Source organism: Candidatus Accumulibacter phosphatis, from assembly GCF_000024165.1.
Lineage (GTDB): Bacteria > Pseudomonadota > Gammaproteobacteria > Burkholderiales > Rhodocyclaceae > Accumulibacter > Accumulibacter phosphatis.
The window spans coordinates 1487936-1602283 of the sequence record NC_013194.1 but is presented as its reverse complement, the minus strand read 5'-3'; the positions used below and the strand labels follow the sequence as shown (position 1 = coordinate 1602283).

At 64.2% G+C, this 114348-nt stretch carries 104 protein-coding genes and 1 pseudogene (2 of these 105 only partly in view); 66 read left to right on the top strand and 39 right to left on the bottom strand.

Annotated elements, in window-relative coordinates; translation table 11 throughout:
* From wecB to CAP2UW1_RS07030, 6 genes are all read right to left on the bottom strand, one after another.
* Nucleotides 1–982, bottom strand: partial view of a non-hydrolyzing UDP-N-acetylglucosamine 2-epimerase gene (gene wecB / locus CAP2UW1_RS07055; protein WP_199931671.1) — the 5' portion only. Its footprint begins 131 nt before the window's first position; the window shows 982 of its 1113 coding nt (coding positions 1–982); it begins with the start codon at nt 980–982; its stop codon lies beyond the left edge, outside the window.
* 81 nt (nt 983–1063) lie between these two features.
* Nucleotides 1064–2155, bottom strand: a complete 1092-nt coding sequence (locus tag CAP2UW1_RS07050; protein ID WP_015765968.1) for an XrtA/PEP-CTERM system-associated ATPase — start codon at nt 2153–2155, stop codon at nt 1064–1066.
* Nucleotides 2156–2164: 9 nt separating this feature from the next.
* Nucleotides 2165–3658: a TIGR03016 family PEP-CTERM system-associated outer membrane protein gene (locus CAP2UW1_RS07045; RefSeq protein WP_199931591.1), complete on the bottom strand. Its 1494-nt coding sequence runs from the start codon at nt 3656–3658 to the stop codon at nt 2165–2167.
* Nucleotides 3659–3758: 100 nt separating this feature from the next.
* The gene (locus CAP2UW1_RS07040) at nt 3759–4733 is read right to left on the bottom strand and encodes an XrtA-associated tyrosine autokinase (protein WP_015765966.1); all 975 of its coding nucleotides are present in this window, start codon (nt 4731–4733) and stop codon (nt 3759–3761) included.
* 9 nt (nt 4734–4742) lie between these two features.
* The gene (locus CAP2UW1_RS07035; protein ID WP_015765965.1) at nt 4743–6305 is read right to left on the bottom strand and encodes an XrtA system polysaccharide chain length determinant; all 1563 of its coding nucleotides are present in this window, start codon (nt 6303–6305) and stop codon (nt 4743–4745) included.
* Nucleotides 6306–6396: 91 nt separating this feature from the next.
* Complete coding sequence (locus CAP2UW1_RS07030) at nt 6397–7023, bottom strand: XrtA/PEP-CTERM system exopolysaccharide export protein (protein ID WP_015765964.1); 627 nt, start codon at nt 7021–7023, stop codon at nt 6397–6399.
* A gap of 594 nt (nt 7024–7617) precedes the next feature.
* Here CAP2UW1_RS07030 and CAP2UW1_RS07025 point away from each other — a divergent pair.
* The 15 genes from CAP2UW1_RS07025 (at nt 7618) to CAP2UW1_RS06955 (ending at nt 23777) form a co-directional block, all read left to right on the top strand.
* The gene (locus CAP2UW1_RS07025; protein WP_015765963.1) at nt 7618–8430 is read left to right on the top strand and encodes a CheR family methyltransferase; all 813 of its coding nucleotides are present in this window, start codon (nt 7618–7620) and stop codon (nt 8428–8430) included.
* A 120-nt stretch (nt 8431–8550) separates the two neighbouring features.
* Complete coding sequence (locus tag CAP2UW1_RS07020) at nt 8551–9747, top strand: OmpA family protein (RefSeq protein ID WP_015765962.1); 1197 nt, start codon at nt 8551–8553, stop codon at nt 9745–9747.
* Nucleotides 9748–9770: 23 nt separating this feature from the next.
* On the top strand, nt 9771–12746 hold the full coding sequence (locus CAP2UW1_RS07015; protein WP_015765961.1) for a caspase family protein: 2976 nt from the start codon (nt 9771–9773) through the stop codon (nt 12744–12746).
* Nucleotides 12747–12973: 227 nt separating this feature from the next.
* Entirely contained in the window at nt 12974–13693 is a 720-nt protein-coding gene (locus CAP2UW1_RS07010; protein ID WP_015765960.1) for a hypothetical protein, read from the top strand.
* Between the two features lie 31 nt (nt 13694–13724).
* A complete protein-coding gene (locus tag CAP2UW1_RS07005; protein WP_015765959.1) occupies nt 13725–15425 on the top strand; it encodes a phosphate ABC transporter substrate-binding/OmpA family protein in 1701 nt (566 codons plus the stop codon).
* 10 nt (nt 15426–15435) lie between these two features.
* Nucleotides 15436–16233, top strand: coding sequence for an ABC transporter permease (locus CAP2UW1_RS07000; protein ID WP_015765958.1), 798 nt, complete (start codon nt 15436–15438; stop codon nt 16231–16233).
* On the top strand, nt 16230–17096 hold the full coding sequence (locus tag CAP2UW1_RS06995; protein ID WP_015765957.1) for an ABC transporter ATP-binding protein: 867 nt from the start codon (nt 16230–16232) through the stop codon (nt 17094–17096). Before CAP2UW1_RS07000 ends, CAP2UW1_RS06995 begins: the two co-directional genes overlap by 4 nt.
* Before the next feature lie 2 nt (nt 17097–17098).
* Entirely contained in the window at nt 17099–17974 is an 876-nt protein-coding gene (locus CAP2UW1_RS06990) for an AAA family ATPase (protein ID WP_015765956.1), read from the top strand.
* A 93-nt stretch (nt 17975–18067) separates the two neighbouring features.
* Entirely contained in the window at nt 18068–18778 is a 711-nt protein-coding gene (locus CAP2UW1_RS06985) for a PspA/IM30 family protein (RefSeq protein WP_015765955.1), read from the top strand.
* Nucleotides 18779–18793: 15 nt separating this feature from the next.
* On the top strand, nt 18794–20641 hold the full coding sequence (locus CAP2UW1_RS06980; RefSeq protein ID WP_015765954.1) for an ATP-binding protein: 1848 nt from the start codon (nt 18794–18796) through the stop codon (nt 20639–20641).
* Nucleotides 20642–20651: 10 nt separating this feature from the next.
* On the top strand, nt 20652–21104 hold the full coding sequence (locus tag CAP2UW1_RS06975) for a TerB family tellurite resistance protein (RefSeq protein WP_015765953.1): 453 nt from the start codon (nt 20652–20654) through the stop codon (nt 21102–21104).
* A 362-nt stretch (nt 21105–21466) separates the two neighbouring features.
* Nucleotides 21467–22123: a glutathione transferase gene (gene yfcF, locus CAP2UW1_RS06970; RefSeq protein WP_015765952.1), complete on the top strand. Its 657-nt coding sequence runs from the start codon at nt 21467–21469 to the stop codon at nt 22121–22123.
* An 8-nt stretch (nt 22124–22131) separates the two neighbouring features.
* Nucleotides 22132–22803 (top strand): carbonic anhydrase, encoded by a 672-nt coding sequence (locus tag CAP2UW1_RS06965; RefSeq protein WP_015765951.1) that lies wholly within the window; start codon nt 22132–22134, stop codon nt 22801–22803.
* A gap of 9 nt (nt 22804–22812) precedes the next feature.
* Nucleotides 22813–23484: an NHL repeat-containing protein gene (locus tag CAP2UW1_RS06960; RefSeq protein WP_015765950.1), complete on the top strand. Its 672-nt coding sequence runs from the start codon at nt 22813–22815 to the stop codon at nt 23482–23484.
* On the top strand, nt 23481–23777 hold the full coding sequence (locus CAP2UW1_RS06955; RefSeq protein WP_015765949.1) for a hypothetical protein: 297 nt from the start codon (nt 23481–23483) through the stop codon (nt 23775–23777). Before CAP2UW1_RS06960 ends, CAP2UW1_RS06955 begins: the two co-directional genes overlap by 4 nt.
* 12 nt (nt 23778–23789) lie before the next feature.
* On the opposite strand, the gene CAP2UW1_RS06950 is transcribed toward CAP2UW1_RS06955, so the two are convergent.
* The 3 genes from CAP2UW1_RS06950 to CAP2UW1_RS06940 form a co-directional block, all read right to left on the bottom strand.
* A complete protein-coding gene (locus CAP2UW1_RS06950; protein ID WP_015765948.1) occupies nt 23790–24431 on the bottom strand; it encodes a zeta toxin family protein in 642 nt (213 codons plus the stop codon).
* Nucleotides 24428–24793: a hypothetical protein gene (locus CAP2UW1_RS25995; protein ID WP_041567744.1), complete on the bottom strand. Its 366-nt coding sequence runs from the start codon at nt 24791–24793 to the stop codon at nt 24428–24430. Before CAP2UW1_RS25995 ends, CAP2UW1_RS06950 begins: the two co-directional genes overlap by 4 nt.
* 76 nt (nt 24794–24869) lie before the next feature.
* Nucleotides 24870–26183, bottom strand: a complete 1314-nt coding sequence (locus tag CAP2UW1_RS06940) for a Card1-like endonuclease domain-containing protein (protein ID WP_015765946.1) — start codon at nt 26181–26183, stop codon at nt 24870–24872.
* Between the two features lie 405 nt (nt 26184–26588).
* On the opposite strand from CAP2UW1_RS06940, the gene CAP2UW1_RS06935 reads away from it, so the two are divergent.
* A complete protein-coding gene (locus CAP2UW1_RS06935) occupies nt 26589–27386 on the top strand; it encodes an alpha/beta hydrolase (protein WP_015765945.1) in 798 nt (265 codons plus the stop codon).
* A gap of 77 nt (nt 27387–27463) precedes the next feature.
* On the opposite strand, the gene CAP2UW1_RS06930 is transcribed toward CAP2UW1_RS06935, so the two are convergent.
* From CAP2UW1_RS06930 to CAP2UW1_RS06920, 3 genes are all read right to left on the bottom strand, one after another.
* Complete coding sequence (locus tag CAP2UW1_RS06930) at nt 27464–28138, bottom strand: HAD family hydrolase (RefSeq protein WP_015765944.1); 675 nt, start codon at nt 28136–28138, stop codon at nt 27464–27466.
* On the bottom strand, nt 28128–28580 hold the full coding sequence (locus CAP2UW1_RS06925; RefSeq protein ID WP_015765943.1) for a pyridoxamine 5'-phosphate oxidase family protein: 453 nt from the start codon (nt 28578–28580) through the stop codon (nt 28128–28130). Before CAP2UW1_RS06925 ends, CAP2UW1_RS06930 begins: the two co-directional genes overlap by 11 nt.
* 90 nt (nt 28581–28670) lie before the next feature.
* The gene (locus CAP2UW1_RS06920; RefSeq protein WP_049778530.1) at nt 28671–29549 is read right to left on the bottom strand and encodes a ChbG/HpnK family deacetylase; all 879 of its coding nucleotides are present in this window, start codon (nt 29547–29549) and stop codon (nt 28671–28673) included.
* On the opposite strand from CAP2UW1_RS06920, the gene CAP2UW1_RS06915 reads away from it, so the two are divergent.
* Entirely contained in the window at nt 29548–29937 is a 390-nt protein-coding gene (locus tag CAP2UW1_RS06915) for a GtrA family protein (protein ID WP_015765941.1), read from the top strand. The genes CAP2UW1_RS06920 and CAP2UW1_RS06915 overlap by 2 nt on opposite strands.
* On the opposite strand, the gene CAP2UW1_RS06910 is transcribed toward CAP2UW1_RS06915, so the two are convergent.
* The 5 genes from CAP2UW1_RS06910 to cbiB all read right to left on the bottom strand — a co-directional run bounded on the left by CAP2UW1_RS06910 (nt 29903) and on the right by cbiB (nt 35705).
* A complete protein-coding gene (locus CAP2UW1_RS06910; protein WP_015765940.1) occupies nt 29903–31489 on the bottom strand; it encodes an ArnT family glycosyltransferase in 1587 nt (528 codons plus the stop codon). The two genes, CAP2UW1_RS06915 and CAP2UW1_RS06910, sit on opposite strands and share 35 nt — an antisense overlap.
* Nucleotides 31483–32487 (bottom strand): glycosyltransferase family 2 protein, encoded by a 1005-nt coding sequence (locus CAP2UW1_RS06905; RefSeq protein WP_015765939.1) that lies wholly within the window; start codon nt 32485–32487, stop codon nt 31483–31485. The genes CAP2UW1_RS06910 and CAP2UW1_RS06905 overlap by 7 nt, the downstream gene beginning before the upstream one ends.
* Nucleotides 32488–32851: 364 nt before the next feature.
* On the bottom strand, nt 32852–33742 hold the full coding sequence (locus CAP2UW1_RS06900; RefSeq protein ID WP_015765938.1) for a cobalamin-binding protein: 891 nt from the start codon (nt 33740–33742) through the stop codon (nt 32852–32854).
* A 12-nt stretch (nt 33743–33754) separates the two neighbouring features.
* Complete coding sequence (gene cobD, locus CAP2UW1_RS06895; RefSeq protein ID WP_015765937.1) at nt 33755–34756, bottom strand: threonine-phosphate decarboxylase CobD; 1002 nt, start codon at nt 34754–34756, stop codon at nt 33755–33757.
* Nucleotides 34749–35705, bottom strand: a complete 957-nt coding sequence (gene cbiB / locus CAP2UW1_RS06890) for an adenosylcobinamide-phosphate synthase CbiB (RefSeq protein WP_015765936.1) — start codon at nt 35703–35705, stop codon at nt 34749–34751. The genes cobD and cbiB overlap by 8 nt, the downstream gene beginning before the upstream one ends.
* Before the next feature lie 34 nt (nt 35706–35739).
* Between cbiB and CAP2UW1_RS06885 the strand changes: the two genes are divergently transcribed.
* Complete coding sequence (locus CAP2UW1_RS06885; protein WP_015765935.1) at nt 35740–37218, top strand: cobyric acid synthase; 1479 nt, start codon at nt 35740–35742, stop codon at nt 37216–37218.
* A gap of 20 nt (nt 37219–37238) precedes the next feature.
* Here CAP2UW1_RS06885 and CAP2UW1_RS06880 read toward each other — a convergent pair whose 3' ends face one another.
* Nucleotides 37239–37703, bottom strand: a complete 465-nt coding sequence (locus CAP2UW1_RS06880) for a universal stress protein (protein ID WP_015765934.1) — start codon at nt 37701–37703, stop codon at nt 37239–37241.
* Between the two features lie 76 nt (nt 37704–37779).
* Complete coding sequence (cobU, locus tag CAP2UW1_RS06875) at nt 37780–38325, bottom strand: bifunctional adenosylcobinamide kinase/adenosylcobinamide-phosphate guanylyltransferase (RefSeq protein WP_015765933.1); 546 nt, start codon at nt 38323–38325, stop codon at nt 37780–37782.
* Nucleotides 38326–38391: 66 nt separating this feature from the next.
* Between cobU and cobT the strand changes: the two genes are divergently transcribed.
* The gene (gene cobT, locus CAP2UW1_RS06870; protein ID WP_015765932.1) at nt 38392–39426 is read left to right on the top strand and encodes a nicotinate-nucleotide--dimethylbenzimidazole phosphoribosyltransferase; all 1035 of its coding nucleotides are present in this window, start codon (nt 38392–38394) and stop codon (nt 39424–39426) included.
* A gap of 112 nt (nt 39427–39538) precedes the next feature.
* Here cobT and CAP2UW1_RS06865 read toward each other — a convergent pair whose 3' ends face one another.
* Together CAP2UW1_RS06865 and CAP2UW1_RS06860 are read right to left on the bottom strand one after the other, a co-directional pair.
* Nucleotides 39539–40777 carry a NupC/NupG family nucleoside CNT transporter gene (locus CAP2UW1_RS06865; RefSeq protein ID WP_015765931.1) on the bottom strand — a complete coding sequence of 413 codons (1239 nt, stop codon included), beginning with the start codon at nt 40775–40777 and terminating at the stop codon, nt 39539–39541.
* Nucleotides 40778–40827: 50 nt separating this feature from the next.
* Nucleotides 40828–41229 (bottom strand): hypothetical protein, encoded by a 402-nt coding sequence (locus tag CAP2UW1_RS06860; protein WP_015765930.1) that lies wholly within the window; start codon nt 41227–41229, stop codon nt 40828–40830.
* A gap of 204 nt (nt 41230–41433) precedes the next feature.
* Between CAP2UW1_RS06860 and CAP2UW1_RS06855 the strand changes: the two genes are divergently transcribed.
* Entirely contained in the window at nt 41434–41817 is a 384-nt protein-coding gene (locus CAP2UW1_RS06855) for a hypothetical protein (protein WP_015765929.1), read from the top strand.
* A 206-nt stretch (nt 41818–42023) separates the two neighbouring features.
* Nucleotides 42024–42389, top strand: coding sequence for a hypothetical protein (locus CAP2UW1_RS06850; protein ID WP_412566867.1), 366 nt, complete (start codon nt 42024–42026; stop codon nt 42387–42389).
* 80 nt (nt 42390–42469) lie between these two features.
* On the opposite strand, the gene CAP2UW1_RS06845 is transcribed toward CAP2UW1_RS06850, so the two are convergent.
* From CAP2UW1_RS06845 to CAP2UW1_RS06830, 4 genes are all read right to left on the bottom strand, one after another.
* A complete protein-coding gene (locus CAP2UW1_RS06845; RefSeq protein WP_015765927.1) occupies nt 42470–43237 on the bottom strand; it encodes an MBL fold metallo-hydrolase in 768 nt (255 codons plus the stop codon).
* Entirely contained in the window at nt 43237–44391 is a 1155-nt protein-coding gene (bamC, locus tag CAP2UW1_RS06840; RefSeq protein ID WP_015765926.1) for an outer membrane protein assembly factor BamC, read from the bottom strand. The genes CAP2UW1_RS06845 and bamC overlap by 1 nt, the downstream gene beginning before the upstream one ends.
* Before the next feature lie 7 nt (nt 44392–44398).
* Nucleotides 44399–45277, bottom strand: a complete 879-nt coding sequence (gene dapA / locus CAP2UW1_RS06835; RefSeq protein WP_041568214.1) for a 4-hydroxy-tetrahydrodipicolinate synthase — start codon at nt 45275–45277, stop codon at nt 44399–44401.
* A 139-nt stretch (nt 45278–45416) separates the two neighbouring features.
* Nucleotides 45417–46343, bottom strand: coding sequence for a histone deacetylase family protein (locus CAP2UW1_RS06830; protein WP_015765924.1), 927 nt, complete (start codon nt 46341–46343; stop codon nt 45417–45419).
* 110 nt (nt 46344–46453) lie between these two features.
* Here CAP2UW1_RS06830 and CAP2UW1_RS06825 point away from each other — a divergent pair, with 110 nt between their 5' ends.
* From CAP2UW1_RS06825 to mltB, 4 genes are read left to right on the top strand one after another with little or no spacing between them, the layout of a single operon-like run.
* Complete coding sequence (locus CAP2UW1_RS06825; protein ID WP_015765923.1) at nt 46454–47380, top strand: AAA family ATPase; 927 nt, start codon at nt 46454–46456, stop codon at nt 47378–47380.
* A complete protein-coding gene (locus tag CAP2UW1_RS06820) occupies nt 47380–48342 on the top strand; it encodes a DUF58 domain-containing protein (RefSeq protein ID WP_015765922.1) in 963 nt (320 codons plus the stop codon). Before CAP2UW1_RS06825 ends, CAP2UW1_RS06820 begins: the two co-directional genes overlap by 1 nt.
* Nucleotides 48339–50306, top strand: a complete 1968-nt coding sequence (locus CAP2UW1_RS06815) for a transglutaminase TgpA family protein (RefSeq protein WP_015765921.1) — start codon at nt 48339–48341, stop codon at nt 50304–50306. The genes CAP2UW1_RS06820 and CAP2UW1_RS06815 overlap by 4 nt, the downstream gene beginning before the upstream one ends.
* The gene (mltB, locus tag CAP2UW1_RS06810) at nt 50303–51334 is read left to right on the top strand and encodes a lytic murein transglycosylase B (protein ID WP_015765920.1); all 1032 of its coding nucleotides are present in this window, start codon (nt 50303–50305) and stop codon (nt 51332–51334) included. The genes CAP2UW1_RS06815 and mltB overlap by 4 nt, the downstream gene beginning before the upstream one ends.
* Here mltB and rpoS read toward each other — a convergent pair.
* Genes rpoS through surE form a run of 4 tightly spaced genes read right to left on the bottom strand, consistent with a single transcriptional unit; the run spans nt 51331 to nt 54675 of the window.
* Nucleotides 51331–52290 (bottom strand): RNA polymerase sigma factor RpoS, encoded by a 960-nt coding sequence (rpoS, locus tag CAP2UW1_RS06805; RefSeq protein WP_015765919.1) that lies wholly within the window; start codon nt 52288–52290, stop codon nt 51331–51333. The genes mltB and rpoS overlap by 4 nt on opposite strands.
* A gap of 2 nt (nt 52291–52292) precedes the next feature.
* Complete coding sequence (locus tag CAP2UW1_RS06800) at nt 52293–53282, bottom strand: peptidoglycan DD-metalloendopeptidase family protein (RefSeq protein ID WP_015765918.1); 990 nt, start codon at nt 53280–53282, stop codon at nt 52293–52295.
* Nucleotides 53279–53935, bottom strand: coding sequence for a protein-L-isoaspartate(D-aspartate) O-methyltransferase (locus CAP2UW1_RS06795; RefSeq protein WP_015765917.1), 657 nt, complete (start codon nt 53933–53935; stop codon nt 53279–53281). The genes CAP2UW1_RS06800 and CAP2UW1_RS06795 overlap by 4 nt, the downstream gene beginning before the upstream one ends.
* Nucleotides 53932–54675: a 5'/3'-nucleotidase SurE gene (gene surE, locus CAP2UW1_RS06790; protein ID WP_015765916.1), complete on the bottom strand. Its 744-nt coding sequence runs from the start codon at nt 54673–54675 to the stop codon at nt 53932–53934. Before surE ends, CAP2UW1_RS06795 begins: the two co-directional genes overlap by 4 nt.
* A gap of 568 nt (nt 54676–55243) precedes the next feature.
* On the opposite strand from surE, the gene CAP2UW1_RS06785 reads away from it, so the two are divergent.
* The 16 genes from CAP2UW1_RS06785 to CAP2UW1_RS24390 all read left to right on the top strand — a co-directional run bounded on the left by CAP2UW1_RS06785 (nt 55244) and on the right by CAP2UW1_RS24390 (nt 75311).
* On the top strand, nt 55244–57040 hold the full coding sequence (locus tag CAP2UW1_RS06785) for a flagellin N-terminal helical domain-containing protein (protein WP_015765915.1): 1797 nt from the start codon (nt 55244–55246) through the stop codon (nt 57038–57040).
* Between the two features lie 93 nt (nt 57041–57133).
* Complete coding sequence (locus CAP2UW1_RS06780) at nt 57134–57499, top strand: flagellar protein FlaG (protein ID WP_015765914.1); 366 nt, start codon at nt 57134–57136, stop codon at nt 57497–57499.
* 50 nt (nt 57500–57549) lie between these two features.
* A complete protein-coding gene (gene fliD, locus CAP2UW1_RS06775) occupies nt 57550–58959 on the top strand; it encodes a flagellar filament capping protein FliD (RefSeq protein ID WP_015765913.1) in 1410 nt (469 codons plus the stop codon).
* A 9-nt stretch (nt 58960–58968) separates the two neighbouring features.
* A complete protein-coding gene (gene fliS, locus CAP2UW1_RS06770) occupies nt 58969–59382 on the top strand; it encodes a flagellar export chaperone FliS (protein ID WP_015765912.1) in 414 nt (137 codons plus the stop codon).
* Nucleotides 59379–59669, top strand: a complete 291-nt coding sequence (fliT, locus tag CAP2UW1_RS06765) for a flagellar protein FliT (protein WP_015765911.1) — start codon at nt 59379–59381, stop codon at nt 59667–59669. The genes fliS and fliT overlap by 4 nt, the downstream gene beginning before the upstream one ends.
* Nucleotides 59670–59673: 4 nt before the next feature.
* Nucleotides 59674–61011: a flagellar hook-length control protein FliK gene (locus CAP2UW1_RS06760; protein ID WP_015765910.1), complete on the top strand. Its 1338-nt coding sequence runs from the start codon at nt 59674–59676 to the stop codon at nt 61009–61011.
* Between the two features lie 495 nt (nt 61012–61506).
* On the top strand, nt 61507–66477 hold the full coding sequence (locus CAP2UW1_RS06755) for a beta strand repeat-containing protein (protein ID WP_015765909.1): 4971 nt from the start codon (nt 61507–61509) through the stop codon (nt 66475–66477).
* Nucleotides 66478–66636: 159 nt separating this feature from the next.
* Nucleotides 66637–68466 carry an O-linked N-acetylglucosamine transferase, SPINDLY family protein gene (locus tag CAP2UW1_RS06750; protein WP_199931590.1) on the top strand — a complete coding sequence of 610 codons (1830 nt, stop codon included), beginning with the start codon at nt 66637–66639 and terminating at the stop codon, nt 68464–68466.
* A gap of 34 nt (nt 68467–68500) precedes the next feature.
* The gene (locus CAP2UW1_RS06745) at nt 68501–69409 is read left to right on the top strand and encodes a glycosyltransferase family 2 protein (protein WP_015765907.1); all 909 of its coding nucleotides are present in this window, start codon (nt 68501–68503) and stop codon (nt 69407–69409) included.
* Between the two features lie 96 nt (nt 69410–69505).
* Entirely contained in the window at nt 69506–69922 is a 417-nt protein-coding gene (locus CAP2UW1_RS06740; RefSeq protein ID WP_015765906.1) for a sugar 3,4-ketoisomerase, read from the top strand.
* Nucleotides 69919–71055, top strand: coding sequence for a DegT/DnrJ/EryC1/StrS family aminotransferase (locus CAP2UW1_RS06735; protein WP_015765905.1), 1137 nt, complete (start codon nt 69919–69921; stop codon nt 71053–71055). Before CAP2UW1_RS06740 ends, CAP2UW1_RS06735 begins: the two co-directional genes overlap by 4 nt.
* A 208-nt stretch (nt 71056–71263) precedes the next feature.
* Nucleotides 71264–72169 carry a glycosyltransferase family 61 protein gene (locus tag CAP2UW1_RS06730; protein ID WP_015765903.1) on the top strand — a complete coding sequence of 302 codons (906 nt, stop codon included), beginning with the start codon at nt 71264–71266 and terminating at the stop codon, nt 72167–72169.
* 156 nt (nt 72170–72325) lie between these two features.
* On the top strand, nt 72326–72859 hold the full coding sequence (locus CAP2UW1_RS06725) for a DUF6431 domain-containing protein (protein ID WP_012806769.1): 534 nt from the start codon (nt 72326–72328) through the stop codon (nt 72857–72859).
* Nucleotides 72860–72988: 129 nt separating this feature from the next.
* A complete protein-coding gene (locus CAP2UW1_RS06720) occupies nt 72989–74314 on the top strand; it encodes a DDE-type integrase/transposase/recombinase (RefSeq protein WP_012806770.1) in 1326 nt (441 codons plus the stop codon).
* Between the two features lie 2 nt (nt 74315–74316).
* Nucleotides 74317–75111 (top strand): ExeA family protein, encoded by a 795-nt coding sequence (locus tag CAP2UW1_RS06715; protein WP_012806771.1) that lies wholly within the window; start codon nt 74317–74319, stop codon nt 75109–75111.
* A complete protein-coding gene (locus CAP2UW1_RS24390) occupies nt 75108–75311 on the top strand; it encodes a hypothetical protein (RefSeq protein WP_012806772.1) in 204 nt (67 codons plus the stop codon). Before CAP2UW1_RS06715 ends, CAP2UW1_RS24390 begins: the two co-directional genes overlap by 4 nt.
* A gap of 270 nt (nt 75312–75581) precedes the next feature.
* Here the strand turns inward: CAP2UW1_RS24390 and CAP2UW1_RS06710 are convergent, their stop codons facing one another.
* A complete protein-coding gene (locus tag CAP2UW1_RS06710; protein WP_015765902.1) occupies nt 75582–76679 on the bottom strand; it encodes a glycosyltransferase family 2 protein in 1098 nt (365 codons plus the stop codon).
* A gap of 359 nt (nt 76680–77038) precedes the next feature.
* On the opposite strand from CAP2UW1_RS06710, the gene CAP2UW1_RS25050 reads away from it, so the two are divergent.
* The 4 genes from CAP2UW1_RS25050 (at nt 77039) to CAP2UW1_RS06690 (ending at nt 84048) form a co-directional block, all read left to right on the top strand.
* On the top strand, nt 77039–78466 hold the full coding sequence (locus CAP2UW1_RS25050; protein WP_015765901.1) for a hypothetical protein: 1428 nt from the start codon (nt 77039–77041) through the stop codon (nt 78464–78466).
* 8 nt (nt 78467–78474) lie between these two features.
* The gene (locus CAP2UW1_RS06700) at nt 78475–80475 is read left to right on the top strand and encodes an efflux transporter outer membrane subunit (protein WP_015765900.1); all 2001 of its coding nucleotides are present in this window, start codon (nt 78475–78477) and stop codon (nt 80473–80475) included.
* A gap of 85 nt (nt 80476–80560) precedes the next feature.
* On the top strand, nt 80561–82705 hold the full coding sequence (locus CAP2UW1_RS06695) for a peptidase domain-containing ABC transporter (protein ID WP_015765899.1): 2145 nt from the start codon (nt 80561–80563) through the stop codon (nt 82703–82705).
* Between the two features lie 41 nt (nt 82706–82746).
* Nucleotides 82747–84048: an HlyD family type I secretion periplasmic adaptor subunit gene (locus CAP2UW1_RS06690; RefSeq protein ID WP_015765898.1), complete on the top strand. Its 1302-nt coding sequence runs from the start codon at nt 82747–82749 to the stop codon at nt 84046–84048.
* A gap of 155 nt (nt 84049–84203) precedes the next feature.
* On the opposite strand, the gene CAP2UW1_RS06685 is transcribed toward CAP2UW1_RS06690, so the two are convergent.
* Nucleotides 84204–84845 (bottom strand): NAD-dependent epimerase/dehydratase family protein, encoded by a 642-nt coding sequence (locus tag CAP2UW1_RS06685; RefSeq protein ID WP_015765897.1) that lies wholly within the window; start codon nt 84843–84845, stop codon nt 84204–84206.
* Nucleotides 84846–85096: 251 nt separating this feature from the next.
* Here CAP2UW1_RS06685 and CAP2UW1_RS06680 point away from each other — a divergent pair, with 251 nt between their 5' ends.
* The 3 genes from CAP2UW1_RS06680 to CAP2UW1_RS06670 all read left to right on the top strand — a co-directional run bounded on the left by CAP2UW1_RS06680 (nt 85097) and on the right by CAP2UW1_RS06670 (nt 88509).
* Nucleotides 85097–85390: an antitoxin gene (locus tag CAP2UW1_RS06680; RefSeq protein ID WP_015765896.1), complete on the top strand. Its 294-nt coding sequence runs from the start codon at nt 85097–85099 to the stop codon at nt 85388–85390.
* Nucleotides 85391–85512: 122 nt separating this feature from the next.
* Nucleotides 85513–86697: an ATP-binding protein gene (locus tag CAP2UW1_RS06675; RefSeq protein ID WP_041567740.1), complete on the top strand. Its 1185-nt coding sequence runs from the start codon at nt 85513–85515 to the stop codon at nt 86695–86697.
* 219 nt (nt 86698–86916) lie between these two features.
* Nucleotides 86917–88509: a hypothetical protein gene (locus CAP2UW1_RS06670; RefSeq protein WP_015765893.1), complete on the top strand. Its 1593-nt coding sequence runs from the start codon at nt 86917–86919 to the stop codon at nt 88507–88509.
* Here CAP2UW1_RS06670 and CAP2UW1_RS06665 read toward each other — a convergent pair.
* A complete protein-coding gene (locus CAP2UW1_RS06665; protein ID WP_015765892.1) occupies nt 88493–89995 on the bottom strand; it encodes a hypothetical protein in 1503 nt (500 codons plus the stop codon). The two genes, CAP2UW1_RS06670 and CAP2UW1_RS06665, sit on opposite strands and share 17 nt — an antisense overlap.
* Nucleotides 89996–90080: 85 nt before the next feature.
* Between CAP2UW1_RS06665 and CAP2UW1_RS06660 the strand changes: the two genes are divergently transcribed.
* A complete protein-coding gene (locus tag CAP2UW1_RS06660; protein ID WP_015765891.1) occupies nt 90081–91211 on the top strand; it encodes a phosphatase PAP2 family protein in 1131 nt (376 codons plus the stop codon).
* A 120-nt stretch (nt 91212–91331) separates the two neighbouring features.
* Here the strand turns inward: CAP2UW1_RS06660 and CAP2UW1_RS06655 are convergent, their stop codons facing one another.
* From CAP2UW1_RS06655 to CAP2UW1_RS06630, 6 genes are all read right to left on the bottom strand, one after another.
* Nucleotides 91332–92243 carry an ABC transporter ATP-binding protein gene (locus tag CAP2UW1_RS06655; protein ID WP_015765890.1) on the bottom strand — a complete coding sequence of 304 codons (912 nt, stop codon included), beginning with the start codon at nt 92241–92243 and terminating at the stop codon, nt 91332–91334.
* Nucleotides 92240–93091, bottom strand: coding sequence for a hypothetical protein (locus tag CAP2UW1_RS06650; RefSeq protein WP_015765889.1), 852 nt, complete (start codon nt 93089–93091; stop codon nt 92240–92242). Before CAP2UW1_RS06650 ends, CAP2UW1_RS06655 begins: the two co-directional genes overlap by 4 nt.
* Before the next feature lies 1 nt (nt 93092).
* Nucleotides 93093–93896, bottom strand: coding sequence for an ABC transporter permease (locus tag CAP2UW1_RS06645; RefSeq protein WP_015765888.1), 804 nt, complete (start codon nt 93894–93896; stop codon nt 93093–93095).
* A gap of 65 nt (nt 93897–93961) precedes the next feature.
* Nucleotides 93962–94351 carry a hypothetical protein gene (locus CAP2UW1_RS25355; RefSeq protein ID WP_015765887.1) on the bottom strand — a complete coding sequence of 130 codons (390 nt, stop codon included), beginning with the start codon at nt 94349–94351 and terminating at the stop codon, nt 93962–93964.
* A gap of 27 nt (nt 94352–94378) precedes the next feature.
* A complete protein-coding gene (locus tag CAP2UW1_RS06635; RefSeq protein ID WP_015765886.1) occupies nt 94379–94564 on the bottom strand; it encodes a type IV pilin protein in 186 nt (61 codons plus the stop codon).
* Between the two features lie 393 nt (nt 94565–94957).
* Nucleotides 94958–95170: a prepilin-type N-terminal cleavage/methylation domain-containing protein gene (locus tag CAP2UW1_RS06630; RefSeq protein ID WP_291933855.1), complete on the bottom strand. Its 213-nt coding sequence runs from the start codon at nt 95168–95170 to the stop codon at nt 94958–94960.
* Between the two features lie 266 nt (nt 95171–95436).
* Between CAP2UW1_RS06630 and CAP2UW1_RS23590 the strand changes: the two genes are divergently transcribed.
* The 5 genes from CAP2UW1_RS23590 to CAP2UW1_RS06605 all read left to right on the top strand — a co-directional run bounded on the left by CAP2UW1_RS23590 (nt 95437) and on the right by CAP2UW1_RS06605 (nt 100515).
* On the top strand, nt 95437–97008 hold the full coding sequence (locus CAP2UW1_RS23590; protein WP_015765884.1) for a hydrogenase iron-sulfur subunit: 1572 nt from the start codon (nt 95437–95439) through the stop codon (nt 97006–97008).
* Between the two features lie 104 nt (nt 97009–97112).
* Nucleotides 97113–97562 carry a DUF29 domain-containing protein gene (locus CAP2UW1_RS06620; RefSeq protein ID WP_015765883.1) on the top strand — a complete coding sequence of 150 codons (450 nt, stop codon included), beginning with the start codon at nt 97113–97115 and terminating at the stop codon, nt 97560–97562.
* A gap of 230 nt (nt 97563–97792) precedes the next feature.
* Complete coding sequence (locus tag CAP2UW1_RS06615; RefSeq protein ID WP_015765882.1) at nt 97793–98290, top strand: hypothetical protein; 498 nt, start codon at nt 97793–97795, stop codon at nt 98288–98290.
* 65 nt (nt 98291–98355) lie between these two features.
* Nucleotides 98356–100269, top strand: coding sequence for a 2Fe-2S iron-sulfur cluster-binding protein (locus CAP2UW1_RS06610; protein WP_015765881.1), 1914 nt, complete (start codon nt 98356–98358; stop codon nt 100267–100269).
* Nucleotides 100270–100317: 48 nt separating this feature from the next.
* Nucleotides 100318–100515 (top strand): hypothetical protein, encoded by a 198-nt coding sequence (locus CAP2UW1_RS06605; RefSeq protein ID WP_041567738.1) that lies wholly within the window; start codon nt 100318–100320, stop codon nt 100513–100515.
* A gap of 242 nt (nt 100516–100757) precedes the next feature.
* On the opposite strand, the gene CAP2UW1_RS06600 is transcribed toward CAP2UW1_RS06605, so the two are convergent.
* Nucleotides 100758–100988: a CCDC90 family protein gene (locus CAP2UW1_RS06600; RefSeq protein WP_041567737.1), complete on the bottom strand. Its 231-nt coding sequence runs from the start codon at nt 100986–100988 to the stop codon at nt 100758–100760.
* A 286-nt stretch (nt 100989–101274) separates the two neighbouring features.
* On the opposite strand from CAP2UW1_RS06600, the gene CAP2UW1_RS06595 reads away from it, so the two are divergent.
* From CAP2UW1_RS06595 to CAP2UW1_RS06545, 12 genes and pseudogenes are all read left to right on the top strand, one after another.
* Complete coding sequence (locus CAP2UW1_RS06595; RefSeq protein WP_015765879.1) at nt 101275–101712, top strand: antitoxin Xre-like helix-turn-helix domain-containing protein; 438 nt, start codon at nt 101275–101277, stop codon at nt 101710–101712.
* Entirely contained in the window at nt 101709–102419 is a 711-nt protein-coding gene (locus CAP2UW1_RS06590; RefSeq protein WP_015765878.1) for an RES family NAD+ phosphorylase, read from the top strand. Before CAP2UW1_RS06595 ends, CAP2UW1_RS06590 begins: the two co-directional genes overlap by 4 nt.
* Complete coding sequence (locus CAP2UW1_RS06585; protein WP_412566858.1) at nt 102416–104119, top strand: DUF262 domain-containing protein; 1704 nt, start codon at nt 102416–102418, stop codon at nt 104117–104119. Before CAP2UW1_RS06590 ends, CAP2UW1_RS06585 begins: the two co-directional genes overlap by 4 nt.
* Nucleotides 104120–105328 (top strand): type II toxin-antitoxin system HipA family toxin, encoded by a 1209-nt coding sequence (locus tag CAP2UW1_RS06580; protein ID WP_015765876.1) that lies wholly within the window; start codon nt 104120–104122, stop codon nt 105326–105328.
* Between the two features lie 144 nt (nt 105329–105472).
* Entirely contained in the window at nt 105473–106450 is a 978-nt protein-coding gene (locus tag CAP2UW1_RS06575) for a YcjF family protein (RefSeq protein WP_015765875.1), read from the top strand.
* A gap of 87 nt (nt 106451–106537) precedes the next feature.
* Complete coding sequence (locus CAP2UW1_RS06570; RefSeq protein ID WP_015765874.1) at nt 106538–108091, top strand: protein adenylyltransferase SelO; 1554 nt, start codon at nt 106538–106540, stop codon at nt 108089–108091.
* Between the two features lie 71 nt (nt 108092–108162).
* On the top strand, nt 108163–108417 hold the full coding sequence (locus tag CAP2UW1_RS06565; RefSeq protein WP_015765873.1) for a TIGR02647 family protein: 255 nt from the start codon (nt 108163–108165) through the stop codon (nt 108415–108417).
* A gap of 77 nt (nt 108418–108494) precedes the next feature.
* Nucleotides 108495–110696, top strand: a complete 2202-nt coding sequence (locus CAP2UW1_RS06560; protein ID WP_015765872.1) for a patatin-like phospholipase family protein — start codon at nt 108495–108497, stop codon at nt 110694–110696.
* Nucleotides 110697–110747: 51 nt separating this feature from the next.
* Nucleotides 110748–110840: pseudogene (locus tag CAP2UW1_RS24385) on the top strand (XRE family transcriptional regulator); the annotation flags it as partial.
* 260 nt (nt 110841–111100) lie between these two features.
* The gene (locus CAP2UW1_RS06555) at nt 111101–111724 is read left to right on the top strand and encodes a lipid-binding SYLF domain-containing protein (RefSeq protein WP_015765871.1); all 624 of its coding nucleotides are present in this window, start codon (nt 111101–111103) and stop codon (nt 111722–111724) included.
* Nucleotides 111725–111915: 191 nt separating this feature from the next.
* On the top strand, nt 111916–112311 hold the full coding sequence (locus CAP2UW1_RS06550) for a response regulator (RefSeq protein WP_015765870.1): 396 nt from the start codon (nt 111916–111918) through the stop codon (nt 112309–112311).
* Between the two features lie 203 nt (nt 112312–112514).
* Nucleotides 112515–114348, top strand: partial view of a sensor histidine kinase gene (locus tag CAP2UW1_RS06545; protein WP_015765869.1) — the 5' portion only. Its footprint extends 5 nt past the window's final position; only the first 1834 of its 1839 coding nucleotides appear in the window; the start codon lies at nt 112515–112517; its stop codon lies off the right edge, out of view.

The following is a 114348-nucleotide window of genomic DNA, read 5'->3' as shown; positions in this document are numbered from 1 at the left end:
GGATCTCGTCGACGCCTTTGCGGATAGCATGCGGATCGCGGCCGACCAGAGTATTGGTTCCCTGATCAACGGTGATCGGCCGTTCCGTGTTTTCACGCATCGTCAGACAGGGAACTCCAAGGGCCGTGGTTTCTTCCTGCAAGCCGCCGGAATCAGAGAGCACGAGTCTCGCCCCCGTCAGCAGTCCGAGCATTTCCAGATAGCCCTGCGGAGGCAGCAGGACGATCCGATCGCTGGTCAGCAGGTCAAGCAGAGCGAAGCGCTCGATGTTCGCACGCGTGCGCGGATGCAGGGCGAAAACCAGCGGAATCCGTTCGGACACCTCGCGAAGAACGGACAGCAGCGGCTCGAGCCGGTCCAGTCGATCGACATTGGATGGACGATGCAGCGTCACCACCCCGTAGCCGCAGGGCTCGTCGAGAACCTCCGGGGCGACGCCGGCCATCAGCAGCACCTGCGCTGCGGGATGGGCATGCTCTCGATTCGACAGCAAGGAGTCAATCATGACATTGCCGACGAAGTGTACACGCTCCTCGGCAACGCCCTCGCGCATCAGATTGAGGTGGGCGCTGCGCTCGGTGGTGTACAGCCGATCGGCGATCTGGTCGGTGAGCACTCGGTTGATTTCCTCCGGCATGGCGCGATCGTAACTGCGCAGGCCGGCTTCGACATGCACTACGGGAACATCCTTCTTGGCGCAGACCAGAGCACACGCCAAGGTCGAATTGACGTCCCCGACGACCATAACGCAGGAGGGTTTGTGCGTGTCGAGAACCGGCTCGAAGCGGCGCATCACCTCGGCCGTCTGCACCGCGTGAGTTGCTGAACCTACCTCGAGGTTCAGGTCGGGATGTGGCAGGCGCAAATCAGCGAACAAGCGATCGTTCATGTCCCGGTCGTAATGCTGACCGGTATGAACAAGCAATGTCGGTATCGCTGGCAAGTGGGCGGCAAAAGCGCGCAGGATGGGCGCCATTTTCATGAAATTCGGCCGCGCGCCGACAACACAGACCACCGGGCCCAGATCAGCGGGCCATGCCTCGTTAGCCAAGACGACTTTCCTTTACTGTTTTGCGCGAACCGCATCCACCAGCTGCTGAAGCAGCGAAAGAACGGCTGCATTGTTTCGTTCGAGGCGGAACATGCTGCGCTCGATGCGTATCATCCGCTGCTCCGCCTGACCGTTCCTGAGGTCGGCAATCACGCGTGACGCCTGATCGGCAGTGCTCGGGTCCATCGCCAGCCGGGAAAGGTCAATATCCAGAACGCCGCTATCCGTGAGTTGCGGGTTCGTGGCTGGATCGCCGTCGCCGGTCTTGTTCGTCGCCTGCGAAGAGGAAGGTTGCGTCTCCTCCCTGATCTCCCTGGCAACCTCTTCCACGTCGACCCGCGCGAAGTCGGTCTTTCCAGTCAGGAAGCCCGACAAGAGAAGGCGATCGCAATGCGAGTTGATTCGCCGGGGCACCCCACCGCTGGCCTCGAAGATCGCCTCGAAGGCTCCGGCATCAAAGCGCGGCATACCCTGCGACCCGGCGCACTTCAGTCGGTGCTCGATGTAGGCCTGCGTTTCGTCCTGATCCATCGGCCCGATATGGCAAGCGGCAATCACCCGCTGACGCAATTGCTGCATCTGCGGACTCTGCATGATCTTGCGGAATTCCGGCTGACCAATCAGGAAACTTTGCAGCAGCGCCTGGGTACCAAACTGGAAATTCGACAGCATGCGTAGTTCTTCAACCGCACGCGCCGTCAGATTCTGCGCCTCGTCGACAATCAACAGACAGCGCTTGCCCTGGCGGGTGACATCGACCAGGAAAGCCTCGAGCGCGAGCAGCAGTTCGGACTTGCCCACATTCTTGGTGCCGACGCCAAAAGCCGCGGCAACCATGCGCAGGGTATCCTCGGCATCCAGTTGGGTGGTCACCAGTTGGGCGGCCACCACTTTCTCGTGATCGAGATCCTTCAACAGGCCTCGTACGATCGTCGTCTTCCCTGCGCCAACCTCCCCAGTGACGACAATGAATCCCTCGTTCTGATTCAAGCCATACTCTAGGTACGCCATCGCCCGCCGGTGCTGTTTGCTGGCGAAATAGAAAGAGGGGTCGGGATTAAGCTGAAAGGGCTTGCTGGTCAAGCCATAGAAGGACTCGTACATGAGCACCGATCAGAAACTGTGCGACAGCCCGCCGGTCAGCGCGCTTTCGCTGTAGCTGGTCACGCCATCGGAAATCACCCGACGAACTGTCATATTGGCGTTGGTCTTGGGTGAGACACGACTGGTAAGCAACAGGTACGCGCCTTGCGTCTTGGTATCCGGTGAACCTGCGGTAAAGCCGACGGATTGCTGCTGGTTGAGCGACAAGGAGAGGGAGGAAAAACCCGTCAGCTGATGTCCCCAGACGACGCCAAATCCTCGCTGCCGAATCCGGTTGTTCAGAGAAAAATCATCGGTCAAGCCGCTGACCACACCGAGCGGCTGTTGCTCGTTCTCCGTCGCGGTCAAGGTCACGGTGTTGCGAACGCCGAGCAAAGCCAGCGATATTTGCTGGTATTCCTGCAGCGTGGGACGGTTCGCCAGGAAACCATTGACTACCGACCCATCCGCTGGCACTCCTCGGTCTTGCAGAACCTGAGTGACCTGCGCCCGGATCGCATCCGGAGACAGTCCCGGGTTGCTGGCGGCGATAATCGAGTAGTACGCGTCGTAGTTGCTGCCCTGCCCGGTATTGCCTACGCCTTGCGGCTGATACGACACATTCCGGCTGGCCGTGTAGGTCACCAGCGAGCGCGGCATGCGGTGGCTGAAGCCCACCTGGTAGCCGTTGCCAAAGAAACGCCGGGTGGCCGTCGCTTCCAGCTTGGTGCGCGGGCTCGGCGTCCACAGCAAACCAAAGCCCGAATCGCCATGGGTCTCGTCCTGCAGGCTGACCAGATTGGTCGTCTCCCGCCCGCCAATAAGCGACACCTGTAACTGCGGGTTGAAACGGTACGCCAGGGTCGCGCCATAGCGCGTGTCATTGCGGTCCCTGCCCACGTCATAGTCCGTGTTCACTTTGCTGGCATCCAGCGACCAAGTGACGGCACTGAAGCGAGTCAGGCCATTGATCCTGCCGACCCACTGGTTGGTCGTGAAGTCGGACGCCAGGTTCGACTTGGAGGACGTGGTGGACGCCGTGTAGCGGAGAAAATACTCGGTGGATGTCAGGAACCTGCCCTTGACGTACGGGGAGATCGAGTAGTTCGACGTCTCAGTCCGGTTGTTATCGACGTTGGCCGTACTCGGCGCCACCTTGCCGAACGCTGAAAGGTATTGCTGCGAGATGGTCCCCGTAGCGTCGATGAACAGCCAGTCCTCGAGCGCCTCAAGCGTTCCCGTCGCCGTCAGCGCATTCTGACGGTTGTTCGACGCGGACTCGTGCGCATAGAGGTACTGTGTCAGGCCGTAGTTCAGTCGCAGACTGGCGCGCGCGCCTTTGCCGTCGATCGAAATACCGGGGGTCACCGCGGTAACCAGATCGCTCGTCGGGTCCGTCGACGACAGGAAGACGTTGTTGGTGAGCGTCTCGTTAACCGCGATGACCGGCGTGATCTGCCATTTCTCTGCGTGCGCAGGAATCGCCAGGCACATCAAGGCGCAACCGAACCACGAGACAGACACCTCAAGTCGTCGGCGATCGCCCCTGCCTACGCCACCACTCCGCGCGTCGCTCGCCACTCTCATCCAGCGGCGCCCAGCGCCTCTGGCGCAACGCAGGCGCTCAAGCGCCATCTGACGAACCATAGCCATACCCGTAACCATAGCCATACCCGTAACCATAGCCGTAGCCATAGCCATCCTGGGTACTCGAACGCGCCTGATTGAGCAGCATCATCTTTACGGGGCAGGATTCGATGGCGGCAAGCGCATGCTTGACGTCGCCACGCGCCGTGCTTTCGGCCTTCACCACGACCACCACCTGTCCCATGTGCGTCGCCAGCACCCGAGACTCAGTCGTCATCAATAGCGGCGGCGAGTCGAAAATGATGATCCGATCCGGATAGCGAGTCGCCATCTCGTCGAGCAGGGCGATCATGGCGTCGCTGGCGAGGAGTTCAGTCGCCCGCGCGTGCTGCGTACCACTGGGCAACAGGCTGAGCTTTTCGACATTGGTACGCATCAGTACCTGTGAGAAATCCACGGAGTCGTCGATCAGCACGTCGAGGAGGCCCCGCGCCGGCGGCAACCCAAGCATCTTGAGCACCGAGGGTTTCGGTACATCCGCGTCCACCAGCATCACCGTATTGTCCAGTTCCATGGCAATGCTCATGGCGAGATTGATCGCCGTGAAACTCTTGCCCTCGCCGGAAAGTGCGCTGGTCACCATGATCAGATTCCCGCGCCTGATCGGTGCCGCCCCCTTGCCCATCGCATTGGCGATCAGCGGCCGCTTGATCACGCGATACTGATCGGCGATCTGCGACCGCGGCGCGTCCGGGGTGATCAGACCACCCACCGCGAGCGCAGTCATGTCAAGCTCGATGCGCCGGGATACTGCCGGCTCTGCCGCCGGCAGGTCGACCAGGAGCTTGGCAGCGACGGGATCCCCGGCATCCGGAGTCGGCGTCGTGCGGGTAGCGGCATCGGCCGCCAGGACGGCGAGTGGTGGCGCCGCGTCGGCAACCGACCCCGAGACTTCCACGCCGGCCTTGCGCAGTTGTTCCAGACGCTTCGCCGCTTGTTCAATGAGGCTCATCGTTTTTCCTCAGGCAGTACGGACGGAAAGTAGAAACAAAGCGAGAAGCCCTGCACCATAGACCGCGACGAGCGAGCCGCAAGCCGCTGAAAACCGCAGCAGATCCTTTCTCTCACGGCGCTTAGTTGTATCGTCCATGAGCAGGGACACCGTCCCCAGAAGGGGCAAGCCACAGCTATCCCGGAGCGAACGCGAGTCGAAGAACACGGGGCGAATCTGACTGGCGGCAAACGTCACGGCCACGCCCGCCGCCAAGGCAAGTAGCAGTGTCAGCGGCAGGAAGAGCGTGCGATTGGGTGCTACCGGCTTCGGCGAAACCCGCGGCGGATCAATCAGCCGGAAATCCACCCCGGCGGTGGTGTCCATCTCGCTCCCCATGCTCGCCGACTCGCGCCGCTGGACCAGCTGTTCGTAGTTCTTCTTGTTGATGTCGTAATCGCGATTGAGCTGCGCAAACTCGGCCTCGATTTGTGGCACCAAGGTGACCTCCCCTTTCATCCGGTCGTAACGAGCCTGATACTCGGCAACGCGGGTTTGCAGAGCAGCAACTCTCGCCTCGGTCTCGGATAGCGAGATCTTGAGTTGCTGCTGAACGGGATTGACCGTGGTCGAGGACGTGGGGTTGGTGGCAGCTGCCTTCCGCCGGGCGGCGATCTCTTCCCGCTTCTTGTCCTCGAGTTCCTTGATCAGACGGCGAGTGCTGACGATGTCGGGATGCTTTTCGGTGAACCGCTGTAACATGGCATCCATATTGCGCTGCAAGGCATCTATCCGGCTGTCGATTTCGGGAACCGAGACGCCGGCGATCTCCTCCTGGCCCGCACCGGGCAAGAGCGACGGCTCATCGCCGCCGACAAGCTGGCGCCTGAGCGAATCGCGCGAGTGCTCCGCCTCGCGCAATTCGAGACGGCTCTGTTCAAGCAGGCCGGCGACTTGACTCATCCGGGCAAAATGGTCCTTTCCTTCGGAACTCTGCGAGGCGAGATTACGCAACTTGAATTCCTTGAGCCGAGCCTCGGCTTCCTCGAGCTTCTTCTCGTAGGCCTTGATCTGTTCGTCGAGGAACTTGCGGGCCGACTCCGAATCCTTGCGCGCATCTCCGAGGTTGGATTCGACGAAGATCGACACCAGAGACTGAACCACGCGTTTTGCATGGTCAGGCTGGGTGTCCCGATAGGTGATCGTGTAAATGTTGTCCCGCGTCGTGTTCTGGATCTTGAGCGAAGTCATCAGCGTTTCGACCAAGGTCTCCCGATCGGCCTTGGACGTGATCTTGAGGTCCAGATCGGCCATCCGGATAAGCTTCTCCACGTTCGGTCTGGTAATCAGGGTCCGGCTCAGCATCATCACCTGCTGATCGACGTTGGGCTGAGTGACCAGACCACTCATCAGTGGCCTGAGAATCGACTGGGTATCGACGAAAACACGCGCCGACGCCTCATACTTGTCGGGTATGGCGAGAACCGCCGCGACGCTGGCCAGGCCGACTACCCAGGCAACTATGATCCCCAGCCAGCGACGTTTCCACATTCCGCGCAGGATCGTTGTTGCTTGTCGAAGCAGTTCATCCATCGGATTCAGACTCTCTCGGGATCGGTTTCAGGAGCGCCGTGCACAGTGCAACAGCCATGCACGGGAGCAGGGCAAGCAGGCAGAACACCCATCAGAACCAGCTTTGCGGGATAATCAGGACGTCGCCGGGTTTGACATCCACGTTGGCCGACACATCACCGCGGCGAATCAGGTCGCTCAGGCGCACGCCATACTGCTTGTTGCCCTCGGCAGCACGCAGCAAAGTGGCCCCGTTGCCATCGGCAAAATCGGTCAGCCCTCCAACCGCGATCATTACGTCAAGCAGCGTCATGTTCTGCGAGTAGGGCAATGCCTGCGGCTTCGAAGCTTCGCCGACGACGCGGATCTGCTCGCTGTAGGTCCCTCTGAAGGCAGTCACGATCACCGTCACCACCGGATCGCGGATGAAGGTGCCGAGCGCTTTTTCCATGTCTCGGGCGAGCGCCGTCGGCGTCTTGCCCATCGCCGGCATATCCTCGATCAAAGGTCCGGCAATCAGCCCATCGGGCCGCACAGGCACGTTCATCGACAACTCCGGGTTGCGCCAGACGAGAATATTGACACTATCGCCCGGTCCGATGATGTACCGATAATCCGGCGACGCAGCGGAAACTGGTGCCGGCGGATGCGATGCGCATCCGAGCACAAGCACCCCAAGGGTGCCGACGACAAGCCAGTTGAACGCGGCGCCGAATGCATCATGCAGGCGTGTAAGCATAACTCTCTCCTATTTTGGTCACCAGCTTGGGCACGGTTTGCAGCCAACTCCCGCAGGCTATTGCCCTAGCGGGTATCGTGCGGCGCGCCACAGTATAGTGGAATTGTCCCGCCCCACGAAAGGGCTTCCATTGCCCCCACCGGCGATGCGTGCCTTGCGACAGCGGCACGATACTCGGCAAGGACGCCTAGGACGGCCGGCTCGCCACCCAAGGCACTCACCTCCGCCAGGCGCCCTACCAAGCAGTCGTCACCAGGAAACCGTCCTCGAACGTCGATAGGATACGTCGTTCCCAGCCAGGGGCACGACAAAAACCGCACACTTCACCCCCTTTCGCGGGTTCGATGCGGCAAAACAACACCAACACCGGAAGCTCCAACAGACATGATTTAACGGCAGCGAGCCGTCGTGTCCGCTTGTTTGTCTCCTCCCGCTCGCCCTCAGCCCTGCGTTACGTGCATGGCCCTTGCGCCATACGCCGCCTTGGCGCAGCATGACGGCCGTCGATCGATTCCCCCCATGGCCTTGCGCCAAGACCCGCTGCACTTACCCAGCCAACGAAACCGATCGTTGGCGCCCCGACGAGGCCCGCCGATGGACCCACCGGTGATCACCGAGCAGGAGTTTTCCCTCTTTCAGCGCCTGATCCATGAGATCGCAGGCATCAGCCTGGCCGACACCAAGAAGGTGCTTCTCGTCGGCCGTCTGCAGCGCCGCCTCCGCGAACACCGGCTCGGTAGCTTCGGCGACTATTACCGCCTGGTCTCAAGCGGGCAACACCCAGGCGAGTTGCAGACGATGGTTGATCTCCTGACCACCAACGAGACCTACTTCTTTCGAGAAAGTCGACATTTCGACTTCTTGCGTGACGAGATCCTCGGCAAACGCCGCGAGGGCAAGAACTTTCGCATCTGGAGTGCGGCGAGTTCGAGCGGCGAGGAGGCGTACAGCATGGCCATGGTCCTTGCCGAGACGCTGCCGAGCAACGTCACGTGGGAGGTGTTCGGTTCCGACATCAGCACGCAGGTGCTCGCCAAAGCACGCACCGGTCACTACCCGATCGACCGCAACGAAGGGATTCCGGACGCTTGCATGCGCAAGTACTGTGTCAGGGAAACGGGCGAGCATCGGGGGAGTTTCCTTATCGCACCCGCCATACGCCAGCATGTTCGTTTCGCGCAGGTCAACCTGACCCGCCCACTCACATCTCAGATCGGCTCGTTCGACGTCATCTTTCTGCGCAACGTGATGATCTACTTCGACACGGAAACCAAGCGCAAGGTGGTCGCGAATCTCATTCCCCGGTTGCTTTCTGGCGGCTACTTCATCGTCGGCCATTCCGAATCGCTGAACGGCATAACCGATCGGCTGTCGTCTGTGCGACCAACGATCTATCGCAAGCCCTGAGCAACTCCGGCCAGGCTGGAGCTGGCTCACGGTAGAATCATTGCGTGTTTGCGCGTCGCCGCCGAACCCGACCGGCGATCGCTTGTCCAAGAGCATTGAAAAACAACAGGGGGAACAATCATGTCATTCCACGATCGCCTTTTCGTGAGCGCTTGTCTTGCTGTCGGCCTTCTCGCCGCCGGTTGCAGCAGTACGGAGGAAAAACCCACCGTGGCAGCGCCGGCACCAGCACCGCTGGTTGCCCTTCCGTACGATCAGGCTGTGCGCAAAGCCGCACAGGACTTGCTGGCGAACGCCAACCTGGCGAAGGATCAAAAGTACAGCATGGTCGTCGATCCGCTGGTGGACGGAAACAGCGGCATGCAGACCGAAGCGACGGTGGCGATGGAGCAGTCGGTCGTTCAACTGGTGAAAGAGAACTATCAGCAGGTCGATGTCAAACCCTTCAGCAGCGACGTCGTCTCTGCCCTTCCCTTGCTGATGGTCGGTACCTTCACGCCGATCAACCTGCAGGGCAAGGCGGACGGCGAACGCGATGCCTATCGCATCTGCTTCGCGCTTGCCGACCTGAAGACCGGAAAGATCATCAGCAAAGGCCTGGCGCGCTCGCTACCCGACGGTTTCGATCCGACGCCGCTGCCGCTCTTCCGCGAAATGCCGGTCTGGGCCAAGGATACGGCTGTCGAGGGATACGTGAAGACCTGTCAGGGAACCAAGGCCGGCGACCCGATCAATCCAGCCTATATCGACGCCGTGCTCGCCGCATCGACGATCAGCGAAGCTCAAAAAGCTTACCAGGCGAAGAACTACAAGGACTCCCTGGCCCTTTACCAGTCGGTCCTCAAGAATCCGGCAGGCAATCAGGCGCGCGTCTATGCCGGAATCTATCTCGACAATCAGAAACTGGGTCGCAAGAAGCCCGCCATGCAGGCCTTCGGCCAACTGGTGGAAATGGGCCTGGCGAGCGACCGACTGGCCGTTCGCTTCGACTTCAAACCCGGGGCGACGGCTTTCAGCCAGGAGCAGCAACCTTATGCGCTTTGGTTGTCGGAGATCGCCAAGCAGTCCTTGCGTCAGACATCCTGCATCGAGGTTGCCGGACACACCAGACGCAGCACCTCGGAGCAGATGGACGAGCGCCTGTCGCTGCAGCGCGCCGAGTTTATCCGGCAGAAGCTGGTGGCGACAACGCCAACGCTGGCCAAGCGCACGTCCGCGAAGGGTTATGGTTCGCAACGCGCCGTCGTGGGTACGGGCAAGGGTAACGAGTCCGACGCGCTCGACCAGCGCATCGAGTTCAAGAAGGTTTCCTGCTGACCCTCTCGCCGAGGCCGGCCAGCGTGCTGCGAAACAAGTGGACGTGGCGCGACTGCGGCTGGGCAGTCGCCTGCTGGCTGCTAAGCGGCCTGCTGGCTGTCGGTCCGGCGACCGCTCGGGGAGTTGAAGCCACGCCCAGCCTGCGCATCGAAACCGGCAGCCATGTGGCGCCGATTCGTGCCGCAGGCATGGACCGTGACGGTCGCTACGCCGTCACCGCGTCCGAAGACAAGACCGCCCGCATCTGGGATGCCGCCAGCGGCTCGCTCCTGGCGGTTTTCCGACCACCTTCCGGTGCGGGCAACGACGGCAAGCTGTATGCGGTGGCGATGGCTCCCGACGGTGCGCTTGTTGCGGCGGCAGGTTGGTCGGCGAGCAATGACCTGTATCTGGTCCGCCGCCATGACGGCCAGATCATCCACCGCATAACCGCCCTTCCCGATGTGGTGACGCATCTCTCGTTTTCTCCCGACGGCAGAACGCTCGTCGTCGGACTGTGGGGTAGGCAGGGCGTACGCGTCTTCCTCGGGGCCGAGGGCTGGACGGGCGCGCGCGAACTGCAGGGGGACGCGGACTACTCGAACGAGGTGAATGCGACAGCCTGGTCGCCTGACGGCAAGAACGTCGTGGTCAGCAGCGCGGACGGCTTCGTGCGCGCCTACGAGGTCACAGCGAAAGGACTCAAGCTGCTGTCCCGGAGCACGCCGGCTGGAACCGGCATCCCTTTCGGCCTGGCTTTTTCACCCGATGGGCAGACCGTCGCCGTCGGCGCCTCGGACCAGGGAAACATCGTCCTGCTCGACGCCAAAACCCTGAAAACGCGCAAGGTTCTGTCTAGCACCAAGGGGAGCCTGGCACGCAGCCTGAGTGTCGTCGCCTGGTCCGCGGACGGCAAGCGCCTGTACGCGGCCGGGAGCTGGGTCACCGACAAGGGACAATTTGCGATCCTGGCCTGGCCAGATACTGGCCAGGGCGAACCGGCAGTACTTCCGGTGGCGCGCAATACGATCACGGCGCTGCACGCCACCCGCGACGGCAGCCTGCTCTATGCGACCGCCGATCCTGCCTGGGGAGTGCTTGCCGCCAACGGTCAGCCGCTGTTTGCCGTCGGCAACAGCTTGCTCGACTTCCGCAACTTGCGCAGCCGCTTCCGCCTGGCGGCGGATGGGGGCGCACTGGCCTTCCAGGAAACCCGGCCCGGGAGTAGCGGCGATGCCTTCGACATTCGCCAGCTCGCCTGGACGAAACCGGGAAAGGACTGGCAGGCGCCGCGAACATCGGCAGCCAAGACCATGGTAGACAACTGGTTTGAACGCCAACAGCCGTCGATCAACGGCAAAGGGATTGGCCTGGACGCCAACGAGTGGTCCTTGTCGGCGAGCGTCGCGCGCGACGGCAGCCGTGTTGCCATCGCGACCAATTTCCAGATCCGTCTGTATGACCGCAACGGCCGTGAGTTGTGGCGGACCGCCGCGCCCGCCACGGTATGGCAGATCAACACCAGCGACGACGGACGCTGGGTGGTTGCCGCACTCAGCGATGGCACGCTGCGTTGGTATCGGCAACAGGACGGCAGCGAGCAACTCGTTTTCTTCCCGCAAGCGGATGGACGCCGCTGGGTGATGTGGACGCCGGGCGGCCATTTCGCCGCCAGCCCGGGAGGCGAAAACCTGATCGGCTGGCAAGTCGATCGCGGCCCGGCGCAGGCAGCGGATTTCTATCCGGTGTCGCGCTTCCGTGCCGAGTACTACCGACCGGAGCTGCTCAGTGAAGTGATCGGCAAGGGCAGTGGCAGCGCTGCGCTGGCCGCACTCCCGGCCGGCGCAACGGCCCCACCCGGTGGTCAGGCAATTCGCGAACGACTGCCGCCGACGGTTCGCATCGTCTCGCCCGATACGGTGGGCACGGCGGGCGGCAGCGAGATCAAAGTGCAGCTCGCCGTCCGTGCGCCGGCTGACGCGCCGGTGACGAGGCTGCGCGCGCGCGTGAACGGCCAACCCGTCGCCCTGCCGCCGCTTTCCGCGCTGCGGAGTTCCCGCTCGGACAGCAACGAAAGCATCTACGAGGTACCGCTTCCCGTGTCGGGGCTCGACGCGCAACTCCTCCTGTTCGCCGAGAACAAGCACGGTGTCTCGCCCGAGGCGACGCTGACGCTCAAGAAGCCGGCAACGGCCGCGGCCAAGGAGGCGGCGGCGAATGCGTCCAGCGGCGCGGTGCCACCGGCCGGCGCCGCCGGAGGGGTGGACCTGCGGCCGGCGCTCTACGTGCTCGCGGTCGGGGTCAGCAAGTACCAGGATCCGGCGATCCAGCTCGAGTTCGCCGCCAAGGACTCGACCGACCTGTCGAATTTCTTCAAGACCCAGGAAGGCGGCCTTTATCGCAAGGTCTCGGTGCGCCTGCTCACCGACAGCGGCGCCAGGCGCGACGACGTCCTTGACGGGCTCGAGTGGATCCGCCGGGAACTCACCGCGCGCGACGTCGCGATGGTCTTCATTGCCGGCCACGGCGTCAATGATGCTGACGGCACCTACTACTTCCTGCCGCAGGACGTCAACATCAAGGCCCTGAAACGCACCGGCGTGATCTTCAGCGAGATCCGCAACACGCTCGTCTCCCTGCCTGGCAAGGCGATGTTCTTCATCGACACCTGCCATGCGGGCAATGTGCTGGGCACCGGCACGCGCTCGCTCCGCCTCGATACCACCGCCGTCATCAATGAGTTGTCGAGTGCGGACAACGGCGTCATCGTTTTCGCCGCGGCTACCGGGCGCCAGTACGCCCAGGAATCCTCGGACTGGGGCAATGGCGCGTTTACCAAGGCCATCCTCGAGGGGCTGCGTGGAAAAGCCGACTACAACAAGTCTGGTCGCATCACGCACAAGATGTTGGATCTCTATGTCTCGGAACGTGTCAAGGCGCTCACCGAGGGCGCTCAATCGCCAGTGACCATCGTCCCCAGCGGCGTACCCGACTTCCCGCTCGTCCTCGGCCAACGCTAGGCGGCGAAGAAGCCCAGCGCGCCTTGCCAGACCAGGCTCGGCCGCTCGCGCCAGCCCCATCCGGGCCAGGCCAGCGCGGCTTGACTGTGCTGGCCAAGGACAGAGATACTCTGTTTCTTCTTTATCTGGGATTCTCGCTGCAGACCGTTTCGTTCGTATAATCCGCCGACTCTGAATCTTGCGCAGTCGCGTGATTGTCTAGATTGTCTACCATCCCGGGAGGTGGAATGAAGGGTATCCTGAATTTTCTCGCACGTGCAAGGCTGGTCGAACTCTCGGAAGACGAGCGACTGGCTGCCAGCGAGGCAGAAGCCCATACCGCCGGCGCGAGCGCCGTCGCCGAGGCGGATGCGGCCCCAGGCCGGATGCCGCAGGAATCGGTCGACGTCTCGCCAGTTGCGCCGCGAGCGGTGGCCGCTGCCCCGAGCGACCCCTTGGCTGGCGATGCGGAAGGCATCGCGCTGGCGGATATCTTCGCTGCCGCTGGCGTGCCAGACTCCCCCTACCCGGCCGAGAAGCTCCTGCGCCTGCTCGACGGACTGCGTGCGATGGACGCGGGGACGCGCAAGGCGGCCGTGCTGGCGATGGACGCGGCTGATGACAATTGGCGAATCGGCGACTGCATCGCCGATGCCGATCGAAAGATCTCGGCGCTCGATGCCTACAAGCAACAGTTGAACGCCCAATTGCAGGATCGCGAGCAACAGTCGGCAGAAGTCGTGAACCAGATCAAGCTGGCTCTCGACAACTCGACCGCGGCGATTCGCAAGCAGATCGCCGAACTCGAACAACTGCTGGAACGTGAAGTGACGCGCGCGGCGCAGGAAGCGACGAGCGTGGAAGCGGGTCTGCGAGCGGCTCGCGAATCGACAGCGCGCGAAGCCCGCCGCATGGACGCCGAGATCGAGCGCCTGCGCGAGATCCCGACCAGCTTCAAAGACGCCTGACACCGCAGAGAATTACGCAAGGAGAAACCACATGGCGCAACTCACACCGATGGCCAAGGGCCTGATTTCCATCATCGTTATCGGCGTGGCCGGTTCGCTCGCCTGGAACTTCGGCCTCAAGGAGCGCTTTGGCGGTGGCGGCGGCGAAGCGGCCACCGCGAAACCGGCGACCGTAACTGCCGAAGCACCGGCCAAACCCAAGCCGGCAGCGACGGCGGCGAAGGCATCCCAGTCCGACGACAAGAATGCGCCGCTCGGCAGCCCGGCCAACCCGTTGAAGGTCAGTCTGGTCAGCTTTCACGGCTATGCACCGGCGCTGGTCGCCAACGGCAATGCCCTGGACACCCAGCCGGGATCGATCTACAGCAAGAAGGACGTCAATGTTCGCTTCGTGATCCAGGACGACATCCCGACCCTGGCAACCATTTTCGAGTCCGGCGCGGCCCAGTGCGCGTGGCGCACTTCCGACTTCTGGGCACAGGAGCAGCCCAACCTGCGTAACGCCGGCCTCGACGGCCGGGCGGTGATGGTCGTCGACAACACGCAGGGCGGCGACGCGGTGATCGCCAGCGATCCGGCCGTGAAGTCGATCGAGGATCTCGCCGGACGTTCGGTGGCCCTGCTCCAGTTCACGCCATCGCATGGCATGCTGATCGACGCACTCGATAATTCCTCGCTGACCGCGCGCAAGAAGGAAAGTGTCAAGGTGGTCTTCATCAACGCTGAGGAAGGCACCGCCGGCGTGCGTGCGGCGCTCGAGTCGGGCCACGTCGATGCGGCCGCACTCTGGGATCCGGACCTGGCACTGGCCCTGCGCAACGTCAAGGGGGCGCACGTCGTGTATTCGACGAAGACGGCGACCAACCTGATCTTCGACGTGATGGTCTGCGACTCACGCCTGCTGGCGAAGCCGGAGGGTCAGGCAGTCGTCCAGAAGTTCGTCGAAGGCTGGATGGAAGGCGTCCCGGCAGCGCGCGCCAACCCCGACAACGCGGTGGAAGCGCTGGTGAAGACCGAGGAGTTCTTCAAGCTCCTCGCCGACAAGGAAGGCCGACCGTTCGTCAAGAGCTTGTTCGCGAATGTCGTGTGGACCGGCGTCGAGGAGAATGCTCGCATCCTCGGACTTGCCGGCGGCACCAACCACTACGAGCGCGTCTACAAGCGTTTCGACGAGATCTACCGCAAGGCCGGTGCGCTCGCCAATCCGAAGTCACCGGTGATTGCGCCGCAGGACAGCTTCGACTACCGCTTCATCAAGGCGATGCTCGCCCGCGACAAGCCGGCGGCCGCCGCCGCCGCTCAGCCGCAGACCACCTTCACCGAAACGTCGCTCAAGGAAGCGACGAAGAAGGAAGCCATAGTGACCAAGCCGGTCACCGTCGGTTTCCCTTCCGGCAGTGCTGAACTGAGCAAGCGCGCCGAGAAGACCGTCGATAGCGAAATGGTGCCGTTCATCGAGAACAACGGCAAGGCCTACTTCGAGGTCAGCGGCAATACCGACTCGACCGGCTCGCGCGAGGTGAATCAACGTCTTTCGGCGGCCCGCGCACGGGCCGTCGTCGACTACCTGGTCAAGCAATGGGAGTTTCCGCGCGAGCGCTTCAAGATCGTCGGCTATGGCCCCGACCGCCCGCTGTGCAACGAAGTCAATGCCGCCATCGAAGGTCTGTCGCTCGAAGACTGTCGGGCCATCAACCGGACGACACGGGTAGCCGTTTTCGGCGGCCGCTAGATCAGCGGCCATGCGCGAGTTCTGGAACCCTTACGCGCCGCCGGACCCGCAGCGGCGGCGCCTGCTCGGCGTCGGCTCGGTGCTCGCCCTGCTGCTGCTGTGGAGCGCCGTCGCGGCTTCCGGGCTGGTCAGCGCGACCAAGCTGCCGGCGCCGTGGCAGGTCGTTTCGGCATTCGGCTACCTGGCCTGGAACGACGGGCAGAGCATGCTGCTGACGGCCACCTTGTGGTCGGTCGGCCGGCTGATCGTCGCCGGCCTGCTGGTCATTCTCATCGGCATTCCGATCGGCATCGTCATGGGCGCTGCACCGCAGGTCAACGCCGCCTTGTCACCGCTTGTCGACCCGTTCCGCTCGGCACCGGTGGTGGCGCTATTGCCGATTCTCGTCATGTGGATGGGCATCGGCGAGTCGATGAAGATCGCTTTTCTGTTCATCGGCGCGGTCGTTTACCTGATTCCGATGGTCCGCGACGCCATTCAGGCGGTACCACAAAGCTACTGGATAGGCGCCCGCGACCTGGGTGCCACACCCTGGGAGTGCATCCGCAGCGCGGTCGTACCGATGGCCATGCCGCGCATCGCCGACGCGGTGATCGTCGCTTTCTCGGTGATGTGGACCTACATCACGGTGGCCGAATACGTGAATGCCCGCGAGGGGCTTGGCCAGTTGATTCAGAACGCCCGCCGCTTCAGCGCCTGGGACCAGGTCTTTGCCGGCATCATGGTGATCATTGCCCTCGCCCTGGCCACCTACCAGTTGATGATCTGGCTCAAGCGCCGCCTTTATCCGTGGGAGACCCAGCAGTGAATACCGCAGTGGCGGCAGCAAAGCCGGCAGAGACGGCTGGCGCGACGTCGGTGTCCGTCGTCGTCAAAGATATCGTCCAGGAGTACCCGGCGGAAACCGGTGGCGTCACGCGCGTCATCGACCGCGTCACCCTGAGCTTCGACAAGCCGGGCATCAACATGCTGCTGGGACCGTCCGGCTGCGGCAAGAGCACGCTGCTGCACATGCTCGGCGGCGTGCGGCCGATGGGTGTCAGGACGCCGACCTCGGGCAGCGTCCTGATCGACGGCAGCGAGTGCCAGGGCGCCCATGACGACTCGGTGATGGTTTTCCAGCGCTATGCCAATCGTCCGGATCTTTCGGTGTTCGACAATGTCGCCTTCCCGTTTCGGCTCAAGCTGTGGAAGTCGCGCGTGCCGGAAGCCGAATGGCGCCAGCGCGTCGCCGACATGCTCAAGGCGGTCGGTCTGGCGGACAAGGCCGGCCTGCGTCCGGCACAGCTCTCGGGCGGCCAGAACCAGCGCGTGGCACTGGCGCGCGCACTGGTCCTGCGGCCGAAGATACTGCTTATGGATGAGCCCTTTGGCGCGCTCGATGCCCAGACGCGCGAGGAAATGCAGAGACTGCTCATCGATCTGTACCGGTCATGGCCGTGTCTGGTCGTCTTCGTGACGCACGACGTGACCGAAGCGCTGATGCTCGGCGACCGGGTCATCGTCCTGTCGACGCAGCCGGCGCGCGTCGCTGATGACTTCGTGGTCGGCGAGGCACGCCCGCGCTCGGCGGCGTGGCAGCGCTCGGCGGAGGCCCAGGGCCTCGAGGAACGCATACTCAACCAGTTGCATGCGAGTCCCGGCAAGGGCCAGGTCAGGGTGACGATCTAGCGATGACCGAAGGCAAGCCACCCTACGTCAGGGAGGTCCTGACCAGTCAGGCCAATCTCTACGCACTTCTCGGCTCGCTGGCGGCGGGAGCACTGCTGTCGATTCCCTTCGGCTTCGGCGTCGGCGCCGTACCGCTGATTGCCTTTGCCGCCGGCGAGGTTCTCGCCGCCCTGCACATCCCGTCCCTGCCAACGTTTCGCGAAAAGGTTGACCGCCGCTGGCGGGCCAAGGCGCGGCAGGCATCGCGTGAGCAGCTAATCGCCGAATTGCAGAAGCGCGCCGCCAAGCGCGACGGGTTCTCGACGCGGCTGCGCACCTATCAGCGAATGCTCGAGCGCGTCGGCTCGCTCTACCAGCGCGCGGAAGCCGGCCTGTCTCGACTGGCCTACCGGGACGTCGAACAACTCGACGACGCGACGGTCGAGTATCTCGGCTTGTGGTTGTCCGCGCTGGTGATCGACGACAGGGTGGAATCGATCAACCTGCGGGAAGTCGATGGCAAGCTGGCCGGCATTGAAAAGGAACTCGCGGCGCCGCGCCCGGGGACCGATACCCGGCAGCTTCAGAAGGCGCGCAGCGACTACGCGGCGCTGATCGAGCGGCACAACCGGATGCTGAGCCGGCGGCGGGCGCTCGAGGCGGCGATGCTCTCCATGCCCGACCAGCTCGACGAAATCTACCAGACGATCATGACACTGCCGGCGTCCGAGGACGTCGGCAGCCGGCTTGAGGAGGCCGTCGGCAAGCTGCGCCTGCAGGAAGATATCGAGGCGGATCTGGCGAGCGGCCTGGCCGAAGTATTGCCCGACGTAGCCATGCCCGTGACCGGCGGCGGTGCGCGGCGGCTGGTCGCGATCGCTGGTTCCGGCAAGGGTTGAGCGCGGCTGATCTTTAGGAACGACTGATGACGATCGACGTCACCAGTTTACGCATGTTTGGCCGGGGCACCGGTTTACGAAAGGAAGAAGGCGATGGCTGAGATCAATTTCATGGGGCGTCTGTCCAACCTCTGGTCGGGCTTCGTCTCGCTGTGGATCACCGACGTGGAAAAACGGCACCCGGAGATTGCCTACCAGAACGCAATCGACTCGATGATCGAGAAGTACGGCAAGTTGAAGAGCGCGACGGCGGCGATCATGCGCCGCCGCGAGGACATTTCGGCGCGGCTTGAAGGCGAGCGCAGCGAACTGGCAGCGGTAACCGCCGACCTCAATACGGCGCTGGCCACCGGCCAGGATGACTTGGGCATCGTCCTGATCCAGAAGAAGAACTCGCTCGACGCGAGTATCAAGACGCTCGAACAGGATATGGAACAGGCGCGCAACGACGCGCAGGAGGCCAAGGACTCGCTGATGCAGGTCAAGTCCGAGATCCAGAAGCTCAAGGACGAGAAGGACCGCATGCTGGCGCAGATGCTCAGCGCGCAAGCCCGCCTGAAAATCCAGAATCAGCTCGATGGCCTGTCGGTCGATGCCGAAGTGCGGGCGCTCGACAACGTCCGCGAACACATCAAGACGACGGTCGCCGAAGCCAAGATGGGCTCCGAACTGCGCGATTCCGACCTCGACGTCAAGCTCGCCAAGCTTCGTCAGAGCAGCGGCGCCGTGACGGCGCGCCAGCAACTCGAGGAAATGAAGCGCGCGCGGACGACGCAGGCCGATGCTGCCGGCAAGTCAATGTAGGCGCGCCACAACTCCATGACCAACGCCGGCAACACCTCCTATACCGAAAGCGCCATCCGGCCGCCGCTGCCGGCCTGGGCGGAGACGCTGCGGCAAAAGTACCTGGCCGGCGAGGCGTCGGTTTTCGTCCTCTACCGTAATGTCTTCGACCGCTACCGGGTCGGCGACCGCTACTACACCTTGCTGCCCTTCCTCAGCGACGTGCTGCTCAAGGACAACAAGCAACAGGTCTTCGAACTGAGCGTCGACCGCGGCGTACGTGTCGTCCACGGCAGCAGTCCGCAGGGGAAGGCCGAGCTGTACCGTCATCTCGAAGGCAAGGGACTGGCCGGCATTTTCGAATCGCTCGAACGGCAGATGCTCGAACAACGCTCGAGTGCGCTGCTGATTCCCTACGCCGGGACGATCTTTCCGGCCGCCGAGCCGCATTTCCTGTCGCTCGACGAGCGCGGCGCCTTCACCGCGCTGCACCGCTGGTCGCTGGACGAGGAGTTCGCCGATCGCGACAACGTCGTCATTCTGGTGAGCGAATCGCTGGCCGACATCAGCCCGGCGCTGCTGACGCATCCGCGAGTGGTGGCCATCGAGTTGCCGGTGCCCGACCACGAGGCGCGCCGCGCGGCGATACGGCATTACGCACCGACCATGCCGAACAGCGAGGCAGATCTCCTGGCTGACCAGACAGCCGGACTACGCCTTATCCAGCTGGCCAGCATCGTCGCCAGCGAAGCGCCGCAGGGCCTGAACGAGATGCAGCGGCGAAGCCTGATTGCCGAACTGCTGGCGGGCAGCCCGAACGCCGCCGAGCGGGCACAAAGACTGGCGGCCATCACTGCCGGCATGGCACCGAGCGAAATCCAGCAGCTCGTCGATCCCACGCGCGCACTGCCCGATGCCGAGGACCCGGCCAACGAGATGATGGCCGTCGTCCGCCAGCGCAAGCGCGAGTTGATCGAGAAAGAGTGTGCCGGCCTGATCGAGTTCATCGAGCCTCGCCATGGGCTGGATACCGTCGGCGGCAACGAGCACATCAAGGGTGAGCTGCTCGAAATCGCTCGCCTGATCCGCAGTGGCGACCGGGCGCGCGCGCCGATGGGGCTGTTGGCGGTCGGACCGATGGGCGCCGGCAAGACCTTCGTGATCAAGGCGTTTCTCAAGGAAGCCGGACTGTCGGGCGTGGCGCTGAAGAATTTTCGCTCCAAGTGGGTCGGTTCGACCGAGGCGAACCTCGAACGCGTACTGGCGACAGTCAAGGCCATGGGGCCGATTGCCCTGGTCATCGACGAAGGCGACCGCAGTTTCGGCACCGGCGGCGACTCCGACGGCGGCACCGGGTCGCGGGTCATCGCCCGCCTCAAGGAGTTCATGTCCGACCCCGAGAACCGCGGTGAGGTCCTGTTCATCCTGATGACCAACCGCCCGGACAAGCTCGATACCGACATCAAGCGTCCGGGACGCCTCGACCGCAAGATCCCCTTCTTCTACGCCGAAACGGCCGCCGAACGGGCGGCTGTCGTCGGCGCCATTTTCCGGCGCTACGACGTGGCGCGCGAACTCGACGCCGCCGCCCTGCAGGACGCTTGCGAGGCGCTGGACGGCTATTCGAACGCCGATCTCGAAGCCGTTGCCCTGCTCGCCGCCGAATTCGCCGAGCGCGAACGGACGCCCCTGACCGCCGCTGTCCTGGCCCGTGCCATCGACGATTTCATGCCGCCACAGGAGGTCGCGATGGTGCGCTACATGGAGATGCTGGCCGTTTCGGAAACCTCACGGCGCTCACTGTTGCCGCAACGCTTCCGCTCGCTATCGGTCCAGGAAGTCCAGACCCGGCTCGCCGATTGCCGGCGTCAGATCAACCTCTAAAGGAGTTGCCATGTTTCCACAGTTTGCCGACGTTTCGCTCAGTGCCGACCAGACGGTCGCCGCCACCCAGTTACTGCTGCGCATCGCCCAGGTGGACGGCGCCCGGACCGCCGAGGAAGTCACGCTGATTCGTCAGTTCTATGACGCCTGTCGCAACGGCGCCGATGATTGGCCGGCTTTCGACTCGCTGCAGACCGAGACGCAGAACATCAACCCGGCCGGCGCCTTCCCGACCGCGGCACAACGCGACATGGTCCTGGCCACTTGCCTCCTGGTCGCCTATGCCGACGGTTCGCTGATTGCCGAAGAACTGCTTGCCGTACGCGCCGTCGCCGCGGAGATCGGTATGCCGGCAAACCGCGTCGATGAACTGCTTGGCCTGGTCAAGGATTACATGCTCGCACACCTCGCCAGACTCCCGGACGCCGGTTCAGTGGCAGTGGTCGCCCGCGAACTGGGCTAGCCAGCGGACCCGGGATCACGCGTGCACCTCGGCGAGATCTCCGGCAGTCGCGCCAAGCGCGCACATCGGCGCCAGCGCCCGCTCACCGTGATCGGGTAGCGCATTCGCCGCGCGCACCGCGTCGACGAGCAGAACGACACTGAAGCCTTCCAGAAATGCATCGCGCAGTCAGACGGGTCTGCGCGGCGCCACCGGCGAGCGCTCAGCAGGTGACGTGGAAATGATCACACCAAGGGCGGTCAGGGCCACCTGCCGCCGTACCACCAGCCCGCACACGTCCAGGACGAGACTTTCGATGGCTGCGCCTGCGTCGCATCGGGAGGGCGCATAATCGCGGGAATCAAGCCCGCAAGGAGACCACGGTGGCCACCAATCAACTCACTCTTTACGTCGAGTCGCGTTTTCTCAGCCCGTACGCGATGTCCGCCTTCGTCGCGCTGCAGGAGAAGGGCCTGGCCTTCGCCATCCGCTCGCTGGATCTGGCGGCACGCGAAAACTACAGTGCCGAGTATGCATCCACTTCGCTCACCTGTCGCGTGCCGATGTTGCGGCATGGTGATTTCAGCCTTGCCGAATCGTCGGCCATCGCCGAGTACCTTGACGAGGCCTTCCCCAGCCCAGGCTACCGCGCCATCTTTCCAGGCGCGCTTCGCCCCCGTGCCAGGGCCCGGCAGATTCAGGCCTGGCTGCGCAGCGACTTCCTGGCGATTCGGCAGGAACGCCCGACCGAAGTGGTATTCCTGAAACCGAGCGACCAACCGCTCTCGGACGCAGCCAGGGCATCTGCCAACAGGCTCTTTGCCGCCAGCGACGCGCTGCTCGGCAAAGGCGCAACCGATCTCTTCGGCGAATGGAGCATTGCCGACACAGACCTGGCATTGATGCTCAACCGCCTGGTCATGAACGGCGATGCCGTACCCGACAGGCTGGCTGCCTACGCGCAGCAACAATGGCAACGTCCATCGGTTCGGCAATGGATTGAGCAAGCCGTCGCGGCATCGGCAGAGCGCACGTTGTGACATCCGCCATGAAACACCTTGTGTTGCTTCTCTTGGCGGCTGTCCTGTCCGCCGCCCACGCCTGGGCATCGACCTGCGAGACCGGGCGCCAGCAGTCGCCAATCGACATCACTGCCCCCACGCGTCAGAAGCTGCCTCCCCTGACCTTCGACTACCGCGCATCGCCCTTGAAGATCGCCGACGACGGGCACACGGTACGCGTGCGCTTCGGCAATGGCAACCAGTTGTACATCGGCACCCAGCGTTACGCGCTGCAGCAGTTCCACTTTCACACCCCGAGTGGCGACCGCATCGCCGGGGAGGAGTTCCCGATGGCTGCGCATCTGCTGCACAAGAGCCCCTCCGGACAGTTGCTGGCGGTCGTGGTGCTGTTTCGCCTTGGCGCCGAAAACCCTCTGCTGGCCGCACTGTTGCCGCTCATTCCGGCACGTGCCGACGGCGATCATGCGCCGCCGGGGATCATGGTCGACGTCAGCCGCCTCCTGCCGACCTCGCGCCGCTATTACCGCTATCCGGGTTCCCTGACCAGCCCGCCCTGCACCGAGGGCGTCGACTGGATCGTGCTCAAGCAAGCGCTGGAGCTCTCCGCCGGCCAACTGGCGCGCTATCGGGAGCGCTTTGCCGACAATGCCCGACCGGTGCAGCCGCTGAATCAGCGAGTGGTGATGGAAAGTCTCTGATATCCGCCAGTGACGGGAAACCGCAAGAACCCGGTGCCGTCCGGGGGCAAACCGCCACCTTACCCGATCGTCATCGCCGATCGGCGCAACAACCGCCTGCTGGAAGTGGCGCCCGACAAGCGTATCGTCTGGGAATTTCCCTCGCCGAACCTGAAGGTCTATCGCGGCAACGAAGACGTCAACTTCTCGGCCGACGGCAAACAGTTGGCCGTGAGCGAGGAAGACAACTTCGATGTTCACCTCGTCGACTACGAAAAGCGCGCACTCATCTGGACCTGCGGCACACCCGACACCCGCGGCAGCGCCGACGGGCTGTTGAACTACCCTGACGACGCGCACCTGCTCGCCGACGGCAAGTTCATCACCGCCGACATTCGCAACTGCCGCGTGCTGATCATCGACCCCCCGGACAACAAGCTCGTCAGCCAATGGGGCACGCCGGGCCGGTGCCGGCACAACCCGCCGCACGAACTGGCCTACCCCAACGGAGCGACGCCGATGGACAACGGCGACATCCTGGTTACCGCAATCAGGGACGCCTGGATCTCGCGCATCACCCGCGAAGGCAAGGTGCTGTGCAGCGTCAAGGCGCCCAACATCCGCTACCCCTCGGATGCCTTCCCGACGGTGGACGGCAAGCAGGTCATCGTGGCGGATTTCTGGAAGCCCAGAGCGTCGTGATCTTCGACCCGGCGACGCGCAAGATCGCCTGGGAATACTTCGTCAAGGACGGTGACGGGATGCTGGACCACTGCTCGATGGCGCGGGAACTGCCCGATACCGGCGATGTCCTGGTGGTGGACGACCTGAACGACCGGGTTGTCGTGATCGACCGCAAGACCAGGCAAGTCATCTGGCAGTACGGCGAAAAGGGCAAGAAGGGCAAGAAGGGCTTCACTCCCGGTTTGCTGAACTACCGGGACGGCGTGGACCTCGACATCTTCCGTGACTGGAAAGCAGCGCTTCGCAAATAGAGTGGCGACAGATCACGCCAATGGCGACGCGGGCGGTTCGTCCGAGAGAACGGGAAGCAGCCTTTGCGCGATCTCTCTGGCCCACGCATTGATCTCACCGTAGGTTTTCACCAACTGACCTTGGGAAGCGCGAAACAGGAGCCTGGCGCGGGCGTCGTCGACCGAATTGTCGTAGACGTAGGTGCGGTCAGCCAGCCAGGCGGCAAAGTAGCAACAAGCCAGCGACCGGGTGTAGCGCGCGATGATCTTTGGGATGGGAACGTCGTGCCCGCCCTCCATGACCCGCATGGCGACCCGCTTGGCGTTGATCGACGGGTCGTCGGTGCCGACGAAAAACAGGCGGATGAAGAAACCGGCGTCTTTCGCGCGGCTGATGAAGTCGAGCTTGTCGGGTGCCGAGAGAACGGTTTCAAAGGCCAGGCTGAGACCGCTCGTCAGGCAGTGTTCGCGAATCTCGGTCGCCCGCTCGGCTGCCTTGATGACCGCCTCGGGCGAGTTCCAGTCGCCAAACTCATCGCGGGCAATGAAGTCGGGATTGACGTACACGCAACCGCCCATCCACTCGTGCATCAGCAACTGTTGCGTGATCGAGGTCTTTCCTGAACCGTTGGGGCCGGCGACGACGATCAGCCGCGGCTTGTCGCCAGCGGTCATTTCCCGGCGCGACTGGGCAGCTTGATCGCGGTGATCTCGGCACGCAGGCGGAGCATCAATTGTTCACGCGCCGACTGCGAATGCCTGCGCGCCGCCGCGGCAACCTCTTCCATCAGCGCATCGAGTTGCTCGTCGGAGGGTTCGTGGAAGATGTCGTTCAGATCGAATGCTTGTGGTTGCATCTCTTTTCTCCAGAAGCGATCAACGTTGATGGATTGCCGCTCATCTTCGACGGCCAAACGGCATTCTAACTCAAGCGGCGACCGGCGAGCCGGAAGTTGGCAGCGCGTAACCGCCATCAAGCCGGCGGCGCCAGCAGCCAACGCGGGCGAGCGCGCAGCGACGGCGAGGCGAATGGACATGCTTCCGTCTGTCCACACCGGTTCGCCAGCCCACTGGCCAGACCGCGAGCAGCGCAATCGCTTCTACGCCGAATCTTCAGTCGGACCCGTCCGTGCCGACGGCCGTGCCGCGCGTCGAAGCCGTGGACGGCTGCCCGTCGACACCCATCCACTCGCAGACCTCCGTACGCAGGTGCACGAGTTGCTCCGGTTCGATCAGGCGGATGCGATAGGCGCGGGCACGCTCGCGCGCGGCACAGCCGGGGCCCTGCTGCAGCCGCCGCGCAGTCAGCAGCCAGGTCTCGCCGAGCGCGCCACCAACGTGGCGGCGCAGGCTGTCGAGGCGATTGAGAATCGCCTGGCTCCCGCCTTCGGTGCTGATCTGCACGCCCGTCTTGCATTCGAGCACCAGCAACTGGTTGCGCCACACCAGGGCCGCATCGAGTTCGTTGCCCGCCATCTCTGGCATCCCACAGCCGGCGCCGATGCGCACATTGGTGCCCCAGTAACCATCTGGAATGACACCGTCGGCCTGCAGCCTGGCCAGCGTGAGCCAGGTCCACTCCTCCAGCCAGCCGCCACCAGCGTACCTGGCGGCAGCCTCGTCGGCGAACACGAAGCAGCGATCAGCGTCCCATTGCCAGATGGCGGATTGCTCGAACAGGCGCGCCAGTTCGTGGTTGCTCCTGAACAACTGGCGTTCGGCGATAACTTCGCGCCGGAAGGGCCGTGTCAGACTCCCGTCGGGCCGGGTCTGCGGTAGCGCTGCGCGCGTAAGGCGATTGACGTAACCGAAAAAGCCATTCAGCTGCGGTGCCTCGCGCGCGAGAAGATCGGTCAGGTCGGCGCGCGCGGCGGCAGCGCTGGCGAAATCAATGTCCCAGGTGGGATCGGCGACCACGCGATAGCCCTGCATCTGCAGGGCATCGGTCAGCCTGAGCATGTCGGCCGGCAAGGCCAGGGATGCGGCGCCGCCCAGATGTTCGAGCAGGCCGTGGCGTACATCGCAATACCAGGCATCGCCGAGGCCGGCGAACGCTCCGAGGAAGCCGAAGGACATCACCTTGGTGCCGCCGCTGGCATTGAGATCGATCGGCAGTCCTGGATGCCGATGCTGCAGATCGGTGGCAAGTTCGCGGGCATACCGGGCGACGCTCGCAAGATCATGGTCGGGAGCGTGCTCGACAATCCGGACCGCCCCAGCGGGCCAGCCCGCATCGTGCAGTACCTGGCCGACCTGGTCGGCGCCCTTGCGCGCGGGCTCGGCGTCACTGGCCGCGATGACGACGTGCGCGGGCCGCAGGCGCAGTGCAGGCAGCGTGTTCTGCATGATGTGCTCGGAGGCAAGGCAGACGAGAATGCGCGGCGCGAGAGGCATTGGCCTTTTCGAGTAGTCGTGAAGGACTGCCATTGTGCGCCTTCTGTCCGAAAACAGGCCAAACAGGGACAGATCGGCAGCGGCGTTACCGGCCTGCCTCGACCCCTGCGCCTACGGCGCCGCATCGCGGCGCCGAAGTGCATGGCGGTGCACCTGCAAGGGCACGATGCGCGGCCCACCAGCGTCTTACGGCCGAAGTTCCCGCCAATGGCAAGGAGCGTTTGCGGCCGGCTCGCATTGCACCAGAAGGTGTTTGTCATGCGCGCGGGCGATCAGGGCTCTGGCGGTATGCTTCCGCTATCGAGAACCGACACGCCGACGCTCGTCGTGGCCTTGCCTCAACCGGCAAGACCCTGAGATACTGGGCGACAACCGTTGAATACCCTGCGCCGCACCCTTCGCGACCAGCCCTGCCGAACCGTGACACACCCCTCGCCCATGAAACCTCGACGCCTCCATACCCTGCACCGACCCGCGGTCGGCACCACGTCTTCGGGCCATCTGATCTTTGTCCACGGCGGTTATGCCACCGCCCGCTGCTGGGACGAGTATTTCCTGCCCTGGTTCAGCCGCCAGGGCTTCGACTGCCACGCGCTCGACCTCTCGGGCCACGGCAAGAGCGAGGGGCGCGAGCGGCTCGACTCGTTCGGGATTGACGACTATGCGCAGGATCTGGCGCAGGTGGCCGACGATCTCGATGAACCGGCGGTCCTGATCGGCCACTCGATGGGTACCGTCGTCGTCGAGCGCTTTCTCGAGCGCCATCAGGCGCGCGCGGCGATCCTGATGGCCCCGGTACCAGCCACCGGCATTCTTGGCGCGACCATGAAGATCGCGCTGACCGAACCGTCGTTCTTCAGCCAGCAGGCGCGTGCCATCCGCGGCGAATACAACGAGCAGACGCTCGAAACGATGCGCGAAGTGTATTACTCGCAGGAGACCAGCAGCGAGGATCTGATGCGCTTCGCGGGGCTCTTCCAGGGTGAGTCGCGGCGCGCCCTCATGGACCTGACACTGTTGGCGATGCGCCTTGCGCGGCACCGACCCAAGCTACCGGCCCTCGTCCTCGGCGGGCAGTCGGACGCCGTTTTTCCGCCGGATCTCCTGGGCTTCACAGCAGCGCGCTGGCACGCCGATGTGGCGGTGATCCCGCGCGCCGGCCACACGCTGATGCTCGACGCCCACTGGCTGGCCGCTGCCGAACGCATGGCCGAGTGGCTCGATCGGCTGGTATGAGACGACGCCTCGACCGGACCTGAGCCGGCAGCGGTAAGCCAACCCAGCGCCGGCTGCGTGTGCTCGACCACTGCCGGTCATTGCTGCCGGTTGAGAAGCGCTGGCAGGTCCGCCATGCGATCGAATACCGTGGCGGCACCGGCGGCCCGTAGCGACGCGGCTGAGCCGGGATTGGCATGGCCGCCGCCGCAGAAGCCGAGGACGCGCATGCCTGCCGCGCAGCCGGCCTGAACCCCGGCGACGCTGTCTTCGACCACCACGCAGCGCTCGGGCGGCGAACCCATCCTGTCGGCGGCCAGCAGGAAAAGGTCCGGTGCCGGCTTGCCACGCACGACCATTTCGGCGCTGAACAGGTGCGGCTGGAAATACGGCAGCAGTCCTGTGATCTCAAGACTGCCGCGTATCTTCCCGAGCGTCCCCGACGACGCGACACAGCGGAGCATGGACAGTTCGCCGAGCATCTCCGCCACCCCCGCCACCGCTTGCAGCTCGGCACGAAAGGCCGCACGATCACGTTCACCAAGATGCGCGACGAAACCCTTCGGCAGGTTCCGGCCCCACTCCGACTCGATCCGTGCCAGCACCGCAGGCAGACTGATTCCGGTATAGCGCTCTATCGCCTGCGCGGGGGTGAGCGGAAAACCGCTCTCGGTCAGAACTTCGGCGAGGACGCGGCTGGCGATCGGTTCGCTATCGACGAGCACGCCGTCGCAATCGAAAATGACCAGCAGCGGCGCCACATCAGTGCTCAACGCACCACTCCTCGACCTCCTGGAAATGCCGGACGACGATGTAGGACCTGACCCTGACCCGCAGGAGAGCGCACGACGGCGAAGTGGCGAACTCGGCCAGGTAGGGGTGGCGCACCAGATACGCGTCACGCAGGCAGACACACGCGTCGCCCGCCACCTCCTCGGCATCGCCCAGCGCGGTGATCGCCACCGCCTGCTGGGTGTCGGAACCGACGTTCTCGCGGTTGTCGACGAACACCGCCACACGACGATTGGCCATCAGGTTCGCGTACTTGTGCGTTCCCCGCTCGGTCAGCAAAATCAGCGCCTTGAGATCGCCGGTCGCGGCAAACGCCATCAGGCTGGTGTACGGCTGCCCACCCTTCTCGGTCGCCAGAACGGCATATTTCTGGGCTTCGAGCAAGCGCTGCAGCACCTGCTCGACGGTCTCCGGAGAATTCATCGTTCCCGGCCTCCCCCGTTACTCGGTGAATCACGGCCCGGGGTGCCTGTTTCAATGGCCGCATGGGCCAGACGGATCATCAGCATGCCTTCATGAACTCCCACTTTGAGGTAACTCGACGTGACCGTGTCGCAGCCGCTGCACTTCGACAGCGTGCTGCGCAAGCAGTTGCGAGAAATGCGCTCCAGAAAGAACGGCGTATTCGGCCACTCGCTGCCCGGCGAAGTCAACGCCGCCATCCACAGACGCCGCCGGGTGGCACATCAGCAGGTCCCCGGCGCATGCGCCGGCCAACCACCGGTCCAGAAGTCCACAATACTCGCCGGCGCCGCCTTTGAAACCGTAGACACCGAGCAAGCGCGCATTCATCCGGAAGCCGTTCTGACCACCCAGTTCCTTCAACGCACTGCCTCCCAGATAGCCGATCAGGCTCGCCTTCAGTCGATACGGCGTGGAGATCGTCGGTAGCGCCGCCGGCAAGGTCGATCTCAGCCAGGGCAGGCACTCGGGATAGCGCCGCCGGAGCACCTCGATCAGACAATCGCGGATCACCGGGAACTGGTGCACGTGCTGGTGCCCATCGACGAAGTCCGGCGCTTTGCCAAACACGCCTTCAAAAGCATCCAGCTGCCGTTCGACTTCCCGCGTGATGAGACTGGAATCGATTTGCCGCGTCAGACACGACAACAGCAAACGGCTCAGTGGCCGGCTGAATTCGTCCTCCTGCAGACGCTCGGTCAGGTTAAGATGCAGTCCCCGGTCCACCGGAAAACCAGCGAGAGCTGGCGCATACTGCCGGAAGAACCGCCCTCGGCTCAAGCAACTGACCGCCGACAGACGGTCGCAGCGAGCCAGCTCGATAATCCCTGAACTGATCCCAGGCGCCATCCCAAAATCGTCGGCACAGATCGCCAGCGGCTTGCGCGCCGACCGGCGATCGACAGCACCCTTTTCGTGAGCAGGAATCATGAAAGCACTCTTGCGACAACTCGCCTGGTTTGTTGCGGTCGGCTGCGCGGCCGCCGCGACTCATTGGACGACCGCCGTTGCCGGCATCGCCTGCCTGGGCCTCCTGCCGGCTGTGGCGAATCTGATCGGCTGGTCCATCGCACTCGTCGTTTCCTTTTCCGGTCACTACTTCCTGACCTTTCGTCGGCAGACGAAAACTTTGCTACCCGCACTCGGGCGGTTCTTTGCCATCGCCACCGGGGGATTCGCGATCAACGAGCTGGCGTTCGTCTATCTTCTTAAAGCTACCGACATCCCGTACTACTGGCTCCTGGCGATCATCCTCGTTGCGATCGCCGCGCTGACCTTCGTTCTCAGCCGCTATTGGGCATTTCAGCACAGTAGTTGACGTCGTGATGCAAATCCACGACCCGCCACAGCGTCGCCTCGTCGTCCGCAAAGACGATGGACTGATCTCGGAGGTACCGATAGCGGGAACCCCAACCCCTTTTTCCCCACACCCACAAGGCACCACCCGAGTGCCCGCAGGCGCGCGCGCTCAACTCGTCGGGAAAGAGCAACCTGTCGCGCATCTTCACCTGATCAAACTGGCCAGCGTCGTACAACTCCCTGCGCCAATTGTCCTTGGCGAAAAGGTCCGATCTGTTCCAATCGCTGACGACCCACGGATTCCTGGCCGCCCCAAGGGAGAACGGCAAGTCGTACGGATACTCGTCAAGCATGACGATCTGATCGCCCGGGCGAAAGCTCGGCAACACCTGAGCGGACAGGCTGCGCGAGGAGCTGGGATAGCGAAGCGCCACACCCAGAACGAGGCCACTGCAGAGCATGACTGCCGCGAGCAAGCTGGCCCCGAGACAGGCACGTGCATTCGCCCCCTGAGCGTCATCCAGCCAGACGAGAAAACCATCTGCAATCAGGCAGGCGAGCGGCGGCAAGGCGGGAAGGATGTAACCGACAAGCTTTGAACTGGGCCAGGAGAAGAAAGCCAGAACCACCACCAACCAGATGACCATCAAGCTGCGCATCGCGAATTGCCGCGTGTCCTGCAGGAAGCGTCTGGAGAAGACTCGACAGATCCACGGAGACCAGGGGAGTGTGCCCAGCAAGAGAACCGGAACATAAAACCAGAAGGGTTTCGCGCTGTTGAAGCCAGACTCGGCAAAGCGCTGAAAATGATGGTACACGAAGAAGTAATCGAGAAAGCCCCCGTGGGACATCTCCATCCACCAGAACCACGGCATGACCAGGACAAGAAACAGCAGGATCAGGCGCAGCGGCAGTAGCGAACGAATCACCTGGTAGCGCTTGCCGACGACTAGCCAGGCCAGCAGGATCGCCCCCGGCAGGACGAACCCGATCAACCCCTTGGCCAGGACACCCAGAGCAGCAAAGACATAGGCCGATGCCAGCGCCGCCCGATAGTGCTGCCCACGTTCCAGACTGAGGACGGCATGTGCTCCACAGAGGATGGTCAACGTAATCATCGCCGCGACCAGCATGTCCAGATTGGCAAACTGGGCGCCGCCAAAGAACAAGGGTTGTGTGACCAGAACGGCAACGACCAGATTGGCCAGTCGCTTGTCCGCATGCCGACGGAGGAAGACATGCAGCGCCACCACCGCAATCATCGCGGCAAGCGTCGACGCGGAGCGCGCTGCCCAACCGTTGGCACCGAACAGGTTCAGGGCCAGCGCGGTCAGCCAGTAGAACAGCGGCGGCTTGTGAAAGAAGGGTAAGCCGTCAAGCGTCGGCGTCAACCAGTCACCCGAACTGAGCATCTCCCAGGCGACCCCGACGTAGCGCCCCTCGTCAGGCAGCATGAGTGGCCTGATGCCCGCCAGGACGGCCAGCCAGAAGGCGCAAACAAGCAACAGGAAAGCCGGCGAACGAATCCCCAGGACACCCTCGGCAGGGGTCGCCAGAAAGCGCTTCAACATTCCGCGTCGCTGTCTTGCGCGGTCGTATCGAGGCCGCTACCGATGTCGTTGCGTAGCAGGTACAGCGGCCTTTGTTTGACCTCGTCGAAGATTCGACTGATGTAGGCGCCGATCACTCCCAATCCGAGCAGGTGCACGCCGGACAGAAAGAGCATGGCGGTAACGATGGTCGTCCAGCCGGACACGGGATTGCCGACGAACAGGTACTCGATAATCAGGTAGGTTCCGTACATAAAGGCAAGCAAAGCGACGACCAATCCGCACAAACTGAGAACTCGCAGCGGCAGTGTCGAAAACGCGGTGATTCCGTCGACCGCAAACGTCACCAGACGCAGGAAGCTGAAACGGCTGGGGCCGTGCAGGCGCTCTGGCGGTACATACTCGATCGATTCGGTCGTGAAGCCAACCCAGGCATAAAGCCCCTTCATGAAACGCGTGCGCTCGGGCAAGCGGAGCAGCGCGGCGACCACCGTACGATCCATCAGGCGAAAGTCACCCGCATCGGCAATGATCCTGATACGGTTTCCCGATCCGAGAATCCGGTACAGAAGGGATGCGCCGACGCGCTTGATTCGCGACTCATCGTCGCGACTGGCGCGCACGGCGCAGACCATGTCGGCGCCGGCTCGCCAACGCTCCAGCATCTGCGGAATCAACGCCGGCGGATGCTGGAGGTCGGCGTCGAGACAAATCGCCACGTCACCTTCGGCAGCGTTGAGGCCCGCGCTGAGCGCTGCCTCCTTGCCGAAGTTTCGCGACAGTTGCAGATATCGAAAGCCGCCCGCCCGCACCCACGCGGCCATCAGATCTGCTGTCCCGTCGGTGCTGCCGTCATCGACCACGATGATCTCCCAAGCCGAACTCTGCGACCTGAGGATCGCCTCCAGGCCGGGCAGGAGTAGCCGGAGATTCTCGTTTTCGTTGAAGGCCGGGATGACACAACTGACCGTGGGCGCTCGCTGGGCAGCCCTCGCCGGGGCTGCGGACTGACCATGCACTGGGTGCCTCCTTGCTGCCGTTCAGGTTGCGGTCTGGGCGATCGATCGGTCGTCGCCAAGCCAGGGAAATCAGAGCGGCGCAACCGGCGGAGGCGACCAGGCCAGACGCCTGTCGCGCAGTCAGACCTGGCTGATACCAGGCAACACCCGTGGACAGACGAGGACCATCGCCCAGGCGAATCGCCGGCCACAGCTCGCGCCAGATCCCCACCGCAACCGTTCTTGGCAAGCATCGGCGACCTTGCGGCGAGCGCTCCTCAAAGACAAGGCCTGCATCATCCCCTCTGCGTCTTAAGTCACGCTGAAGGCTGCCCGTTCTACCTGCCGGTGCGCGCCACTGCCGCCTCGCACGGCAGCACCCGCCTCACTTCGCCGGCCGCCGGCTGCGTGCCGTTTCGAGGTGCCGGCAGAGCCGGTCGGCACCGTCAAGGAGGCGCGGCGTATGGCGCTGGATCAGATCGGGCGGCACGAAAAACAGGTTGCCGCGCACAACGGCGGTGATCGTCGTCCAGCGCAGCCAGTCGTCGAGCCACTCGGGCCGTGCCTCGCCCATGCCGCTGGCGACGATCGCTTCCGGGTTGGCGGCAATCACCGCCTCGACGGTCACCGTCGGTGCCATTGTCTCGAGCTGGCCGAAGACGTTGTCGCCGCCACACAGCCGGATGACGTCGGAGATGATCTGCTGGCGGCCGACGGTCATCAACGGCTGCTTCCAGATCTCGTAGAAGGTGCGCACCGGTGGCCGACTGCCGTAGCGCTTCTGCAGGCCGGCGAACCGCTGGCGGAAGGCCTCAGCGGCACGACCGGCAACCGGCGCGCTGCCGGCCAGCACGCCCAGGCGCTCGATTTCACTGGCGACATCGTCGATGCGATTCGGCTGCGAGACGTAAATTCGAAAACCCAGCGCGCGCAGCCGGTCGACATGCGCAGCGGCATTGCCGCTCTGCCAGGCGATGATCAGGTCCGGTTGCAGCGCCGCGACACGCTCGAGGTCGAGCCGGGAGTAGCCGCCGACGCGCGTGATCCTGCTCGCTGCCGGCGGGTAGTCGCTGTACTCCACCGTGCCGACGACGCGCTCGCCGGCACCGGCAGCGAACAGTGTTTCGGTCAGGTGCGGGGCCAGACTGACGATGCGGCGCGCCGGCTGCGCGAGGCGGACCGTCGCACCGGTATCGTCGACGACGGCGACCTCAGCCTGGACGAGGCCACCGGCCGCCGCCAGCCAGGCGATGAGGAGAAGGCGCGCCAGTTCCATGCCAGTTCCATCTCAGGGAGCAAGGTTCGCCAGTGCGGCGGCAAGGCGTTGCCACTCGGCCTCGCTACCGGGCAAGCCGAAGCGCAACAGGCCGTGCGCTGGAAAATGCCGGGTCAGGATCGCCCGGCGCGCGAGGTGTTCGTAGAGCGCGACACTCTGCGGCGTGGCCACGGTTGCGAACAGCGCGCAGGCCTGCACGCCGCCGAACGGCGCCAGCAGTGCCGCCAGTCGGGCCGACGCGGCGATCAGTTCGCCGCGCGTGCGCTGCTGCCAGGCGGTATCGGCCAATGCCTGGCGGGCAACGGCGCGCGCCGGCCCGGACAGCGGCCACGGACCGATCGCTTCGCGCAGCAGATCGAGCTTCTCGCGCGCCCCGAAGACGAAGCCGACGCGAGCACCGGCCAGCCCGAAGAACTTGCCGAGCGAGCGCAGGACGATCAGGTTCGGCGCTGCCGGACCGCCGGCCAGGGCAGTCACGCAATTGTCGGGAGTGGCATCGCCAAAGGCTTCATCGACGATCAGCCAGCCACCGCGTCGCTGCAATTGTGCTGCCGCGTCGAGCAGGGCAGCGGCCGGCAGCGTGCCGGCGGTCGGGTTATTGGGGTTACAGAGGACGACGAGCGGCGTCGCCGCCGCCAGTGCGCGCGCCAAGGGCGCCTGTGACAGCCGGCGCAGCTTGTGGCCGGCGCGTTCCCAGGCCTGCGGATGTTCTTCGTAGATCGGCGTCAGGCAGGCGACGACCACCGGCCGGAACAGCGCCGGCAACGACTGGATGGCTGCCTGCGAGCCCGCCAGGGCGAGGCCGCGATCGCTGCCATAGTAGGCCGCGGCAGCCGCCTCCAGGCCGTCGTCGTCCTCGGGCAGGCGCCGCCAGCAATCCGCGTCGATCTCCGGAACGGGATAGGCGTGCGGGTTGATACCGGTCGACAGATCCAGCCAGTCGCCGAGCGCTGCCCCGCAGAAGGGCGCGTACTGGCGTGCTGCCGCGCGCAGACGGCCGCCGTGGTCAAGCACGCGCCAGGCCCCAGGCAAGCAGGATGGCCAGCCACAACAGCAGGCTGCCACGCACCAGGCACAGCGCGCGCACAATGTCCGCCCCGCCGGCCGGCCGGCCCTCGCCGAGTTGCGGGCGCTCCTCCATCCGGCCATGATAGATCGCCGCACCACCGAGCACGAGACCCAGGCTAGCGGCGCCGGCGGCCATCACCGGACCGGCGTTCGGGCTTTTCCAGCGCGGCGCCTGCTCGCGCCAGCAACGCAGCGCCGCACGCGTGCGGCCGCCGAGCGCGTAGGAGACGGCAGTCAGCCGCGCCGGAACATAGTTGAGGACGTCGTCCGCACGCGCCGCCGCCCAGCCGAAATCGGCGAAGCGCTCGTTGCGGTAGCCCCACATGGCGTCGAGCGTGTTGGCCAGCCGGAAAAGGACGGCACCCGGGCCACCGAGCAGCGCGAACCAGAAGAGCGCGCCGAACACCGCGTCATTGCCGTTTTCGAGCGTCGATTCAATGCAGGCGGCGGCAACCGCCCCGGCGTCAAGGTCGTCGGTCTGCCGCGAAACCATCCAGCCGACATGCTCGCGCGCCGCCGCCAGATCGCCGTTGGCCAGATCTGTGGCAACACGCTTGGCGTGCTCACCGAGGCTGCGCCCGCCGAGCGCCAGATAGAGCAGGATCGCGTTTGTCGCCCAGCCGGCGAGTCCCGTGGGGATCGCCCAGGCGGCCAGCGCCACCGGCGGCAGGACCAGCACCGACCAGGCCAGCAGACCACGCAGGCGACGCCAGCCACCGCGATTCGCGGCGGCCTCGCAACGGCCGGCCAAGGCACCGAAACCGACCAGCGGATGCCAGCGCCGGGGCTCGCCAAGCAGCCGGTCGAGGCCGGCGCCGGCGATCGCCGCGAGCGGCAGTGACAACGCAGCTGGCATGCCGGCGACGAGGAATTGTGAAAAAGACGGGGTGAGCATGCGAGAATCGGGGGGTCGAAACCCGGATTCTACGATGAACGAGCACCGCACCCCCAGCCTGATGATTCAGGGCTGCACCTCTGACGCCGGCAAGAGCGTGCTGGTCACCGCACTTTGCCGCATCCTGCACCGCCGCGGCGTCCGCGTCGCCCCCTTCAAGCCGCAGAACATGGCACTCAATTCGGCGGTCACTGTCGACGGCGGCGAGATCGGCCGGGCGCAGGCACTGCAGGCGCTGGCCGCCGGCCTGCCGGCACATTCCGATTTCAACCCGGTGCTGCTCAAGCCGGCGACCGACAAGCGCGCGCAGGTGATCATTCACGGCAAGGCGCTCACCGACCTCGATGCGCGCGACTACCACGCCTACAAGCCGCGCGCGATGCAAGCCGTGCTCGAGTCCTGGCAGCGCCTTTCGGCACAGTACGAGTGCCTGCTCGTCGAAGGCGCCGGCAGCCCAGCCGAGATCAATCTGCGCGACCGCGACATCGCCAACATGGGCTTTGCCGAAGCGGTCGACTGCCCGGTGATCCTGATCGCCGACATCGATCGCGGTGGCGTCTTCGCGCATCTGTGCGGCACGCTCGACCTGCTGTCGCCCTCCGAGCAGGCGCGCGTCAAGGGTTTCGTGATCAACCGCTTCCGCGGCGACATCGGCCTCCTCGAAAGCGGCCTGCGCTGGCTCGAACAGCGCACCGGCAAGCCCGTGCTCGGCGTTCTGCCGTACCTGCACGGTCTCTACCTCGATGCCGAGGATGCCGTACCCCGCGCCGCGATGCAGAAGGCGGCGGCCGCTCTGCGCGTCGTCGCCCCGGCCTACCCGCGAGTCTCGAATCACAACGACCTCGACCCCTTGCGCTTCCACCCGGAAGTCGATTTCCGCTTCGTCGGCCCCAACGATCCGCCACCGCCCTGCGATCTGATCGTCCTGCCGGGCTCGAAAGCCGTGCAGGCCGACCTCGCCTGGCTACGCGCGCAGGGTTGGGAGGAAGCAATCCGCCGCCACCTTCGCTACGGGGGCAAAGTCATCGGCATCTGCGGCGGCCTGCAGATGCTCGGCCGCGAACTGCAGGATCCGCTGGGGCTCGAGGGTCCTCCGGGCAGCATGCCGGGGCTGGGCTGGCTGGACTACGCGACGCGAATGGCCACCGAGAAGACGCTGGAGAACGTCAGCGGCTACCTGATGCTGCCCGCTGCGCCGGCTATCGGCGGTTACCGCATCCACATGGGGGTCACCCGCGGTGCAGCCCTCGAAAAGCCGGCGGCAATCCTCGACGGTCAACCTGACGGTGCGCTCTCGGCAGACGGGCAGATTCTTGCGACCTACTGCCACGGCCTCTTCGACTCCCCGCCGGCACTGGCAGCGCTGCTCGCCTGGGCCGGCCACCGACCGACACAGGACTTCGATCCACGGCAGCGGCGCGAGGCCGACATCGACCGCCTCGCCGACGCTGTCGAGCAGCACATGGACCTGCAGGCGCTGGCCGAGTGGATCCCGGCGCAAGCGATGCGCTGATCGCGCCAGGCGGAGAAGTGCTACTCGTCGGGCTCTTCGCCGCGCACCAGCAGAAGCGATGTCTGTCCCTTGCGCACCAGACGCTCGGCGACGCTACCGACGAAGAAGCGTTCGATGCCGCGTCGCCCATGCGTGCCGACGACGAGTAGATCGGCCTGCCATTCGCCCGCCGCATCGATGAGCATGTCCGAAACATGCTTCTGCTCCGATTCGACGAGCTTGATTTCCGCCTCGACCCCGGCCGAGCGAACCGTTTGCAGCAGTCTGTCGAGAAAACCCTCCGCGCCGAGACGCATGCGGGCCTCGGTCTTGCCGACGCTGTTCGGCAGCATCATCGCTACTTCGCGCTGGGCAAGAATCGTTTCGTCGATGGCATGACAGATCGCCACCTGCGCGCCGGTGGCCTTGGCCAACTCGATCGCGGCTTCCATCACCTGACTGGTCATGAAGCTCTCATCCACAGCAACCATGATTCGCTTGTACATTGGCGTCGGCTCCTCGTTGGGGCAAAGTTGTCAGACAACGGCGACAATAGCACCGATCACGGTGGCCGGGAACGGGCTACTTGAGGCTGAGCGGTAGGCCGGCGACCACCAGGGTGACCTTGTCGCAGACCGCCGCCATGCGCTGGTTCAGTCGGCCCTGCTCATCGGCGAACAGCCGTGCCAGCGCCGCCATCGGCACAATGCCCGAGCCGACCTCGTTGGAGACCAGGATGACCTGCCCCGGCAGCTGGGGAAGCAGGTCGCTCAGCGCCTGGATCGCCCCGGAGAGGCGTTGACAGCTTGCCGTTTCACCGGCTGCCGCCCCGCTCGCCGTGTCGCCGGCAAACAGCAGATTCGACAACCACAGCGTCAGGCAGTCGACCAGCAGGCAGACGTCCGGCGCGGCGTGCCGGCGTAGTGCAGCGGCCAGTTCCAGCGGTTCCTCGACCAATCCCCAGTCGGCCCGACGTCTTTCCTGATGTTGCGCGATACGGCGTGACATCTCGGCGTCGAGAGGCTGCGCCGTCGCCACGTAAACGACGCGCAAGCCGCTGTCGCCGGCGCGCCGCTCGGCCAGCAGGCTCTTGCCCGAACGGGCCCCACCAATGATCAGTTCTCGCATACTTGCAAGCTTATCATGGCCCCGTGATGGGTATAATCGGCGGCTTTCCAGGGGCCTCGCCAAATCATGCACTTTGCCATTCCGCCTATCGCCGTTGTTCCCGGCCTGCAATCCCGCATCGACGGCAAGACCAAGCCACCCGGGTCACTCGGCCAGCTCGAACGTCTGGCGCTGCAGATCGGCGAGATTCAGCAGTCCTTGACACCACGTCTCGACAACCCGCAGCTGCTCGTCTTCGCCGGCGACCACGGTGCCGCCTGCGCCGGCGTTTCGGCTTTTCCGCAGGAAGTCACCTGGCAAATGGTCGAGAACTTCCTCGCCGGAGGAGCCGCGATCAACGTTTTCGCTCGCCACAACGGCCTGCAACTGCAAGTAATCGACGCTGGCGTCGCGCACGCGTTCGGGCCGCGCGACGGTCTCGTCGACGCGAAAGTCGCCTTCGGCACGCACAACTACATCGAGCAGGCGGCAATGAGCAGCGGCGAGCGCGACGCCGCCCTGGCACGTGGTGCGGCGATCGCCAACAACCTCGGGGAACAGGGCTGCCGGGTAATCGGTTTTGGCGAAATGGGAATCGGCAACACCGCCGCCGCCGCGCTGCTGACGCACCAGCTGACCGGTACGCCACTCGCCGACTGTGTCGGCCGCGGCACCGGCCTAGACGACGCCGGGCTGGCACGCAAACAGGCGCTGCTGGCAAGAGCCGCCGAACGCGCGGGGCTGCCAGCCGACGCCGACGCGCTGACCGTACTGGCCGAGTTCGGCGGCTTCGAGATCGCCATGATGACCGGCGCCATGCTCGCCGCCGCCGAGCGGAGGATGTTGCTGCTGATCGACGGCTTCATCGTCACCTCGGCGCTGCTCGTCGCCGCCCGCATCGCGCCAGCGATCGTTGACTACTGCGTCTTCTGCCACCGCTCGGCCGAGCCGGGTCATCTGGCGCAACTGCGCGCCTTGCGGGCGGAACCGCTGCTCGACCTCGGCCTGCGTCTCGGCGAAGGAACAGGCGCCGCGCTCGCCTGGCCGCTGGTCCGCGCCGCCGCCGCTTTCCTCAACGAGATGGCCAGCTTCGCGTCGGCAGGCGTCAGCGAGCAGTCCTGAGCGACTACCCGCTGCTTGGCGGCCGCTGGCAACCGTCGTCGCCGCGTCGCTTGACCTGCGGGAAGTCAGCCACCCGCCACCCACCGATCGCGAAAGGCGCCTCGCCCGTCAGTCACAACAACAGCGCCACGACGCTGCCGCAAGACAGTGTCGCGAGAGTCCCCGAGATCAGGGTTCGCGGACCGAGTTCGACGATTTCGCTGCGCCGGTCCGGCGCGATAGCGCACATGCCGCCGAGCAGAATCCCGAGGCTGCCAAGGTTGGCAAATCCGCACAGCGCGTAAGTCATGATGATCCGGCTGCGTGGCGCCAGGGCGTCCGGAGAAAGCCTGGCCATGTCCAGATAGGCGACCAGTTCGTTGAGGACCGTCTTGGTTCCGAGCAGCGAACCGGCGACTGCCGACTCATCCCAGGGGATGCCGGCCATCCAGGCCAGCGGCGCCATCAGCCAGCCGAGCAGACGCTGCAGCGTCAAGGCCGTGCCATCGACCACCGGCAGCAAACCCAGGAGTTGATTCGCCAGGCTCACCAGAGCCACCAGGACGATCAGCATGCTGACGATGTTGATGAACAGCGTTGCGCCCTCGCCGGTGCCACGGGTGATGGCCTCCATGGTGCTCCGGTCAGTCTGCGGCAGAGAGAGGTGGCGCCCGGTCGGCTCGCCTTCGGGAGGCACCAGCAGCACGGCAAACACGATCGCCGCCGGAGCGCTGATGAACGAGGCGGCGAGGATATGACCGAGTGCATCGGGGACGATCGCCCCGAGTACGCTGGCGTAAAGGGCCATAACCGTGCCGGCAACACCGGCCATACCGGCCGTCATGATGACGAACAGTTCGCCCCGACTGACGCCGGCGAGGTAGGGACGAATCAGCAGCGGGGCCTCGACCATACCGACAAAGACATTTGCCGCCGTCGACATGCCGACCGCCCCGCCGACGCCCAGCGTCTTCTCGAGCACCACCGAGAACGCGCGCACCATGATCGGCAGCACGCGCCAGTGATAGAGCACCGCCGACAGGGCACTCATCACCAGAACCACTGGCAATGCCTGAAAGGCGAGAACGAAACTGGCCCCGGGAGCAGTCTCCGCATATGGCAGCAGGGCGCCGCCGAGAAAGCCGAAAACGAGGCTCGTCCCGGCGCGGCTTGCGGCGGCGATGGCCAGGAGGACGTCGTTGCACGACGCAAACGCCTCCCGCGCACCGGGCAGCCGAAAGATCGTCACGGCGAGCGCGAACTGCAGGCAAATGCCACCGACGACGGTTCGCCACGGGACGGCGGATCGCTGGCTGGAGATGGTCCATGCCAGACCCAGGAGGAGCAGATAGCCGACGGCGGCTTGCAGCATGGAATTCAACGCGCCGGCGTTCCGCCCCGCGTGCCGGCGCTCGGTCTCATTTAGCGGCCCACCCGCGGGCTGACGTCAACTCGCGTCCCCGCCTTCTCGTATTCCGGTCGGATCTGACTCGCGGCGCGGTAGGCCGGCTGAATGTGGGCTTCCGGTGTCGGCGCGACATCGCGCCGCTGCGCGGGTGGCTCGACCGTCTGGCCGCGCGGCGCGAAAAGCTGGCCGTGGTTGCGCTCGTAGCGATCGAGAAAGCGCCGCATCTGCTCGTAGTCGGGGCAGTTCTGCGGCATCAGGCAACGGCCGAACGCGTCGTACACTATCGCCGGCGGCGGTAGGCCGTACGGCGAAACCCACGACCCGATGGCGAAGTCGCTGCCGATCGCGAAAGCACCAGCGGCGGCCGGAGCGGCTAGCGAAGTGAGAAACGTCCCCAGAAATGATCGCGTGCGCATGGTTGAACCAGTGTAGCACCTCGGCGCCGATCGCTGGCGGTAGCGACGGCAGACCGTGTACCACCTGTCCACCATCGGATGTGCGCAAAAAAGCGCACGCGCGTTTCTGCGGGGTGTGTATACTTGACAGGCTATCCAGGTTTCCATGCCCGCGTGGAGAATGGCCACAAGGCCTGACGAACGTCCCGAGCCTTCCCTGCACCCATGAAATGTCCAAACTGCCTCTCCGACGACGTCCGCCGTTCACGGCGGCGCGGTCCGCGCGAAGGGATCACGCTGCGCATCAAGCATCAGGCGCCTTATCGCTGCCGGCAATGCGATTTTCGCTTTGTCGGCGCCGAGGACGACGGAGATGTAACCAGCGCCCGTCGCCAGGTCTCGTTTGCCGATTATCTCGGCTTGCGGGGCACAGCCCGCAATCTGCTCTCCGACCACGTGATTCTTGGCACACTGGGATTCCTGCTGTTCATCACCCTTATCGTGCTCTTTTTCGCCCTTGCCTTCGGGTGGATCAACCCCTTGTCCTGGTTTCCCGAGGGGACCTGGAGACCGACAACCCAGGAAATGGAGCGAATCACCCGCGAGTAGCGCGAACCGTACCTCGCCACCTGCCTGCCTGAGTGGCACCAGCTGGCGATCCTGACGGCGGCTACCGCCAGCACGGCAAGGCGAGGCAATGATCAGCCCGAAACAGGGCTCGTCGGCAGCGACGCCGAACGAGCAGCGGTATTGCAACGCACAACAATAATGGCGGCGGGGTCGTTGATCAGTGTTAGAATAATCAGTTGATCGACGTGCTAGCCGGTCAACCATTCAGCTTTTGGCTCGTTGTAATCTTTCCATTGTCGATAAGGAACCCCCACATGAAGAACTCCCTCCTCGTTGCTGCGCTGATCGCTCTTGCTGTTACCGCTTGTGGCAAGAAGGAAGAAGCCAAGCCGGCTGCTGCTCCTGCAGCTGCTCCTGCCGCTGCCGCTCCTGCCGCTGCTCCTGCGGCTGCCGCTCCTGCCGCTGCTCCTGCGGCTGCTCCGGCCGCGGATGCTGCGAAGCCCGCCGATGCCGCCAAACCCGCCGACGCCGCCATGGACAAGGCCAAGGAAGTTGCCGGCGCTGCTGCGCAAGGCGCTGCCGATGCAGCCAAAGATGCAATGAAGAAGTAATAGCTGCTCTGGCATCAGCGAAAAGCCGGCTTGCGCCGGCTTTTTTTGTGCTCAGACTCGTCGACAGACTGGCCCGCCGCTCACATGATCTGCCGCCAGCCGAATCCATCCTCCTGATCGGCAACCCCTATCCAGTCTTCGCTGCAGCCCAGGGCCGAAGCAAGCGCCCGGGTCGCCAACTCCGGGCGGTTGTTCTCCTGACTCAGATGGGCAGCGACCAGATGCTGCAAGCGCCGCGTTTCCACCTGGCCAAGCAGGGCTGCCGCCTGTGCGTTCTCCAGATGGCCGTATCGCCCCCCGACCCGCTCCTTGAGAACCGCTGGATAACGTGACGCCGCCAACAGCGCGCGGTCGTGGTTGCATTCGAGGACCAGCGCGTCACAAGCGTGGAGCATGTCGACGATGTGCGGGGTGATCGAGCCCGTATCGGTGAGGACGCCAAGACAGTGCTGGCCGTTGTTGAAGGCATACTGTACCGGTTCGCGCGCGTCGTGAGGCACGGGAAAGGGCAACACTTCGAGGCTACCGATGGCGAAGGACGCATGTCCGTCGATCACCCGGCATGCGGGCAGGGCACTCTTGCCACGCGCCGCCGCCACATATGTGCCGTGGGTGAGATAGACGGTGAGCTGGTGACGCCGCGCGAGCGCGAAAACACCCGCCACATGATCGCTGTGTTCATGGGTGACCAGTATTGCCGTCAGATCCTCCGGCGCCGCCGCCAGACGGGCAAGTCTGGCGGTCGCCACGCGGGCCGAGAAGCCACAGTCGACCAGCAGCTTCGTCTCGCCGGCATCGACAATCAGCGCATTGCCGCGACTGCCGCTGCCCAGCGATGCAAAACGCATCACTTCAACTGGTCGTAGAGCAGGCTGAGGATCCTCTTCGACGTCTCGGACTGATCGACGCCACCTTCGAGCGTCAACACCTGGACCGTCGACCTGCTGGCGTCGTCCTTGACGAAGATACGATACTGCGTCTGTGGTTTGCCGCTGGAGCTCGACTTGAAGATGTTCAGCTTCGAGAGGAAGCCTTCCTCCTTCTTCTCGTTGTCGATTTCCGGATCCACATAGCGAACGAAATACAGACCCCGCGAACGATCGCGGTCCTCAACCGTAAAGCCGACCCGGTCGAGCGCCAGCCCAACACGCCGCCAGGCGCGATCGAAAGACTCCTCGACCTCGAGGGTACCGCTCCCGTCAGGCCCGCGCGTCATCTTGGCACGCTCGAGGGGCTTCTCCTGTGCTGCCTGCATGGCAGCCGTCGCGCGCTTCTCCTCGCTGCCGAGGCGAACCATCAGGCGGCGCAGCATTTCCGCTTCCAGTTCCGGATCGGCGGGACGCGGTTGCCACTTGGTCTGATCCTTGCCTTCGGTGACAAAGATCTCGTACATCCCGCGATGACTGATGAAGATGTCTGTGGTTCCCGGCGTGCTTCCAGGCTCGAGGCGGGTGCGGAACTTGTCCCGCTCGGCCGTCGAGTAGACCGAGTCGATCACCTTGCCGAGGATGTTGCGGATGAAGTCCTGCTGGATCTTCGCGCGGTTTTCGGCCCAGTCGGTCTCCATCACGCCGGCATCCGGCAACTCGAGTTTGATGACAAACCCGGTCTCCTGCCAGAAGTCCTTGACGGGCCCCCAAAGCTTGTCCGGGGAACCCGAGGCGACCAGCCAGCGCTGATTGCCCGAACGCTCGATACGCGCCGTATCGACCTCCGGCAGGACATCGCTCTTCTGCTGCGCTCGGGCCTGGGGCGAACGCTCGGCGCTGTACGCCGAGAACGTCGCCGCACCCTTGCCACTGGTATCCGGAACGGCATAACGGTCGTCGCGCGTCGGCGATGTCAGGTCGGGGGGCACCTCGAGCGTCGGCACCTTGTTGGCGGACGCGGTCTTGTACTCGATCTTTTTTGGCTCGAGGAGCGAACCCGTACAGCCGGCGAGCCCAATCAGCAGAACGGCAACAGCACCGCGCGCAACGACGACAGAATTCAATTTGTTCACCCTGACTCTAGATGCCCACGCCAGCCTGATACAGGGCAGCTCGCACTCGTTCGTGATACTCCGGCGACAGCGGCGTCAGCGGCAGCCGCAACCCGCTTTCGACCAGGCCGAGCTGTTGACATGCCCATTTGACCGGAATCGGGTTCGCCTCGCAGAACAACTGCCGGTGCAGACCGAGCAGGCGGGCATTCAAGGCGCGCGCCTGGATCGCCTGACCGGCGAGCGCCGCCGCGCACATCTCGTGCATCAGGCGCGGCGCTACGTTGGCAACCACCGAAATGTCTCCTTGTGCGCCCATCAGGATGAGGGCGCAGGCGCTGGCGTCGTCGCCACTGTAGACGGCAAAGCCCTCGGGTGCGCGGGTGATCAGCTCGACACCACGGTCCATGTTACCGGTTGCGTCCTTGATTCCGACAATGTTCGGAATGGCTGCCAGGCGCAGGGCGGTGTCATTGCTCATGTCGGCAACGGTGCGCCCCGGCACATTGTAGAGGATCACCGGAATGTCGACGGCCTCGGCGATCGCCCGGAAGTGGCGATACAGTCCTTCCTGCGTCGGCTTGTTGTAGTAGGGCACGACCGAGAGCGCGGCGCTGGCGCCCGCCTGACTGGCAAAGCGTGTCAGTTCGATGGCTTCAGCCGTCGAGTTGCCGCCAGTGCCGGCAATTACCGGAATCCGGCCAGATGCCTGGTCGACGGCGACATGAATCAGTTGGCAGTGCTCGTCGAAATTGACCGTCGGCGACTCGCCGGTCGTTCCGACGATGACGATGGCGTCAGTACCCTCCTGTACATGAAAGTCTACAAGACGGCGCAAGCCAGGCACGTCGAGACTGCCATCCGCGTGCATGGGGGTGACGATCGCTACGATCGATCCAGTAATCATGGTCATGAAAAGGAACCCGCGAAAAAGGTCTTGCCATCAAGGCTCAGGCCCCGGATTCTAACCGAAGGCGGGCGACTTGACCATGAAAAACGCCGCCCACCAAGCCCTGGTGGACGGCGGCGGCGCAGCCTCTGAGCACTCAGAAGTCAGCCAGGACCCGGAGATGGCAGACAACGCTGCGCGCCAGCGCCGACAGGGAGTACCCGCCTTCGAGCATCGACACGATCCGTCCCTGCGCGCTCTCATCGGCAATCTGCTTCACTTGTTCGGTGACCCAGGCATAGTCCTTCTCGAGCAGACTCAGGCCACCCATCTCGTCCTCGTAGTGGGCGTCGAAACCTGCTGAGATGAAAATCATCTCCGGCTGGAACTCGCGCAAACGCGGCATCCACAGGTCGCTGACCACGCGCCGGAACTCCTCGCCGTCGGTACCCCGGCCAAGGGGAACGTTGAGCATGTTGGCGGCGGGATGCTCCGTACCGCTGTACGGGTAGAACGGGTGCTGGAAGGTACTGACCATCAGCACGTGCTCGTTGCCCTTGAAGCAGTCCTCGGTACCGTTGCCATGGTGGACGTCGAAATCGACCACCGCCACGCGCGACAGCTTGTGCGCTTCGAGCGCGTGCGCCGCGGCTACGGCAATGTTGTTGAAAAAGCAGAAACCCATCGCCGTGGCGCGCTCGGCGTGGTGACCCGGCGGACGCACCGCACAGAACGCGTTCTGCACCTCCCCTGCCATTACCAGGTCGACCGCCAGCACCCCGGCCCCGGCGGCTCGTAGCGCCGCCTGCCAGGTGTACCGGTTCATCGCCGTATCCGGATCGAGGTGCACGATACCCAGTTCGGGTGAGGCGCGCTTCAGACGTTCCAGGTGCATTGCCGAATGGACGCGTTTGAGTTGCTGAAAGCTGGCCAACGGTGCGTCGTGATAGACAAAATACGAATCCACCCCTTGCGCGATCATGTGGTCGCTGATCGCGCTCAGGCGCTCAGGCGATTCCGGATGGTACGAACCCATGTCGTGCAGTTGACAGTCGCGGTGGGTGATGAATGCAGTGCTGGTCACTGTTGCCTTTCTGCCGCAGATCGTGGCCTCCATGGGCGGCGAAATCTGCGGGGAATCGAGTTGTCGGCCGATGGTTTATTATCATCCCAATTACCCCGGAACGACAAGCCATGCTGCCCGCCAACCCACAATCCGTTCTCGCCGACATCCTTGCCGCCGCCAACGCGGTCGTTCTCGGCAAGAGCACGCAGACGCGGCTCGCCCTCTGCTGCCTGCTCGCAAAAGGCCATCTGCTGATCGAGGACCTTCCCGGAGTCGGCAAGACGACTCTTGCGCATACCATGGCCCGCCTCCTCGGTTTCCAGTTCTCACGTGTCCAGTTCACGAGCGACATGCTGCCGGCGGACATTCTCGGCGTCTCGATCTTCGACCGCGAGCGGGCCGATTTCCGCTTCCTGCCCGGACCGGTCTTCTGTCAGATTCTGCTGGCGGACGAAATCAACCGCGCCACCCCGAAGACGCAGAGCGCCCTGCTCGAGGCGATGGAAGAGGGGCAGGTGACCACCGAAGGCGAGACCCGGCCGCTGCCGGAACCTTTCTTCGTGATCGCCACGCAGAACCCATCGAGTCAGGTCGGTACCTTCCCCTTGCCCGAGTCGCAACTGGACCGCTTCCTGCTGCGCATCGAGCTCGGTTACCCGGACCAGGCTGCCGAACGCTCACTGCTCGAGAGCGGCGGCAGGCGCGAACAGTTGCCGGCGCTTGCTGCCCGCGTGGCCCCCGGCGACTTCGCTCTCCTGCAGCAACAGACGGCGGCCATCTACGCCGCACCGGCCCTCTTCGACTACCTGCAACTGCTGGTGGCGGCGACGCGCAACGAGCCGCGCTTCGTCCATGGGCTGAGCCCACGGGCAGCCCTGTCGCTGCTTGCGGCGGCACGCGCATGGGCGTTCACCGGTGGCCGCAGCATGGTTCTGCCGGAAGACGTACAGGCGGTCCTGCCCGCCGTCGCCCGTCACCGCTTGCGGCTGCTCAGCGGCGGACAGGCCGCAGCGGAAGACATGGCGGCACTGATTCGCTCCGTGCCACTGACCTGATGCGCCCACTCGCAGCCGTTCAGCGCTGGCTGTTTCGCCTGGGTCGTGACGAGCAGGTACCGATCGTGCTCACCCAACGCCGGATCTTCATCGTGCCAACGCGCGGCGGCATCGTTTTCGCGATCGTCCTCGCCGTCATGCTGATCGGTGCGATCAACTACAACCTGAGCCTCGGTCACGCCTTGATTTTCCTGCTCGCCGGGCTCGGCATCGTCGCCATGGTGCATACCTTCCACAACCTGTTCGGCCTGCGCCTGACCCCCGCACGGGCGGAAGCCGTCTTCGCTGGCGAAAGCGCGTACTTTCCCCTGGCGATCGACAACACCCGCCCACAGCCGCGTCGCGCCCTTGAGTTCGCCTTTTCGCACCAACCCGTGGTCAGGGCCGAGGTCCCGCCCGCAGGACGCGCAACGGTCGCCATTCCGCACGCTGCGCCACGCCGCGGCCGGCTCGACCCCGGCAGGATAACCTTGACCAGCCGCTATCCACTCGGCCTGTTCCGCGCCTGGAGCTACCTGCATCCGACCTTCTCGTGCATCGTCTATCCTCGGCCGATTCGTACGCCGCTGCCGCCGGCGGCGTCGACAGCACACGCCGACAGCCGCCACGGCGAAGGCGGTCTGGAGGACTTCGCGGGCTTGCGGCCACGCCAGGCCAGCGACCCGACCCGCCACATCGCCTGGAAAGCGGTCGCCCGACGATCCGATGAACAGCCGCTGCTGGTCAAGGAGTTCGCCGGCGGTGCCGCCGACGAACTCTGGCTCGATTGGGCGCTGACCCCCGGCAACCGGGATCCGGAAGAGCGACTGTCGATCCTTGCCGGCTGGATCCTGGCCGCCGAGGAACAGCAGGCACTTTACGGCTTGCGCCTGCCGGGACATCTCCTGCGCCCGGCGCAGGGCCCAACGCATCGCGCAGCCTGCCTGCAGGCGCTGGCGCTGCACGGCGAGCCCACCCGGTGAGGCGCAGACCGGGCGTCGCGCTCGAACTCGGCGCCGTGCCCTGGCTGCTCGCCGCCGCGCTGGCGACTACCGTGCCGCACGCCGAGCACCTGCCTCCGTGGCTCAGCGCACTCGTCGGCAGCGCCCTTCTTTGGCGCGCCTGGTTGTGGTATCGGCGGCGCCCGCTGCCGGCGCGCTGGGCACTGGCGCTACTGGTCGGTGGCTGCGTCGCCGGCATCGCCTGGCAGTTCCATACCCTGCTTGGCAAGGATCCGGGGGTCGCGCTCCTGGTCGTCTTCATGGCGCTCAAGCCACTGGAAATGGACAACCGGCGCGACGCGATGGTGGTGATCCTGCTCGGCTACTTCCTGCTGCTTACCCACTATTTCTATTCACAGAGCATCCCCGCCGGCCTCTGGCTACTGTCCACCATCACCCTGCTGACGGCAACCCTGATCCGGGTGCACGGCGGCGCCCAGCCGGTCGCGGCGATCGCCCGCCTGGCCTGCCTGCTGCTGGTTCAGGCGCTGCCCTTCATGCTGATCCTGTACCTCCTCTTCCCACGCGTCTCCGGTCCGCTCTGGGGCTTGCCGCAGGACGCCTATTCGGCCCTCAGCGGCCTGTCCGAGCAGATGTCGCCGGGCTCGATCAGCAGCCTGACCCAGTCCGGCGCGATCGCCTTCCGCAGCCAGTTCGCCGGAGAGGTCCCGGAAAAGGCCGATCTCTACTGGCGCGGACCCGTGTTCGACGACTATGACGGACTGACCTGGCGCGCACGTCCGCCGGCCGGCGGACCGGCGCGAGCCGATCCGCTCATCGAGGCACGCGGCCAGGTGCATGCCTACACGAGCATCCTCGAGGCGCACAACCAGCGCTGGCTACTGGCTCTCGACGTGCCGACCCGCCTGCCGCCCGACAGCCGCCTGGCACCGACGCTCGAAGTCCTGGCCCGCGAGCCCTTGCGTGTCCGGTCGAGAGTCTCGTTCGTCTCGGCGCTCGACTATCGCGCCAGCGTCGCTGAAGCAGCGGCTGTCCTGCAGCAATCCCTGGCCCTGCCCGCCCAGTTCAACCCGCGCACGCGCGCCCTCGCCGCCGAGTGGCAGTCGCTGCCGCCGCGGGAAATCGCCGAGGCCGCGCTGACGAAGTTCCGCCACGAGCCCTTCTACTACACCCTGCAGCCGCCGCTGCTCGGCCCCGATGCCATGGACGAATTCCTGTTCACCACGCGTCGCGGTTTCTGCGAGCACTACGCCTCGGCCTTCGTTTTCCTGATGCGGGCAGCGGGGGTTCCGGCACGCGTGGTCGCCGGCTACCAGGGCGGCGAAGTCAATCCGGTCGATGGATACCTCACCGTACGCCAGTCGGACGCACACGCCTGGGCCGAAATCTGGCTCGCCGGGCAGGGCTGGGTACGCGTCGATCCAACCGCAGCGGTGGCTCCGGCGCGCATCGAACAGGGCATTGCCGCGGCGCTACCCGAGGGCGAACCCCTGCCGGTCGTCGTCCGGATCGATGCCGACTGGCTGCGCCAGTTGCGCAACCGCTGGGAAGCGGCCAACAACAGCTGGAATCAATGGGTACTCGGGTACAATCCTCAGCGTCAGCGCGAGGTTCTGTCCCGACTCGGCCTGGCCGACGCGGACTGGCAGAAGATGACCGCCACGCTGGCCGTCCTCTGCGGCACGGCACTCCTGATCGTCACCCTATGGACCCTGCCCGCGCGCCGGGCAGTCGATCCGGTGCAGCGTGCCTGGCAACGCTACTGCAAGGAACTCGCGCGACGGGGCATGGCCCGCGCCGAATGGGAAGGACCGCTGGCCTTCGCGCAACGTGTAGCGCGCGAAAGACCCGATCTGGCTCAGCTCACCAGCGAAGCTGCCGCTTGCTATGCCGAGTTGCGCTACGGTTGCCAGGGCGACGCCAGGCTCGGCCAACTGCAGCAATGCCTGCACCGACTGCCACCGCAAAGGAGAAGGAAAGCTTGAAACGAAAATTGCCTGCCACGCTGTGCCTGGCGCTGCTCGGCGGCCTCCTGCCAGTCTCCGGCCATCCCCAGCAGGGAACCGGATTCAGCCAGGAACCGGAAGTCAAGTCCTTCATCATCGAGATGCATGAACGTTACGGCTTTGACGTGGCCCACCTGACGCGCCAGTTCGCCGCGGTCCGGCCAAACGCCACCGTGCTGCGCGCGATCCGCCCGCCGGCGGTTCCGGAAAAGCAGCGTTCGTGGCAACGCTATCGCGAACGCTTCGTGAACAGCCGCCGCGTCGATGGCGGCCAGCGCTTCTGGCAACAGCACGAAGTGACGCTGCAACGCGCCGCAGCGATTTACGGCGTGCCACCCGAGATCGTCGTCGCGATCATCGGCGTCGAGACCGAATACGGCCAGAACATGGGCAGTTTCGGCGTCCTCGAAGCTCTCTCGTCTCTCGCCTTCCACTACCCGCCGCGGGCGGAGTTCTTCCGTAGCGAACTCGAGCAGTTTCTCCTGCTGGCCCGCGAGAACGGCCTCAGTCCGCTCTCAATCAAGGGTTCATATGCCGGCGCCATCGGCATCCCGCAGTTCATGCCGAGCAGTCAGCGCCGCTTCGCCGTCGACTTCGACAACGACGACCGCATCGACCTGCGCAACAGCAACGTAGACGCCATCGGCAGCGTCGCCCGCTTCCTGCAGCAGCATGGCTGGCAGAAAGACGCTCCGGTCGCCGTTCCGGCGAGCGTCAATGGGGATCCCGCGATGCTCATCGCCGCCGGCATCAAACCGGCGCTGAGCGTACGCGAACTGGCCAGCCAGGGTGTCGTTCCGGACACCGTTCTGGCGGCCGGCGATGCCGACCGACCGGCGGCACTGATCGACCTCGTCAGCCCGGGAGCGCCGACCGGTTACTGGCTCGGCTTCGACAATTTCTATGTGATTACGCGCTACAACCGCTCGAGCTTTTACGCAATGGCCGTCTTCCAACTCGCCGAAGCGTTGCGCGAGACGCGCAACACGCTCGCCGGCACGCGCTAGAAGAGGTTTTCCGAGGTCACGCCACGGCGCCTGATGATGCGCCGCAGGTGGTCGAGCGCTTCGATCTGGATCTGGCGAACGCGTTCGCGTGTCAGATTCAGGTCGAAGGCGATCTCTTCGAGGGTGGAGGGTTCGCTGCCGCCGAGACCATAGCGACGCTCGAGAACCTGCCGATGCTTGCCGGCGAGTTGCCCCAGCCAGTTCCTCAACAATTCGCCGAGTTCGTTCGACTGCAGCAGTTCATCCGGATCGAGCAGGCTCTCGTCGGCAATCAGGTCGCCCACCGTCTGGCTGGGATCGACTTGCAACGGCGCATCGAGCGAAGCGATACGCTCGTTGAGCGCCATCACGCGACGCACGTCTTCGACCGGCCGGTCGATCAGATGAGCGATCCGGTCGGGACAGATCTCGCGCCCGCTGGCTGACTCCAGGTGGCGGATGGCGCGCAATACCAGATTGATGTCCTTGACCACATGCACCGGCAGGCGGATCGTCCGCGACTGGTTCATGATCGCGCGTTCGATGCTCTGCCGGATCCACCAGGTGGCGTAGGTCGAAAAGCGGAATCCGCGCTCGGGGTCGTACTTCTCGATCGCGTGGATCAGCCCGAGGTTTCCTTCCTCGATCAGGTCGAGCAAGGGGATGCCGCGGTTGAGATAATGCTTGGCGATATTGACGACGAGTCGCAGATTGTGCTCGATCATCTTCTGTCGCGCCGGGAACTCGCCGGCACGGGCACGCCGTGCCCAGTTCACTTCCTCGGCCGGCGACAACAGCGGCTTGGCGCCAATCGCGTTCAGGTAGTGCTGCGTAACGTCATTGAGCAGTTCCACCTCGGGGGGCGAGGAAAAACCCTCCGGCTCGGGTTCGGGTTCGGGCAGCGGCACTTCAGCCGAGAACTCCGACGCCTGGAAGTCGTCGAGCAAATCAGGATCGAAGTCGAACTCACCGGCCATGATCAGCGCGGCGGCAGGTGTTTGAGCGGGTCTACCGGCTTGCCCTGACGTCGCACCTCGAAGTGCAGCTTGACCTGGTCGGCATCGGTGTCGCCCATTTCGGCGATCTTCTGCCCCTTGCCGACACTCTGCCCCTCCTTGACCAATACGGTCTTGTTGTGCGCGTAAGCGGTGAGGAAATTGTTGTTGTGCTTGACGATCACCAGCTTGCCGTAGCCGCGCAGACCGGCGCCGCTATAGACGACCTTGCCGCCACTCGCCGCCAGTACCGGGTCGCCGGCCTTGCCGGCAATATCGACACCCTTGTTGCCGCCCTCGCTGAACGTGCCGACCAGCTTGCCACTGGCCGGCCACATCCAGACGATCTCCTCGCTGCCCATGCCGGCGTCCACGGGTGGCGGCTCGACCGGGACGTCGGGCTTGCCTTCGCCGCGTGCCGCCGGCTTCGCTTCGGGCTTCGCCACGACTGCAGCCGTTGCCGAAGCCACCGCCGGCACCGGCTCCACCGGCTTCTGCTGAGCCACAGCCTGCGCCTGCGCGCGCGCCAGCGCCTGATCGGAGTAAGGCTCCTTGCCCGCCTTCGGCTCACGCTTGAGCAGGTCGCCGCTGCCGTCGAGCGAGCGCTGCTCGACCGCCGAGGCCGTAGCCACCGGCCGCACCACGACGGCGTCCGAACCGTTCGTCGAGCCGGGTGGCCGCACGCGCAGCGACTGACCGACGAGAATCCGGTTCGGATTCTCGAGCCCGTTCCAGGCGACCAGATCCCTGTAGTCCTGCCCATGATCGAGCGCGATCGAATACAGCGTGTCGCCCTTCTTCACGACATAGCCATCCTTGCCGACGACCGCAGCAGCCACGGGTTGCGACGCTGCCGACGGCCCGCTGCGATCGGCCACCGGCGCCGGCGACTTGCTGGCGCAGCCAGCGACGATGAGCATCACCGTCAGCGCCGGAGCCCAGCCTCGCGGCGCAAGAAACCATTGATCCTTCATTCGACTCCCGAAAGTAGCGGAACAAAACGAACGGCGTCGAGACGCGTTTCGACATACCCCTCGGTGCGGTGTTCGATCAGGGCCAGGTACTGCGTCGCCCCACCCACCGGCAGGATCATCCGACCGCCTGGCGCCAGTTGGCGCAACAGCGCCGGTGGCACCCGCGACGCCGCCGCGGCGACGATGATCGTGTCGAATGGCGCCGCCTCGGGCAGGCCGAGCTGGCCGTCGGCGTGCTTCAGACGCACCTTGAGTTGCTTGATGGCACGCAGGTTGATCCTCGCCTTGGCGAGCAGCGGCTCGATGCGCTCGATCGCGTAGACTTCGTCCGTCAACTGGGCGAGAACGGCCGCTTGGTAGCCACAGCCGGCACCGATCTCGAGCGTCCTGCCGAGCTGGCGACCGGCGCGCAGCGCTGCGATCATTCGCGCCACCACGTAGGGTTGCGAGATCGTCTGCGAAAAGCCGAGCGGCAGCGCCGTATCCTCGTAGGCGCGCGAGGCCAGCGCCTCTTCGACGAAGATGTGCCGCGGCACCGCGGCGATCGCCGCCAGCACCTCCTCGTCGACGATCCCCTGCTCGCGCAACCGCTCGATCATGCGCGTGCGCGTGCGCTGCGAGGTCATGCCGAAACCGGAAACGGCGCCGCTCATGGCGCCAGCCAGTCGCGCACCAGCGACAGTTGCGCGCTGTGCGTCAGGTCGATCTGCAGCGGCGTTACGGAAACCTGATTGTTCTGCACCGCGTAGAAGTCGGTGCCCTCGCCGGCATCCTGCGCCTCACCGGCGGCGCCCACCCAATAGACCGTCTCATTGCGCGGCGAGATCGTCCGCACCACGGGCTCCGCCTTGTGGCGCTTGCCCAGGCGGGTGACGACGAAGCCGCGCAGTCGCTCGTAGGGCACGTCCGGGACATTGACGTTGAGCAGCACCGGTTCATGCAGCGACTGTCTCTGCAACAGGATGACCAATTCGCGGGCCACTCGCGCCGCCGTTTCGAAGTGCTCGCCGGCCTTGCTGCACAGTGACACGGCCAGCGATGGAACGCCGAGCAGGAAGCCCTCGGTGGCTGCCGCGATAGTCCCCGAATAGATCGTGTCGTCGCCCATGTTGGCGCCGATATTGATCCCGGAGACGACCATGTCCGGCAGCTCGTCGAGCATGCCGGTCACCGCCAGATGTACACAATCGGTAGGCGTGCCATTGACGTAGTGGAAGCCGTTCGCCGCGCGCCTGAGCGACAGCGGGCGGTCGAGCGTCAGCGAATTGCTCGCCCCGCTGCGGTCGCGCTCGGGCGCAACCACGGTAATCTCTGCCAGATCTGACAGCGCGCGCGCCAGATGGTCGATCCCGGGCGCGAAGTAGCCATCGTCGTTACAGAGCAGGATCCGCATATACCATCCACAAACGTCAGCGCACACTGGAAAACAGAAAAGAAGACCGGCAGCGTACCGGCGCTCGTGACTGTCGGCGAGGCAGCGCGACTGCTGCCGGCACACCGGATCGGCCAGATCGTCGGACATTGCCGTTCCACGATCGGCACCACTCCCGCGCCTGGCACTCCGGGTGGCGGCTCGCCACTGGGCGGCCCGACCAGCGACACGGATGGCCATGCCACGCCGACAGTCATTATAACCACCTCGGACCGTCGCTGAGAACAGAGTTCAGTCGGCGTGCCAAAGCGCTTCGGCACCGGCCCCGGCGGACGCCGACCGCGTGCCGAACACCGGCCAGGCAAGCCTCGGCCAAGCGGCGAGACAGACGGTTTTCCTCAACTTCGCCGCTCGATTGCCGATAAGAGACTTGCACGGCCAGTCCGCAGAATATTTCTAAAGTTTTCCGGCAGCCGGTCGTAAGAAAAGTTGTCAGCGAAGAAATCGCCACACAGGATGGGCCGGCAGATGCCTCGCCAGGCAGGTCACCGAAACCCGAAGTCACTTTCACCACGGTAGGAGAAGGAAAATGCCCCAAGTCATCAACACCAATGCTGCCTCGCTGAATTCGCAACGCAGCCTCAACATGTCGCAGACTTCGCTGGCCACCTCGCTGCAGCGCCTGTCTTCCGGCTTGCGCATCAACAGCGCCAAGGACGACGCCGCCGGCATGGCCATTTCGGCCCGGATGACCTCGCAGATCAACGGCCTCAATCAGGCATCGCGCAACGCCAACGACGGCATCTCGCTGGCGCAGACAGCAGAAGGCGGCCTGCAGAGCATCACCGAGTCGCTGCAGCGGATGCGCGAACTGGCCGTGCAGGGCGCCAACGCGACCAACACCGCCACCGACCGCGCCGCGCTGCAGCAGGAAGTCGACCAGCTGGTACAGCAGATCAACACCGTCGCCGGGCAGACCGCGTTCAACGGCGTCAAGCTGCTTGACGGCACGTTCAACTCGCAGGCTTTCCAGGTAGGCGCCAACGCCGGTGAAAAGATTTCGATCAACTCGATCTCCAGCGCCAGAGCCGATTCACTTGGCGTCGGCACGACCTCCTCGTACTCGGCAACGACGGCCGGTACCGTTAGCACCGGCGTCCTCGCCGCCGGCGGTATCACCGTCAACGGTTACGGTATCGGACCGAGCATCGGTGACGGCGTCTCCGCGGCAGGCAGCAACGACAGCGCTATCTCCAAGGCGGCCGCCTTCAATGCTGTGTCCGGTTCGACCGGCGTCACGGCCAAGGCCAGCGCCACGACGCTGACCGGCGCCGCGAACACCGCCCAGGTGGCCATCGCGGGAGACGCCACTGACAACATCTACGTCAATAACGTCAAGCTCGGCAACATCGCCGCCGGCGCCAACGCCGTGACCCAGGGCGCCAACATCGCCGCCGCATTCAATGCCGTCGCCAACCAGAGTGGCGTCACCGCCACCTTCAGTACGACGACGGGCGCTGTCTCGCTGAGCGCCGCCGATGGCCGCAACATCAGCCTGATCGCCAACGGTACCGGGGCCACCTTGGCGAATACCGGCCTGACGATGGGCGCCGGCGGCAACATCGCCGCCGCCGCCGCGCCGACGACCTTCACGGCCCTGGCCGCTGGCGACCTGACGATCAATGGCTACGACGTCGGCGCCGTAGCTGCCGGCACCGACGCCTTGACGCAAGGTACCAACGTCGGCAACGCCATCAATGCGCTGACCAGCAAGACCGGAGTCACCGCTGCCGTCGACGGCACCACAGGCCTGATCACCTTGTCGACCGGCGCCGGCCAAGCCATCAGCATTAGCGGCAGTCTGACCAATCGGGCGGCCACCGTGACGGCCACCGGATTCAGCGCCGATCAGATGGGCGCTTCCGCCACGGCGTCGACCAATGCCGCGGTCACGCGCGGGAAGATCTCGCTGAGTTCTTCGGGAAGCGCCGGCATCACCCTGGGCGGTTCCGACATTGCCCTGGCAGGCCTCACCTCCGCCTACACGGCGGCGACGGCAAGCTTCGGCTCCGGTGTGGCGAGTGTTGACGTCAGTACCGCCGCCGGCGCCGCCAACGCCATCGCGACCATCGACTCGGCACTCGCCAACATCAACTCGAGTCGAGCGAACCTGGGTGCCGTGCAAAACCGCTTCAGCAGCGTCGTCAGCAATCTGGCGACGACGTCCGAGAACCTGACGGCTTCCCGCAGCCGCATCCTCGACGCCGACTTCGCTGCCGAGACCGCCAACCTGACGCGTGCGCAGATCCTGCAGCAGGCCGGCACGGCGATGCTGGCGCAGGCCAACTCGCTGCCGCAGAACGTGCTGTCACTGCTGCGCGGATAAGCATCAGCGAGCAAGCGCAAATAGCGGTAACATCGGGGGCGCGAACGCGGCTAAGCGGTCGCGCCCCGGTGGTTCTTCCTCAAGGAGTGTGAGATGAACATCCAACCCAGTGGCGCCACTCTGCCCCCTCAGGGCAATCCGGTGCTCAGCAGCGCAACACGCGATCTCAGAACACCCGTCGGCACCGCCGCCAAAACCCCCGACCCGTCGCCCCCGGCATTGTCCTCGCAGCCCGAGCGCGAGGAGGTCGAAGCGGCTGTCAAGAGCGTCGGCGAGTTCGTCCAGCCGATCAACAGCAACCTGGAATTCAGCGTAAACGACGACACCGGGCAACTGGTCGTCAAGATCATCGACCGGGCCACCAAGGAAGTCATTCGCCAGATGCCGTCGGAAGAGATGCTCGCCATCGCCAAGACGCTGGACAGCATCAAAGGCTTGTTCGTGAAGCAGACGGCCTGACGACGCGCGACCGGCGGTGTTGGCAGGTTTGAGGGTCGCAGGAGAAGATCATGGCACTGTCCACAGGCGGGATCGATGTAAATAGCATCGTCACTCAGTTGATGACGGTCGAACAGGCACCGCTGACCGCATTGGCCAAGAAGGAGGCAGGGTTTCAGGCCAAGATCTCGGCACTGGGCTCGCTGCAGGGCGCGGTTTCGGCGCTGCAGACCGCGGCCGGCAACCTCGTTCCCGCGATCGGCACGACCGCCCTGCAGAAATTCTCGGTCTTCAAGGCCGCGCTCGGCGACGCGACGATCGCCTCGGCCAGCACCGCAGCGAGCGCCGTTGCCGGCACCTACAGCCTGGAGGTGACGCGGCTCGCGAAACAACACAGCATCATGACGGCCACCGGTGCCGCAACGCCCTTTTCCGGGACCGGCAGTACCCTGCCCACGGGCGGCAAGCTCACCATCTCTCTCGACAGTGTGCCGCCCGGCGCCAGCCCTTTCAAGAGTACCGACGTGACAATCGCCGACGGCGCCACCCCAGAGGCGATCCGCGACTCGATCAACAGCGCCAGTACCGGCGTTTCCGCGGTGGTGATCAACGGCACCGCCGGCAAGCAGCTCGTCCTCACCAGCGATACGGCGGGCAGCAACCAGTTCATCAAGCTCTCGGGAATCGCCAGTCTGGCCTATGACCCGAATGCGGTGCCGGTGCCGCTCACGGATCCCTTCGTGCAGTCGCAGGCGGCGCAAGGCTCGGCCTTCAAGCTCAACGGCATTGCCATCGAGGCCACCACCAACACCGTCACGACGGCGCTCGACGGCGTCACGCTGACGCTATTGAAGGGCCCGGAAGCACCCGTGACATCGCTCAGCACGACGCTGACGATCAGCAAGGATACTTCCAGCCTGACCGCCGGGGTCAACGCCCTGGTAAAGGCCCTCAACGACTTCAACAGCACCGCCAACGGTCTCGGCAGCTACGATGCCGCCACCAGGAAGGCGGGCACGCTCAACGGTGACAACACGCTACGTTCGGCGCAGAACGCCATCCGGACAGCCTTCGGCAAGGTACCCACCGATCTCGCGGGCGCCAAGCTGCAACGCCTGTCGGACATCGGTGTCAGTCTGCAGAAGGACGGCAAAGTGACCGTCGACACGGCCAAACTCGGCAAGGCGATCAGCGAGGACCTGCCCGGCGTCGCCAAGCTGGTTGCCGCCTACGGCAGCGCCACCAAGCTGGCAGCCGACACGCTGGTCGGTACCGGCGGGCTGATTGCCGCGCGCAGTGAGGGGCTCAGCGCATCGATCCAGAATCTCGGCAAACAATCCGATGCGATATCAAGTCGCTTGACCCAGATCGAAGCCCGCTACCGCCGACAATTCAGTTCACTCGACACGCTGATCGCCGGGATGACCACAACCAGTACCTTCCTCGAACAACAGCTCGCCAACCTGCCTACTTTCAAATAGGGATCCCAAATGTTCGGTAATGCGCGCCAAGCGATATCCGCCTATCAAAAGGTCGGCGTCGATGCTGCCGTTGAGGTTGCCGACCCGCACCGTCTTATCCTGCTGCTCTTCGCGGGCGCTCAGGCGGCCATCGGCAAGGCCCGGGCGGCCATGCAGCAGCGACAGATCGCCGTCAAGGGAGAAGCCATCTCCAAGGCCATCGACATTATCGCCAACGGCCTGAAGGTGAGCCTGGATCTTGAAAAAGGCGGCGAAATCGCCGAGCGACTCGATGCGCTCTACGACTACCTGGTGTTGCGCCTCCTCCGGGCCAACGTCGATAACGATCCCGGCGCGCTGGAAGAAGTCGCCGGTTTGCTCGAGGAGATTCACAGCGCCTGGCGTCAGATCCCTCACGACGCGCTGCCGCAGCCCGGCGCATGACGTCCTCGCTGAGCGCACTGGAACACTTGCTGGCGCTCTCCGAAGAGATGCTGGGTGCCGCCGCGGCCGGTGACTGGGAAACCTTGACCGAGCGCGAGGCTGCCCGTCGCGCACTGGCACACAGCCTTCCGGCAACTCTGACCAGCGATCTCTCGCGTGCGTCGGAGGAGCGCGCCCGACTCGTCATCGAGGCTTGTCTGCGCTGCGACCTGAGCATCAGGCCATTGGTCGAGGCGCGCCTGAACGAACTGCGCGTCGTCCTGCGCGCAGAGCGACCCGCCGCCTGAAGAAATGATCCGCGCCGACGTGACCAACCGCCTGCAACCGGCAGCCGATCCTGCCTTGCGGCCGGCCCTGCCGACGCAGGAGATCACCGACAAGCTCTCCGGGTTGGTCGCCGGGCAACGACTGCTCGCTGAAATCGAGTCCCTGATGCCCAACGGCACGTACCGGGCTCTGATCAACCAGCGCGTCGTGACGCTCGCCCTGCCATTTGCCGCAAAGAGCGGAGACGCTATCGAGTTGGAAGTCGCCGAGAGCGATGGCAAGCTGACCCTGGCTGTCGTGCCACGCGGGGTAGCCGACGGCAACAAGAGCAACGACGAAGCGGCGGCCACCAGCTTGAGTCGCACCGGCCAGTTGATCAGCAATCTGCTTGCCGGCGCGCGCGACCTCAAGGGCGGCACCATGGCGCTGCCGCTCAACAGCAATCAGCCGCTTGCTGCCGGTCCGCCGACCAGCGGCAGGGACCTGCTACCGCTGCTCGAACAGGCGATCACGCAGAGCGGCATGTTCTACGAATCGCATCAGGCCGATTGGATCGAGGGCCGCTACAGCAAGGCACAACTCTTGCAGGAGCCGCAGGGCAAACTGCCCCCACAGGTGCCGGCCGGCCAACTGGGACTGGCCTCTGCCGACACACCCGAGAGCATGGCCAGTCCCGGCGCCAACAGCGCGCAGACCGCGAGTCGACCGCTCGAAGCGAAGGGCGCCGCCAGCCCGCTTGGCCAGCCCTCCCCGGCGGCTCAGTCGGCTCAGTCGGCTCAGCCTTCCGAAGCCTTGCCGACGCCTCGGACGCCCGAGCTTTCTCCCGCTGCTCACGGATCGCAGGCGCCTCAAGGTCCCCAACCGTCTCAGTCGACCCCCTCTTCTCAAGCCTCGCAAGCCTCCGAAACGCCCCAGTCCACCCAGCCCACGCAGTCGTCGTCGCCTTCCCAGCCCGCCCAGCCCATCGCCCAGCAGGCGCAAGTGCTGGTGCAGCAGCAACTTGAGGCTTTCGCGACGCAGAACTTTTCCTGGCAGGGACAGGTCTGGCCCGGCCAGGAAATCGAGTGGCAGATCGAGGATCCGGGCCGCCGGCGCGAACGCGCTGGCGACGACGGCGCCGAGCAATGGCAAACCCGCCTGCGTCTGACGCTTCCCAGTCTCGGCGAAGTCGAAGCACGCCTGCACATCCAGGGCAAGCAGATCACGCTGGCGCTGATCGCCAGCAACGCCGACACACGTGGGCTCCTGCGTGGTGCCGCCGTCGATCTGCGTGGTCAGCTCGAACAGGCCGGACTGGACCTTTCCTCCATCGGCATCGCCGCCCCGGCAGCCGCGCCGATGGATGCTGCACAGTCCGACTGACTCACCGCCACCGCCCGCCAACACGCGCACCAGCGCCGCGCTTCTGACGACGATGGCGAGGCGCACGCCTGCCACCGTGCAACCTCAACCGGAACGCTGACGGTCCGACGCAGCAAAGACGCACGCTCGCCCTCAAACGAACCGCACGCCAGCTCGGATCGGATCGCCTCGCCGCGCCGCACCCCCGCCGCTCGTGCAGAGAGGAACGTGCCCCGCCCTGGCAAGGCGCCCTGCCTTGCCCCACAGCACAGCGGCGGCCTGCCTCGGGCGGAGAAGCGCAGACCGGGAGATCAACCGGTCCGCCGAAAAATAGATGGTGAATTTCGCCGCCGCGGTACTCAAGTTTCCCTCGCACGCGCCGATAGGGTAAGAGAGATACCCCGTCGAGCCGTCTCCACACGTTCGTTGGCTATCCCGAAAAAACACCATTACGGATTGTTTCTAAACATTTTTCAGGTTTCCCTCAGGGCAAGGGAAGTCTGCGGGGACACAAAAATGGCTTCAGTCATCTCGGGCATGACCACTGCGCAAATCGCGGCGCTGACCACCACACAACTCGTTGCCCTTGGCACCAGTGACATGGTGGCGTTCTCCACCGCGCAACTCGCCGCCCTCACCACCGCCCAGATACCAGCCTTCGAAACGCGCGATCTCGCCGCCCTCACCAGCAGCCAGATTGCCGGTGGATTGACGACCGCCCAGGTCGCCGCCCTGACCACCGACCAGGTGGTCGGCCTGACCACCGCCCAGGTCGCTGCGCTGACCACCGCGCAGATCGCCGCCGGACTCACCACCGATCAGGTGGTGGCCTTGTCCACCGCCCAGGTGGCGGCGCTGACCACCGCCCAGGCGGCGGCCCTGACCACCTCGCGTCTGGCCGCCCTGGAAACCCGCGACCTCGCGGCGCTGACCACCGCCGATGTGGCGGCCCTGACCACCGCCCAGGTCGCTGCCCTGACCACCGATCAGGTGGTCGGCCTGACCACCGCCCAGGTCGTCGCCCTGACCACCAGTCAGCTCGCCGCCGGACTCACCACCAGCCAGGTCGCGGCGCTTGAGACGCGTGATGTCGCGGCGCTCAGGACCAGCCAGGTCGTCGCCCTGACGACCGCCCAGGTCGCCGCCCTGACCACCGACCAGGTGGTCGGCCTGACCACGGCCCAGGTTGCCGCGCTGACCACCGCGCAGATCGCCGCCGGACTCACCACCGATCAGGTGGTGGCCTTGTCCACCGCCCAGGTGGCGGCGCTGACCACCGCCCAGGCGGCGGCCCTGACCACCTCGCGTCTGGCCGCCCTGGAAACCCGCGACCTCGCGGCGCTGACCACCGCCGATGTGGCGGCCCTGACCACCGCCCAGGTCGCCGCCCTGACCACCGATCAGGTGGTCGGCCTGAGCACCGCCCAGGTCGTCGCCCTGACCACCAGTCAGCTCGCCGCCGGACTCACCACCAGCCAGGTCGCGGCGCTTGAGACGCGTGATGTCGCGGCGCTCAGGACCAGCCAGGTCGTCGCCCTGACGACCGCCCAGGTCGCCGCCCTGACCACCGACCAGGTGGTCGGCCTGACCACGGCCCAGGTTGCCGCGCTGACCACCGCGCAGATCGCCGCCGGACTCACCACCGATCAGGTGGTGGCCTTGTCCACCGCCCAGGTGGCGGCGCTGACCACCGCCCAGGCGGCGGCCCTGACCACCTCGCGTCTGGCCGCCCTGGAAACCCGCGACCTCGCGGCGCTGACCACCGCCGATGTGGCGGCCCTGACCACCGCCCAGGTCGCTGCCCTGACCACCGATCAGGTGGTCGGCCTGACCACCGCCCAGGTCGTCGCCCTGACCACCAGTCAGCTCGCCGCCGGACTCACCACCAGCCAGGTCGCGGCGCTTGAGACGCGTGATGTCGCGGCGCTCAGGACCAGCCAGGTCGTCGCCCTGACGACCGCCCAGGTCGCCGCCCTGACCACCGACCAGGTGGTCGGCCTGACCACGGCCCAGGTTGCCGCGCTGACCACCGCGCAGATCGCCGCCGGACTCACCACCGATCAGGTGGTGGCCTTGTCCACCGCCCAGGTGGCGGCGCTGACCACCGCCCAGGCGGCGGCCCTGACCACCTCGCGTCTGGCCGCCCTGGAAACCCGCGACCTCGCGGCGCTGACCACCGCCGATGTGGCGGCCCTGACCACCGCCCAGGTCGCTGCCCTGACCACCGATCAGGTGGTCGGCCTGACCACCGCCCAGGTCGTCGCCCTGACCACCAGTCAGCTCGCCGCCGGACTCACCACCAGCCAGGTCGCGGCGCTTGAGACGCGTGATGTCGCGGCGCTCAGGACCAGCCAGCTGACCGCCCTGACGACCGCCCAGGTCGCCGCCCTGACCACCGACCAGGTGGTCGGCCTGACCACGGCCCAGGTTGCCGCGCTGACCACCGCGCAGATCGCCGCCGGACTCACCACCGATCAGGTGGTGGCCTTGTCCACCGCCCAGGTGGCGGCGCTGACCACCGCCCAGGCGGCGGCCCTGACCACCTCGCGTCTGGCCGCCCTGGAAACCCGCGACCTCGCGGCGCTGACCACCGCCGATGTGGCGGCCCTGACCACCGCCCAGGTCGCTGCCCTGACCACCGATCAGGTGGTCGGCCTGACCACCGCCCAGGTCGTCGCCCTGACCACCAGTCAGCTCGCCGCCGGACTCACCACCAGCCAGGTCGCGGCGCTTGAAACGCGTGATGTCGCGGCGCTCAGGACCAGCCAGGTCGTCGCCCTGACGACCGCCCAGGTCGCCGCCCTGACCACCGACCAGGTGGTCGGCCTGACCACGGCCCAGGTTGCCGCGCTGACCACCGCGCAGATCGCCGCCGGACTCACCACCGATCAGGTGGTGGCCTTGTCCACCGCCCAGGTGGCGGCGCTGACCACCGCCCAGGCGGCGGCGCTGACCACCTCGCGTCTGGCCGCCCTGGAAACCCGCGACCTCGCGGCGCTGACCACCGCCGATGTGGCGGCCCTGACCACCGCCCAGGTCGCTGCCCTGACCACCGATCAGGTGGTCGGCCTGACCACCGCCCAGGTCGTCGCCCTGACCACCAGTCAGCTCGCCGCCGGACTCACCACCAGCCAGGTCGCGGCGCTTGAGACGCGTGATGTCGCGGCGCTCAGGACCAGCCAGGTCGTCGCCCTGACGACCGCCCAGGTCGCCGCCCTGACCACCGACCAGGTGGTCGGCCTGACCACGGCCCAGGTTGCCGCGCTGACCACCGCGCAGATCGCCGCCGGACTCACCACCGATCAGGTGGTGGCCTTGTCCACCGCCCAGGTGGCGGCGCTGACCACCGCCCAGGCGGCGGCGCTGACCACCTCGCGTCTGGCCGCCCTGGAAACCCGCGACCTCGCGGCGCTGACCACCGCCGATGTGGCGGCCCTGACCACCGCCCAGGTCGCTGCCCTGACCACCGATCAGGTGGTCGGCCTGAGCACCGCCCAGGTCGTCGCCCTGACCACCAGTCAGCTCGCCGCCGGACTCACCACCAGCCAGGTCGCGGCGCTTGAGACGCGTGATGTCGCGGCGCTCAGGACCAGCCAGGTCGTCGCCCTGACGACCGCCCAGGTCGCCGCCCTGACCACCGACCAGGTGGTCGGCCTGACCACGGCCCAGGTTGCCGCGCTGACCACCGCGCAGATCGCCGCCGGACTCACCACCGATCAGGTGGTGGCCTTGTCCACCGCCCAGGTGGCGGCGCTGACCACCGCCCAGGCGGCGGCCCTGACCACCTCGCGTCTGGCCGCCCTGGAAACCCGCGACCTCGCGGCGCTGACCACCGCCGATGTGGCGGCCCTGACCACCGCCCAGGTCGCTGCCCTGACCACCGATCAGGTGGTCGGCCTGACCACCGCCCAGGTCGTCGCCCTGACCACCAGTCAGCTCGCCGCCGGACTCACCACCAGCCAGGTCGCGGCGCTTGAGACGCGTGATGTCGCGGCGCTCAGGACCAGCCAGCTGACCGCCCTGACGACCGCCCAGGTCGCCGCCCTGACCACCGACCAGGTGGTCGGCCTGACCACGGCCCAGGTTGCCGCGCTGACCACCGCGCAGATCGCCGCCGGACTCACCACCGATCAGGTGGTGGCCTTGTCCACCGCCCAGGTGGCGGCGCTGACCACCGCCCAGGCGGCGGCCCTGACCACCTCGCGTCTGGCCGCCCTGGAAACCCGCGACCTCGCGGCGCTGACCACCGCCGATGTGGCGGCCCTGACCACCGCCCAGGTCGCCGCCCTGACCACCGATCAGGTGGTCGGCCTGACCACCGCCCAGGTCGTCGCCCTGACCACCAGTCAGCTCGCCGCCGGACTCACCACCAGCCAGGTCGCGGCGCTTGAGACGCGTGATGTCGCGGCGCTCAGGACCAGCCAGGTCGCAGCGCTCGCGACAGCGGGCGTGGCCGCATTGACGACCGGACAGCTCGTTACGCTAAGTACAACTCAAGTAGTTGCCCTGACCACCGGACAAGTAGTCGCGCTGACGACGGGCCAGGTAGCGGCACTCACGACAACCCAGGTCGAGTCGCTGACCACCAGCCAGATTGCGGCCTTCACCACGGATCAGATCTCGCATCTGACCCTGGGCACACCCCTGATCCTTGATCTTGACGGTGATGGCAAGCTGTCGCAGAGCATCTCCTCGGGCGTTCAGTTCGATCTGTTTGCCACGGGCAGCAAGGTTCATACCGGCTGGGTATCGAGCACTGATGGCCTGCTGGTGAGGGATCGCAATCACGATGGTAGTATCAATGACGGAGGAGAACTGTTCGGTAGCGCTACCGCTCTGACCAGCGGCGAACGAGCTGAGGATGGCTACGCCGCGCTAAGCGCCATGGATTCGAATGACGACGGCGTGATCGACGCCACAGATGCGGACTGGTCGGACCTCTCCGTATGGGTGGACCGCAACTCTGACGGCGTCAGTCAGGCGGCGGAACTCCATTCGCTGGAATCGCTCGACATTGCACGACTCGATCTGGACGCGCGGACCGTCGCGAGGAAGGACGCGGGTAACATCGTCGGCTTGGTTTCCAGTTACGAGACGACGGATGGGACCAGGCACGAGATGGCGGACGTCTGGTTTGTCGCGGACAAGAGCGCGGCGGACACGGCGACACCGCTACCTGCTGACCCGGCGGGAGCGCCTGATCTCCGAGCAAACGTCGGCAACCTGCTGCAGGCGATCTCCTCGTTCAATAGTGCCCAGGCGGCATCCGACCCGGACGGCCAGGAAGGCAGATTGCCGCAACTCTCGACCGGGAGCAGCGTCGCAGCGAACCTGCCCGGCATTCTCAGCGTGCTGCAGCAATACGATGCCAACGGCAATGCCTTCGGTGCATCGCCGCCGACCACTCAGGCTGTGACGACAACGTCGCTGACAACTGTGCCGAGTCTGGAGCAGATGAGTACAGGTATCCTGACGCCAAGCAAGTAGGCATGCCGGTCAAGGGGCGGACCCGCACGGGTTCTGCCCCCTGACTTGGCGAACGAGCCGGCTGCCCAGCGTACCGGGCAAGAGGCCTCGCAGAAGGTGCCGGCTTGCTATAATCCTGCGTCCCGTCGAGAGGGAGTCGCGGGCAGCTTTGGGGGAGCGGTGTTGAGCGAGGATCTATTGGCTTCCGTGCTGACGGCGGCATGGAACGGGGAACTGGAACTCTTGCAGCTCATCGACCACTGTAGCAAGCTGGAGCAAAGTCGGCGCGCCCCACTGGCTGCGATCCTCTACCAGACCTGGCTCAGGCGGACGCGCTCGCCGCATGCCCACCTGGCCTACTTCAACCTCGGCGCCACCCTGACCAACCTCGGCGAACTGACCAGCGCCGAAGAAGCCTACCGGCAGGCGATTGCCCTGTCCCCCGGATTCATTCAGCCCCGGCTTAACCTCGGCCTTCTCCTCGAACGTATGGGATCCCCGGAGAAGGCTGTCGAGGAGTGGCGGTGGATCGAGCGTAACGTCCCTGCCGATACGCCGGAGCAGAAGGCGCTCCTGATTCTCGCCCTGAACAACCTGGGCCGTGCGTTGGAGATCAGCAAACAGTACCGGGATGCGACGGACTACCTGAGCAGGAGTCTGGCTCTCGATTCCGACCAGCCTGACGTGCTCCATCATTGGGTTTTCCTGCGCCAGAAGCAGTGCTGCTGGCCCGTTTATCTGCCGGTCGGCGATACTCCTGTTGCACTCATGGAACAATCCACCTCGGCTCTCGCGATGATCGCCATCACGGATGATCCGGCCGTACAGCTCGCGGCAGCACGGCGCCACGTCGACAAGAAGGTCCTCAAGAACGCTCCCACACTGGCTGGCCCCGGCCCCTACGAGCACCGGAGAATCCGCATCGGCTACTGTTCCTCCGACTTCTGCCTGCATCCGGTGGCCATGCTGATGGTGGAGCTGTTTGAGCTCCATGACCGCGACCAATTCGAGGTCTATGGGTATTGCTGGAGCCCGGAAGACGGCTCGGAGATCCGTCGGCGCGTCATCGCGGCCATGGATCATTTCCGTCGCATCCAGCCCCTCGCTGACGAGGAGGCTGCCCGCCTCATCCGGCAGGATGAGATCGACATCCTCTTCGACCTGCAGGGCCAGACTTCCGGCGCCCGCATGAACATGCTGGCCTTCCGCCCAGCGCCGATCCAGATCACCTATCTGGGTCTGCCGGCTACCACCGGCCTTCCGTGCATCGACTTTGTCATTGCCGACCGATTCCTGATTCCCGAGGAGGAGAGGCCGTACTACTCGGAGAAGCCGCTCTACATGCCCGATGTCTATCAGGTCAGCGACCGCCGGCGCGCACCGGGGCCGACACCCACCCGAGAAAGCTGCGGCCTGCCACAGGATGCCTTTGTGTTCTGCTCATTCAACAACAACTACAAGTACACCCCCGAAATGTTCACCACCTGGATGAACATCCTTCGCCGCGTGGCGGGCAGTGTGCTGTGGTTGCTGGCCGATAATGCGTGGGCAGAAGCCAATCTGCGGCAGGAGGCGATCACTCGCGGAATCGATCCCGCCCGCCTGATCTTCGCCTCGCGTGTAGCTCCAGAGAACTATCTGGCCCGCTACCGCGTCGCCGACCTCTTTCTCGACTCGTTTCCCTTCAATGCCGGTACCACCGCCAACGATGCACTCTGGATGGGTCTGCCCGTCCTGACCCGCAGCGGCCGCACCTTTGCTTCGCGAATGGCAGGCGCGCTACTCACCGCCTGCCGTCTGAGCGAACTGGTAACCTACACACTCCAGGACTACGAAGAAAAGGCTGTAAGCTTGGGCAGTGATCGCACCGACTGCCTCCGGCTGAGGGAACATCTGGCCTCCGAGCGGGAGCACGGTGTATTGTTCGATACCAGCATGTTCGTGCGCAACCTGGAGAGCAGGCTGCTGCGCTTGGCAGGGCATCAAGGCGGCACGGACGCACGCGTCTAGTCCGTGACCCAAAAATCACTCGGAACGGTTTACTATGGATAGTGGCATTTCAGGGATAATCTCGTGCTATAACTCCGAGGCATTCATCGCTAACACCCTCGATTCCATCTTCAATCAAACCACGGCGCTGAGCTCGTTGATTATCGTCGATGACTGCAGCAGCGACGCCACGATTGATGCCGTGCACAGATACGTGACTGCACGAGGTCTCGATGCGGGTACCGTTAGCGTGCTCCCCAACCGTATCAACCTGGGCATTTCCATGTCTTACAACCTGGGGATAATGGCCTGCCGGACCAAGTATGCCATGCTCTTCAGCCATGACGACATCAGTCATCCGGATCGAGTAAAATCCACACTGAACGCATTTGCGGAGGGCGCGGCCATCGTCTGCTCGTACATGGACGTTCCGGCCAGCGGTCAGAAGATAACGCTCCCGGAAATGCCGTCGCTGGTCGCTCTCGGCCTGGCACTGGGCAACGTGGTACCAGCACCAACCGTCTCCCTGGACGTGGATATCGCACGACAGAACAAACTGTACTTCAATCCGCAGAACGATTATGCGGAGGATTACGACCTGTGGTGCCAATACATTTTGCGTGGGTACAGCTTCCACGTTGTACCAGAGTTCCTTGTTGCGTATACGCTACATGACCAGCAAGCGTCAGTGACCAGGCAGGCGCACCAGAAACTGGTCGCCGAAAGGGTCCGTTTGCAGTATTTACGATCCTTGTTCCCATTCCTGCAGCCAGAGCAAAGCGAAGTCCTGGTCAGGATATTGCTGTACGAGAAGCACATGCTTGGCCACATCAGCCAAAGCTTCAACGAGGCCATTTTGAACGGGATGGAAAAACAGAGCGTAGCTCCCGGCGTTCAGTCTGTCTATGGATACGTGCGACAGATGTTGACAAGTCCAGTCAGCGCCCCGGTCACCGTACAATGACACTGCGCGGGTTGGCTTGACCCCGTTGGCAGCGTAGCAACCTGACTGTTCATGGCACCAACGATTTCTGGGCAGCACCTCACGTCGGGAGTTTCAATGTCATTACAAGACTGCAGAATCATTGAGTTACCGAAGATCCACGATCCCCGGGGCAACCTCACCTTCATCGAGGGAGGCCACCATGTCCCCTTCGACATTCGCCGCGTCTACTACCTCTACGATGTGCCCGGAGGAGCGGACCGAGGCGCCCATGCCCACAAGAACCTGCACCAGTTCATCGTCGCCATGTCCGGCAGTTTCGATGTCATGTTGGACGATGGACGGGACAAGTATCGCTTCCACCTCAACCGCTCCTACTTCGGACTCTACGTTTGCCCCATGATGTGGCGCTACCTGGACAATTTCTCGTCCGGAGCCGTCTGCCTGGTACTCGCCTCATCGATGTACGACCAGCTCGACTACATAAGAGACTACGACAAGTTCCTTGAGGCCGCCCTGAAACCCGCAACATGATTCCGTTTCTCGACCTCAAGGGCCTCAACCTGTCCCTGGCGCCGGAACTCCAGGCTGCCTCGGCCCGCGTTCTGGAGTCCGGCTGGTTTGTTCTTGGGCAGGAAGTGGAGGACTTCGAGGCCGAGTTCGCCGACTATTGCCAGGCCGACCACGCGATCGCCGTGGCCAACGGCCTGGATGCCCTGCACCTGATTCTTCGCGCCTACGACATCGGACCCGGGGACGAGGTGATCGTCCCGACCAACACCTACATTGCCACCTGGCTTGCCGTGTCGTATGCCGGTGCGCGACCAGTCCCCGTGGAACCTCTGCTGTCCACTTACAATATGGACCCCGCTGCCATTGAGGCAGCCATCACACCGCGCACGCGCGCCATCATGCCGGTGCATCTCTATGGGCAGACGGCCCGGATGGCGCCGATCATGGCCCTCGCCGAACGTCATGGCCTCAAAGTCATCGAGGACGCGGCACAATCCCATGGCGCAAGCCAGCATGGGCGTCGAGCCGGCAGCCTGGGACACGCCGCCGGCTTCAGTTTCTACCCGGGCAAGAACCTGGGGGCTCTCGGAGACGGTGGCGCAATCACCACCTCGGATCCGGTCCTCGCGCACCGACTGCGCCGCTTGCGCAATTACGGGAGCCGCACCAAATACCAGAACGACGAGAAGGGCTTCAACTCCCGTCTCGATGAACTGCAGGCAGCGTTTCTGCGCGTCAAACTCCGGCGACTGGATGACTGGAATCAGCGGCGTCGACAGATTGCCGAACGCTATCTGGCAACGCTCGACGGGTTGGGACTGATCCTGCCCCATGTGGAGCCCGGCAACGTGACTTGCTGGCACCTTTTCGTGGTGCGCTGCGTGCGCAGAGACGAACTCCACACCGCCTTGCTGGAAGCCGGCGTCCAGACGGCAATTCATTACCCGATCCCACCCCACTTGCAGCCGGCCTATGCCGATCTCGGCCACACCGAGGGAAGCTTCCCACTGTCCGAGTGCCTGCACCGCGAGGTATTGAGCCTGCCCATGGGGCCGACCCTGAGCGACGACGAAGTGGCAGAGGTGATTGCGGCGATAACCAGAGTCGCCACGCTGCTCGATTTGCCCGCGACGACCGCGTCATCGGCAGTCTAGATGAGTGCTGTGCTCGCTCGCCCTGCTGTGGAGGAAACGCATTGCGAATGCGCCCGACCCGGCACGGTAAGGGCACCGTGACCAGCAGCAATCGTGGCTTGCACCGGGACGCCGGCCGCAAGGACACGCTTGCCGGGCCCAGGAGCAGCTTCCGACTGCCGTGACCCGCGCTCTGGCCCTTCCGGATGCCCAAGCAGGAAGACAACCCATGAAATTGATACAGTTGAGCGATAGCGAGGCCTACTCGATCGGCAGTGCAACGCTGGTCAGTGGATCGGCCCTGATCTATGACAAGAATTTTGACCATTGCTACAACCTGAGTCCGTTCGACGCGACTGTCGAGTATCTGCAGGAAGAGATCGCGCGACGAATCGAGCGCATTCCGGGTGACAGCAGGCAATGCGACAAATTCAAATTCACACGCCAGCCGACCCGGATAGCAGACATCGACGGCACCATCGTACCTTTCAACCTGATACATCCCTACAATTACTTTCATTTTCTGATCGAGTCGCTACCATCACTGCTTTACCTCATCCACTCGAACTTCCTGCAACCAGACCATGTCATTGTTTCCGGACTGCTTCACCCGAACATGCAGCATGCCCTGAAGCTGGTGACCGAAAACAGATTTCAGTTGTTTGAAGTCGGCTTGCTGAATTCGGTCGCCGCCAAACAGGCAATCGCCGCCAAGGAGTCATTCTCCTGCTATGAACTGATCGATGGCTCGTCACCGACCAAGGTTTATTACAACGGCGCCAATCTGCTGGCACTTCGGGAATGCTTCCGGCAACGCCTGAAATTTCACGACAACGCGGCGCAGTTGAAATTGTTCATCCTCAGGCAATCCAGCCACAGAAACATCGTGAATCTGAAGGAACTGGTTGCAGCCGCCGAGAGCCGCGGGTTCCTGGTCACCAGCCCGGAGACGCTCTCATTCCGGAAACAGGTGGAGCTTTTTTCTTCGGCCTCAACGATAATCGGACCCACGGGCGCGTGGCTTGCCAACCTGCTTTTCGTGGGCAGCGAAGCCCGGGTCGCGATACTCTACCCCGAAACGTGCAGAACCTCAGTTTCGCTGTGGAAGAGGCTGGTGTTACGTCCGCCCCTGTGAAAGGCCTGTAGTGGGTTGGCTATCCCGCTAACGGCGAGGAAGAAAGCAGGAACGGAGCCGGAAGGAGAGTGGGACGGGGAAGGTCAAGGAAGGGCTGGGACAGCTCTGCTATCGTGGGAAGCTTGACGACCACCCGGAGAGAAAGGAGCCCAGCCCATGCAACGAATTGTAGCCGGCATCAGCACGCTTGAGCAGCACCTGGAGACGGTGAAGGGGAAGCGCGAGGTCTATCGACCGCCGTCGTGTCCGCACTGCGGAATCAAGCTCCTGTGTCAGCACGGGTACTACTACCGGAAGGCCGATCGGCGAGTGCAGCGGCCCTCGCTCAACCCGGTGCCGATCTGCCGTTACCGCTGTGGCGGTTGCCGGCGCACCTGTTCGCGCCTCCCCGAGTGCATTGCCCCACGGCGTTGGTACGACTGGTCGGTGCAACAGAACGCCCTGTCGGCTCGACTCGACGGCCGGCCTGTCGGCGGCGGTGGCGACGACGGACAGCCTGCCGTGCGCAGTACCGGTCGCTGGTGGGCCTGGCTCCAGGCTCGCGGACCGATCTTCGCGTTTTCTCTGCGTTGCCGCTTTCGCGAGCTGGGTCGGGCGAGTGACTTCACGGGGTTCTGGCGCCAGGTGTTCGCCACGCTCGGCCTGCCACGAGCCATGGCCTGGCTGGACCGGGAGATGAGCGTCCCATGATCGGCTGATCCCCAAACGGCGGCAGACAGTGGGGGCCCCGCCCGGGCGGGGCCCCCACACACTTTGCGACTGTCATTGACGCGGCGATTGCGCTTTGATGGCGACTCCCATTTTTCACGAGGAGTGGTCATGAACGAAATCGATCCGCAAGCCCTGTTTCGCTTCTCCGTCCTGGGTCCGCTGATCAGTCGGCAGCGGCTGGCGCGGGGTGAGCTGCAAAAGAGCCTGCGTGAGCTGGCAACGCGCGAGTACGTCATCCCCGGCACCGATCGGCGCTTGCTCGGCGAGAAGACGATCGAGGGGTGGTACTACCGCTACCGCGCGCGCGGCCTCGATGGGCTGATCCCGAAGGTGCGTGCCGATCGCGGCCAGTCGAAACTGTCGGCGTCCGTCCAGGCGGCTATTCTCGCCGCCAAGCGCGAGAATCCCCGGCGCTCGATTCGCCAGATCCAGCGCGTGCTCGAGATCGGCGGCATCGTCGCGCGGGGCACCCTGTCGCGCTCGAGTCTCCACCGCCTGCTCCAGCAACACGGTCTGTCGCGGCTCCCCGGCTCGGCGAGCCTGCCCGAGGAGAAACGCAGCTTCGTCGCCGCCTGCGCCGGTGAGCTCTGGTACAGCGACGTGATGCACGGCCCACGCGTGCCGATCGGCGGTCGTTTGGGCAAGAGCTATCTGGTGTCGCTCTTCGACGACGCGTCCCGGCTCGTCGCTCACGGCGCCTTCTGCCGCGGCGAGACGGCGCTGGACATTGAAGGCGTCCTCAAGCAGGCGCTCCTCAAACGGGGCGTACCGGTCAAGCTAGTCGTCGATAACGGTGCCGCCTATGTCGCGCAGACGCTACAGGGGATCTGCGCGCGTTTGGGCATCGTCCTGGTCCATTGTCGGCCCTACGCGCCCGAGAGCAAGGGGAAGATCGAGCGCTGGCACCGGACCTGCCGCGATCAGTTTCTCAGCGAGGTCGAGGAACGCCATGTCCTGAGTCTGGACGATCTCAACGCGCGGCTGTGGGCCTGGCTGGAGCAGGTCTATCACCGCACCCCGCATGACGGCCTTGAGGGCCAGACGCCGCTCGCTCGGTATCAGCAGGATCTGCCGAAGATCCGTTTGCTGGGGCCACTGGCGGCGACGCTCGATACGCTGTTCCTGCACCGCGTCCGCCGTTTGGTGCGCAAGGATGGCACGGTGTCGTATCAGGGCGGGCGCTTCGAGGTGCCTTTCGAACTGACGGGCAAGACCGTTTGCCTGCGCGTCGATCCGCACACCGAGACGGTGGTCGGCGTCGAGAACGACGCCGGCGAGTTGATCGGCCGGGCGACACCGCTCGATGCGTTGGCCAATCGCGATCGGCGGCGACGTCAGCCGGACCCGGTGGCGGCCGTACCGGTCAAGCGCCCCGCTGGGCCGAATCTGGTCGAGCTGGTGTATGAGCAGTACTACGGCCGCCAAGGAGACTGAAGATGGAACTGCAACACTTTGGGCTGCGCCACTCGCCGTTGGGCAAGGAGACCCGCGAGTTGTGGGACGACGGGATGCTCACGCGCTTGCGCGAGCGCTTCCAGTGGTTGCTGCAATCGCCGGGGATCGGGCTGCTCACCGGCGAGGCGGGAGTGGGCAAGACGGCAGCGCTGCGGGCGGTGACGGCGACGCTCAATCCGCATCGCTATCAGGTGATCTACCACGCGGAGACGGACTTCGGCCGCCTCGATCTGTATCGGTGCCTGGCGCAGTCGCTGGGCCTGGCACCGAGCTATCGGCGGGCGCTGTTGTGGCGGGAGATCAAGGCGCATATCCACCATCTGGCGGATGGCAAGCAACTCCTGCCGGTGTGGATCCTCGACGAGGCACAGAATCTGCCGCCGGACTTCTTCCGCGATTTCCCGGCCTTCCTCAACTTCGCTTTCGACTCGCGCGATCTGATGAGTGTCTGGCTGGTCGGCCATCCGGTGCTCGCGCAGACGCTGCAACGCGCCCCATATGCGGCGCTCGCCGGACGCATTCAGGCGCGCGTGCACTTGACGCCGGTGTTCGAGCGCGAGCGCTTTGCGCGACTGATCGAGCATGGGCTGAAGAGCGCCGGCAACTCGTCTACGCTGCTCACCGATTCCGGCATGGAGATCTTGCGCCAAGCGAGCAAGGGGCTGCCCCGGAATGCGGCGCGTATCCTGCGCACCGCCATGCGTCTGGCGCTGCCGCGCGGGCTCAATCATCTGCCCGACGAACTGTTGCAACTGGCCATCGAGGAACTCCGATGAGCCGCCGTCGTCACGCTGGCTTCCCCGAGGGTCTCTCCGACGAAGCCGCCGCGGCGCTTTGCGACTTCCTCTTCCAACTCGCCACCGCCTGCGAGAGTCACTATCTCGTGCAACTGCGCCGCCATCACGATCGCCAAAGGAATCTGTACGATCCCGAGGACCCCTGGCGCTTTCCGCCTAACGCTCCCCGATCCCGATAGGCCCCTTGTCCCACCCTGTCGCCGGAGCCAGTCCTCCCGGCGACAGCGTGGGACTTTCGGCTTGTCTCACCCCGAAATAGCTCGGGACAAAGAATCCAGAATAGGGCGGGACGTAACAGCTGGGCGACATTCTTGGCATTGCGGTTGCGGACTGCTATTTTCAGACGTCTTTCCTGAATCAATATCAACCCATTCATTCCGACTTCCACGTCGACATCGATGCGTTCGTCGAACTACTCGACAACCCGAATGGGTGACGGCAAGCGAATGTCAGGAGAACTGCAACAGCGGTAGCCGATCGTTCAATGTCGGATCGCCAGCGAGGTAGCGCATGCGCGCCAGCGACCCGATGATCCTGCGCAACTGCAGCGAATCCTCCGCACTCGAAGCGATGGGCGGCAACTCCTGCTGGGTCAGCATACCGGCAATGCCTTCCGCAACCTTCAGCAAGACCTCGGCATGCGCGGAGTCGATTCCCTCGCCACACAGCCGCTCGACCCAATACGCGCCAAACCGGCTTTCGTCGAGCGGTGGTGCGGCAAACAGTTCGGTGAAGGTTTGGCTCAGCACGCTGCTGGACTCGGCAAGGAGGGCCAGACTCTCACGTTCGCGGTCGAAGCTTGTCAGCTTTGCCGGATCCCAGAAGACGTCCTTCGGGTCGACGTCGACCAGATGGTCATACTGCACATGCCAGCCGCGTTGGCGCTCCACCTGGCTGAAGCGTGCCTTGCGTTCGGCGATGATTTTCCTTCGCCCGTGTTCGAGACTGCGCACCGGGTAATGCTTGAGAATGAAGCGAGTGGGGAATACACGTGCGCCGGGCACGCGAATGTGATGACCGCCGAGCGAACTGATGTCGACCTCCGGGCTGGCTTTCCAGGCCTTGACCTGGCGCTGGTTGAAGCGTTCGGCGCCTGAGTACATCGGCATTGACGACTCAAAGTCGCTGCCGATCGCCGTGTCTTCCGTGAGGCGGAAGTTGAAAAGCTTGAAGTTGATCAGGTTGTAGCCGGCGGCATCGACCCGGCCGATTCCCTCGCGCAGCGACAAGCCGGGCCAGGGAGCATAGCGAACCTCGTCAGCATCGACATGCAGAAACCAGTCATGGTGCAACCGACGCGCAAGCTGTTCCTTGAGCTTGAGAAGCGCCGTCCAATCGTAGACCTCGCGCTCGTCCTCGAAGAACCGTGCCGTCTCGATATCGATCACGCCGCGACCGATCAGGTCTTCGACGCGCTGTGCCGTGCCGTCGGTCGAGGCATTGTCGATCAAATAGACGTCAACACCCTGCTCGATGAGCTTGCTCACGGCTTCGCGGACGATGTCAGCTTCGTTGTAGACGGCCATGATGGCGCAGACGTCGATCATTCCTGGTTACTCCGAGTAAGTGGTGCTGCAGGCAGAGGCGTACCAACAGCACGGCGTATTCTGCCGCTTTGACGCCGCAGGCGCAGCTAGATTCTGCCATCTCCCCTGTTCCCTGATCACACGCGTTCGCGGAGAAGGCCAGCGTCCCTCCGCAAGCGTCACCCGGCGGCCCGGCCGGCGACTCTTCCGAGGCTCGCCCGCACCGCTCGCCGGGTGGCCAGGGAATGGGATATTATCGACTTCCTGCCAACCAACAACGATTGTTCCGCGTCTCCCAAAACGGCTGAATGTTTTGAAGCCACCTGGGTCGCCGGTCTCTGGAGCGTTTCAGATAGGCCCTGGGCACATCCATCGTCGCCGTGAATATATCCATTTACACCGTCGTCTATTCCCCCGAGCAACTGGAGCAGGCGGCTACCTGTCTGGTGCTCGACAACACCCGCAACGAACGGCCCGACTGGCGCGAGTACTGGCCCATCCGCCACTTCCTCCTCACCCACCCCCTGGAGGACGACCGGTACTACGGGTTCTTCTCGCCCCGCTTCGCGGAGAAGACCGGGTTGTCCACACAGCAGGTGATTGACTTCATTCTGGCGTCTCCACCGCAAACGGATGCTGTGTTGTTCTCTCCGCAGGTCGACGTGGGAGCCTTCTTCCCGAACGTGTTCGTCGGCGAGGACCAGGCGGATCCGGGGTTTCTCGAAACCTGCCAGCGTTTCGTGAATAACGTTGGCCTGGACCTTGATTTGTCATCGGTGGCGATGGACTCGTCCACGATAGTCTTCAGCAACTACATCGTGGCGCGTGCCGGTTTCTGGCGGGTCTGGTTCGCTCTCGCGGAACGTCTCTACGAAATTGCCGAACAGGGAACCGGCGAGTTGAGAGATCGTCTGGCTCAGCCCACCAATTACCGCGAAGGTGTCCAGCGCAAGGTCTTCCTGATGGAGCGTCTGGCGTCGCTGATACTCGTCACCAACCCGGGCCTGCGCACGCGGGCATTCAACCCCTTTGCGCTGGCCTGGTCGATGCAGTTGCACCGCTTCCGGGATGAGGCGATCATCTGCGACGCTCTGAAAATCGCCGACAGGAGATCCGACTTCCCCGAGTATCGGGCTCTCTACGAAAAGCTTCGACAACGGGTCATCCTGTCGGCCCTCGCTGTGGACACGCTGGGCAAGCTGAGGTCCGATCCCCTCGCTGGAACACTCAATTCGGAAGTCCTCGGTCTGCTCCCGGCCAGCCTGCGCTGCATCGCCGAGATCGGTGCCGAGGACAAGCAGTTGTCTCTTGCCTACTGCGATGCCAATAAAGATACGGAGTGGATTTCGCTCGCTGCCAGCATCCTTCGCCGCCCAGAGCAGGAACTCGCCCCGAACGCCTGGGACGCCTGCATCCTCGATGGGATCCTCGAACGTCAGGCCGACCCTGCTGCCGCCCTGGCGAGCCTGAAAACCGCGCTGACCGCCGAGGGCGTCCTCGTGGCTACCTTCCAGAATGCCCAGCACTGGCGCTATCAGGCCCGGCTTGCCTTGGGTGACACGTCGACCCACCCGGCGGGCGAAGCCATCGGCGACCGACGGTTCACCCGTGCGGAGGTTTTCAGGCTCCTGGACCAGTGCGGCTATCGTGTCGATACCGGCGTTGCCCGCGTCTATGATCCGCCCGAAGCGGCAAGGTACCTGGCCAACATCCGATCGATGGCCCTGTTGAGCGGCGGCGACCCCGACACCGCCGCTGAGGATGCCCGGATTCTGCAGTACGTCGTGCGCGCCGTTGTGAAGCGCTGACCAGGCCGATGCACGACAGCGGCAACTCACTACTCGATCCATGCGGCCGCGTGCGTCTCCTCCGGCATTGCGGCTACGCGCTGGTGGCCACCCTGCTGTGCGGATGCCTGAGCAAACCCTACGGCTCGGACCTGCCCGTACTGCAACTGCCCGCCCAGTACCAGAATGCAGCACCAGGCGAAGCGACCGCAGCGGTTTCCGGCGCGAGCCCGGCGGTGGAGTCCCAGGACCCCGCGACTTCGAGCCCGATCGCTGCCCCGCCGACCGCGGACGAAACGCCTGTCGATTGGTGGCGTGACTTCGGAAACCGCGAACTCCAGGCGCTCGTCGATCGGGGCCTGGCCAACAACCCGGACGTTCGCATTGCCCTGAACCGCATCGTCCAGGCCAAGGCCCGGGCCGACCAGGCGAACGGTGCGAGGTATCCCGCTCTCTCGGCTCCCTTGACGATCGCTGAACAGGCCCCTGGTGGAACGACGGTGGGAACGGCGCCGGCCGGCAGCGTCTCGAGTGCGGGGGGCAGGAATACCTCGCAAAAGACCTTCCAGGCCAGCATCCGGGCGGACTGGCGCCTGGACATCTGGGGAGAGCAGAGCGCCCTGGCCGATTCCGCCAACTTCCAGCTCTGGCGGGCAGTCTATGAGCGGGAAAACGTTCAACGGAATCTGGCCGGCAGTCTTGCCGCCAGCTACGTGGAATTCCTGTCGCTCAACGATCGCCTCAGGATCGCCATGGAAACCGAGGACGTCCTGAGCGCCACCCTGGCCAGCATCGAAAAGCGAGTCAAGGTCGGCGACGCCACCCTGTCGGAACTGGAACAGCAGCGGGCAGCCATTTTTGCCGTACGGGCAAGCATCCCCACGCTGGAGCAACAACGATTCGATGCGCTTGCCGCGATCGCCTTCCTTGTCGCCACCGTTCCCGGCAACCTGACGCTCTCCGATGACGGTCTCGACTCCCTGGCCATTCCAGGCGTGGCCGCCGGCGTCCCCTCGAGCCTGCTGCTCCGGCGGCCCGACGTGCGCGCGGCAGAGGCCCAACTCCTGGCTGCGGATGCCGACGTCGCCGTTGCCCGGGCGCGCATCCTGCCGCCCATGGACCTCTCGGCGCAAATAGGTTACAGCAGCGTGGCCCTGTCGCAACTATTTGTCCCGCGCGCCTTGTTCTGGAGTGTAGTGGACAGCCTCACCGTAAGCATTTTCGACGGTGGCAGGAAACGCAACGAGCAGGTCTTCTCGCAGGCCGTCCAGGAAGAGATGGTGGAGAGCTATGCGCGCACCGTCTACCGCGCGATGAAGGAAGCGGAAACCGCTCTCGCCGCTGTCCGCCTGTCGGAACGACGGCTCGCCGCCCAACGCGAGGCCAGTCAGGCCGCGCGCCGCGCCTGGGAGATCAGCACCCGGGTTTACGCGGTGGGGGGAATCGACTATCTCAGCCTGCTCGAGACACAGCGCAGCTATCACCGCTACCTGGACGACTACCAGAAAGGCCGCATGGAGTTGTTCCGTGGCTACATCAGCCTGTTCCAGGCATTGGGCGGCGGCCTGAAAGCGACTCGCCAGGCGCCGGCCGGCGACAACGCCGCCGTGGGTTCGCCACGCGCCCTGCCGGCGGCCGCCGATGGAATACCGGTGGATGACGGTGCGGGAGTCAGTTCCGAGACCTTCTGGCAGGTCGAACTTGGCGGGCTCCACCATCGCTCGACCATAGGCGCGACCTGGCGCGACCTGCACAGCCGTTATGCCGATCTGATGGCAGGCCGTGCGATCCGACCGCGGCTGCAGGGGCGCATCGACGACGACCGCGATGGCCAGCAGTCCTGGTATCGGCTGTATGTGGCAAAATTCGCCAGTCCGCCGGAGGCGGAACGATTCTGCCTGGCCCTCAAGTCCGATCAGCAAAGGTGTCGTGTCATCTCGTCCGAGTCCGACGAAACGCTCCTGGCGCCCACCGCAACATCGCCCGCCGAGCGCGCGGGGCCATCCTCCGTAGCGAAGGGAACACCTTGACCGAACGCCTGCTCGTCACAGTCCGGCTCTCCGGGACACCTGCAAGGGCCAGCCGCGAGCACAGCACTTGCGCGATCCACCGGTAATGGCCGAAAAATTCGCCCACAGCGTTGTCCAGTGTCTGGCCGCCATCGCCCAACACCAGGGCATCCGGATCAATCCGGAGCGGCTGATCCACGACTTCGCACTGGCCGATGAAGAGCCGAAGGCAGCGCTGGTGTTGCGGATGGCTGCGGACATCGGCATGAAGGCGAAGGCGGACAACCTGAGTTGGCAGCAGCTCGTCGCCCAGCAGGGCGTGTTTCCACTGCTGGCCCGTCTCAAGACCGGGGCCGGCGTGATCGTGGTTGGCGTCAAGAAGGAAGGCGACGCCGAACAGGTGGCCATCGTCGATCCCCTGGCCGATGCAGCCAGCGTGACCCTCCATACCGAGGCAACGTTCGGCGAAGTGTGGGGCGGTGACGTCATCCTGCTCAAGCGCGAACATTCGCTCTTCGACGCCCAGCAGCCCTTCGGCCTGCGCTGGTTCATCCCGGAGATCCTCAAGCAGCGCACCGCCTTCCGTGACGTGATCATCGCCGGCATGGCGATGAACGTCCTGGCTCTCGCCGCGCCGCTGTTTTTCCAGCTCGTCATCGACAAGGTCCTGGTACACCAGAGCTCGTCGACCCTGGCCGTGCTCACCATCGGCGTGACGGTCGCCCTGCTTTTCGATTCGGCGTTCGGCTACCTGCGCCAGATGCTGCTGCTGGCGGCCACCAACAAGATCGACATGCATGTCACCCGGCGCACCTTCGGCCACCTGCTGTCGCTGTCGATCGACTTCTTCGAGCTCTCCACCGCCGGCGTGATCACCCGGCAGATGCAGCAACTGGAGGGCATCCGCCAGTTCCTCACCGGCCGCTTGCTGTTTGCCGGGCTTGATGCCTTCGCCCTGGTGATCTTCCTGCCTCTGCTGTTCACCTATTCCGTGACCCTGGCGCTGATCGTTCTGGCATTCACGCTCGCCATCGCCGCCATCATCGCCATTCTCCTGCCCACCTTCCGCCAGCGCCTGGATCGCCTGAATCTCGCCGAGGGCGCCCGCCAGGCCCTGCTCGTGGAAGCCATCCACGGCATGCGCACGATCAAGTCGCTGGCCATCGAACCGGTGCAGCGCAAGGCCTGGGACCAGATGTCGGCGGAAGCCATCAACGCCCACTTCCAGGTCGGCAAGCTGGCGATCTCCGGAAACTCGCTGACCGACTTCCTGGGCAAGCTGATGCCGGTGGTCATCATTTTCATTGGCGCCCAGAGTGTCTTCGATCAAACCATGACCGTCGGCGTGCTGATCGCTTTCCAGATGCTGTCCGGACGCGTGGTCGGCCCCTTGATCCAGATGGTCAGTCTGATCAACGAGTACCAGCAGACGGCGCTCTCCGTGCGCATGCTGGCTGAGATCATGAACCGTCCGTCGGAGGGACGACTGGGTGCCGGCGGCCTGCGGCCGCAGTTGAAAGGCCAGATTACCTTCGAGGACGTCACCTTCCGCTACCCGGGTGGCAGCGTCAACGCCCTCGACCGGACCAGTTTCACGATTCCCTCCGGCGCCGTGGTGGGCATCGTCGGCCGCAGTGGTTCGGGAAAAACCACCCTGACCAAGCTGATCCAGGGCCTCTACAGCGTTCAGGAAGGACTGGTCCGCTTCGACGGTATCGACGCCCGCGAGATCGACCTGTCACATCTGCGGCGGCAGATCGGCGTGGTCCTGCAGGAGAACTTCCTGTTTCGCGGCACCATCCGCGAAAATCTCGCCATGGCCAAGCCCGATGCCAGCATCGAGGAGATCGTCGCCGCCGCCCAGGCCGCCGGCGCCGACGAATTCATCGACCGCATGGCCAAGGGATACGACACCCTGCTCGAGGAAAACGCGTCGAACCTGAGCGGCGGACAACGACAGCGACTCTCGATCGCCCGCTGCCTGCTCGCCAAGCCCAATATCCTGATCCTCGACGAAGCGGCGAGCGCGCTCGACCCGGAGAGCGAAGCCATCTTCATCCGCAATCTCTCGCGAATTGCCGTCGGCAGGACAGTGATGATGATCTCGCACCGCTTGTCGACCCTGGTCAACGCGGATGTCGTTCTGGTCATGCAACAGGGCCGCTTGTCCGACTGGGGCAAGCACGAGGAACTGCTGTCCCGCTGCGAAACCTACCAGCATCTATGGAACCAACAGACAAGCCATCTTTGATCAGCCGCCGGCGGTCCAGACGGGCAGTCAATGAGCCCATCGTGGATTTCCTCCCCGATGCGGACGAGATCGAGCGGCGCCCCCTGCCGCGATCGGCCGGCGTGACCCTGCATCTCCTCGCCGCGGCGCTGCTGGTGTTCCTCCTGCTGGCGACGTTTTCGGAAGTCGACCTGATGGTCACTGCCCGCGGACGTCTGATCACCCCGCTGCCGAACATCGTCGTCCAACCCCTGGACACCGCCATCATCCAGGAAATCAATGTCAAGTCCGGACAAGTCGTCAAGAAGGGGGAACGACTCGCCACGCTCGACCCGACCTTCACCGGCGCCGACGAATCCCAGCTGAGGACCCGCCTGGCGAGCCTCGACACGCAACGGGAAAGCCTGGAAGCCGAACTGGCGGGAAAAGGCGTCGCCGCTGGCGCCGCCTTGAGCGATGACCAGGAGATCCAGAGCCGCCTGGCCGGCGAGCGGCAAGCGAGCTATCTGGCGCAGACGCGACGACTCGATGAGAATATCGGCCGCATTCGCGCCGCCCTGGAAACCAATCGCCGGGATCAGAGTTCGATGACCTCGCGCGTGCGCGTGCTCGGCGAAATGGTGGCCAGCCTGGAACCGCTGGTGGACCAGAAGTACGTGGTACGAGCGCGCCTCCTCGATGCCCAGGACCGACTGTTCGAGGCCGAGCGCGGCGCACAGATGGCACGCAGCCGGGAGCAGGAGCTGCAGAAGGAACTCCGGGCGCTGGAGGCGGAACGCCTCTCCTTCCAGACCGGCTGGCGGCAAAAGGTCATGGAGGAGCTGCTCGCGCTCTCGCGCGAGCGCGATACCGTCAATGAACAGTTGCAGAAGGCCGACAAGCGACACCAGCTGGTCGTCCTCAGCGCGCCATCCGACGCCGTCGTCCTGGAGATCGCCAAGTTGTCGCCCGGCTCGGTGGCCAAGGGCGCCGAGTCCCTGTTCACGCTGGTTCCCCTGGGAGACGACCTGGAGGCCGAAGTCCAGATCGAGTCCGCCGATATCGGTTATGTGAAACGGGGCGACCGCGTGCATCTCAAGGTCGATGCCTATCCGTTCCAGTTGCACGGCGCGCTGGATGGGACGCTGACCACCATCAGCGAAGATGCTTTCCGCCGCGACAAGGCAACGGGCGGCGGCATCGACGCCTACTACCTCGGCCGCATCGGCCTGACCAGAACACGCTTGAACAGGCTGCCGGAACACGCCCGCCTGCTCCCCGGCATGACGGTGAGCGCCGAGATCGCGGTCGGCAAGCGGTCGGTGATTTCGTACCTCCTGTGGCCGCTGATCAAGGCCCTCGACGAATCGATCCGCGAACCGTGAGCCGGGCGCTCGCTTCCCGCCGGCCGAGCTGCCTGCCCCAGCAAAGGGGTGACGGCGGCGTCAGGCCCGGACCTCGCCCTGCCTGGAAGCCGCTACACCAGCCGAGCACGACGAGAAGGCAAGGAAAATCCGACCACGACGAAGCGCAGCGACAATCACCCGGGCGAGCGTATCTCGGGCACACCCCAAAGGCGTACGCCTGACGGTGGACTCTCGACCGCCCGGACGATGGCGGCGACCATCTGCCCGACGCTGACCAATCCCAAGCGACGCGCGGCATCGCGCGTGCCGGGCAGGTGCTCCAGCAGGTAGTACGCGGGGAGCAGGAGCATGGGCCAGTGATGGCCGGGACCGAGCACGTACCACGGACGCAGAACGCTGGCCGCGATGCCGCTGGCGCGGATCAGCACTTCGCCTTCCGCGCGCGCGGCGACGTAGGCGCGCATCACCGGCGCCGGCTGCGCGACGCTGAGATAGACGAAGTGCGGTACCCCGGCCTCGACCGCCGCGGCGAGCGCCGCGCGTGCGGAAGCGAGATCGATGCAGCGGAACGCCTCGGCCTTGGCCGGACTCGGATGCGGTACGCCGACCAGATGAACCAGCGCATCGACGACACCGATCTGCGACGAATAACTCGAGGCATCGAGCGCGTCGCCGACAACGACGCGACAAGCCGGTGCCAGCCGCTGTACCGAGGCCTGCCGCGCCAGCGCGGAAACGCGATGGCCGCGCGCCACCAGTTCCGGAATCAGACGACTGCCGATGTAGCCGGTAGCACCGGTCACGAAGACGTGCATGCTGACCTCCCAAGAGGCACTGCCCGACAAGCCCGCCGGGCCGGTTCACGGATCGGAAAACCGCGCGCCGCGTTGTTCGGGTTCTCTCCTTCGATACGCGCCGAGCCCCGGGGCAGATGCAAAGAAGTCGTCTGCTCGGGCGTTCCCGATCGACCGGCTTCCTGTCCCCGGCCTGCTCGCACAGCTTGTCTTTCCTGGCCCAAAGTAGATACTCCTGAACACACGTTTGCCCCTGCATGAGGAACACCACGATGAGCGAGACGCCGGTTGCCAAACTGTTCAAGAACGGCGCCAGTCAATCCGTGCGTCTTCCGGCCGAGTTTCGCCTCGAGGGCGAGGAGGTTTATGTCACGCGTGACGACACTACCGGTGACGTTGTGCTTTCGAAGCGCCCCGGCGCCAAAGCCTGGAGCGATTTCTTTGCCCTGCGGCATTCAATCGACGTCCCAGCCGACTTCATGGCCGAGCGCCCATTGAATGTTGCGCCGAAAGCGCGCGGCGTCTTGGATGACGACGATTCCGCAGATGACGACGCCGACCTTTAGCCATGCTGCACATGCTCGATACGGACACGTCCAGTTACCGCATCCAGGCAAGTTCGCTACCCAATCCGTCATAAGCATGAAAAATCGGACCAACACTCCGACTTTTCATGCTAAATTTTAGCATGCTTCGACGCCAAGTTCATCTTGATCACCTGCTCCAGCGTTTGTCGCGCTTCCCGGTGCTTGCTCTCCTGGGACCGCGCCAAGTGGGCAAGACGACCCTGGCCGGACAACTTGCCGCAACCTGGGACGGCCCGGTAAGACACTATGACCTTGAAGACCCCGACGATCAGGCGCGCCTTGCCGATCCTGCCTTCGCACTGCGTCCGCTGACAGGCTTGGTCATCCTGGACGAAATCCAGACCCGACCGGATCTGTTCCCATTACTGCGGGTGCTGGCCGACCGCCCCGATACTCCGGCACGCTTCCTGATTCTTGGTAGCGCTGCACCGGAGCTCTTGCGACAATCCGCCGAGAGTCTGGCGGGCCGCGTTGCCTTTCAGGAGCTTGATGGTTTTGGACTCGACGAACTTGCTGCCGCAGATGGGCAGCATCGCATCGAGCCAGACTGGCTTGACGTCCGTTGGTTGCGCGGCGGCTTCCCGCGTGCCTTCCTGGCCAGCGATCTCGCCACCAGTCGAGAGTGGCGCGAGGCGTTCATTCGTACCTACCTGGAGCGTGACCTGCCGCAACTCGGCATCAATCTGCCGGCACTTACCCTGCGCCGCTTCTGGACCATGCTGGCGCATTACCATGGCCAGACGTGGAACAGCAGCGAAATTTCCCGCTCGCTTGGTGTGAGCGACAAGACCGTGAGCCGCTATCTGGATATCCTCGAAGGCACGTACATGGCTTACCGCCTCTTGCCCTGGCACACCAATCTGGGCAAGCGGGAGGTGAAGGCACCCAAGGTTTACCTTTCGGATACCGGCATCTTGCACAGTCTCCTGGGAATCGGCGATACAGACGCCTTGTTGGCGCACCCCAAATGTGGCGCCTCCTGGGAAGGGCTGATCGTGCGTGAGATCATTCGCCGAAGCGACGCACGACCGGGCGAAGCGTTTTTTTGGGGCGTGCATACAGGCGCCGAACTCGACCTGCTGATTGCCAAGAACGGCAAACGCCTGGGCTTTGAAATCAAGCTTACCCGCTCCCCGAGAGCGACGGTTGCCATGCGCTCCGCCCGCGACGTGTTGAACCTGCAGCACCTCTATGTGATCTGTCACGGAGAAGGCCCGCCCTGGCCACTCAGCGAAGGGATCACCGCTGTCCCGGCGAGGAATATCGATGCCGTACTCGCTCAGTAGTTTCCCCCGTCAGCCTCATCCAGACCCCGACCCCCGGCGGTATGGGTCAACTGACTTCGGCGAGCGCCAGGGCCAACGCTGGGTCGTCCAGGCCAGCGACGCCCCATCTGGGCGGCAGGAGCGCTGGCCGCAGGCAGTTGAGCGGCATCTTCTTCCTCTCATGCCGATCTCCGAGCACATGGGCGGGGTCTCGTGAACGGGCTGAATGCGGACTGGAGGATGCTGCGAACGACCTCAGCCTTGTTGCTCGTCTGCAGTTTCTGCCTCTTTCTGCCGAGTCTGTATCACGAGCTCTTCGCCGATGACGAGATCTACCTGGCTTTCAACAACCGCATGGTGCGCCAACTGCCGTGGACCGACCTGCATCTCTTCCTCCAGAAACCGGCCAATCGCTGGGAGTTCCTGCCGCTGCGCGACTTCACCTACTGGCTCGACTTCCGTCTGTTCGGCGATGAACCAATGGGCTTCCACTTTTCCAATCTCGCCTGGTACGCGCTTTCGGCGATCGCGTTCTTCTGGCTGGTCCGGGAACTCATCCTGCTCTTTCGACCGGCCTGGGTGAACCAGGCCGGGGTGTTGGCTCTGTGCGGTACCGTGCTCTTCGTGGTCCACCCCGCGCATGTCGAAGCCGCCGCCTGGGTCGCTTCCCGCAAGGACCTGATGGCTGGTACGTTCGGCTTCCTCGCGGCGGCGACTCTTGCGCGCGGGCTGCGGGCGGGCTGGCCCGTCGGAAACAGCGTACTGGCCGCCCTACTGCTGCTATGCGCGTGTTTCAGCAAAGCCGCGGGAATGACCCAGGTGCTCTTCCTGACCCTGTTGCTTGCTGCCTGCTGGCGCCATGCCACCACCGTTCCTGTCGGACGGAAAGTCGCCAGCTTGCTGCTGCCCTGGGCAGTCGTCGTCGTCGCGGCAGTCGTGCACATGCAGATGGCCGAGTCCACCGGCATTCGCATCGAGAACCACCCTGGCGCGCTGATCGTCCTCGACCGCGCATCGCGGATTTTCAGCACCCTCGGCAGCCTCCTGCTGGTGCCCTATCCGCTTGGCCTCTACCACGATGTGTATCGGCTGGGCGAATGGCATTGGCTTGGTTCCGGGCTCGGCTTGCTGCTCGTGCTGCTGGCCCTGCGCACGCTCTGCGTCCGGCGGGCACTGTGGCCCCTCGGCATCGTCATGGCCGTATCCCCCTGGCTGGTCTATCTTCAGTTCCTCCCTTTCACGACCTGGTCGATGGCCAGCGAGCGTTTTCTCTTCGTGTCGGTTGGCGGACTGGTTCTGGTTCTGGTTGACATCCTCGGGCGGGCCGGGCTACCACGGCGCATCATTCCGCTCTTGCTGCTGCTGACGGTGCCGATGGGTGTGATCACCTGGATGCGCATGGCCGACTGGGAACTCGGGGGCACCCTGCGTACCAGGGAGTATGAGCGCCAACCGCATTTCCATAACGCCATTCGGGACCAAGTCATCTACACGCTGCTGCCCAAGCGCCAGTATGCCGAAGCCGAGTCCCTGGCGGGAACGATTCCCCGTGATTACGCGGCAGCCGCACTGACGGCGGCAGTCAATGCCGAGCGCGCGTTCCGAGAACGGGAAGAAGGCCGCGCAAGCGAAGCGACCGACCCGCACGCCGACGGGGCTTACTGCCAGGAAGTGGCGTCACTGCGTAAGGCGCTGACATCCGGCTATACGCATATCGTGCGCGAGCGAGACATCTCCTACAACAATCTCTTGCGCTCCATCGAACGACAGGCGGAGTTTCGCTACGCAGATTACCCGCGGATCTGTGACGGCGCCGCTACGGCTGGCCACTGATCCGGTAAAGGCGCCACGTAGCCCTGCTGTCGTCGATGGGTTCGATCTTCAGGCGCTGGCGAGCAAATTCATGCAGATTCGCGTCGCCGTTGATCAGCACCCGGTTGAAGCCAACCAGGTGGTCCGGCTTCGACCGATAGGGAGACCAGACCAACTCGCGGGTCGGGTTGACATGAGCCGGGTTTCTGTACTGAACGATACCGCTGTAGTGCTCCGTGAAGCTGAAGTTGGTATCGCAGCCGCGCAATGCCTGAGCGTAGGACGACAACTGCAACCCGGGCCTGCCCTTGACGTAAATGCTGCCACCATCCATGTCCACGCCAAAGACGCGGTCTGCCTTGTTGAGTTGTTGAACACTTGCGAGAAACCCGCCCATCTGTTCCTCATCCCAGTCTCGCCACGACTTGATCGTGGCGAGCGAGAAGATCAGCGTAAGGCCGAGGCCGACCGTTATCCCATACACCCTGGCCATGCGCGGAGCCGGCAGAGCCAACAGAAGCAGCACAAGAGCGCAGGGCAGCCAGCGCTGGTTGAAGAATATCGTGTTCATGTAGTTCCACGGCAGCACCCAGTAGGCCAGGAGAAGCCCGAGGGCGGCAAGGAACAGCGGCCTGTCGATTTCAGCGTCCAATTGCCGCCAGCGGGTCACCACCGCGAGAAGAATCCAGGCAGCGAGAATGATCACGAACATCTGTTCGAGACTCCCCTGCAGGCCTCCTTGCGCCGCATTGGCGAAATACTCCAGTTTGGCACGTTCCAGGGGCATCGTGCTCCACTCCGGCATGGTCGACACACCGCTGGCCTGCCGGTTCATGGCCAACTGCGGATACCAGATACAGGCGAGCACCCACGCCGGAACCAGCGATGCCAGGGACAACCGCCATGAGCCGGGCTGCTTGTCGACGAATCTCGCAATCACCCAGACACTGGCCATCAAGAACCACAGCGCATGCGCATAGTAGAGAAGCAGCGCAGTGCCAGCCATGCCCGCGGCCTGCAACCAGCCCGGGCGGCGGCTGGCGACCACGACGAACAGGCAGAAGACGGGCCAGCCGACGAGGAAATTGAGCAGGCCCCAGTAGAAGAGGAAGTTGAACACGAGAGGCACGCCGATCAGCCAACTCTCGATCTGGCGCCTGCGGCATCTGGCCAGAGCATAACTGCCCAACAGCCAGCCTGCCGCCAGAGCACTCAGTGTCAGGCGCCCGGCGACAAGCGGGTCCGCGACCAGCCAAAAGCTGTAGATCAGGCCATAGACCAGCGTATTCGGGTAATACCAGGGAGTCACGACGAGTTCGGGCCGGTTCCCGGCGAGAGTCTCCTCGAAGAGAAAAATCTGGCTCAGATGCTGCGGGAGATCGGTCGAGGGAGGAACGCTGACGACCCAGAAGGGGAGTATGGCGACCACGATGGTCAGCAGAAGGAGCACCGGCGGGCCCCACCGTGGGCCGTCGGGCACGCTCAACTCACTCGGCAGCTTGGGCATGGGCAAAAAGAATGCAAGAATGTCGTCTTATCCGCTAGCGGACATTGTCTTGTTGCGTTGCCAAGGATGTTTCAAGTCTTCTCGCATGCTTTCGTCACGCCTCAAGTCGATGCCGCCGGCAGCCCAACTGTTACTCATTCTGGGCGCCGTCCTGCTGCTCGGCGCGGCCGGCATACACACGTCCAGCGACCTTCCTCGCCAGTATAGCTGGTCCCGCACGCTGGAGCTTTTCTGGCAGGCCATCATCGATGCCTATTTCATGGTCATGGCATTGATCGTCCTGCTCGCGGCAAGGCTGGAGGCCGCACCTGGTGGAACCACGACAACCCCTTGGCGTTTATCGCATTTCCTGTTTGCCGGAACGCTGACCGTCGGCGTCGCTTGTCTCCTCTTGAGCGCTTCCACGAGCTACACCGTCTGGGACCGCGCATGCATCATCCCGGTCGCCCTCCTCCTGCTTAACTCATTACGTGATCGCGACCTGCCCGCTGCACTGCTCGGACTGTCGTCGACGGTGTGCATCCTGATGCTGGTCAGTTACGTCTTCACCGTGTTCAAGTCGCAGTTGTTCGTCACGGGCATCATCCTTGACGAATGGCTGATCGCCGGTGAAAGAATGATTTTCGGACAGCCTCTGTACCTGACCATCGCCCGTTGGGCAGAGCGAAACCCGCTGGTCGTCCACCTCAGCGACTGGGTGTATTACCTCTTTTTTCACCACATGGCTCTTGTCGCCCTGTTCCTCTTTGCACGTGGCGAACAAGGCGAACAATGGCGTTACGTGGCAACCCTGTCCCTGTGCTACCTCCTTGGCGGACTGTCGTATTACCTCTTCCCGGCCTTCGGACCGGTCTATTACGATCCGGGTGCGTTTGCCTACCTGAAGACTGGCGCGGTGTTCACGGCCGATATCCAAAGCTTTCTTTGGCAGGCGACCAACGCCTCAATGCATGGAACCCTGACCGAGATCGACACCTTCGCGTTCATCGCGTGCATGCCGAGCCTGCATATGGCCCATGAATCGATCATGTTCTTCTATTCGCGGCGGGCACCGCTGATGCTGGCTTTCTCCGGACTGTTCTGGTGCTCGTCAATCGTCGCCGTGCTGGTCCTGGGCTGGCACTATCTCTTTGACGTACTCGGCGGAGTTGTCCTCGCCGGCATCGTCATCGCCGCGGTCCGCTATCGGCGTCCAGCGGTCATTGTCCAGGACTAGCTCCCCGTTGCGCCCGGAACAGGATCGTCAGTTCCGAAACGACGCCGTCGTGGTCAAGCAAGCAGAGCGGCCTGTGCAATGGCGCTTGCCGCCCTCCTCCTTGCCATCGCAACTCGGCCCTTACCGGCCTGCCACGTCACTCGACGAGATGGTCCTGAAGAACACGGTTTCTAGCGACACGCTGGGTTTCACGTCCTGCAGAACGCCGCCGCAGGAGTTGACCCGCGCGATCAAGGCAGGCAAGTCGGCCGCGCCGGCATCGAGAGTAAAAAGGCCCGGCCGCACTTCGCTGCAGCCCTCGATCGGCGCTCCACCGCGGTAGCGCAGAACAAACCGGTCGGCCTGATCGGCGGCGAGTTCCTGCGGCGAGCGGATGGTCAGCAATTGCCCGCGATGGATCAGCCCGAAGCGGTCGGCAATACGCTCTACGTCATGCAGCACGTGCGACGAGAAGAACAGTGTGCCTCCCTGTTGACGGTACTCGTCAAGAATATCGACCACATCCTTCCGACCGACTGGATCGAGTCCCGAGAGCGGTTCATCGAGGATCAATAGCCTAGGTTTGATGGCCAGGGCATGCGCCAGCGCCGTCCGTTGCAGCATGCCCTTGGAAAACCCGCGTAGGCGGCTGTCGGCAACCGCCGCGAGATCGAAGCGCTCCAACCAGTGCATGCAGTGCTTGCGCTCGTCACCGATACGCAGACCGTGCAGGCGCAACCCCATCAGCAGGATTTCGTAAGGAGTCAGGAAATCCTGCAGGCTCGGATTTTCGGGAACAAAGCCAAGCCCCCGGCGCGCCTCCGGTTCGCGCACGTCGCAATCAAACAACGAGGCGCTGCCAGCCGTCGGCAGCAGGGCGCCGATCAGAATTTTGATCAACGTGCTCTTGCCGGCCCCATTCGGTCCTATGAAGCCGAAGGTCTCACCCGCGTCGATACTCAGAGAGATACCTTTCAGGGCGACCTTCGAAGGCTTTCTCCAGCCACCAGAATAGGTCTTGTGAATACCCTCCACCAGGATCGCGTACGTCACCGCGGTCTCCCCGACTCGGCCGCGCGTGGCTGGACGACCTGCGCCTTGCCGTTGGCGTCGATCACGTACTGCATCAAGAAAGGATCCGATGGAATAGCCGGCAGGATCGAGATGTCCACGAGTTGCTGCAGGCGAACCGGCGGCTTCCCGGTCAGTTCGTCGTAACGGGCGATCGCGCGGTCGAGCATCAACAGGTTCTCCAGACGATTCGCGCGCTTCTCCAGGAAACCGGCGAAAGACCTGTGCCGGGTTTCCTTGGCCATTGCCCGGTGCAGGCGAATGGCAAACTCCCGGTCCTCGCCCTTGCCAGCCCACTGCGCGGCCACCTGTTGAAGCTGAATCTTCTCGATATCATCGGACGCATGGTCTGCGGCAATCTTCATCCATTCCGCACCCATCTGGGGATTCTTCAGAAAGTGGATGGCATTGAAGGCGTAATAAAAAGCTGGCTGCCAATCAAAGGGCCGCGCGTCACTGGCTTTCCTCAGGATATCTTGCGCGGCTGCAACCTCACCATTCCAGGGCAAGATCGCTGCGGCAATGTAGTAGTTGTCCTCATGGGCGGGATTGAACCAGGAGATATCGGACTGCACGATGGCGAGAATTCGGTAGTTCTCGGCGTCCATTTTCTCCGTAGACGCAACCAGCGCCCTGAAACCGGCCAGATCAGCAGCCAGATAGCGGTCCCCTGCTGCCATCAGCACTTGGGCAAACCGCGGTACGGCCACCTCCATCTCACCCGACGATGGGGGACGCGGACGGGCATACAGGGCCGGGACGAGGGCCGCGTAGACCACAAACGATAGCACTCCCAGAGCCAGTCCGGTACGCCCTCCGACTACCGCCATTTCAGGAAAACTCCCGTTTGGAGAAGGCATGGACCGAAAAACCGATCATCGCCAGGCAATACGCGAGAGCCATAAGCAGGCTCAGCATGATGGCCTGCATGTCTGGGAGAAGGCCGTACATTGGCCAGACGCGCCAGTCAAGGCGCGACAAATCGGGCAACACCCAGCGAATGGTGTCCAGCGCTGGCCCAAAGCGGACGACCAACTCGGTTTGTCCTTCGGCCCCCTTTTCCAGAAAATCGAAAACGGCACCCACCGCCCGCCCAGCGATGGCAAACAGCGCGCCGAGTACCAAGGCGAGCATGGGGACAGTCGACAACGTGGCAATCCATAACGAGAATGCAGCCACCACCGCTACATCAACCCACACGCCGAACACTGTCGCCCAATAGGGAACGCCCAGACTGACCCGGAACTCCTGATCATAGTGGACCCCCAGCGTGATCACCGCAGTCCAGAGCAGCAAACCGAGCAAGAGCGCTGCCACACCCGTTAAGGCCAGGACTCCGAGATAGCGGCCAATCAGATATGTCGCCCGATGAACGGGATAGCTGAGAGTCAGGACGACCGAACGCTTCTCAATCTCGCGGCCAACCAGATCCTGCGTCAGGATGATGGCGAACAACACCAGACTGAAACGAAACCCCGAAAGCCCAACATCAAGCGCGACCGTCAGAGGCTGGCGGGGAGAGAACGATGCGGACAGGTACGCAAGCGCGACCAAGGCCACGCCGAGAGCGAAGACCGCAAGAAACGTGCGATCGCGAAAACCTGCCCGCCACGAAGAAAGAAAAAACTGCAGCACTTACGACCCCAAAAAAAGAAAGGCGCACATCGGAGGCGCCTTTCTTGGTCCGATGATCCCGCCGATCAGGTGCTGGCCGCCGCCTTGGTATTGGCATCGGCTCTGGCAGCACTCGCCTCGCCTGCGGTACAGCCCCCCGGAATGCCACACGCACGAAATGCGGCAACCGCGCCACCGTTGGTATGACCGCCAAAGCTATTCTTTCCTTTGACCGAATTGGCTCCGACGGCAAACCACGCGCCGGACGTGCCATCCGTTCCATCCACCTGCGTGTTCGCCGAGCACTTGGGCGCGATGGGCCTCATCATGTAGTTGGTGCCTGCCACGCCACTTGCGGGCACTATTCCCGGACCAGCAGCCGGAGCCGATGCCCCCGGACAAATGGTAGCGGCAAACGCAGAAGCCGAACCAAGCAACGTGACTAATACGGCGGAAGAGAGCGTAATCTTTTTCATGGGACCTCCAACAAAAAGGGAAAGGACTTACTCTGGGGACGAGTTGACGACGGCCGAGGTCAGGATATTTCTCGCGTCCGACTGGGCCGCTTTATCCTCGCCTTTGCGCGTGTAGTCAGAGAATTGGGGAATGGCGATCGCGGCCAGAATACCGATGATGGCCACAACGATCATCAGTTCGATCAGGGTAAAGCCTTTCTGCAGCTTCTTCATGGTCTTGAACTCCTTCCAGTGAGAACAACGGACAATCCGTTGCGATTGATGCAATCAAATTCCATGCCAAGGCGCAAGCAGGCTGAGAGGCGCCCGGGTTGGTACGGAGCCCCAGCCGCACCTTTCCAATAGCGTCACCTGCCTGACGAAAATTGTCAGCCGCCTTGCCGTTTGGCACGGTTTCTTCGAGCTTTACCCACGGATTTGGATAGCAGGCGTAGCGTCACGAGGGCACCCTGCCAGCTGGTTGCGGATGCCGGCAGAGGAATACAAGGAGCTGCCAAGGAGCTGCGACGTCCTTCATATACGGCTGGAGGCGACGCCCGGCCACGGCGAACCGCCGTGCACCGGGAGGATACCGCTGGATGACTGACCCGCGTCCGGGGAAAGTGCTTATTCTCCGGAGTTCACGAGAAGCGCGGCCGTCAGGAAATTGCGCGCATCGGATTGCGCCGCCTTGTCTTCGCCCTTCCTCGTGTAGTCCACAAACTGCGGGATGGCGATCGCAGCCAAGATGCCGATGATCGCAACCACGATCATAAGCTCGATCAGGGCAAAGCCCCGCCGGGATTTCATAGGGATCAAGGGCTTCTTTCGTGGATACATCGCACATTTCATGGCGTGGCCACCAGCAAGTTTCTTGCCATCTCGCAACCCGCACCAAAGCCACGGCGGAGCGGTCCCTTGTTGCAGTAACGCTAACGCTGCCGAGGACCGAGTGCCGGAACCGGCTATCTCGCGGGGCGAGGCTGCCAGCAACAGCTGGTTGCAGCGTGCACTTCCTGGAATTGACCGGTATCAATTCGGCACAAGCACCCCGCCAATACAATAGAGGGCGAGCAATCCCCGTCCGCATTCGTCCAGACCCCTCCGTGAGTTTCCACGCCACATTGCGCCAGGGCGCGAGCAGCGTCTTCCTGCGCATCGAAGAAGCTCTCGATGCTCCCTTTGGCGGCCAGGACAACCCCTTGCGCCACCTTGGCGCGATCGGCTTGTATCTGCTGTGGATCGTCGTCGGCACGGGCCTCTATCTGTATACCGTGCTCGACACCGGCATCGACGCCGTCTACAGCTCGATCGGCTACCTCTCGCAGGAGCAGTGGTACCTCGGCGGCGTCCTGCGCAGCCTGCATCGCTATGCTTCCGACGGCTTCATGCTGGTGATGCTGCTGCACCTCGTTCGCGAATGGGCGTACGGGCGCTACCACGGCTTTCGCCTCTATTCGTGGATGACCGGCATACCACTGATCTGGCTCGCCTACGCCGCGGGAATCGGCGGCTACTGGATCGTCTGGGACCAACTGGCGCAGTTGTCGGCCACCGCGACCACCGAGTTGCTCGACTGGCTGCCGATCTTCAGCGAACCCGCCGCACGCAACTTCCTGGCACCGGACTCGATCAACGACCGCTTCTTCACGATGTTGATCTTCGTCCATATCGGCGTGCCGCTGCTGCTGATCCTCGGCCTCTGGGCGCATGTCCACCGCATTGCGCACGTCGACTACCTGCCGTCGCGGCGCGTGATGCTCGGCACGCTGGCGGCGCTGGTCCTCCTCGCGCTGCTCCGACCGGCACTCAGCAACCCACCGGCGAATCTGGCGGTGATCCCCGGAGCGCTGGATTTCGACTGGTTCATCCTGTTCATCCATCCGCTGACCGACATCAGTTCGCCGGCGATCGTCTGGTCGCTGCTCTTCGGCGTCACCGCTCTGCTCTTCGCTCTGCCCGTCCTGCCGCACCCCGCGCCAGCGCCGGTGGCCGTCGTCGACGCCGCCAACTGCACCGGCTGCGACCGCTGCCTGGCCGACTGCCCCTATGCGGCGATCGCCATGCGGCCACACCCGCGGCGACCGGGGCTGAAACTCGCGGTCGTCGACGCCGATCTGTGCGCGGGCTGCGGGATCTGCGCCGGGTCCTGCCCGTCGTCGACGCCCTTCCGCCGACGCGAGATTCTCGTCACCGGCATCGACATGCCGCAGCAACCGGTCAATGCGCTGCGCGAGCAACTCGAGATGGCGCTGGCACGACTCACTGGCCGCACCCGCATTGTCGTCTTCTCCTGCGCACGTGGCGCCGACGCCAAGACGCTGGCCGCCACCGACACCGCCGTGATCGATCTTCTCTGCACCGGCCAGTTACCTCCGGCCTTCGTCGAATACGCGCTGCGCGCCGGGGCCGACGGCGTCCTCGTTACCGCCTGCCGCGCCGGCGGCTGTGATTTTCGCCTCGGCGAGCAGTGGACCCAGCAACGCCTGCTCGGCGAGCGCGAACCGCATCTGCGCCGGACCGTTCCGCCATCGCGTCTGCAAGTCGTTCTCGCCTCGGCGCACGACGACGACAGGCTGGCCGATGCGCTGGCCGACTTCAGAAGCCGCCTCGACTCGCAGCCGGCGACGAGCGACAGACTTCCCCCCTATCGGCGTAGCGCGCCCCCGCAGGCTTGAACCCGTGGCCGTCAGCGACGGAGCGACGGGCGAGTTGACACGACCAGGAAGCTTGCCTAGCCTAAAGCGATAGGGTGGGAGTCCACACAAAAAGGAGAAGCGTCGTGCAAACCTACGAAAAGGACATCATCGCCTGGGCAAATGAACAGGCAAGGCTCTTGCGCGCCGGGCAGTTCGACCGACTGGATATCGAGCATATCGCTGAGGAGATCGAAGACGTGGGCAAGAGCGAACAGCGTGAGTTGGCCAGTCGGATGGCGATCCTGCTGGCGCATCTTCTCAAGTGGCAGTTCCAACCTGACCGCAGAGGAGCGAACTGGCAGCGGACGATCAGGGCGCAACGGCAAGGGATCAGCAAACGCCTAGCCAAAGCGCCAAGTCTCCAGGCCGTGTTGTCCGACGACGACTGGAATGCGGAAATCTGGGCAGACGCGGTGGCTCTGGCGGCCACCGAAACCGGCCTGGCGGATTTCCCTGAGTGCTGCCCATGGTCTTTTCAGGGGCAAGTCCTGTGCGGCGAGTGGCTCCCCGGCGAACCTGCTGCCGACCGGTAGCCAGCGCCCACAGCCCGAGGTTTACGTCGGTTACGTCCGCGGATTTGACACGTGTCAATTCGCCGCGGTGACGCTGTCAATATAATCAATAACTAATAAGCAGCGCCGACACCGGTCGGGAAGGCCAGTGGGCGCCTTCCACCCAGGCTTGCGCAAGGGCGTGCGTCGCGTCTTCCTGCGCATCGCAGACGCTCTCGAACTTTCACTCTCTCTGCGGAGCGCTTCACACCATGCTCAAACCCACCGCCATCGTCGGCCAGGTGATTCTCTACGGCGCGTTTGCCGCTTTCATCGGCGTTTTTGCCACCTGGCCGAAGTACCAGCAAATCCCGAACGACGTCGCGCTGATCAAGCTGTCGATCAGCCACCTCGGTGACCGCGAGTGCCGCAAGCGCACGCCCGAAGAACTGGCGAAGATGCCGCCGAACATGCGCGCGCCGATGGATTGTCCGCGCGAGCGCTCCGACATCCGGCTGGAAGTCGATCTCGACGGCCAGCCCGTTTTCCGCACCGTGATGCATCCGACCGGCCTGTACAAGGATGGCGTGTCGACCGTCTACAAGCGCTTCGAGGTCAAGGCGGGCACCCATCAGTTGGCCGTCCGAATGGACGACAACCTCGTGAAACCGGGCTTCGACTACGTCAAGGACGAGCAGATCACGCTCGCTCCGGCACAGGTGATGGTGATCGACTTCAACCCGGACCGCGGCGGCCTGTTCTTCAAATGATCGCTGCCGCAGCGACTGTCAGGTAAGCACTCACGCCTCACCCATTTTTCGAGCCGACATCGACCATGGTCAAACTTCTGCAACGAATCGTGCGCTGGTTCTTCATGCGCATCGAGAACGTCTTCAACATCGCTTTCGGCGACAAGCTCAACCCCTTCTACCATCTGGGGACGATCAGCTTCTGGCAGTTCTGGCTGCTGGTCGGCTCCGGCCTCTACCTGTACATCTTCGCGGACACCGGCGTGCATGACGCCTTCGACTCGGTCGAGCGGATCACGCACAACCAGTGGTGGGCCGGCGGGATTCTGCGCAGCATCCACCGCTATGCGACCGACGGCATGATCCTGACGATGCTGCTGCACATGCTGCGGCATTTCGCCTACGACCGCTATCGTGGCTTCCGCTCGTTTTCGTGGCTGACCGGCGTCGCGCTGCTGTGGCTGGTCTACATCGCCGGCGTCAATGGCTTCATGCTGGTCTGGGACAAGCTGGCGCAGTTCGTGGTCATCGCCACCGCCGAGTGGTTCGACATCCTGCCGATGTTCAACGGCACGCTGATCCGCAACTTCCTCTACCTGGAAACCGTCAATAGCCGCCTGTTCACGCTGCTCGCCTTCATCCACATCGGCGCACCGCTGATCGTCGCCATCATCATGTGGGTGCACGTGCAGCGCGTGCCGCGCGCGCACATCAACCCGCCGCAGCCGATCGCCATCGCCGTGACACTGATGTTCATCGCCCTGGCGCTGGTCAAGCCGATTCTCAGCCAGGGTGGCGAAGCCGACATGGCGGTGGTGCCGACCAACATCGAGTTCGACTGGTTCGAGTTGCCGGTGCTGGCGCTGGTTTACATACTCCCGCCACTGCACGTCTGGTACTGGGTGCTGGGTTTGACTGCCCTGCTCTTCCTGGTTCCCTGGTTACCGCCCAAACGATTGGGTTCGGCCAAGGCGCTGACTTCGATCACCTTCCACCCGGACCACCGGTCGGTCAACGCGCGCTTCGACGAAACGCTGCTCGACGCCGGCCTGCGCCAGGAAATCGACCTGCCCTACGAGTGCCGCAACGGCGGCTGCGGCGTCTGCAAGTGCACGGTGTTGCAGGGCAAGGTCGATCCCGGCCTCTACCAGCCGAGCGCGCTCTCGGCCGAGGAGTTGGCCCAGGGCAAGGTACTGATGTGCTGCGCCACCGCGCTCGAGGACGCCGTCATCGAGTACGAGGCCGGCGCCTTCGCCAGGAGTTTCCAGGAATACACCGCCCGCGTCGTCATGATGGAGAAACTCACCCACGACGTCATGCGCGTCCTGCTCAAGCTCCCGGAAGGGCAGCAGATCCGCTTCAAGGCCGGCCAATACGTCAACATCATTCTCGACGATGGTCAGCGCCGCGCCTTCTCGTTTGCCAATCCGCCGCACGAGGACGAATTCGTGGAACTGCAGATTCGCCTGATGCCCGGCGGCCGCTTCACCACGCACGTCTTCGAGCAGATGAAGGAGGGAGATGAGGTCCGCTTCGAGGGACCGATCGGCGACTTCTCGCTGCGCGAGTCGGATCGGCCGATCGTCTTCGTCGCCGGTGCAACGGGCTTTGCGCCGGTCAAGAGCATGGTCGAGGATGCCTTCAAACGCGGGCTCAAGCGTGAAATCCACCTCTACTGGGGCGTGAAGGGCCTCAAGGACCTCTACCTGCCCGAGCTGCCCACGCGCTGGGCGCGCGAGCACGCCAACTTCCACTTCATCCCGGTACTCTCCGAAGCGGCGCCCGAAGACCAGTGGAGCGGCCGCACCGGCCTCGTCCATGAAGCGATTCTCGAAGACTTCCCCGAACTCAAGCAGCACGAGATCTACGCCTGCGGCTCGGTGCGCATGATCGAGGCGATCTTCCCCTTCCTCAAGCAGCACGGGGCCGAGGACGGTGCCTGCTTCTCGGATGCCTTCAGCCTCTCGGCACGCTCGATGGCGTATCAGCCCCGGAAGTAGATGGGCGGTGAACCATGGCGCGCAGGATGGCGTCGGTCAGGAATCCTCGTGACGCCGCTTGCAAAACAACTGGGCCAGCCGCTGTCGCGCATCATCGGGCGACTTGAGCAGACATCCGAGAAGGGTGTCAGTCAATCCGTTTCGCGTCGCTTCGAGAAGCGCAAGCTGGAGGACGTACAAATGGTTGTCGACCTACCTACCGCAGGAAGGCCGGACGATCGGATAGCGGCGGCAATCGATCGGTAAACTGGGTTGTTGCTGACATCCGCAAGCACATCTGAAAAGTCGTCGCAACGCAGAGCGCTCGATCTTGGAGAAAGCGACGACACGTCCACACACGCCGGCAATGAGGGCGTGCCTGGGAATCCTCTGCGAGGAGACAACCAGGTTCCTGTCGCCGCATGCTGGTCTAAGGACTTACCCGAGATGCTTGTGTGCATCGGCGCTGATCCGTCCGATCGCTGCTCTTGCGGTGTCGCCGTGATGGATTAGAAGAACTGCTTGGCGAAGTTCGCCAGCGCCAGAGCCAGCACAGTGGTGACAATCCACTTGACCAGAACCAACTCGGCTTTGACCTCGGCGATGTCCAGCTTGGTGGCGATCCTCTCGTCAATCAAGCGGGCCTGCTCTTCCGCGAGAATCTCCGCCTGCGCCTCGGGCATGCCGGCCTCCATCAGGCGCTTGACGACTTTGTGGGTGTCAAAAGTGAGGGTGCTCATGGGCGTCATCCTACGCTACTTGACAAGCCGCCGGCAACGGGCGCTACACCTTGTTGGCGATGCCAGATCGTTTGAGGATGGCGCTTGCAGCGTTACTTCAGACCACGGCATCGGCGTTCATTGGGCTGGATGGAGAAGAAACTCAGGCACACTCCATCGAGTACGGGTGGCGCACCAAACCCGCGTCAATTTCGGTTCGCGGGCATCCGGCAACACGGCACAACAGTGCCCGACTCCCTTGCAATTCCAGAAACGGAGTATAAAATATCCTTAGAAGGAGAAACCGATGAACCTTGCCTATGCCTACCCCGCCAGCCGCTTCGAACCGGCAACGCTTGTCGATCTCAACGCGCGCGCCGAGCGCGAGCGCCTTTCGAAGTCGGCGCTGCAGGGTTTCTTCAATCTGGCAAGTGCCTGGCGGTTGCGCGATGAAGACGCGCGCGAACTGCTCGGCGGCCTGTCGAGCAGCGCCTTCTACGAGTGGAAGAAGAACCCCGACCGGCTGCTCGAAGTCGACCGGATCACGCGCATCTCCTACCTGATCGGCATCTACAAGGCTTTGCACATCCTTTACGGCGACAAGCTGGCCGATGAGTGGGTCAGCCTGCCGAACAGCAACCGGGTTTTCGCCGGCCGCTCGCCGCTCGCTTTCATGCTCGGCGGCGGCCTGCTGGCCATGCAGACCGTGCGCAAACTGCTCGAAGCGCGGCGCGGCGGCATATGAACCCGCCACTGCCGAGCCTGTCGCACCTGCGCCAGATCGATACGGTGCGGCTGATTCCGTCGCGTTTTGCCGAGCGCGAGGACTCGGTACTGACCGCTATCGCCGAGAACCTCGACCACCTGCGCGACCTCTTCGAACTCGACAACGCCACCAACGAGAGGCTGATCGGCGAGCGCGGCGGCCTGCCGGGAATCGGCGTCGACGAGCTGGTTTTCGGCGTGCCGAACTTCCGCATCGTCAATGCCGCCTTCACCTACCCGCGCCCGGAAGGCAGCCGCTTCAACGACGGCGAACGCGGCGCCTGGTATTGCGCTTTCGAACTGGAAACGGCACTGGCCGAAATCATTTTCCACAAGACAGTCGAGTACCAGGAAATCGACCGCTTCGACGACAGCGTCAACTACCAGGAGCTGCTCGCCGATTTCAGCAGCGAGTTCCACGATCTGCGCGCCGCGCCGGCCTTCGCCGCCTGTCTCGACCCCGCCAGTTATGTCGCATCGCAGGGTCTCGCGGCACGCCTGCTCGACGCCGGCTCGCTGGGAGTCATCTACCCCAGCGTGCGCCGCGCCGGCGGCACCAACCTCGCCTGCTTCCGGCCGGCGCTGGTCGGCAATCCACGCCGCGCCGCGTCGTTTCGCCTGACCTGGGCGGGCAACCGGCAACCCCAGGTGGAGAGACTGGACCGCCAAGAAACAAGAGGCTTGTGAAACAATCGACCGAACATGTCAACCCGACCACAGCCATGACGACCGCGGCCAACCACACAAGCAACGCGCTGCTCGACAGACGCCCGGAAGCGCGGACCTTCAGCGTCCAGGACCTGCTGGAGGTGGTGGCAAGCGGCCGGCTTCGCATTCCCAGTTTCCAGCGCGGCCTCAAATGGGACCGCATGGATGCCAGGCTCCTGCTGGAAAGCCTTTTTCGGGGTTATCCGGTGGGAACGCTGCTGCTCTGGGAAGCAGCGGCGCCGGCGGGCGAAGTGCGTTTCGGATCGCTCGCCCTGCCTGCTCCGCAGATGCCGAATGCCTTGTGGGTGGTCGATGGTCAGCAGCGAATTGTCTCCCTTGCCCGGACATTGCTCGCTGCCGACCCGGACTCGGATGACTTCGCCCTGTACGTCGACCTCGATGCGGCGGACTTTGTTGCTCCTCCTGCCATCGGCGAGCGCCGCGCCGATCCGTCGCGCTGGCTGCCAATGACCGTCGTGCTTGACGCGGAAAAGCTGATGCAATGGTTGCTCGACCACGCCGCCGCGCCCGGCAGTCGGCAAAGGCGCGACACGGCAATCCAGTTGGGCCGGCGCCTACGCGAATACGAGATCCCCGCCTACATTGTCCGCAGCGACGACCAGGCCATTCTGCGTGACATCTTCAATCGGATCAATTCGGCCGGCAAGTCGCTTGACGATTCCGACGTTTTCGACGCGCTCAACGGCTCGCGCTTGCAGAGCCGGCCAGCGACCATCACACAGATTTCTTCCGAGTTGGAAAAACTGGATTTCGGGCGAATCGAAGAAAGAATTCTGCACCGGCTGCTGCGCGTTCTGCTCGGGCTACCGGTCGTGGAAAGCGCCCGCAGCGACCCGCCACGCCTGACTGACAAGGAAGCCGAACAGGCGTACCGGTTGACGGCGGCCACCGCAAGCCAGATTATCCAGTTCCTCAAGAGCGATGCAGGCATCCCCCATTACGACCTGCTGCCTTACAAGCAGGCGTTCGTGACCCTGGGCAGGTTCTTCCAGCTCCATCCCCAACCGTCGCCGCGATCGCGCGAACTGCTGGCACGCTGGATCTGGCGCGGCGCGCTGAATGGCGCTCACCAGGGAGATACCGTTTCGACGCGCAAGGCCCTGGCGCGCATTCTCCCGGAAAGTGAGGAACGCTCCGTCAATGGGATGCTGGAGATGGTCAGCGGAAAACCATCGGCAATACCCGACGTCGCCGATCGCTTCAATTTCCGCTTCGCGGCGAGCAAGCTGCTGGCCCTTGCCCTGTTTAGCCTCGAACCACGCGACTTGGTAACCGGCGACAGGCTGGCCGCCGGGCGACTCATGAGCCAAGTCCATTCGGGCCATGACTCATCACCACTGGTGCAGATCTTTCCAGTGCGTGCCGGCAAAGCTGAGGAAGCGCTGCAATCGGCAGCCAACCGGCTCATCCATCCGCCACACCAGAGGGGCGTACGCCGCGTGCTGGTCGGAATCGATGATTCCCGCCTCCTGCTGTCGCATGGCATCAGCGCAGCCGTTCGACGGGCGCTCGATGACGGCGATAGCGCCGCTTTCCTGAAGTTGCGCGCCGAGTGGATGCGGCCGCTCGTAGAGCTATTCTTCGCTCGCCATGCCCGCTGGGACGAGTCCGATCGGCCGAGGATCGCGTCGCTGATCGTCGACGACGAGGAGGGCTGAATGGAGCACAACCTTGGCGTATGGATCAACGACATCCACGTCGGGCAACTGAACCTGACGCGCAACGACGGCTGCGAGTTCAGGCTCGTCGAATCGTACAAGCGAGCCTATCCCAGGCCGATACTTGGGCAACAGTTTCTCGACGATCCTGACCAGGTGCATGCCTCCCGATCACGCACACCGCCATGGTTTTCCAATCTGCTACCGGAAGGTCCCTTGCGCGAAATGATTGCCCGCCAGGCCGGTGTTTCGGTATATCGCGAGTTCTTCCTCCTCCATCACCTGGGAGAGGATTTGCCCGGTGCCGTTCGCATCACGGCCGACGAGGCGTTGCCGGAAACCGCAGACGCAACCCTTCAGGCGACCGAAGGGCACGCCGGCGAAAGCGACTGGCATTTTTCGCTGGCCGGAGTACAGCTCAAGTTTTCCGCCCGACGCGAAGGGCGCGGACTGACCATCCCGGTCAGCGGCACCGGCGGCGACTGGATCGTCAAGTTGCCGGACGCCCGCTTTCCAGGTGTGCCCGAAAACGAGCAGGCAACCATGCTCTGGGCAAAGGCCAGCGGCATCGATATCCCGGAAATTCGGTTGATTCCGGTTGCCGAGATTTCTGGCTTACCGTCGGAAGCCAGTACATTCGGAGGTCAAACGGCTCTGGCTGTCCGCCGCTTCGACCGCCCGTCGCCGGGCAGGCGCGTTCACATCGAGGACTTCGCGCAGATTCTGGGGCTCTACCCCGAGCAAAAATACGCCAGCTACAACTACGAAACGCTGGCCAACCTGGTATACAAACTCGCGGGAGAATCGGAACTGGACGAATTCATCCGGCGACTGGTTTTCGTCATTGCCTCTGGTAACGGCGATGCCCACCTCAAGAACTGGAGCCTGATCTACCCAGACGGCGCCAACGCCCGACTTGCGCCCGCTTACGATTTCGTATCGACCGTTCAGTACAAGGCCGACGACCAGTTGGCGCTCAACCTCGCGCGTTCGAAACGCTGGCAGGACGTCACTCACGAATCGTTCCTGCGCCTCGCGCGCAAGATTGGCGACGACGAAGCGCTGATGGCTACCCGGATCGAGCGCGTCGGAGAAGCGATCATGACGGCATGGCACGCCTCACGCGGCGACTTCGGTTACACCGCGCAGGCGCGCGACCGCCTTTCCTCTCACCTCGCACGCGTACCGCTGTTCTCCGCGGGCACCTGACACCTGCCCTCTGAGGCAGGAACCGACTGCACAGCGGCTGCTTGGCATTGTAGATCCGCCGGCCGACCCCGCGCTCCTTGCCTGCGCACCGGAACTTGTCGATACTCGTCCTGCCCAAAGGCCACACTTTCCAGGAGACCCAGCATGAACGAACACGAACAGAAAGCCATCCTCACGCTCAGCCTGATGGCTGCCTTTGCCGACGGCAACAAGGACGAATCCGAGCGCGCCGAACTCAAGCGCATCGCCGACGCATTGGCCGGCGAAGCATCGATCAACCTTGCCGCCCTCTATCAGGACGTGCTGCTCAAGCGCGTCTCGATGCCGTCGGCAGTCGCCGCGCTGACCTCGCCGGAAGCGCGTCAACTCGCCTTTGAGATGGCCGTCTGCGTCTGCGATGCCGACGGCGTGCAGTCGCCTGCCGAACAGGCATTTCTCGCCGACCTGCGCCACGCGCTGGCTCTCGATGTGCAGCAGTCGGCCGCGTATACGCGCCAGGCGGAGGCGATCGCTGCGCTGCCGGTCGGTGCCTCGGCAACCGACAGCGCCGTTGACGAGCCACCGGCCGCGCCCGTGTTCGCCGTCGCTGAGCACGCGTCGACGATGAGCGAGGCCGAGATGGAGAAGGCCATTCTCAATGCCGCGATCCTCAACGGCGCGCTCGAACTGCTGCCCGAATCGCTGTCGACGATGGCGATCATCCCGCTGCAGATGAAGCTGGTCTATCGCATCGGCAAATCCTACGGCTTCGAACTCGATCGCGGGCATATCAAGGATTTCCTTGCCACCCTCGGTGTCGGGCTGACCTCGCAGTATCTCGAACAAGCGGGCCGCAAGCTGCTCGGCGGCCTGCTCGGCAAGATCGGCGGCGGCATGCTCGGTGGCCTCGGCAAGCAGGCGGTGAGTTCCGGCATGAGTTTCGCCAGCACCTATGCACTCGGCCATGTCGCCAGGCGCTACTACGCGGGTGGCCGCAGCTTCTCGGCGCAGATGTTGCGCGAAAGCTTCGACAGCATGCTCGGCGAAGCCAAGGGTCTGCAGGCGCGCTATCTGCCCGAGATGCAGGCACAGGCACGATCGCTGGATACGGCGAAGATCATCGACATGGTCAGGCAGGGTTGAGTCCTCCGCACCCGTTGCGACCGGCGGCGGTCACCAGTCCACCGCCACACCTTGCCGACTGACCCTCTGCCTGGATGCCCCGCGCCAATGCTGAACTTCGACAATCGCTTCCTGCGCGACCTGCCCGGCGACACCGATCGACACAACGCGCCGCGACAGGTGTTCGGCGCCTGCTGGTCGCCGGTCGATCCGACACCGGTCGCCGCACCGACCCTGCTCGCCCATTCGCGCGAGGTCGCCGCAGCGCTCGGTCTCGACGAACAAGCCATGGCGGCGCCGGAGATGCTGGCCGCGCTGGCCGGCAACGCCTTGTTGCCGGGGATGGCCGCCTACGCCAGTTGCTACGGTGGCCATCAGTTCGGGCAGTGGGCCGGCCAGTTGGGTGACGGCCGCGCCATCCTGCTCGGCGAAGCCGTCAATCGCCAGGGGCAGCGTCTCGAGCTGCAGCTCAAGGGCGCCGGACCGACGCCGTACTCGCGGCGAGCCGACGGACGCGCCGTGCTGCGCTCGTCGATCCGCGAATTCCTGTGCAGCGAAGCGATGCATCACCTCGGCGTGCCTACCACCCGCGCCCTGAGTCTCGTCGCTACCGGTGAAACGGTCGTGCGCGACATGTTCTACGACGGCCATCCGGTCGCCGAACCCGGTGCCGTGGTCTGCCGGGTCGCCCCCTCGTTCACCCGCTTCGGGCATTTCGAGCTGCTCGCCGCGCGCGGCGAGCGGGAGTTGCTGCAGCGCCTGGTCGATTTCACGATCGCGCGCGACTTCGCCGAACTCGTGACCGGCGCCGAGCCGAGCCTGGCCGCGTGGTTCGGCGAAGTCTGCGAACGTACCGCCCGCCTGATGGTGCATTGGATGCGCGTCGGCTTCGTCCATGGCGTGATGAACACCGACAACATGTCGATTCTCGGTTTGACGATCGACTACGGGCCTTACGGCTGGGTCGACAATTTCGATCCCGGCTGGACGCCGAACACCACCGACGCCTCGAGCCGGCGCTACTGCTTTGCCCGGCAGCCGGCGATCGCGCGCTGGAACCTCGAACGGCTGGCCGACGCGCTGGCCATGCTGACGCCGCGGCCGGTCGAACTGGCAGCCGGCATTGAACGCTACGACGAAGTCTATTCGAGCGAGTTCTGCGCGGCCTTTGCCGGCAAGCTCGGTCTGTGCGAGTGGCACCATGACGATGCCGACCTGCTCGAGGAACTTTTCGAACTGATGCGGCAGGCGGAAATCGACATGACCGAGTTTTTCCGGTGCCTGGCCTCGCTGGACATCGACAATCCAGCCATTGATGTTGTCCAGAGCGCCTTCTATCGTGATGACCTGCGCCTGCGCTTCTCCGCGCCTGTCTCGCGCTGGCTCACGCGCTACGCGGCTCGGGTTCGCCAGGACGCTCAGCCGGCGGCACGCCGAGCAGCGCGCATGAACGCCGCCAACCCACGCTACGTGCTGCGCAACTACCTCGCGCAACAGGCCATCGACCGCGCTGAACAGGGCGACACGCAGCGCATCCATGATCTCCTCGACGTGCTGCGCCACCCCTATGTGGAGCAGGCAGGGTGCGCAGCGTTCAGCGCCAAGCGACCCGATTGGGCCCGGCACAGGGCCGGTTGCTCGACGCTTTCGTGCAGTTCCTGAGGCCCTCGAGTGCTGCGCGCGCTAAAATGGAGCCCCCCGGAAACACCGGTTTCGCCGAACGAGGAATCACCATGCCTTTCACGCCCGATCTGGTCGATGAACTGAATACCCTGGTCCACTTTGATCTGGCAAGCACCCAGCAAGGAATCAAGATCCACAAGACGGCCGCCCCGGCAATCATCGCGGCAACACAGCGACTGCACTCCAAGGGCTTGTTGACGCAGGTCGATGGCGGCTATCTCACCAGCCTCGGCCGGGATGCCGCCGAACACGTGCAAGCCGCACTGACGATTCTCACTTCGCTCCCCGCGAGCAGCAAGGGCTAGCCTTTGAGCCTGACCAGGACGACCCGCGCCAGACGAGGAATGGCGAACGCCGATCCGGAAACCAGAATAGGCCAGTCATGAAACGCATGCTTTGCCGGCACTTGCTGCTGCTCGCGCTGTTCGCCATCGGCTGCATCGCCAGCGCCGCCGAGACGCCACGACCGCGTGTCGGCCTCGTTCTCGGTGGCGGCGGCGCGCGCGGCGCGGCGCATATCGGCGTTCTCGAAGTGCTCGAGAAAATGCGCGTACCGGTCGACTGTGTCGCCGGCACCAGCATGGGAGGTCTGGTGGCCGGCGCCTACGCCGGCGGGCTGACACCGGAGATCATGCGCGAGGAACTGGCCAAAGCGGACTGGGACGACCTCTTCCAGGACGACCCGACCTTTTCGCAACAGAGCTTTCGCAAGAAGGCTCGCGACAAGAGATTCCTGCCGGCGTCGGAGACCGGAGTGAGCGCGGACGGCATGCGCTATCAGAGCGGGATCGTCACCGGGCAAAAGATCAAGCTGTTCTTCAACCAGTTGATCTACGACTATCTTGGCGAACGCGAAATCGCTTCGCTGCCGCTGCCTCTGTCGATCATCGCCACCAACATCGTCAATGGCGAGCGTGTGGTTTTTCGTGAGGGCAGCCTGTCGAGGGCCATGCGCGCCAGCATGTCGGTCCCCGGCCTGATGTCGCCGGTCGAGATCGACGGCGAGAAGTTGGTCGATGGCGGTCTGGTCGACAACGTACCGATCGGCGAAGCGCGGGCACGCTGTCAGGCGGACATCGTCATTGCCGTCAATGTCGGCTCGCCATTGCTCAAGGCAGACGAAATCGGCTCGCTGCTCAGCGTGTCGGCGCAGATGGTGAACATCCTGACCGAACAGAACGTCAGCCGCTCGCTGGCGACGCTCAAACCCACCGACATCTATATCAAGCCCGATCTCGAAGGAATCACGGCCGGTGACTTCAAGCGCACCGCGGAAACGGCTGACCGCGGCGCCAGGGCCGCTGAAGCACTCGCTGACCGCCTGCGTCCGCTGGCGGTCAGCGAGACCGCCTATGCCGCCTGGTCGGAAAGCATCCAGATCGCCCGGCGCGACGCGCCAAAGATCGATGCTATCGAGATCGCCGGTCTCCAACGGGTCAATCCAGCGGTCATCGAGCGCCATCTGGAGACCCGGCCCGGCGAGGCAATCGACCCCGACGTGGTCAGAAGCGACCTGCTGCGCGCGTACGGCGACGGCTACTACGAGAACATCGACTACGCATTGGACAACACGCTGCGCGGCCGCAATGTGCTGCGCGTGACGCCCGTGGAAAAGAGTTGGGGACCCGATTACCTCCGCTATGGCGTCAACCTCGACACCAACTTCAAGGTGGACTCGACCTATACGCTGCGCCTCGGCTACAACAAGACCTGGCTCAACAGCCTGGGCGGCGAGATCCTTGCCTTCGGGGAGATCGGTTCGCGATCAGGCGTCGGAGTCGATTACTACCAACCGCTCGACGAGCGCCAGCGCTACTTCTTGGAAACCAACTTCCGGTTCGGCAACCGCTCCACCGGCATTTACGAGAACAACGACAAACTCGCCGACTACCGGATCACGCAGACCGACGTACGGCTGAGCGGCGGCATCAACATCGGCCTGCTGGGCCAGATCCACGCCGGCTGGCAGCAAACCTGGTACAAGGCTCAAATCGATACCGGATCGCCACTCTTCCCGGAGGAGTCGAAGGACTACAACGGCTGGTTTGCCGCGCTCGCCCTGGATCAGACCGATCGCCTCTACTTCCCGACCAAGGGCTGGTCCGTCAACACGCGTTATTTCGACTCGCAGACCGAAGACTACAGCAAACTCGACGCCGATCTTAGAGGCTACACCAGCCTCGGCGACTGGGTTTTCGGCACCCGCCTCAGCTATCAGGGTTCGCCGATCGGCAAGCTTCCCTACTACGATCTTGGCAACCTTGGCGGCATGCTCAACATGACCGCCTTTGCCGTCGGCCAGTTGAAGGGCGACGACATGAGCTACGGTAGCGTGCGGGCCGAGAGGATCATCGGCCGCCTGCCGCTGGGCTTGCGCGGTGACATGCGTCTGGGTGTCGCGCTCGAGGCCGCCAAGGTCGGCCGACCCTTTACGGAAACCGAGTTGAAAGGCTGGATCAACTCCAGCGCCATCTATCTCGGCGGCGAAACCCCGCTTGGTCCGGTATACCTGGGTTACGGTTACTCGAGTTCCGGCTCGACCGGCGGCTACTCGAATCTCTATCTGTTCCTCGGAACACCCTGATGACGGGTTGCCCCGACGAGGAATCAACGAGTCGGAGCTTTTCCGGCACCGCGCGGGCGCGTGTCGCGCTTCTCTCTCGATGCCCTGGTAAACATGGCTACGGCCTTGGGCAGGCGCGTGCATGTGGAGTTGGACGTGGCGTAACCCGGGCTGCCGGCTAATGCGCTGCTCGCACCTGTCGACCGCGCACGGCTTCAACGAACTCTTCCGCGACCGCTGGCACTTCAACGCCGACGTAGGGCCGGAAACCTGTGGCTGCCCTGAAGGGAAGACAGCGTCAGCGTGCGGGCACAAGTAGTAGACTCCGCTGTAGGACACGTCCGACAGGACAGTCCGAATTCAGACGGGAGGTATCTCTCTCGTGGCAATCAACCAAGCACAAGGTGCTCTCCGGAGGAAAACACATGAAAGCACGCCTGACAATGTTCGTTGCAGCCATTTGCCTCGCTGCACCACCGCTCGCCGCCCAGCAGTGGTCCTGGGACCCGATGAAGGATGTCGAGAACGTCCTGCCCCAGGGGGTTCCCAATGAAGGCAAGGTCATCCAGGCCAGGCATCAGGTTCGGGAGATGTCACAGGATGCACTGAGCGCCCTGTACGAGATCGCGCCGGGGGTGCGGCCTGCGATCGAGCGTTCGGCCGGCTACGCGGTGTTCAGCACCTTCGGCATCAAGCTCTTTTTTGCCGGCGGCACGACCGGCAAGGGCATGGTGGTCAATCACATGACCGGTCGTCAGACCTTCATGCAGATGGCGCAGGTGCAGGGCGGGCTGGGATTCGGCGTCGCGAAGAGTCGCCTGATCTTCGTCTTCGCCAGCGAGCAGGCCCTGCGCAACTTCATTGACCAGGGCTGGGAGTTCGGTGGCCAGGCCAACCTCTCGGCGATGGCTGGCGGTCAGGGCACCATGTTTACCGGCGCCGCCTCGGTGGCCCCGGGCGTGTACCTGTATCAACTGACGGAGACCGGGCTCTCCGCGACGCTCAGCGTGTCGGGGACGAAATTCTTCAAGGATGCCGACCTCAACTGAGGAACAGCGGCGGCGCCACAAGTCTATCCATTCGCCAATCGACAGGGGTAGCCAGGGACGGCGCAGCAGCCCCGGCTTCAACGAATTCTTCGGCAAGCGCTGGCCCTGCAATGCTGAGGAAGAGCCGGAAACCCTTGACTACCCTAAAGGGCAGTAGCCCAAGCGCCTCGCGCCGGGTACGCTCCACGACCATGCTGACCGCTGGCCTGAATCAGGTGTATGTGGGTGTCGTCGACGACGATGAGAGTCTTCGCCGTGCGCTTGCACGCCTCTTGCGCGCGGCGGGGATGCAGCCAGTTGCCTATGCCTCCGCCGAAGAGTTTTGCGCGGACATGAAGCGGCCGCGATTTGCTTGCCTCGTGGTCGACATTCAGCTACCGGGGATGTCCGGGGTCGATCTCCGCAATCAACTTGCGGCCGATGGCATCGCGACACCTGTCTTCTTCGTTACCGCCCATGACGGCCCCAGGGTGCGCGCGGAAGCGATGGCCGGCCCGTGTGCGGGCTATTTTCACAAAACGGATGCCGGCAGCGAGATCCTCGCCGCGATTCGCCGTGTGCTTGCATCGCCTGCCCCCGGGCAATGATGCGTCGCAGGCCGACATCGCGCGGTCAATCCCCCTGCCTGTTCCTCCCGCGATCGCTCGGCCCCGCTGCGATCTCTGACCCTGATCCCCGACAGACACGCACCGCAAGCATGCGCATGGGCCGATTGCAGGCGTAGAATCGTCGCGGTCGGCGCCAGACTGCGTCCCGCAGACTGGGGAAGCGAAGCCACCGCTACTGTGCCATGAACTGGATCACCATCACCTGGCCCATGGTGGCCGCCGCCTGCCTCACTCTGGGCTTGATCGAGTTGAGCATTGCCCTCGGACAACCCCGGCGTGCGGCCCGCCTGTTGTTTGCACTGAGTGCTGGCACCGTCGCCTGCGTCTCCGGTCTGGAATTGGCGTTGATGCGAACGAACGTCCTGGCCGAATGGTGGGCATTGATGCGTCTGCTCGACATCGCCGTCGGCGTCATGCTCGTATCGCTGACGGCATTCATCTGGATGTATTTCGGCAACGGGCGCAAGTGGCTTGCTGTTGCGGTTCCGGTCCTGTACGCCCTGGGGTTGGCGTTCGACTATCTGCCCGGGGCGCCTGCCGGCTCGGGCATGACCTATCAAACGGTTGCTGGTTTCCGAACGGTCGAGACCTTCGGCGGGGTCCGCTTCCATATGGCCGAAGGCGTGCCCAACCCCTGGAATGTATTTCCGTATCTGGCGGTCCTGGCGCAGATCGCGTTCGTGACCGATGCATCTGTCAGATGGACACGCAGCGGTGGAGACCGACGCCCCGTGGTTGTTGGCGGCGCGATCGCGTTCTTCTTTCTGTGCGCGGGCTTGCAGGCGGGTTTGGTGGAGACTGGTGTCCTCGACATGCCCTACATGATCAGTTGGGCCTACCTCGCCGTCCTGATGGCGATGTCCATCGAGTTGAACGCCGACGTTTTGGCGGGAGCAAGACTTGCCAGCCAGTTGCGGGAAAGCGAACGGCGCATGGACCTGGCCAGTGCGGCGGCCGATCTGGGCATGTGGACATGGGACGTGGGTCACGACACGATCTGGGCCACCAGCCGCGCCCGCGCGATGTTTGGCTTTAGCGAATCGGAGCACATCAATCGCGCGCGATTTTTTGGCGCACTGCATCGCGACGATCGGGAACCCACGAAACAGGCTCTCGACGATGCGTTGGCCAGCGACGTTGGCTATGACGTCGAGTACCGCGCGCACCTCCCTGAAGGGAGAATCCGCTGGATTGCAGCACGCGGGCAGGTCGAACGTGGCCACCGCGGCGAGCCGATCCTGATGCGCGGGGTGGTACTTGACATTTCCGCACGGCGCGACACCGAGTTGGAGTTGCAACGACTGCACAGTGAACTGGCTCACGCCAGTCGCGTGTCGATGATGGGGCAGCTCGCCTCAGCGCTCGCGCACGAGTTGAGCCAGCCGCTTGGCGCCATCCTGCGCAATACCGAGGCGGCCGAACTGTTCATCGAGCAGGACCCGCCAGACCTTGACGAGTTGCGGGCCATACTGGTCGACATTCGCCACGACGACCAGCGTGCCGGCGCTGTGATCGCCAGGCTGCGGGCGCTGCTGAAGCGCCGCAGCTTCGCCCCGCGCGTGCTGTCGCTGAGCGACGAACTGGCAAATGTGGCAGCCCTTGCGCGAAGCGAGTCACTGTCCCGCAAAGTTGCACTGGAAATCGATGCCGCCCCTGAACTGCCGCTGGTGATGCGCGATCCGGTGCACCTCCAGCAAGTGCTGTTGAACCTCGTTCTCAACGCGATGGATGCTGTCGAGGACCTACCCACTGCACGGCGCAAGATAACGGTGCGGGTGCAGCGTCACAGCGAGGGCGAGATCGAGGTGGCAATCGAAGACAGCGGGCCCGGCATCGCGCCAGAAAGCCTCGAACGCCTGTTCGAGCCTTTCTTTACCACCAAGGCGAACGGCATGGGCATCGGACTCTCGATTTCGCAAACGATCATCGAGGCGCACGGCGGGCGAATCTGGGCCGAGAACAATGCCGGCGAAGGAGCAACATTCCGCTTTACACTGCCGCTGGCCGGGGCAGCAA

What these genes read in the sequence shown, in the direction of transcription:
- CAP2UW1_RS06975 (WP_015765953.1), top strand. Translation starts at nt 20,652, where the DNA reads ATGTTTCCACAGTTTGCCGACGTTTCGCTCAGTGCCGACCAGACGGTC.
- fliS (WP_015765912.1), top strand. Translation starts at nt 58,969, where the DNA reads ATGTTCGGTAATGCGCGCCAAGCGATATCCGCCTATCAAAAGGTCGGC.
- CAP2UW1_RS06630 (WP_291933855.1), bottom strand. Translation starts at nt 95,170, where the DNA reads ATGTATCCACGAAAGAAGCCCTTGATCCCTATGAAATCCCGGCGGGGC.
- CAP2UW1_RS07000 (WP_015765958.1), top strand. Translation starts at nt 15,436, where the DNA reads ATGCGCGAGTTCTGGAACCCTTACGCGCCGCCGGACCCGCAGCGGCGG.
- CAP2UW1_RS06915 (WP_015765941.1), top strand. Translation starts at nt 29,548, where the DNA reads ATGAAAGCACTCTTGCGACAACTCGCCTGGTTTGTTGCGGTCGGCTGC.
- CAP2UW1_RS07030 (WP_015765964.1), bottom strand. Translation starts at nt 7,023, where the DNA reads ATGCTTACACGCCTGCATGATGCATTCGGCGCCGCGTTCAACTGGCTT.
- surE (WP_015765916.1), bottom strand. Translation starts at nt 54,675, where the DNA reads ATGCGGATCCTGCTCTGTAACGACGATGGCTACTTCGCGCCCGGGATC.
- CAP2UW1_RS07050 (WP_015765968.1), bottom strand. Translation starts at nt 2,155, where the DNA reads ATGTACGAGTCCTTCTATGGCTTGACCAGCAAGCCCTTTCAGCTTAAT.
- CAP2UW1_RS06990 (WP_015765956.1), top strand. Translation starts at nt 17,099, where the DNA reads ATGACCGAAGGCAAGCCACCCTACGTCAGGGAGGTCCTGACCAGTCAG.
- CAP2UW1_RS06715 (WP_012806771.1), top strand. Translation starts at nt 74,317, where the DNA reads ATGGAACTGCAACACTTTGGGCTGCGCCACTCGCCGTTGGGCAAGGAG.
- CAP2UW1_RS06785 (WP_015765915.1), top strand. Translation starts at nt 55,244, where the DNA reads ATGCCCCAAGTCATCAACACCAATGCTGCCTCGCTGAATTCGCAACGC.
- CAP2UW1_RS06795 (WP_015765917.1), bottom strand. Translation starts at nt 53,935, where the DNA reads ATGAGCGGCGCCGTTTCCGGTTTCGGCATGACCTCGCAGCGCACGCGC.
- CAP2UW1_RS06880 (WP_015765934.1), bottom strand. Translation starts at nt 37,703, where the DNA reads ATGTACAAGCGAATCATGGTTGCTGTGGATGAGAGCTTCATGACCAGT.
- CAP2UW1_RS06590 (WP_015765878.1), top strand. Translation starts at nt 101,709, where the DNA reads ATGAACCCGCCACTGCCGAGCCTGTCGCACCTGCGCCAGATCGATACG.
- CAP2UW1_RS06560 (WP_015765872.1), top strand. Translation starts at nt 108,495, where the DNA reads ATGAAACGCATGCTTTGCCGGCACTTGCTGCTGCTCGCGCTGTTCGCC.
- CAP2UW1_RS06615 (WP_015765882.1), top strand. Translation starts at nt 97,793, where the DNA reads ATGCTCAAACCCACCGCCATCGTCGGCCAGGTGATTCTCTACGGCGCG.
- dapA (WP_041568214.1), bottom strand. Translation starts at nt 45,277, where the DNA reads ATGATTACTGGATCGATCGTAGCGATCGTCACCCCCATGCACGCGGAT.
- CAP2UW1_RS06985 (WP_015765955.1), top strand. Translation starts at nt 18,068, where the DNA reads ATGGCTGAGATCAATTTCATGGGGCGTCTGTCCAACCTCTGGTCGGGC.
- CAP2UW1_RS06700 (WP_015765900.1), top strand. Translation starts at nt 78,475, where the DNA reads ATGCACGACAGCGGCAACTCACTACTCGATCCATGCGGCCGCGTGCGT.
- CAP2UW1_RS07035 (WP_015765965.1), bottom strand. Translation starts at nt 6,305, where the DNA reads ATGGATGAACTGCTTCGACAAGCAACAACGATCCTGCGCGGAATGTGG.
- CAP2UW1_RS06555 (WP_015765871.1), top strand. Translation starts at nt 111,101, where the DNA reads ATGAAAGCACGCCTGACAATGTTCGTTGCAGCCATTTGCCTCGCTGCA.
- CAP2UW1_RS06680 (WP_015765896.1), top strand. Translation starts at nt 85,097, where the DNA reads ATGAGCGAGACGCCGGTTGCCAAACTGTTCAAGAACGGCGCCAGTCAA.
- CAP2UW1_RS06755 (WP_015765909.1), top strand. Translation starts at nt 61,507, where the DNA reads ATGGCTTCAGTCATCTCGGGCATGACCACTGCGCAAATCGCGGCGCTG.
- CAP2UW1_RS06570 (WP_015765874.1), top strand. Translation starts at nt 106,538, where the DNA reads ATGCTGAACTTCGACAATCGCTTCCTGCGCGACCTGCCCGGCGACACC.
- CAP2UW1_RS06695 (WP_015765899.1), top strand. Translation starts at nt 80,561, where the DNA reads ATGGCCGAAAAATTCGCCCACAGCGTTGTCCAGTGTCTGGCCGCCATC.
- CAP2UW1_RS06725 (WP_012806769.1), top strand. Translation starts at nt 72,326, where the DNA reads ATGCAACGAATTGTAGCCGGCATCAGCACGCTTGAGCAGCACCTGGAG.
- CAP2UW1_RS06740 (WP_015765906.1), top strand. Translation starts at nt 69,506, where the DNA reads ATGTCATTACAAGACTGCAGAATCATTGAGTTACCGAAGATCCACGAT.
- CAP2UW1_RS24390 (WP_012806772.1), top strand. Translation starts at nt 75,108, where the DNA reads ATGAGCCGCCGTCGTCACGCTGGCTTCCCCGAGGGTCTCTCCGACGAA.
- CAP2UW1_RS06610 (WP_015765881.1), top strand. Translation starts at nt 98,356, where the DNA reads ATGGTCAAACTTCTGCAACGAATCGTGCGCTGGTTCTTCATGCGCATC.
- CAP2UW1_RS06685 (WP_015765897.1), bottom strand. Translation starts at nt 84,845, where the DNA reads ATGCACGTCTTCGTGACCGGTGCTACCGGCTACATCGGCAGTCGTCTG.
- CAP2UW1_RS06965 (WP_015765951.1), top strand. Translation starts at nt 22,132, where the DNA reads ATGAAACACCTTGTGTTGCTTCTCTTGGCGGCTGTCCTGTCCGCCGCC.
- CAP2UW1_RS06845 (WP_015765927.1), bottom strand. Translation starts at nt 43,237, where the DNA reads ATGCGTTTTGCATCGCTGGGCAGCGGCAGTCGCGGCAATGCGCTGATT.
- fliD (WP_015765913.1), top strand. Translation starts at nt 57,550, where the DNA reads ATGGCACTGTCCACAGGCGGGATCGATGTAAATAGCATCGTCACTCAG.
- CAP2UW1_RS06865 (WP_015765931.1), bottom strand. Translation starts at nt 40,777, where the DNA reads ATGCTGCAAGCCGCCGTCGGCTATCTGCTCCTCCTGGGTCTGGCATGG.
- CAP2UW1_RS06780 (WP_015765914.1), top strand. Translation starts at nt 57,134, where the DNA reads ATGAACATCCAACCCAGTGGCGCCACTCTGCCCCCTCAGGGCAATCCG.
- CAP2UW1_RS06920 (WP_049778530.1), bottom strand. Translation starts at nt 29,549, where the DNA reads ATGATTCCTGCTCACGAAAAGGGTGCTGTCGATCGCCGGTCGGCGCGC.
- CAP2UW1_RS07005 (WP_015765959.1), top strand. Translation starts at nt 13,725, where the DNA reads ATGGCGCAACTCACACCGATGGCCAAGGGCCTGATTTCCATCATCGTT.
- CAP2UW1_RS06910 (WP_015765940.1), bottom strand. Translation starts at nt 31,489, where the DNA reads ATGTTGAAGCGCTTTCTGGCGACCCCTGCCGAGGGTGTCCTGGGGATT.
- CAP2UW1_RS06825 (WP_015765923.1), top strand. Translation starts at nt 46,454, where the DNA reads ATGCTGCCCGCCAACCCACAATCCGTTCTCGCCGACATCCTTGCCGCC.
- CAP2UW1_RS06710 (WP_015765902.1), bottom strand. Translation starts at nt 76,679, where the DNA reads ATGATCGACGTCTGCGCCATCATGGCCGTCTACAACGAAGCTGACATC.
- CAP2UW1_RS06600 (WP_041567737.1), bottom strand. Translation starts at nt 100,988, where the DNA reads ATGAGCACCCTCACTTTTGACACCCACAAAGTCGTCAAGCGCCTGATG.
- CAP2UW1_RS06950 (WP_015765948.1), bottom strand. Translation starts at nt 24,431, where the DNA reads ATGACCGCTGGCGACAAGCCGCGGCTGATCGTCGTCGCCGGCCCCAAC.
- CAP2UW1_RS06565 (WP_015765873.1), top strand. Translation starts at nt 108,163, where the DNA reads ATGCCTTTCACGCCCGATCTGGTCGATGAACTGAATACCCTGGTCCAC.
- CAP2UW1_RS07025 (WP_015765963.1), top strand. Translation starts at nt 7,618, where the DNA reads ATGGACCCACCGGTGATCACCGAGCAGGAGTTTTCCCTCTTTCAGCGC.
- CAP2UW1_RS06580 (WP_015765876.1), top strand. Translation starts at nt 104,120, where the DNA reads ATGGAGCACAACCTTGGCGTATGGATCAACGACATCCACGTCGGGCAA.
- CAP2UW1_RS25995 (WP_041567744.1), bottom strand. Translation starts at nt 24,793, where the DNA reads ATGTCCATTCGCCTCGCCGTCGCTGCGCGCTCGCCCGCGTTGGCTGCT.
- CAP2UW1_RS06760 (WP_015765910.1), top strand. Translation starts at nt 59,674, where the DNA reads ATGATCCGCGCCGACGTGACCAACCGCCTGCAACCGGCAGCCGATCCT.
- CAP2UW1_RS06595 (WP_015765879.1), top strand. Translation starts at nt 101,275, where the DNA reads ATGAACCTTGCCTATGCCTACCCCGCCAGCCGCTTCGAACCGGCAACG.
- CAP2UW1_RS06925 (WP_015765943.1), bottom strand. Translation starts at nt 28,580, where the DNA reads ATGAATTCTCCGGAGACCGTCGAGCAGGTGCTGCAGCGCTTGCTCGAA.
- CAP2UW1_RS06940 (WP_015765946.1), bottom strand. Translation starts at nt 26,183, where the DNA reads ATGGCAGTCCTTCACGACTACTCGAAAAGGCCAATGCCTCTCGCGCCG.
- CAP2UW1_RS06885 (WP_015765935.1), top strand. Translation starts at nt 35,740, where the DNA reads ATGAACGAGCACCGCACCCCCAGCCTGATGATTCAGGGCTGCACCTCT.
- CAP2UW1_RS06575 (WP_015765875.1), top strand. Translation starts at nt 105,473, where the DNA reads ATGAACGAACACGAACAGAAAGCCATCCTCACGCTCAGCCTGATGGCT.
- fliT (WP_015765911.1), top strand. Translation starts at nt 59,379, where the DNA reads ATGACGTCCTCGCTGAGCGCACTGGAACACTTGCTGGCGCTCTCCGAA.
- CAP2UW1_RS06550 (WP_015765870.1), top strand. Translation starts at nt 111,916, where the DNA reads ATGCTGACCGCTGGCCTGAATCAGGTGTATGTGGGTGTCGTCGACGAC.
- CAP2UW1_RS06980 (WP_015765954.1), top strand. Translation starts at nt 18,794, where the DNA reads ATGACCAACGCCGGCAACACCTCCTATACCGAAAGCGCCATCCGGCCG.
- CAP2UW1_RS06665 (WP_015765892.1), bottom strand. Translation starts at nt 89,995, where the DNA reads ATGCCCAAGCTGCCGAGTGAGTTGAGCGTGCCCGACGGCCCACGGTGG.
- CAP2UW1_RS07010 (WP_015765960.1), top strand. Translation starts at nt 12,974, where the DNA reads ATGAAGGGTATCCTGAATTTTCTCGCACGTGCAAGGCTGGTCGAACTC.
- CAP2UW1_RS06635 (WP_015765886.1), bottom strand. Translation starts at nt 94,564, where the DNA reads ATGAAGAAGCTGCAGAAAGGCTTTACCCTGATCGAACTGATGATCGTT.
- cobU (WP_015765933.1), bottom strand. Translation starts at nt 38,325, where the DNA reads ATGCGAGAACTGATCATTGGTGGGGCCCGTTCGGGCAAGAGCCTGCTG.
- CAP2UW1_RS06800 (WP_015765918.1), bottom strand. Translation starts at nt 53,282, where the DNA reads ATGAAGGATCAATGGTTTCTTGCGCCGCGAGGCTGGGCTCCGGCGCTG.
- CAP2UW1_RS06650 (WP_015765889.1), bottom strand. Translation starts at nt 93,091, where the DNA reads ATGGCGGTAGTCGGAGGGCGTACCGGACTGGCTCTGGGAGTGCTATCG.
- CAP2UW1_RS06860 (WP_015765930.1), bottom strand. Translation starts at nt 41,229, where the DNA reads ATGCGCACGCGATCATTTCTGGGGACGTTTCTCACTTCGCTAGCCGCT.
- CAP2UW1_RS06900 (WP_015765938.1), bottom strand. Translation starts at nt 33,742, where the DNA reads ATGGAACTGGCGCGCCTTCTCCTCATCGCCTGGCTGGCGGCGGCCGGT.
- CAP2UW1_RS07040 (WP_015765966.1), bottom strand. Translation starts at nt 4,733, where the DNA reads ATGAGCCTCATTGAACAAGCGGCGAAGCGTCTGGAACAACTGCGCAAG.
- CAP2UW1_RS06730 (WP_015765903.1), top strand. Translation starts at nt 71,264, where the DNA reads ATGAAATTGATACAGTTGAGCGATAGCGAGGCCTACTCGATCGGCAGT.
- cbiB (WP_015765936.1), bottom strand. Translation starts at nt 35,705, where the DNA reads ATGCTCACCCCGTCTTTTTCACAATTCCTCGTCGCCGGCATGCCAGCT.
- cobT (WP_015765932.1), top strand. Translation starts at nt 38,392, where the DNA reads ATGCACTTTGCCATTCCGCCTATCGCCGTTGTTCCCGGCCTGCAATCC.
- CAP2UW1_RS06820 (WP_015765922.1), top strand. Translation starts at nt 47,380, where the DNA reads ATGCGCCCACTCGCAGCCGTTCAGCGCTGGCTGTTTCGCCTGGGTCGT.
- CAP2UW1_RS06720 (WP_012806770.1), top strand. Translation starts at nt 72,989, where the DNA reads ATGAACGAAATCGATCCGCAAGCCCTGTTTCGCTTCTCCGTCCTGGGT.
- CAP2UW1_RS06735 (WP_015765905.1), top strand. Translation starts at nt 69,919, where the DNA reads ATGATTCCGTTTCTCGACCTCAAGGGCCTCAACCTGTCCCTGGCGCCG.
- CAP2UW1_RS06660 (WP_015765891.1), top strand. Translation starts at nt 90,081, where the DNA reads ATGCTTTCGTCACGCCTCAAGTCGATGCCGCCGGCAGCCCAACTGTTA.
- CAP2UW1_RS06675 (WP_041567740.1), top strand. Translation starts at nt 85,513, where the DNA reads ATGCTTCGACGCCAAGTTCATCTTGATCACCTGCTCCAGCGTTTGTCG.
- CAP2UW1_RS07020 (WP_015765962.1), top strand. Translation starts at nt 8,551, where the DNA reads ATGTCATTCCACGATCGCCTTTTCGTGAGCGCTTGTCTTGCTGTCGGC.
- CAP2UW1_RS06855 (WP_015765929.1), top strand. Translation starts at nt 41,434, where the DNA reads ATGAAATGTCCAAACTGCCTCTCCGACGACGTCCGCCGTTCACGGCGG.
- CAP2UW1_RS06935 (WP_015765945.1), top strand. Translation starts at nt 26,589, where the DNA reads ATGAAACCTCGACGCCTCCATACCCTGCACCGACCCGCGGTCGGCACC.
- CAP2UW1_RS06670 (WP_015765893.1), top strand. Translation starts at nt 86,917, where the DNA reads ATGCTGCGAACGACCTCAGCCTTGTTGCTCGTCTGCAGTTTCTGCCTC.
- CAP2UW1_RS06745 (WP_015765907.1), top strand. Translation starts at nt 68,501, where the DNA reads ATGGATAGTGGCATTTCAGGGATAATCTCGTGCTATAACTCCGAGGCA.
- rpoS (WP_015765919.1), bottom strand. Translation starts at nt 52,290, where the DNA reads ATGGCCGGTGAGTTCGACTTCGATCCTGATTTGCTCGACGACTTCCAG.
- CAP2UW1_RS25355 (WP_015765887.1), bottom strand. Translation starts at nt 94,351, where the DNA reads ATGAAAAAGATTACGCTCTCTTCCGCCGTATTAGTCACGTTGCTTGGT.